Here is a 115,343-nt window from a genome sequence, read left to right on the forward strand (position 1 = left end):
GTGATTGTGGCGATCAACAAAGACGAAGAGGCGCCGATCTTCCAGGTGGCCGATTACGGCTTGGTGGCGGATCTGTTCCAGGCCCTGCCGGAGTTGGAGCAGGCGTTGTAGACCTACTTAATCTGCAAGTGAGCAATAAACGCCTTGTGCTGGTTGCACAGGGCGTTTTTTTTGGGTGCATGTTTTGTAATGTCATCTTGTGTCGCTATGCGACGTTATATGATCGGGGGACCCGTCCCCCTACCCGGGTTACTTTTACGGGTAAAAGTAACCAAAACCCACACTCCACCACGCCACCCCTGCGGGGTTCCCTGTGTTTCTCGCCAACTACGGGGCGCGTATAACTCGCTACGCTCAGACAGATACGCGCCTGAATCCGTAGCCGGCTGCGATACTCGGTGGCGCGGAAGTCGGACTGGGGTGCGGATACTTTAGTTTTACACGGCTTTGCTTTTGATGAACTCTCAGAATGGCACGAACACCATTAGGGCACTTTCCCGTTCGGCCTGTCGAGCATCGCAGGGCTGAGCGGGAATAAGCGTAAAATTGTCTGAGCCGCACAGCGGCGAGTTTTTTCACGCGCTGCTCAGACCGAGAAGCGCAGAGGACCCGAAGGGCAGGCTGACCGGGGAAAGGCTTTTGGGTACTTTTGGCCGCAAAAGTACCTCGCCACAAGGCCGTCAGGCCGGGCGAAATACAGTCGCCAATCTTGGCTATGAATTATGCATGCCAAAGAATGTCATCCTTTCACGTAAAAAAGTGAAGTGGACAAACTTAATTTGTGTTGTTACCGATCCATCATCAGATTGCTCGCCTTGTTGTGCTGGTAGCCGTTACTCAAAAAATCGAGTAAACAGCTCCACCTCATCACGCGGCGTCCGGTAGCTGTTGACGATGGCATCTTTGTCTTCGTACCCCATGGCGAGTCCGACCACCAGTTTCTTATCATCAGGATAGCCCAACTCCCGCTTAATGATCTGTGGATATTCGCCCAATGCCGCCTGGGGGCAAGTGGCCAATCCCTCTTCAACCGCCATGAGCATGATTGATTGAATGAACATGCCGTAATCGAGATAGGAGCCGGTCTCCAGGATCGCGTCGATAAAGAAGAACATCATCACCGGGGCATCGAAGGCGCGATAATTGGCGGCCCACTGATCCTGTTGACGCTGTTTCTCTTCGCGGCTGATCTTGAGTGCCGAATACATCTGCAGCCCACAGGCACGTCGCCGCTCCTTATAGATGCCTTCCCATATTTCTGGATAGTATTGGAACTCCATGGCACCGGCCTGTCCATTACGGAAGGCGCTCTCCATGAGATCACCCAGCCGCCGACGTTTTTCGCCTGTTACAACGGCGACTTGCCAGGGTTGGGTATTGGTTCCTGACGGGGCGTGTCGTGCTGCATCCAGGATACGGATGATCTTTTCCTGTTCTACCTCTCGCGGTAGAAAGGCCCGGGTGGCCTTGCGTTGTCCCAGCGCCTCTTTTACCTGCATGATCGACTCCAATTTGAGGAAGTAGTGATAAAGCCATCTCTAGCTTTATCAGATATTAACTTACCTTTACGTAAACGTCATTTGTCGATCTTACTGGTATGTCCAGGAAAAGGAAAGTATCTGCAGCATGGATAAAACAGGAGAGGATGATCGGACAAATACGCTAGAATGACCCGGTTATCCCGCGATCTAAATGGCGGTTCCTTCGCTGGCCGCGCGCCCCGTTTATGCCAAACCAAACAGGACTATGCATGCAAAAGATGGAGTGTTTTAAAGCCTACGATATCCGTGGCCAATTGGGAAAATCCATGGATGAAGATATCGCCTATCGAATCGGTCGCGCCTATGCGACCTATTTACAACCACAGAGAGTGGTCATCGGCGGTGATATGCGACTCTCAACGGAAGCGCTCAAACAGGCGCTCGCCAATGGTTTGCAAGATAGTGGCGTTGAGGTGCTGGATATCGGCTTATGTGGTACTGAAGAGATCTATTTCGCTACCTCTCATCTGGGTACCGATGGCGGAATTGTCGTGACCGCCAGTCACAATCCGAAAGATTACAACGGCATGAAACTGGTCCGTGAATCGTCCAAACCGATCAGCGGCGATACCGGCCTCAATGATATTGAGGCCTTGGTCAGGGATAACCGTTTTCCAGCGGTGTCGCCAGCGCGGCGAGGGGTTTATCAACAAGTCTCGGTACGCGAAGCTTATGTGGATCATTTGATGGGGTATATCGCTGCCGATGTCATTCGACCGCTGAAGTTGGTGGTCAATGCCGGAAACGGTGTTGCAGGTCTCTGCATCGATGTTATCGAACAGCGGTGTGTCGAATTGGGCATACCGATTACCTTCAAAAAAATTCATCATCAACCTGATGGGACTTTTCCCAACGGTATCCCCAATCCGCTACTGGAAGAGAATCGGCAGGATACGATCAACGCAGTACGGGAACATCAGGCCGATTTCGGCATTGCCTGGGACGGTGATTTCGATCGCTGTTTCCTGTTTGATGAACAGGGTCGTTTTATCGAAGGCTATTATATTGTTGGCCTGCTGGCCGAGGCGTTTTTGGTCAAATACCCGGGCAGTCGAATCATTCATGATCCGCGCCTGATTTGGAATACCCAGGCTATAGTCAAACAGAATGGCGGTGAGGCAATTCAAAGTAAAACCGGTCATGCCTTCATCAAAGAACGGATGCGACAGGAAGATGCCGTGTATGGCGGTGAGATGAGTGCACATCACTATTTCCGTGATTTTTTCTACTGCGATAGTGGCATGATTCCCTGGCTATTGATTGCCGAACTGGTGAGCCAGAAGGGGCTGCCGCTGTCTGCGCTGGTGGACGACCGGATCGCTCAATTCCCGTCACCGGGTGAGATCAATAGCAAGATTGAGCATCCTGCCGCCGCCATCGCCCATGTTCTGGATCACTATAAGGATCAAGCACTTTCGGTGGACTATACCGATGGTATCAGTGTTGAACTGGAGAATTGGCGATTTAATCTGCGTAGCTCAAATACGGAGCCGGTTGTCAGACTGAATCTGGAAACCCGAGGTGATATTCGCTTGATGAATGAAAAGAGTGAAGAAGTGCTGGGGCTGCTGAGATCGTTCGATCGTTAACCGTTGTTGGGGGCATGAACCCGGGGCCGTAAATAAAAGCCCGCTCCTGACAGATAACAGGGCGGGCTTTTATTCGGTTGCAGCTATACCGAATAGCAACCGGTTAGGTACAGGTTAGCTGAGTACGTTATGCGCTTGCTGTACTTTCAGCTGCAGCTGCATTTTTGGCAGCCGCTTTACGTGGACGACGCTTGGCAGTCGTTTTACGTTTCTTGGGTGCTGTCGCCTTTGCCCAATCGCTTTCAAACTTTTCCAGCGCTTTCTGCTGCGCAGTGGATTTCTTGAGTGCATCAGCGGCATTTTTGAGAGCCTGCTTGGCATCTTTCATCTGGGCACGTAGTTCAGAGACCTTTTGACCGGAAGTACGCAATGCATCGCGAGCACGCTCTACTTGCTTTTGAGCAGCCGGTGTACGGTTGGCATTGGCTTTCTCGGTAGCGGCGTTCTTTTTATCACGCAATGCGGATTGGCGTGCTACGGCTTTATCCAACTGGCCTTTGATGCGGTCTGCACTCTTTTGTGCTTGTGCGGCGCCTTTCTCATAAAGCTTAGCCAGTTGAATCTGGGATTTGGCAATGGTCTGCTCAAGTTGAGTGACAGGAGAGACGCTGGGAGCTGCCTTTTTAGCGGCAGTAGTTTTTGTTGCACGGGTAGCAGTTTTTTTCGTAACGCGTTTTTTCGTGGTTCTTGCTTTTTTAGTGACCATCAGAGGTTCCCCATAGGAGTGTAAAGAATGCGACAGGTAGTTGAGTATCCCACGGATCGAATATTGCCAAAGATGAATAGCGTTGCCAATACCTTATTTGCTAATTCTGGAAATTATTCAAAGGTTTTACCGATATTAACGATGATTCACTTAAACAAAGGGCAATAATTAATCGCGAACGGTGATGATCAATGGATAAGCGCCTGGAGTTTCATGACAAGTTAGCGATGTCAATATTGCGCAACTTAATCGATTTTGTTTTTACCCATAAAATTTATATCGCATTCATTCACGGCCAAAAAAATTTTGGAAACAGGTTCAAGATATGATTTGGTCGGTCGCTAAATATTCCCAGATAGACCGGGTTTAACCATACGTTTATTTCCCGTCTATCATTGCCGGCAACTCAATACGTAGATGATTTCGTGACGACTGAACCTTCTTCACAGCCAGAAAGTCAGAAAGGGGCACAGCAGCGCATGCTGCTGTTTAGTCTATTTGGGCGACAAGTGTTTGGTATAAATGTCCTGAAGATCAAGGAGATCATTCCCTTTCATGCGATGAACACCCTTCCCAAGGCAAACCCCGCCATTATTGGCATTGCCCGCCTGCGCGGGCAACCTTTCCCGGTTATTGATCTCTCAAGCGCGTTGGGTATGACCACTGCCAAGACAGCGTCCGAGTATGCGGATTGTTCAATTATCATTTCTGAATTCAATCGGTCTCTGCAGGGATTCCTGGTAAACAAGGTGGATAAAATCATTTCACTCAAGTGGGATGCCATCCAGCCGCCTCCGGCATCTTCGGGACGTGCCAACTACATTACCGGTGTGATCAATGTCGACAATCAAATCGTCGAGGTGATTGATGTTGAGCGCGTGCTGAACGAGGTGGCACCACCCAAAGACAGTACCGGTAAAGGGGTTAGTCTTTCGGATGAACAACTTGAGCTGTTACGTCGCAAGCTTATCCTGGTAGTGGATGATTCCGGTCTCGCCCGGAAACAGATATCACAGACGTTGGCCATGATCGGCATTGAACCGGTGATGGCGAATGACGGTAAGGAGGCTTTACAGCTATTGCACGCGCTACATGATGAGGGACGTACCGTAGACCTGATTATTTCAGACATCGAGATGCCTGAAATGGATGGCTATACCCTGACACGTGAACTGCGTAAAGATCAGGATTTCGCTTCAGTCTATATTTTGCTGCACACTTCATTGGCGGGCGCTGTCAGCCAGGAGTATGCCACCGCCAGCGGAGCGAACGCGGCCCTGACCAAGTTCGTAACCGAGGAGTTGGCTGAAGCCGTCCTGGAAGGCCTGCGTCAGGAACACTGAGATGAAGGCCACCCGCTAGCCACTTTCCTGTTCGCACCCACGTCGGGTCAGAGTTACACTTGTGCAACACTTAGCCATCGGCCTATCGCTCTCCCTGCTATGAATAATGAAACCTATGCAGAACGCATCCGAGTACGCGGCCTGGTACAAGGTGTCGGTTTCAGGCCGACGGTCTGGAATCTTGCCAATCGTTGCAAGCTGTCCGGCGCCGTCTGGAATGATGCGGAAGGGGTGTTAATCGATGCGGTAGGCAGTCAGTCGTCGATAGATCGTTTGGTACAGCTAATTGAACAGCAACCACCGCCCCTGGCAAAGATCGATGTTATTGAGCGGCAACCCCTGGCGTTGGCTGGCAGAGCGGATTACATCGGATTTGAGATAGTAAAAAGCCGGGGTGGGGAAGTCTTGACCGGGATTGTGCCGGATGCGGCGACCTGTGACGCCTGTCTGCAGGATATCAACGACCCGCAAAATCGACGTTACCGCTATCCCTTTACCAATTGCACCCACTGCGGTCCCCGGCTCTCCATTGTGCGGGCAATCCCCTATGACCGTGCAACCACCAGTATGGCGGTCTTTCAGCAGTGTGAATCCTGCCTGACAGAGTATCGTGATCCGGCAGATCGCCGTTTTCACGCGCAACCCAATGCCTGCCCGGTATGTGGTCCGCGGGTCTGGTTGGAGGATGCGGCGGGTATATCGCTAACGGATGCCGTTGGTAACGAACCGATTACCCATGCGATTCGATTGCTGCAGTCTGGGGCAATCCTGGCGATTAAGGGAATCGGCGGTATTCATCTGGCCTGCGATGCCGGTAACGAGCAAGCGGTTACCACCCTTCGCCGTAGGAAGCAGCGCTACCATAAGGCCTTCGCTCTGATGGCGGCCGATATTGTAATGGTGCGCCACTATGCGGAGGTAAGCGAACAGGAGGCGCGTCTGCTGGAGAGTATCGCTGCGCCCATTGTTATATTGCAGCAGAGAGGGGATGCCACACTTGCATCCGCCATTGCACCCGGGCAAAACTCACTGGGTTTTATGTTGCCTTATACACCGTTACACCATTTGTTGATGCAGGGACTGCAACGACCCATTGTACTGACATCGGGAAATATTTCCGATGAACCGCAGGTGATCGCCAATGATGTCGCACATGTCCAGCTTTCGGGAATCGCCGATTATTGGTTATTGCACGACAGGGAGATTGTTAACCGTCTGGATGATTCCGTAGTACGGGTAATGGACGGAGAAGCCCGCATGGTGCGTCGTGCTCGCGGTTATGCACCGGCTCCGATTACACTGCCAACAACGTTTGCATCCGTGCCACCGATACTGGCGCTGGGCGGTGAGCTAAAGAATACCTTCTGTCTGATGAAGGGGAACAAGGCTATCCTCTCGCAACACATGGGGGATCTTGAAAACGGTGCCACCATCAAGGAGTACCACCGTTCACTGGCCCTCTATCGTCAGCTGTTCCAGCAGGATCCGTCCACGGTAGTGGTGGATCATCATCCCAACTACCTCTCCACCCAATGGGGACAGCAGATGGCGGAGGAGTTTGAGATCCATCTCGAGCGTGTGCAACACCATCATGCCCACATTGCCAGTTGCATGGCCGAACATGGCTGTGAGCTGGAGCAAGCGGATGTGTTGGGAATAGCACTGGATGGACTGGGAATGGGAGAAGAGGGGGCGCTGTGGGGTGGCGAGTTCCTACGGGTTAATTATCGATCGTTCCAGCGTCTGGGCTATTTCAAGCCGACCGCCATGCTGGGTGGCGCCAAAGCGATGTATGAACCCTGGCGTAATACTCTGGCCTATCTATTCAGCGAATTCAGTTGGGAAAATCTCACGCGAGACTATGCCGACTTGAATATCATCCAGTTCCTCAACAGTAAGCCGATTACCAATTTGCAACAGATGTTTGAGCGGCAGTTGAATTCTCCGTTGGCCTCTTCGTGTGGCCGGTTGTTCGATGCGGTGGCTGCCGCTATCGGCATCTGTCGCGATCAGGCGAGTCACGAGGGGCAGGCCGCCATTGAGTTGGAGGCACTGGTTGGGCGGGATCAGTTTGAAGCACTGGGCCCCGGTTATGGCTATCAGTCGACGCTGAATGATGGTCAGTATTTGTTGAGTTGGCGGCCGTTATGGCAAGCATTGCTGGATGATCTGCAACAGTCCGTAGCCCCGGCAGTGATAGCGGCCAAATTTCATAAAGGTCTGATCACGGCGGTCTCCGAGACGGCGCTGAACCTCTGTCGGCAGCAGAATCTTGACACGGTAGTACTTTCAGGCGGCGTATTTCAGAACAGGCTATTACTTGAAGGTGTCAGCCAGCGGTTACGTGAACAGGCGTTGACGGTATTGAGTCCCCGGTTATTACCCGCCAATGACGGTGGCCTTTCGCTGGGGCAAGCGGTTGTGGCGGCAGCACGTCAACTGCATCGGGTAAATTAGCGCCCTGGACATAGTCTGCTCAGCTTTCGAAACAGTGTTGCTGTGCTTTCAACCGGCGCAACACTTCAATTCGCTCTTCGGCCGAGATGATCCTTCCATTCTCCTTGTACTGGAGGTATCCCGCGTATCCGGATAAGGCGTAAGCAGGCATAAACAGTGTGGTACCGACCCAGATGGAAGTCCCTTGATAGGGGTCATTGTAAAAGTCCGGTTTATAGCTGTAGGTTTTCGGGACCAGTGCAGCCATCTCCTGCTCCAGCGCGAGGCAGCTTTTAAGCTGGTCACCCTCACTGGCCGTTTGGGTTGAGGGTGTTCGGTAGAGTTCGAAGGGGAGACGCATTTCGCTCGTTGACTGAGTTTGGCTATTTGAATCTTCTGCCGCCATAGTCACTGACGCCAACGTTGTCAGCACGAGGAAGGTGTATATTTTTTTACCTGCAGTGACGCTTGTCATCATCTTGGAATCCCCGGGTTATTCACCCCAATGGTAGCAGTATCGGCCGGAATGGAGATATATTGATTCTGTGGTGAAGCATTAAAGTCCTATTTTCCCGATCAATGTCTCATTTGGCAAAAAACCGATGAAATAGGTGTGAAAATGCTATATCATAAGTAATAGCTAATATTGTGTTAATGGAGCATGTCATGCCCGAACTCGAGTTTGAATTTTCACTGAAGCCGGACTCTGATCCCCAGCTTGCCGCCTATGTGGTGAAATTCTCGGGGAAATCAATAGTCTGGGATGATGAGACCGGTTCCGATCGAGTCGTTGGGGAGATTCACGGCCATAAACTGGATCTTGCTGCAGCGATTGTCGATGGGATAGACCAGTCATTACTGCTCGACTCGGTTTGTCCGGAAATGTCTGAGTTTTCTCAAACCGCATTCGGCGAGGGTGGTTGTCACTACCTTCAAGAGATGGCCGATGGCAGCCTGAAAAAGCAGGAGTGCAGCGGGCTGGTCTATATCAATGAAATTACCGTTGATCCGGATTTCCGGGGTCAGAGTATCGGTAGTGCCCTGATGGGCAAGATTGGTCAAATGGTTGATGTTGAGGACAGTATTATCGCGTTGAAGGCTTTTCCTCTGTCACCTGAGTACGGAAAACGGGTGCCGGAAGCGGATGTGGAAAGAGTAAAGCGGTTTTATGAGCGCTTGGGTTTTGCCCACATCGGCGGCGAGTTTATGGTGAAGCAGGCGAATCTTTGTGACACTATCAAGAAACGCTTGGCCTGGAGAAAGGATCGGCCGGAAAAGGAGCAACAATCTCAGTCCGAGAAGATCTACGTTTGACCGACTCTGTCTTGGGCCGACCCGGTGCATCTGCATCGTGTTAACAGGCCCTAGTGTCTGGGTAGATCTGTGTTATAAACTGTCGTTGATCTGATCGATCGATGTACCCGGCTGATAGGCTGAGGTGTCTGAGACGATCCCACTTTGACAAGGACAGAATATGGCAGATCGCAGTTTTAACTTTGCAGGATTCATGATTCGATGGGTCCTGGCTTTGCTTCTGGTTTTCACTACCTACAATCCCTCCGGCTATTCCTGGTACCACTGGCTCGCGCAAGCGGCCAACAAGATCGAACCGTTGATCGCGCTTGCCGGTGTACTGCTGTTGATCGGCTGGGTCATTTACGTGCGGGCGACGGCACGCTCCCTGGGTGTGATCGGTACACTGCTTGCCCTGGCGCTGTTTGGCACGCTGGTCTGGGCTTTGATCTACTATCAGGTGATCTCTCTCAGCAACACGACACTCCTGACCTATATCGTACTGATCATCCTGTCTGCCGTGATGGCGACCGGACTCTCCTGGTCCCATATTCGTCGTCGCATGAGCGGTCAACTGGATGTGGATGATCGCGATGACGATTGATCGCTATTTTGCATAGGCTGAAGATATAGCCGGTTGATCATCCGGGTCGATCTCAGTTAGGGAAATACAAACAGTGGAAACCCTTACTCTGGCGTTCAAAAGAAGTTTACACATCCTTTTGGTCGGGTGCTGTCTGGCTTTGGCGACGCTGTCCGCGTCTGCGCAGGATAACGGTGAAAAGCCGACATCCGAGACAGCTATCGCACCGAGTACCCTTGAAACGCTGCTCTCTTTTGTCAATCTTCGAAAGGATCTGCAAGCCGATATCAAGGCACTGAACAGGCAAATTCAGACCACCCATTCGGACGCCGAAAAGATCAGTCTGAAACAGCGCTTGGAGAAGCTGGAAAGCGATCTTAAAACCACCAACCGCAACTTTGAAAATATTGCAGCAGGTGTGGATATGACCACCTTACGGGGTGAACCGAGGGAGGAGTTTAACCTGCAACAGGAGGTGTTTGCACTCGTCAGGCCGGCGATTGATGAGATGAAGGAGATGACCGCCCGGGTCCGCCAGAAATCCGAGCTGAAAAAAAAGATCGCTTACTACGAGGAGCAGTTACCGGTCATTACCCAGGCGTTGGAAAACATAACCAAGCTAAAACAGGCCGGGGATAACAAGGCGCTGATAGAGAGCCTGAAGCAGACGGAAGCCCAATGGACCAAACAGCAGACATTTATCCAGAGTGAACTGCAGGCTGCCCAGTTGCAGCTGGATAAACTGAGTTCGGCGGAGACATCGCTGGCTGAAGCGTCGCAAAGTTATCTGAAATCTTTTTTCCAGAAGCGCGGGCTTTACCTGGGACTGGCGCTGTCGGTGGTGGTCGTTATCGTTCTACTGTCGCGATTGATCGCCGCTTCGATGCAGCGTTATATCCCCGGTTTTAGGGCCAAACACCGTAGCTTCAGGGTACGCCTGGTGGAGCTGCTGCATCGGGTCTTTACGGTATTGTTTGCCATCCTCGGTCCGATGGCCGTGTTTTACCTGGTGGAAGATTGGGTACTGTTCAGTCTGGGTATTTTACTGCTGTTTGGCATCGCCTGGGCGCTGAGACAGACGCTGCCGCGCTACTGGAGCCAGATCCAATTGTTCCTCAATATCGGCTCGGTTCGAGAAGGCGAACGGTTGTTGATGGAAGGGTTGCCCTGGCAAGTTGATCAGATCAATGTTTACAGCACCTTGATTAACCCGGTAGCCGGTATCAGTCAACGGGTGCCGATTGATGATTTGGTAGACCTCAAATCGCGCCCCTCTCAGTCCGACGAACCCTGGTTTCCCTGCAGCAAGGGGGACTGGGTGATCTTAAATAGCGGCATCAGGGGGAAAGTTGCCGGCATATCTCATGAAATGGTTCAACTGGTGGAGCGGGGCGGAGCCAGAATGACTTATCAAATGGCGGATTTTCTCGCCGCCTCGCCGCGCAACCTGTCGGTCAATTTTCGTATTAAAGAGATTATCGGGATCAGCTACCGGCTACAGAAAGAGAGTACCCAGGCGATTCCCGAAACCCTGCAGGCGTATCTATTTAAACGGCTACATGAAGAAGGGTATGGCGATCAATTGCTCAATTTGCGGGTAGAGTTTGCCGCGGCCAATACGTCATCACTGGATATCATGATCATTGCCGACTTTAAAGGTGAACTGGGCGATCTGTACAACCGCTTGCGTCGCGCTATCCAGCGCTGGTCCGTCGATGCCTGCAGCGAATACGATTGGGAGATCCCGTTCCCGCAACTGACACTGCACGGAGCGGTATCCGCCGCCGATTAATCGGCTGGATGATGGGGCGGGTTATCGCGGCAGGGTGACCACGGCCTCAAGCCCTCTATCCTTGCCCCTTTGCAGGATCACATCACCACCGTGTGCCCGGGCTATGTTACGTGCGATACCCAACCCCAGTCCCGTTCCCCCCGTCTCCCTTGCACGCGATGTTTCACGACGATAGAACGGATCGAACAACCCCTCCAGCTCAGCCTCCGGCACTCCCTCGCCCCGATCGGCGATAATGATGATTAACCGCTGTTTGCTATCTTCCACCCGTATCTCGGCGGCTTGTCCATAGCGCACGGCATTTTCGATCAGGTTCATTAAACAGCGTTTGAGTGCCAGCGGTCGGCCGCTGATGGGGGCGGCTTTGCTGTCTGCCAGGGTCATCGGCCAACCCAACTCTTGTGCGTCATCCTGCAGTGACTCCAGCAGGGCGGTGATACTGATCTGCACCGGCTGCTCTTTGCTTTCGGTACCGCGCAGATAATCCAGGGTAGCCAGCACCATCTGCTCCATCTCATCCAGATCCTTATCGAAACGTGATTGGAGTTCATCGTCCTTCAGCAGGGCGAGACGCAGGCGCAGCCGGGTAATGGGCGTTTTCAAGTCATGAGAAACTGCCGCCAGTACCCGGCTGCGGTCTTCGATATAGCGTCGGAGTCGTGTCTGCATCGTGTTAAAGGCCCGCACGGCGTTTTGCACTTCCCGTGGACCGCTTTCGTCCAGCGGCGGATAAGTGATGTCCTTGCCGATATTCTGTGCCGCCTCGGCCAGGGTGCCGAGAGGCTTGGTAACCCAACGGACCGCCAACAGGGAGAGCAGGATGATCGAAGCCAGCAGGATGGAGAGATAAGCCAGTAATTTATATGGCCAGTTTTCGACGCCTTCGGGCAGCGGGCGCAGGATATTCAGCCAACTGCCGTCGGACAGGCGGATACTGGCTTGGAAACCATTTCTCGGCGGCCGTGGGCGATACGCCGGTAGGGGCTCGTCGAACCGCCGCTCCGGGGTGAAATCATGGCGTTGCCGCCAGGGTGGGCGTTCCGGTTGATCGCCGTTGTGCAGGGGGTTGATCGCCACCCGGATCTCGGTATTTTCCGACAGCGCCTGTCTTAACAGCATCGCCAGATGATTGGAGGGGATGGCATTCGGGCCCTGGGGCAACGGTGTGTCGGACAGGGTAGTACGGAACTGGGGGGTGCTGAAGGCCCGGACGATGCGTGCCCGTTCTGCCTGGGGGGTATCCTCCAGCAGGTAGACGAGTGAAGCCACGCGCTGAATCAGCTGTATCCCGGTATTTTCCCGGATGGAGTCGATCCGGTCTTTCAGTAGCAGTCCGGTACTGAACAGTTGCGTGATGAGTAACCCGGCAATAAGGATCAGTACCAGCCGGCCAAACAGTGAGCGGGGGAAGAGTCTCATGTTAGCGGATTTCCAGCCTTGACCTGAACGGCAAAGATATAACCTTCACCTCTCACTGTCTTGATGATTGCCGGGTCTTTCGGGTCGTCCTCAAGGCGTCTGCGCAGGCGACTGATCAGTACGTCGATGCTGCGATCGAACGGGTCTGCTTCACGGCCTTGGGTCAAGTCAAGAAGCTGATCCCTGTTTAATACACGATTGGGGTGGTCGAGAAATACCTTCAACAGCCGGTATTCCGCTCCACTGAGTGGCACCACCAGGCCGGCGCCGGATTCGAGATGACGGGCTATCGGATTCAGGCTCCAGTCGGCAAAGCGGAGTGTCCGGGTGGTCGATTCCTGTTGCTCAAAAGGCAGCGCGGTGGTCCGTCTCAACACCACTTTGATGCGAGCCAAGAGTTCGCGCGGATTGAACGGCTTGGGCAGGTAATCGTCCGCACCCATCTCCAGGCCCAGGATGCGGTCCATCTCATCGCCACGGGCGGTAAGCATGATAATCGGTATCTTTGACTTGACGCGTAGATTACGGCAGAGCTCCAAACCATCGGCCCCGGGCAGCATGAGATCCAGCACCACCAGGTCGATGCGCTGCTCCTCCAGTACTCGGTTCATCGTTTTGCCTTCGCCCACCGTGGTCACGCGGTAACCGTTCTGCTCAAGATAAGCTTGCAGCAGGTTACGGATCTCCAGGTCGTCATCGACCACCAATATGTGTCGGGATTTTTCCATGACCTATTTATACGCGAATTGCCGGTCAACAGGAGAACGGATTTGTAACAGAGTGTAACAGCATGTGCCCTGTTACTCAGGGTTACAAAAAAGCGCTTTTCTGCAATCGCCGGGTTACATCCAGCTGTTCTCATAGTACCCACTGAAGGAGCAGTCCGCTCCGCCAACTGAGAGGAAAGCTGATGAAACGTTCAAATAAAATTCTGGTTACGCTGGTGGCTGTTGCCGGTATCGGTCTGGTGACCTTGTCACAGGTTTCTGCCAATGATCGCTATGACCGCTGTGGATTTGGTGCTGGCGATTCGAGTATGCGCTACGGGGGGGACGAAGATCGCGGCAGACACGGTTTTGGTGGTGACAAGTCCGGTGATCGTACCGCCAGGATGGAACAGGGTTTGGATATGATGAAGTATAAACTGCGCATTACTGAGTCGCAGGAGCCTGCCTGGCAAGCGTTTGAACAGAGCATGAAGCAGAAAATGGCCAACCGTTTGGAACGGCGTCAGGCGATGCGCGAGGGTAAGGAGATGACGGTTTCCGAACGGGTCGAGGCGATGCGCAGTGGGGCGGCCCAGATGACCGAAGCCGCGGATGCGATCGAGCAGCTCTACGCGAGTCTAACCCCGGAACAGCAAAAGATAGCCGATGAGATGCGGCCGATGGGTGGCATGCCGCGCATGCGTTGAAAGCAAATGGCTACTTGTTGAGACAGGTAGGGTGGGCACACACGGCGTGCCCACCTTACGGATCTTGATGAGTGAAACCGATCGGCGCCCATCTCGGGGGTGGGCGCCGATATTTTTCAGGACTGCAGCTCTTGGCGGTTGGCGAATAGCTCCAGCGCTTCCGGATTGGCCAGCGCCTCTTTGTTTTTTACCGGGCGATTGTGTACCACTTCGCGCACCGCCAGTTCGACGATTTTACCGCTCTTGGTGCGCGGGATGTCAGCCACCTGGACGACTCGGGCCGGGACATGGCGCGGAGTGGTGTTGGCACGAATCTGTTTTTTGACTTTATCGATCAAAGCTTCATCCAGGCTCAGATCGTCGCGCAGACGCACAAACAGCACCACTCGCACATCGCCGTCCCACTCCTGGCCGATTACCAGACTCTCCACCACCTCATCCAGTTGCTCTACCTGGCGGTAGATCTCGGCGGTGCCGATACGCACCCCACCGGGATTCAGCACTGCGTCGGAGCGTCCATAGATGATAATGCCATCCTGTGCCGTCAGCTCCACATAGTCACCGTGGCACCAGACATTGGGGAAGCGGTCGAAATAGGCGCTGTGATACTTCTCACCCGTCGGGTCGTTCCAGAAGCCGATCGGCATGGAGGGGAAGGGAGCGGTGCAGACCAGCTCGCCTTTCTCTTCACGCACCGCTTGACCCTCATCGTTCCACACCTCGACCTGCATACCTAGACCACGACACTGCAATTCGCCGCGGTAGACCGGCAGTACCGGATTGCCTAATGCAAAGCAGGAGATGATATCGGTACCGCCGGAGATGGAGGAGAGACACATATCCGGCTTGATATGCTCGTAGACGAAATCGAATGCTTCCGGCACCAAGGGAGAACCGGTGGAGCAGAGGGTGCGTACGGATGAGAGATCATGCGTCTCTCGCGGTTTCAGTCCCGCCTTGTTGATAGCGTCGATGAACTTGGCGGAGGTACCAAACTGGCTCATCTTCTCCGCATCGGCATAGTCAAACAGGACGTTGCCATCTGGATAGAAGGGGGAGCCGTCGTACAACAACACGGTCGCTTCGGCGGCCAGTCCCGAGACCAGCCAGTTCCACATCATCCAGCCGCAGGTGGTGAAGAAGAAGGTGCGGTCGCCCGGCTTTACGTCGGTGTGCAGCCGGTGCTCCTTGAGGTGCTGCAACAGGGTGCCGCCGGCACCGTGTACGATGCACTTGGGTACCCCGGTGGTACCGGAAGAGAACATGATGTAGAGCGGGTGATCGAACGGCAGCTGGTTGAAGCTGATCTCCTGTGCTTCGTAGCCGTCGATGAATTCCCCCAGAGGCAGGGCGCCCTCGATCGATTCCAGCGGGAACTCTTCCCGGGTATAGGGGATCACCACCACCTGCTCAATGCTGGAGATGCGTTGGCGGATCTCGGCGATCTTTTCCAGGCTGTCGTGGGTCTTGCCGTTGTAATAATAGCCGTCGGCGGCAAACAGCAGTTTCGGTTCAATCTGGCCGAAACGATCCACCACGCCGTTGACCCCGAAATCGGGCGAGCAGGAGGACCAGATCGCCCCCAGGCTACTGACGGCCAGCATGACGATGATGGTCTCCGGCATATTGGGCAGGTAGGCGGCCACCCGGTCCCCCTCGCCAATGCCGGCGTCTCGCAGTGCCTGGGCTACCCGGGAGACGTGATGATAGAGTTCACGGTGGCTGACGCGTCGCTGTACCTTGTCCTCGCCGCGAAATATCAGGGCATCGCTGTCGTCCCGGCGGCGCAGCAGATTCTGCGCGAAATTGAGCCGTGCCTGGGGGAACCAGCGGGCCCCCGGCATCCGGTCACCCTGTTCCAGCACCGTCTCGCCCCGGGTCTCGGCGATGACGCCGCTCTCTTCCCAGACGGCGCTCCAGAAAGACTCCGGCTGTTCGATGGACCACTGGTAGAGCTGTAAATAATCCGCCAACTGCAGGGCATGCTTCTGGTTAACAAAGTGTCGAAAGCGGGTAACGTTTGCCTGTTCGATCTGTTCGGGATTGGGTTGCCAGAGGGGTTCTGCCATTGATATCTCCACCGGTAATTACTTAACGCTTACGTAAACGTCATAAAAGAATAGCACTGATCAGGCATAAAATGAAAACGGTCTGATCTGTTCTTTGAACACTTTTCCGATTGTCTGTTTTTAGCCGCGAATGAACGCAAATAAACGTGATTTAGGTTAGGGAACCTCTTCCTCGTTCCCACGCTCTGCGTGGGAATGCATAGGGCAGCATACCGTACGCACGCTGTAACACAGCGTTTGCCGATCGTGCATGCGTCGGGTTATGCGGCACCCGGGCCTTGTCGTGGTCTGGACACCTGGTGCCCCAACCTACGCGGCCTTATCGCAGCTTTGGGGAGGATCATAGCAGAGCCGCTAGCGGCTTGCCCTCTCATCGTGGATGACTCCCCGGCGCAGTTGGTCCAGCTCGATCGACTCGAACAGCGCCTTGAAGTTACCCTCGCCAAAACCCTCGTTGCCCTTGCGCTGAATGATCTCGAAAAAGATCGGTCCGATGACCGTACGGGTAAAGATCTGCAGCAGTAGACCCTGTCCCTGGGTGGGGGCGCCATCGATCAGGATGCGGTTCCTTCTCAACCGTTCCAGATCCTCGCCATGCCCCGGTACCCGGGCATCGACTTGCTCATAATAAGTATCCGGTGTCTCCTGCAGGGGGACGGCGCGCTGGTGCAACCGTTCGACCGTGCTGTAGATGTCAGGGGTGCCCAGGGCGATGTGTTGAATCCCTTCCCCGTGATAGGCGTGGAGATACTCCTGGATCTGGGATTTGTCATCGCTGCTTTCGTTGATCGGGATGCGGATTTTACCGCAGGGGCTGGTCATCGCACGGGATTTGAGGCCGGTCAGTTTGCCCTCGATATCGAAATAACCGACCTCCCTGAAATTGAACAGGCGGGAGTAAAACTCCGCCCACTCATCCATGCGACCGCGATAGACATTGTGGGTGAGATGATCGATATAGGTGAAGCCGACTCCCTTGGGGTGTTGGTCTACGCCTTTGATAGGGATGAAGTCCACATCGTAGATGCTGCCTCTGTCGCCGTAGCGGTCCACCAGGTAGATCAGGGAGTCACCGATCCCTTTGATCGTAGGGATGTTGAGCTCCATCGGTCCGGCCTTGGTTTCGACGCCCCAGGCGCCGTGCTCCAGGGCCATCTGATAGGCGTGTGCCGCATCCTTTACCCGGAAGGCGATGGCACAGGCGCTGGGGCCGTGTTGCTGGGCGAAGGCGCGCGGAAAGCCGGTCTTCTCCGCGTTGATAATGAAATTGACGCCACCCTGCCGGTAGAGGGTGACCGCCTTGGATCGGTGACGGGCGATGGCGACAAAGCCGAGTTGCTCAAACAGTTTGCCCAGTGTCTCCGGTTCCGGCGAGGTGTATTCGACGAATTCAAAACCGTCGGTACCCATCGGGTTATCCCAGAGTTGTCCCATGCTTCACCTCCTGGTCGCTGCCTGTTTATAAGAATATTCACATAGGGTGGGCACGTCGCCTGTGCCCAGGTTCAAGGATGGACTGATTCCGCATGGTCACAAAAAGCGTGTCCACCCTACCAAACTAAAAATTTAGATAACGGTTAGGGTGGCCGAGTTCAAACCGCGTCCGGTTGGTTTTCCGGTCTTGCCCGCTCGAAGGCATCGATCGCGAGGCACGTCTGTTCGATGCGTACGATAGTGGGGTAAGGCGTCAGGTCCAGTTCAAAACGCCGTGCATTGAAGACCTGGGGCACCAGGCAGACGTCAGCCAGGGTGGGCCGGTCGCCACAGCAGAATTCGCTGTCAGATGCGGATTGTTGCAGTATCTGCTCAATCGGACGAAACCCCTCATCCAGCCAGTGGTGATACCAGGCCAGTTTCTGCGCCTCGCTGACGCCGAGTTCTGAGACCAGATACTTCAGGATTCGCGAGTTGTTCACCGGATGGATGTCGCAGGCCACCATCTGAGCGAGGGCCCGGATATGCGCCCGCTGCAGCGGATCGTCCGACAATAGCGCCGGCTCCGGATGCCGCTCGTCCAGGTACTCGCAGATCGCCAGAGATTGCTGCAGTACGTGGCCATCCAGGTCCAGGGCCGGTACTAGTCCCTGGGGGTTAATAGCCCGGTACTCCGGGCTGCTCTCTTCATTCTGCAGTAGATTGACCCCGGCTTGCCGGTAATCGATCCCCTTCAGGTTGAGAACGATACGTACCCGGTAAGCGGCGGTGGAGCGGAAGTAGTCGTAGAGTGTGATCATGGTCCCTGGTACGGCTCCACTTGCTGGTCGATATCGCCGAAGACGTTGTGGCCCGCCTCATCTTCCATGCGAATACGGATGGTATCGCCAAAACCCATAAACGGGGTCTGCGGTTTACCGCTGTTGATGGTTTCGATCATGCGCACTTCGGCGATGCAGGAGTAACCGACACCGCCATCGGCTATGGCCGAACCCCACTCGGTGTTCTGTTTGTTGGAGACGGTGCCGGAGCCGATAATGGCGCCAGCGCCGAGCGGACGCGTCTTGGCGGCATGGGCGATCAGCTGTGGGAAGTTAAAGGTCATATCCACCCCCGCATTGGCCTTGCCGAAGGGTTGGCCATTGTAATCGACCAGTAGGGGCAGGCTGACCCGTCCCTCGTTCCAGTGGTCACCCAGTTCGTCCGGGGTGACTGCTACCGGTGAAAAGGCGCTGGAGGGTTTCGATTGGAAAAAGCCAAAACCCTTGGCCAGTTCGGCCGGTATCAGGCCGCGCAGGGAGACATCGTTGACCAGCATCAGGAGACGGATCTGCCCGGCTGCCTGTTCTGTCGTGCAGCCCATCGGCACGTCACCGGTGATCACCGCCACTTCACCTTCGAAGTCGATGCCCCAGGCGGTGTCCGCCATGCAGATCGGATCGCGGGGGCCAAGAAAACTGTCCGATCCGCCCTGGTACATCAGCGGGTCGTGCCAGAAACTCTCCGGGATCTCTGCGCCGCGCGCCTTGCGCACCAGCTCCACATGGTTGACATAGGCGCTGCCGTCGGCCCACTGATAGGCACGGGGCAGGGGGGAGGCGAGCTGTGTCATCTCCAGTTCGAAATCGTCAGATACCCCGCCCGCATTGAGCTGGTTATAGCGTGCCTGCAGGGCGGGTTCTGCCGCGGACCAGTTATCCAGTGCCGCTTGCAGGGTGGGGGCGATATCGTCGGCACGCACCGCGCGGCTGAGGTCCCGTGAGACTACCAGCAGGATACCGTCACGCCCCTGTTTCAGTGAAGCCAGTTTCATAGTTCATTCCCTTTGCCCTCGATTCGGGGCTGCCCTGTAAAAAACGATTAGCCGCGAATGAACGCGAATAAACGCAGATAATAATTTGGCTTGTCTGTAGGGTGGGCACGTCTTGTGCGCCCACGCTGTTATTCGTGTGACTAAGTTAGCGTGGGCACAAAAAGCGTGCCCACCCTACTATCTGAGCGCAATGGTTGATATGCCGCATTACGCTTTGAACTCCTTCTCATGCAGCCAGGAGGCGTGGGTGACCACTTTTTTGGTTTTGCTCCACTCCTCCAGCATGGCGGGTGCGATAGTGTGCAACTCCTCCAGCATCTCCGGGGTGGCAGTCACCGTGGTCAATTCCAGGCGGTGTCCGTTGGGGTCGAAGAAGTAGATCGACTTGATGATTTCGTGGTTGGTCGGTCCCACCACGTCGATGCCGTTGGCCTCCAGTTGTGCCTTGGCCGCCATCAATGCGGCCTCGTCTTCCACCTGGAACGCGATATGCTGTACCCAGTCCGGCGTGTTGGGATCCTTGCCCATCGGCGGTGAGTGGGGTACTTCGAAGAAGGCGAGGATATTACCCATGCCGGCATCCAGGAACAGATGCATATAGGGATCCGGTTCCTTGGTGGAGGGGACCTTGTCTTCGGAAATGGCGAGCAGGAAATCCATGTTGAGATTCTTGGTGTAGAACTCGACGGTCTCCTTGGCATCCTTACAGCGGTATGCGACGTGATGAATCTGTTTGATTTCCACAGGTAGCTCCTGTCACTTGGACGATAAAAGTAAAAGCGGTCGGTCAGCTCAACCCATCGGCGGCGATCTGCAGCGCCTCTTCCAGGGTCTCTTCGTCGCCAATATGGTTGGCCAGCAGCAGGATCAGTTTGGCGTTAGCCAGTTGACTCTGCTCCTCGGTCAAGTCCCGGTGCATATCCACAAGAGCGTTATAAAAGTCATCCGGTCGGTTGAGCGTCGGTTGAATATTCAGTTTGCGTGTCTCGATCATCTGTCTTGCTCCTTCAGCCTTGGCCGGTGGCCCGGTTCAGCGCGGATTTAATCTTTTGTGGGTTCAGCTCACGCCAGCGTGCGGTGACATGCTGATCCGGCCGGAACAGATAAAAGGTGCCCGGTTGGCCATCAAAGCGTTCGGTTAATCTTCCCTTCGAATCTGTGAGGGTGGTAATTCCGGCAGGTAGCCCACGGCCATCATTCAGGCCGACTACCAGGATATTGAGTGGAATCTCTGATTGTGCAGTCAGCGTGCTGAGGGTGGTCAGTTCGCTGTCGCTCAGGGTGCCGTTTTCTTGGGGGAAATAGAGCCCGTTGAACCGGTTGTTGCCGATCAGTTGCAGGAACCAGTCGCCGTCATTGACCGGAGCGTCGGTGCTGGGAGTACCTGGCGTCATCTTGCAGTTGAAGGAGGCCTCGTCCGGCGTGTTGAGCGACGACTGCCGATAGACGGCCGGCATGGAAAGACGGCCGCTATTGACCATGGTACGGGCAAAGGGGTACTCCTCTGCCAGCAGCAGCGTGGCGTTGCGGAAAGTGCGGCTCATCTCACTTTTGGGTGTGATGAAGTCGGTGCTGCGGGTGGAGTTGAGCAGATTTTCATCGGCGGCCGGGATCCGCTCGTCATCATAACTGTCGAGCAGTTTGTCCGGTGCTTTGCCGTCCAGTACCAGTTTTATCTTCCACATCAGATTGTCGGTATCCTGGAAACCGCTGTTGGCGCCGCGGGCGCCGAACGGGGAGACTTGATGGGCGGCGTCGCCGACAAAGAACAGACGGCCGTGACGGAACTTTTCCATGCGTCGGCACTGGAAGGTGTAGACCGAAGTCCACTCCAGTTCAAATTCGGTCTCCTCACCGAGCATCGCCTTGAGCCGGGGGATGACATTGTCCGGTTTTTTCTCCTCCTCCGGATCGGCGTCCCAACCCAGTTGGAAGTCGATGCGCCAGACATTGTCCGCCTGGCGGTGGAGTAGGGTGGAACCGCCCTGATGGAAGGGCGGATCGAACCAGAACCAGCGCTCCGGTGGAAAGTCGGTCTCCATCACTACGTCGGCGATCAGGAAGCGGTCCTGGAACACCTGGCCGCTGCTCTCCAGTCCCATCATCTTGCGAATGCCGCTGTTGGCACCGTCGGCCACGATCAGGTAGTCGCAGGTGAGGCGGTAGTCGCCATCCGGGGTTTCGATCTGGATCTCCACCTGGTCACCCTTCTCTTCAACGGCGGTGACCCGGCTCTTCCAGCGCAGTTGCAGATTCTCGGATTGCTGAATCTGATCCACCATATACTCTTCCAGGTAGTACTGCTGCAGATTGATAAAGGCGGGCCGATGATGATCCGATTCCGGCAGCAGGTTGAAGGAGTAAACTTGATCTTCCTGGAAAAAGACCTTGCCGAGATTCCAGGTGATGCCTTTGTCCACCATGCGCTGACCGCAGCCAAGCCGATCGAGAATCTCCAACGCCCGTTTGGCGTAACAGACGGCACGGGAACCGATGCTGACGGTATTGTTGTCGTCTAGGATGACGGTTGGAATACCCTGTTTCGCGGCGTCCAGACCGGCGGCCATACCGACAGGGCCGGCACCGACCACAATAACCGGATAGTGAACCGGGGTGGGGGCGTCCTGATCGGGCGAGTGGCTATACGCATAGACCGGGTTTTGATGGGTCTGCAACATGGATGATCGATCCTCCTACGGTGTCGGCTTTCCGCCTGTATCTATTAGGGATGCTCGGATTAAAGCCTTCCCTGGCTTTATCGGAGCAAGAAAACAAAAAATGTGATTTTGTGCTTTCTTAGGTTTGGTGCCGGTTTAGAGCGCGTCCTGCAGCGCGTGCCACATCTCGGTATCGCGTTCCGCCGTCCAGATACGGGGATCCGGATAGTCGCCGGCCTCGTCAAAGGCGCGGGTGATATCGAACGGCAGGCAGTGATCGAAGATCACCCAGTTGCCGAACTGTGGTTGCAGCACTTTATAGGTTTCGGTGTAGATCTCGTTAAGCACCTTGCCTTCGGCGCGGCCTTTTTTCACGCTCTCGAACATCTGGGTAAGGAAATCCTGGGTGCCGCTGATGGCGGCTTCAACGGTTTCCGGGGTGGTGAGGGCATCGCCACGGCCAGGAACCAACTTTTCGGCACCCAGTGCACGAACATTGGCCAGCGTCTGGGGCCAGTCGGTCAGGTAGGCATCGCCGGTGTAGGGAGTGGCGCCAAACTCCACCAGGTCACCACTGAACAACACCTTCTCATCCGGCAGCCAGACCACGATGTCGCCCTTGGTATGGCCTCGTCCGATATGCTTCAGCTCCACCCGGCGTTTACCCATCCATAGCGTCATGGAAGTTTCAAAGGTGAGGGTCGGCCAGGTGAGTCCGGGTACCGATTCAACCCCCTGGAACAGACGGGGAAAACGGCCCACTTCGGAGTCAAAGTCAAACTGGCCCCGCTCGACGATCAAGTCATAGGTCGCTTGGCTGGAGATGATGTGATCGGCATGGTAGGCGGAAGCCCCCATGACGCGGACCGCGTGGTAGTGTGACAGCACAACATATTTGATCGGCTTGTCGGTCACTTCTCGGATGCGCCGGATCACATCCTGAGCCATATCCGGAGTGGCCTGGGTATCGATCACCATGACACCGTCATCACCGATAATAATGCCGGTGTTGGGATCGCCCTCGGCGGTATAGGCGTAGACGCCCTCGGCCAGCTTGTCGAATGATACGGTTTTCTCTTCAACGTCTGCATGGGATGCAAATTTTTTGCTCATGGTGCGGTTTCCTTCTCTCTATCCGGGGCGTAAGTATTAGTTGCTGGTGAAACTGTAAAGTATGACAAATGTCATTTGCCGGTAAATATAGTTACAAAAGAAACTAATAACAACATCTAAAAATGTAGGTTAATTCGAGGGGGATCCTCTTGGGATAAAGTATAGTCGGTGGCACTGGGCTGGCTGCGTGGGGCAAGCGGGCGCCAGGCCGGGAGTTGAGGGGGGCGGTTTTGGCCGGGTTGTGTTTCTGTCCGAGTAGGGAAACTCAGACTTAATCAGAGATTCCTTGGGAATAAAGAGCGAAGTTAGGTGGGCCGTCCGGATAACGGGATAGCCGATCTTATCTGGACTGTTTGGGTGAAGGGATAGTCAGGATGGATGTGGGGGTAACGCCTGTCCCATTACGGCTACGGGACGGGCGTGAAGTGGAACCGGGCGTTTAGCTGGTAATGCAGAGCTCGCGGGCTCGTGCCTCAAGTTTGCTCAGTAACTGATCAAATTCTTTCATCTCTTTGGCATTGAACGGCATTAGCAGTTGGCGTTCACGCTCCAGGGCGAGGGGGACGATCTGCTGGTAAACCTTCATCCCTTTGGCCGCCAGACGCAGCTGGGATTTGCGCCGATCCTTTTTATCGGTTTTGCGTAGTACCCGGCCGGACTTGGTCAGGCTGGAGACGGCCCGGCTCACCTGTACTTTGTCCATATTGGTGCGCTCGCAGATCTCATTGGCAGAAAGGGGTTGGTAATTACCCAGTACCGCAATAACCCGCCACTCCATGATGCTGATGTTAAAACGCTCGGAATAGATCGTGGCAATACTGCCGGAGACAAAGTTGCTTAATACCGATAGGCGGTATGGGATGAAGTTCTCAAGCTCGACCCTCGGCTCGTCACTGTTGTTGGCTATATTGTTCTGAGACAACTTGCTACTCCATTGGGCAAATGAATCTAACGATAACCGGCGCATGTACATTTATTGGCACCAGCTGACGCGAGTATATGGCTCACGGGCCATTGACGCAAAGTACTCGTCAGGGCCTCTGTTTGAGGCGAACAGACCGATTCCGCATTGTAAGCCAACTCTACGTTATCTAGCCACTTTTCGCGTACAGAATCTGTCAACACGTGATGCTGTTGTGTTTCCACTGGTCGGGCCGGCGGCTACAATCATCGGCTAATGGTTGCTCCCCTCCGACGGATCGGCCGTCGATTGAGGGAGGGTTATCTGGTCCATAGTGAATCATGAGTAAAGCGTCGAACAAGTGGATTATGCATGTCGATATGGATGCTTTTTTTGCCTCCGTGGAACAGCGTGACCGCCCCGAGTGCCGGGGTCGGCCGGTCGTGGTCGGGGCCCAGCCCGGCAGTCGTGGTGTGGTCGCTACCTGCTCCTACGAAGCGCGCGCCTTTGGTATTCGCTCTGCCATGCCTATTTCAGAGGCTTTCCGCCGCTGCCCCGATGCGGTTTACCTAAAACCGGATATCGCGCGCTATGTGCAAGCGTCGCAGCAGGTGATGGCACTGTTGGAGACCATATCCCCGGTGGTTGAACCGGTCTCGGTGGATGAAGCCTATCTGGACATCACCGGTCTGGAACGGTTGTATGGCGCACCGGCGGCAATTGCCAAACGGGTCAAGGATAGAATCCGGCAGGATGTAGGGTTGGGCTGCTCGGTTGGGATCGGTCACAACCGTCTGATTGCAAAATTGGCGTCGGAATACCGTAAGCCTGACGGTTTAACAGTCGTGCTTCCGGAGCAGGTCGAGCCTTTTCTCGATCCCATGCCCCCCTCGAACCTTCGTGGCGTCGGTCCGCAAACCCTGAAAACGGTTCAACGTCTCGGTATTCAGACGGTTAAGCAGCTACGTGGCATGTCGCGGGAGCTGCTGAACGGCTATTTTGGCGAAAAGATGGCCGGTAGCCTTTATCGTCAGGCTCGTGGTCTCGCTTCCGATCAGGTGGGCGAGCGAGGTGCTCGGCAATCCATCTCCAAGGAGACTACCTTCAACCAGGACGTGACCGATAGAGACCATCTTCGGTCAACACTTCGTGCGCTGGCTTCAGAAGTGGGGTATAGCCTGCGGAAAGCTGGGTTGAAAGGCTGGGTGGTGACCCTGAAGATACGCCTGGCAGGTTTTGAGACCCATACCCGGCAGCGCCGTCTGGCAGTACCGGGAGATTCGGATAGTGGTTTGTTTAAGGTGGCATGGGATCTGTTGGAAGCAGCCGCTTTTTTTGAGAAACCGATACGGTTGATCGGGATAGGTGTCTCCGGTTGGGACGCGGATGAACCGGTCAATCTGGATCTGTTCACGTCCAGTGAAGCCGATACGCGGGAACGCCAACTCTATTCCGTACTGGACAGTGCGGCGGAACGCTTTGGAAAAGGGAAGTTGTCGTTCGGCGTACCGACCCCCAAAAAGAAGAAATAGTACCTCCTTAATGTACGACCGGATCGATCAGTGGCCGGTGATCGCTGATCTCGGGCAGTGACGTACCGGTTGTCGCTGGCGGGGACAGTAAAACCGACAAGGCGTTATCGGTCACACGCCATGTGCCGCGCTGACTGATGTCGGGCCGATCGCCGTAGAACAAGGCATAGCTGTAACGACCGTAGTGCGGAAGCTTCCTCGCCAGGCCGCTGAGAGCGGCCGGGTTGTCGGTTGAGATATACCCCAGGGTTTGACGGGGCGCTTGCCGTGTCAGGGTTAGTGCCAAGGTACCCGGTTTTTCCTGTAACCCCTGTGCGTCGAGTTGCCGGTCAAACAGGTGGGCGAAACGGTTCTCGCTGCCGAGAATCCATATCGGTTTATCGACCGGCAGTTTATTGATATGGCCATCTTCAATGAGCGTAAGGCCGGGGTTTTGCTGTTGCCACTGGCTGATCAACTGCCTATAGGCTTGTCTCGCGCGACTGTCACCGTGTTCCGGCACAATGGCGATGACCTGTTTAGCACCGAAGAGTTGCCCCAGGCTGCTGGGGGTTTCACTCGAGTCCAGCCGTCTGAACAGATCGAACAGCGGGTCGACGCTCACCTTGAGCGGGCGCTGATCCGTATGGATCTCCAATGTGGCGTCGCGCTTATCCATTTCGAGCCTGTAGGGCACGGCCGGTTTCCCATCCGAGAAATGGACATAGATAGGAACTGTGAGGTGGTAGGGTGCCTCCGGCTGTGTTTGGCGAAGCATGATCCGTAAACGGTAACCGGGAGATGCCTCGATTGCCTCGACGGAGACCAGCTTTAGCGTGGGGGCGCCCGTGCGCGTCAGCCACTGTTTGAAAAAGGCGTCTAATGTTTTACCGGAAACCGTTTCGAAGACCGCTTGAATTTGTCTGTAACCGGCCGTTTTGAATCGATAGTCGCGGTAAAATTGCTGTAATCCCTGCCGGAATAGGTGATCACCCAGCTCGATACGCAGCATGTGAAACAGCATCAATGTCTTTCCGTAACCGACCGACTGGCTGATCTGCCCGTGGTTGCCGCGAAATTGCGTTAGCGGGAAGTCATCCTGTTGTGCCACATAGTTGGCGTAGTTCTGCAGGGTGGTACGGCGGTATCCGGCGCTGTCGCCCTGCTGTTCTCTTAGTAGGTGGTCGGCCAGATAGGTGGTTAACCCCTCGCTCCAGTTGCCTGACGCGAGATCGACATAAACCCCGTTCCCCCACCAGTTATGCAGTACTTCATGCGGGTAGGAGGTGTGGATAATAAAGGGGAGTTGTATGACTTGCGGGCCGAGCAGGGTAAATGAGGGCATGCCGTAGCCGCTCTCCCAGAAGTTTTCCACCAAAGAAAATTTGCTATAGGGGTAGGGGCCCAGCAGTTGCTCATACATCGCCAGGTAGAGGCCGGTGGCATCGAGGTAGCGTTTGGCTAAAGCCGGATCCGGATCGTGCAGGTAGACTTCCGCAAGGTGGCCTGAATGCGTCTGTTTATAGCGGTGATAGGGAGAGGCGATCAGGTAGATCTCTTCTTGGGGGTGGTTTTCTTCCCAGCCGCTGCGGTTGGGAAGGTGATTGCCCTGACTGATGGATTGCCAGCCCGGCGGTAACCGGATCTGCATATGGAAGGTGAGGGTTGATGCGCCGATCTGAGGGTACCAATAACTGGTTCCGGCCAAAAATACTCCCTCCTTGGATATAAGGCCGGGTGTGGATTGACGGGAACTGCCGCGCTCGCCCTGTTGTGCGAGGTGGTGGGCGATCGTACCCCGGTAGGTGAGGGTGAAGGTTTGAGTCGGGGTGGATGTCAGAATACGGTATCGTCTTAGCGGTACGGTGCCATCCAGCCACTCCATGCTAGCGAGATGGGCTCGCTTGTCGTTCAGGGTCGGCGTCAGGTCGGCATGCAACAGAAATTCAACTTCACGCTCGGGGTTGGGCAGGCGGATTTGATCTGTCGCAATCAGCGTTCCTGATTCGGGCTGAATCTCTATCTGCAACTGATGGTGCACCGGCTGATTTGAGTCAATGGAAAAAGCGGTTGTCGTAACGAAAAGCAGCAGTAGGGGGATCAGGCGTCTGATAACATGACCGGCGTGGAGTTCGATGCGGAGCAGGGAGCGCAATGTATCTACCTCTGATGAATCAATCCGTATAGTTTGTGTCTGATTGTATGTCTTGCAGTTTAAGAGAGCCGATTATGGTTATAGCACGATATCCGCTGATTTTTCCTTTGCTTGTCTCATCGCTGTTTCTTGCCGCCTGCGGAAATACCGTTGCCAATAACCGCTTTGCCATGGGAGATGAACACCGCCCGGCTTCAATGTCGGATGGAGCCACTTCTGAGCAGTCGGCGGTTTCCGCGGTGTTGGATCTTCAGCAGGTAACCGATTTGCAGGCGTTGGTGCCTGAACTGACCTCAAAGCGTGTGGTGTATGTGGGGGAAACGCATGATGAATATGCGCATCACCGATCCCAATTGGCCGTTATCGAAGCGCTGCAGCAGTCAGGGGCCAATTTGGCAATTGGTATGGAGATGTTTCAGCAGCCTTACCAGTCATACTTGGATGATTATATTACCGGCAATATCTCGGAAGCGGAGATGCTGCGCAAGACCGAGTGGTATGAACGCTGGGTATATGATTATCGCCTTTACCGACCGATTCTTCATTTTGCCAGGCAGCACGGCATACCGGTCATCGCGTTGAATGTCCCGCGTGAAATTACCGAACATATTTCAAAGGGGGGTATGGAATCGCTCAGCGCCACCGAACGAAAGCAACTTCCCGACGATATCGATTATTCGGATCAGGCTTACACCAACCGCCTGAAAGCCATCTTTAGACAGCACGGTGATGAGGCAAATCGAAGCTTTGAGCGTTTTCAACAGATTCAACTGATCTGGGATGAGGGGATGGCAGCCCGGGCAGTAAGTTATCTGACATCCCATCCAGACAAGCAGATGGTGGTGTTGGCCGGGAGCGGACATTTAATGCACCGCTCCGGCATTCCCAATCGGGTCAAGCGGCGCCAGCCGGTCACGTCGGCTATTGTGCTGCCGGGCGGTGATCTGAAGATTGAGCCGGGTATTGCGGATTTTGTGATATTTCCGGAAGCCTCAAAACTACCGCCTGCAGCCGTAATGGGTGTCTATATGGAGAAGTCTGACAAAGGTGTTTTGGTCAGCGATGTGGTGAAAGAGAGTGCCGCCGAACGGGGCGGTGTTAAGCGTGACGATATTATCCTCTCCTTTGATGGTGAGGCGGTGACCACGCCAACCGATCTGCGTATTGCGCTGCTAAATAAAAAACCGGGCGATGGCGTGCGGCTGACCCTGCAACGTCGGGGGATACTGTTCGGGAGCAAACAACTGGACGTGCAGCTTATCTTGGGTCAATAAGCCTTTCTCCATCCCGGATGGGATGGCGGGGAGGTGCGTGTTTCTGCGCCTTGTCTAGACAATAGCCACCCTCTTGGTCACGCGTGCGGCCAGAAGTAGTGGTGGCTTAAACGATTCACCGGAAGCGGGTTGCGCTTCCGGTGAATGGATTTTGGTAGCTTAGACGATGGTTACGTTTTCAGCCTGGGGACCTTTTTGACCCTGGGTCACTTCAAAAGTGACTTTCTGTCCTTCGGCCAGTGTGCGACGACCAGTGCCATTGATTGCACGGAAGTGAACAAAAACATCGGAACCGCCTTCGCGCTCAATGAAACCAAATCCCTTGTCATCGTTAAACCATTTAACGACACCGGTAACTAAATCAGACATATAACCCTCGTACTATATATAACAGTGCCAAATAGATTGGCATTACAAAAAACACTGGCCCTTCTTTTAGAAAAATGTTGCCGGTGTGTAATCACGCATCCATCTATCCAGTCAGATAGATGGAGAAAATCCTAGGTAAAGACTAGATCCTTTTCCATCTACCCGATAACCAGTGCCATGTACGAGATTGACTCTACGCTGACAGGTTATTCGTTCTATTTCAGCAACCTGCGTTAATTTGACTCATTCTCCACGTGGTTTGTTAACTAGTCAAGAACTAAATATAGACAGCTTTCAGGTGAAAAATAACCGGGGAAATACATCTAAGTGTATTCGTAATAGTCATTAAATACAGAGGGTTATGTTATCTATCTTCGGTCAGGGTCAGGGTTGAATTTCGGGCTGCGCAGGATCCATTTCGTCCTCGTAACAGGCTTCCATCATGTCAATAAAACGCTTCGCTTGTGGCGAGAGGTACTTGCCGCGGCGCAGCACGATGCCATAGGTACGTTTGGGGAAATATTCATTGAGCGGGATCTTTACCAGCTTTTCCTCACCGGTCAGGCAGACATCCGTAACAATGGAGATGCCCATCCCCAACTCCACATATTTTTTAATCACTTCCCATCCACCGGCTTCCAGCCCGGTTTTGAATTTCAATTCATGCTGACGGAATACCAAGTCCACCATGCGCCATGTGGTAAGACTTGGCGGAGGCAGGATGAGACCGTAGGGTGCAATGTCTTTCAGGGTAACCGTTGTTTTCTCAGCCAGGGGATGGCCAATGGGCACAATCAGTTCCGGAGAGTAGGTGACCAGAGGTTTATAAATGATGTCATCCGGTACATCCAGCATGGAACCCACGGCAAAATCGGCTTCGTCTGCGCGCAATCGGGAGAGACCGTCGCGCCCACCGGTTACATTGTGCAGTTTGACCCGAATTTTAGGGTGCTGCTCCATAAACTGTTTTAACGGCTCAGGAAGCACGTAAAGGATAGTGGATTCACCTGCGGCGATATTCAGATCACCGGCTTCCAGCAGACCCTGCTGGGCAATAAACGTTTCATGCAGTTTATCCATCCCCTCAACCAGCGGCTGAGAGAGTTTGAATAGGATTTTCCCTTCGGGTGTCAGTCGAATCTTGGGTCCGCGGCGTTCGAACAATACGGTTTCGAGTTCCCGTTCCAGGGCCTGGATCTGCAGCGACACGGTCGGTTGACTGAGAAATACCTTATCGGCGGCTTCACTGATACTGCCTGTTCTGGCGGCATGGCAAAAAGCGCGTAATTGCTTGAGTCTGTTCTGTTTGTAATAGATTGGAGCGGGTGATGCCATGGTGCTCTCTGGTTACTTTATTGCTGATGTTAATAGTAAGCATTGAAATAATTGGCCTGTCAAATACCACAATTTCCACTACACTTTGCTGCACTCGCAATAAAGTGCGCGATGGTTTCAGTTGAAATGGATTTAACTAATTGAAAATAAAGGATAAAAAATAGTATATCTTGAAACTATCACATTTTCTTATGCGGCAATAAGTTGTGGATTTTGTATTGAGGGCCGAATAAATGACCGATATCACCAGCATTGCTCTATCCGTTGGTTTTATGGCCGTACTGGGTTCGGTGCTCGCCTCTATTCTGGTTGTCGCAAACAAGCGTCTGTTTGTCTTTGAAGATCCCCGTATCGATGATGTGGAAGATCTTCTACCCCGCGCCAATTGTGGCGCCTGCGGTAGCCCCGGCTGCCGTCCATTCGCCGAAGGTTTGATTGACGGTACTTACGAACCCGCTCAATGTACCGTCAACGCAAAAGAGACCAACGAGCTGATCGCCAATTATCTGGGTGTGGATCTGGGCGCACAAGAAAAACGCGTAGCCCGGCTTGCCTGCGCCGGTGGTACCCATGTCGCTTTTATACGTGCCAGCTATGCCGGAATGAACTCTTGTCGTGCCGCCGCGTTGGTCTCAGGTGGCGGCAAAGGTTGTGCCTGGGGCTGCCTGGGGATGGGTGATTGTGCGGTAGTTTGTGATTTCGACGCCATCAGCATGAATAAGTATGGCCTGCCGGTGGTGGATGAAGATCGCTGCACGGCTTGTAACGATTGTGTCGAAGTTTGTCCCAAAAATCTGTTTGAGCTGCACTCGGTCAATGAACAGCTGTTTGTTGCCTGCAAGAACCTGGAAAAGGGTGAAGAGGCCGAAAACGAGTGCGAAGTCATCTGTACCGCCTGTGAGCGTTGCGCGGTGGATTCACCGGAAGGGCTTATTGAGATCAAGCACAACCTGGCCGTGATTGATTACAGCAAGAATGCCATCGCCTCAAAGGTGGCGATTGAACGCTGCCCGACAGGTGCGATTGTCTGGTTCGATAAGCAGGGTGGTTATCAAGTGGGTAAAGACGCCAAAAAGATTATCCGCAAAGAGATACTGCCCATCGGGTAGTTAAAAGTTTCATCAGTTGGGCTGCCAACAGAGATGGCGATCCCGAAATGTAGAAGAGGAAGTGTTCATGTTCGGTAAGAAAGAGCAAAAGCAGTTTAAGTATCCTGGCATCCGCATGGCGATGGATGGCAACACCGCTGTCATCATGTGTGAGCGGGAAGCCTCTGATGCTGCCGGTGCTTACCCCATTACCCCCTCCACCCAAATGGGTGAATATTGGGCGGAAGAGGTAGCCCAGGGTCATATCAACGTATCCGGCAAGCCGCTGGTATTCGTTGAGCCCGAATCCGAACATGCCGCCGCCGCGGTAACCGCCGGTATGGCCATGACCGGTATGCGCGCCACCAACTTCTCTTCCGCACAGGGCGTCGCGTTCATGCATGAATCGCTCTATGCGGCGGTCGGCAAACGGCTGCCTTACGTGCTGAATATCGGTACTCGCGCCATCACCAAGGCTTCACTCAATGTGCATTGCGGTCATGACGATTACCACTGTATCGACGACACCGGTTTCTTCCAACTGTTCGGGGCAGATGCCCAGGAGGCGGCAGACCTGAACCTGATCGGACGTAAGATTGCCGAGCTGAGCCTGACCCCGGCAGCCGTTGCTCAGGACGGTTTCCTGACTACCCACCTGATCGAGCCGGTGATGGTGCCGGAACGTGAACTGATTGAAGAGTTCTGTGGTCGTCCGGACGATATCATCAGCTGCCCTACGCCGGCGCAGAAGATGATCTACGGCGAAAAACGTCGTCGCGTCCCGGAGATCTGGGATGTGGACAATCCCATGCTCTCCGGTTCGGTACAGAACCAGGACGCCTACATGCAGGCGGTCGCCGCCCAGCGTCCTTACTTTTTTGACCACATCTCCGGTATCGCCGACCAGGTGATGGATGAGTACTACGAACTGACCGGTCGCCGTTACAACCGGGTGGGTCAGTACCGTATGGATGACGCCGACTATGTGATCGCCGGCCAGGGTTCGATGATTGTGCAGGCACAGGTGGTAGCGGATTACCTGCGCGAGACACGCAAACTGAAGGTGGGCGTGCTGAACCTGACCATGTACCGACCGTTCCCGGGCGACCTGATCGGCAAGGTGCTGAAGGGACGCAAGGGCGTAGTGGTGTTGGAGCGTACCGATCAGCCGTTGGCCGAGGATCTGCCGCTGATCCGTGAAATCCGCGCCGCTCTCACCAAATGTATCGAGAATGGCGCTACCGCTGGCGATGCCCCCTATGCCAGGTACGCTTCTTATAAAGCCGGTGAGGCCCCGGCACTCTACTCCGGCTCCTACGGGCTGGGTTCGCGTGATTTGCAGCCGGAAGGCCTGATCGGCGCTATCGAGAACATGCTGCCGGACGGCAAGAAACGCCGCTTCTTCTATCTGGGCGTGGATTTTGTACGCGAGGCTACCGATCCGAAGGCGGAGATCCGTCAACAGGAGCTGCTGGAAGCTTATCCCCATATCGGTGAGATGGCGATTCGAGGTAGTGAGAATCCTGACCTGCTGCCAAAAGGCGCCATCACCGTGCGCATGCATTCGGTCGGTGGTTGGGGTGCCATCACCACCGGCAAGAACCTGGCCATGACCCTGTATGACCTGCTTGGTTACGACATCCGCGCCAATCCCAAGTACGGTTCGGAGAAGAAGGGCCAGCCCACTACTTACTACCTGTCGGCGGCGCCGGAGCCGATTCGCCTGAACTGCGAATACCACTATGTAGATGTGGTGCTGTCGCCCGATCCCAATGTGTTCCTGCACTCCAATCCCTTGTACGGATTGAAAGAGGGTGGTTTCTTCATCATCCAGAGCCATCTGGAGACCGAGGAAGAGGTGTGGGCGCAGATCCCGGTGATGTACCAGAAGTACATTGTCGATCACAACATCCATGTCTACTTTGTCGACGGCTTCAAGATCGCCAAGGAAGAGGCGTCCAACGCGGAACTGCAATTCCGTATGCAGGGCAACGCTTTCCAGGGAGCCTTCTTCGCCGCCTCACCGCTACTGGATCGTGCACACCTGACCGAACAGGGGCTGTTTGATGCCATCGAGGCGCAGTTGCGTGACAAGTTCGGCGGCAAGGGCGAGCGCGTGGTGGCTGACAACCTACGGGTGGTCCGGCGCGGTTTTGACGAGATCCGCGAAATCACCAACAAACAGGTGGGCCTGACGCAACAGGATATCCGTAAAGCGGTAAAGATTCCGGTCATGTTGCAAGCGATGCCCCAAGGCGACGGGAAACTCTCCGACGTACACCGTTTCTGGGAGCAGACCGGTTCGTTCTATTTGAGCGGCAAGGGTTCCGAGAACCTGGTCGATCCGTTCATGGCTACCAGCCTGATCCCGGCCGCCACCGGTGTGTTCCGTGATATGACCCAGATACGTTTCGACTATCCGAAGTTTATTACCGAGAACTGTACCGCCTGCGGTGACTGCTACACCGCCTGTCCCGACAGCGCCATCCCGGGTCTGGTCAATACCATCAGCGATATCTTCAATACGGCCATTGAGCGGATTGAGAAGAAGGGTACCCCGACCCTCTATCTGCGGCGCGAAACGCGTAACGTGGAGAAGAAGCTGCGTGCGCTGATTGATGCCCAGGGCGAAAGTGCCGTGGTCTCCAAACTGCTGGATCAAGCGGTGCTCGAAGTGCTGGCTGAATCGGACCTGGACGAGCAGAAAAAGGCCGGTATGGAACGTGAGTTTGGACTGTTCCTGGAGTCTATCGGCGGTTTCGAATTCTCCGTGACCAAGCCCTACTACAGCAATCGGGAAAAGAAGAACAAGGGCTCCGGCGGCCTGTTCTCCATCACGGTCAATCCCTACACCTGTAAGGGCTGTATGGAGTGTGTCGATGTCTGTGACGACGGCGCATTGGTGGTGGAGCTGCAGACCGAGCAGGCGGTCGAGAAGTTGCAGCGCGACTGGAAATTCTGGATGGACCTGCCCACCACCAACCCGGACTTCATCCGCATCGATGATTTGAACGAAAAGATCGGTGCCTTGGAGACCCTGTTGCTGGACAAGACCAACTACCAGTCGATGGTTTCCGGCGACGGCGCCTGTCTCGGTTGCGGCGAGAAGACGGCTATCCACCTGTTTACCGGTACCGCCACCGCCCTGATGCAGCCGCGGGTCAAGGCGCATATTGCCGAGCTGGACGATTTGATCAACCGCCTGGAGACCCACATCCGCCTGAAGCTGGCAGCCGGTATGGATCTCTCCAATACCGCGGCCATCAACGAAGCGGTTGAGGAGAACAAGGATACCGACCTGACCCTGACCAACCTCTCCGCCACCCTGGCCGAGGGGCAGGTGGTGGAGCCGGTCGATCCCAAGTGGCTGAAATGGGCTACCCAACTGCTGGAAAAACTGCGCCACCTGAAATGGCTCTATACTGATGGCAATACCAATCAGGGACGCGCCACCATGGGTATCATCAACGCCACCGGCTGTACCTCGGTGTGGGGATCGACGTTCCCCTATAACCCCTACCCATTCCCCTGGACCAGCCACCTGTTCCAGGACAGTCCTTCGGTGGCGATGGGTATCTTTGAAGGTCACATGGCGAAGATGGCCCAGGGCTTCAAGGTGATCCGCCAGGCCAAGCTGGAGCTGGAAGGCAAATACGATGCCGACGTGCACGACAACTTCTTCACCTACTTCGACTGGAAGTCGTTCAGCGACGAAGAGTGGCTGCTCTGCCCGCCGGTGGTTTCCATCGGTGGCGACGGCGCCATGTACGATATCGGTTTCCAGAACCTCTCCCGCGCCTTGGCTTCCGGTACCCCGATTAAGGTGCTGATCCTGGATACCCAGGTCTACTCCAACACCGGCGGCCAGTCCTGTACCTCCGGCTTTATCGGCCAGGTGGCGGATATGGCTCCGTACGGCAAGGCGTGGAAGGGCAAGACCGAGATCCGCAAGGAGATGGGTGTGATCGGCATGGCGCATCGCACCAGCTTCGTGCTGCAGAGCTCCCAGGCCAATGTTACGCACTTGCTGGAAGGCTTTATTGACGGTCTGAACAGCCGCCGTCCGGCCATGTTCAATATTTACACCACCTGCCAGCCGGAGCATGGGGTGGCGGATGACGCCTCCGAACACCAAGCCAAGTTGGCCTTGGAGTCCCGTGCCTATCCGCTGTTCCGCTATGACCCGGATGCCGGTGTCACCTTCAGCGAATGCTCCAGTGTGGAAGGCAACCCGGCTATGGATGCCGATTGGCCCACTTACCAGCTCACCTATCAGGATGAGAACGGTAAAGAGGCCAAGATGGAACTGCCGGTGACCTTTGCCGATTTCGCCTTCAGCGAGGGGCGCTTCCGCAAACATTTCCGTTCCGTACCGCAAGATGCCTGGAATGACGACATGGTGCCGCTGCATGAGTTCCTCGATATGGATGAGGATGGCCGGGACGGTCAATTCCCCTATATCTGGGCCGTGGACGGCAAGAGCCGCCTGATGCGGGTGCTGGTATCCCAGGAGATCGTCCTCTCTTGCGAAGAGCGGCGTAACTTCTGGTATCAGCTGCGCTCCCTGGCCGGTGTTGGCGAGGCGGTGGATGAAGTGGAGATCGCCAACCGTGCCAAAGCGGAGATGGCACAGAAGCTCACCTCCAGTCTGTTGGCCCTGGCCAATAATGGCGATATCTCGGCGCTGACTGACAGCCCGGTACCGGCCAATGGCGGTAACGGCGCGACGACATTGGCGTCGGCGGCGCCGGCCGACTATGAGCCGGTCTGGATCGAGACGCCAGAGTGTACCGCCTGTGACGAATGCACCGATATCGCACCCAATGTGTTCCAGTACAACGAGCAAAAACTGGCTGTTGTGGTGGACCCCAAAGGGGCGCCGTTCAAAGATATCGTCAAGGCGGCAGAGAAGTGTACCGCGGGTTGCCTGCATCCCGGCACGCCGTGGAATCCCAACGAGAAAGACCTTGATAAGCTGGTCAAGCGCGCTGCGAAGCACCAGTAAAACAACCAAAGGAGAGCATCGTTATGGCTACAGTAACCTTACACGGAAATCCGGTCTCCACCAGTGGCGAACTGCCGGCTATCGGCAGCCAGGCACCAGCGTTTTCCCTGGCCAACAAGGAGCTGGCCGACGTGGGGCTGGGGGATTTTGCCGGCAAGAAGCGGCTGCTTAATATCGTGCCGAGTCTGGATACCCCGACCTGCGCCATCTCGACCAAGAAGTTCAACGAGTCGTTCGCCACACGGGATGACGCGGTGGCGATGGTGATCTCCGCCGACCTGCCGTTCGCCCAGGGTCGTTTTTGCGAGACTGAAGGGTTGAAGAATGTGGTCACCTTGTCGCTGATGCACGATCAGCAGTTCGCCAAAGATTACGGTGTGCTGATCACCGATGGTCCGTTACGGGGAATCACCTGTCGCGCGGTCGTGGTAGTCGACGAGAACGGTACTGTCACCTATACCCAACTGGTGCCCGAGATCGGCGACGAGCCGGATTACGCGGCGGCACTTGAGGCGTTGAAATAGATACCGGGCAGGGGTGTGGCCGCCTGGCGGCCACATCCTGACCGGTCTGGTAGTTGCAATCAACGGAGAGAGAATGGGTCTGCTCAATCTATTCAGGCGCACCAAGACCTTCAAACACGGTGTGCACCCCATGGATCATAAGGAACAGACGGCGCATCTGGCGATCAAACGCCTGCCGTTTGCCCCGAAGATATACGTGCCACTGGCCCAACATATCGGGGCGCCCGCCGTGCCTTTGGTGAAGCCGGGCCAAGAGGTGGTGCGTGGTGAACCGATCGCCGAGGCGGGAGGCTTTGTCTCAGTGCCGATGCACGCCCCGGTGACCGGAATTGTGCGCGCCATCGATCATCTGGTACCGACTGCGGCGGGACCCAAGACGCCGGCTATCGTGATTGAAACCTATGAGGCGGCCACCCAGGAAGTGCTGTACGGACTGGATCAGGATCTGGAGACCCTCTCCCGGGAGGCGTTGATCCAGGCGGTGCAGGCCAGCGGCATGGTAGGGTTGGGCGGAGCGGCCTTCCCCAGTCATGTAAAACTGTTACCTCCGGAAGGGAAGGCGATCGAGACCCTGATCATCAACGGTTGCGAGTGCGAACCCTACCTCACCTGCGACCATCGTGTGATGCTGGAGCAGACCGATAAACTGATTGCCGGGATCCGTGCCATCATGCGCGCGACCGGCGCCAAGCGGGCGATTATCGGCGTCGAGGATAACAAGCTGGATGCGGTGAAGGCGATCCGCGACAAACTCCCGCAAGGTGAAGCGATCAGCTGTGAAGCGGTGGAGACCAAATATCCGCAGGGTGCGGAAAAGATGCTGATCAACAGCCTGCTGAATAAGGAAGTGCCCTCCGGTGGTTTACCGGTGGATATCGGCGTGGCGGTCTACAATGTCGGCACCCTGGCACAGCTGGGTGAATTGATTCCGCGCAGTCGCGGCTTGATCGAGCGTGTGGTCACTGTGTCCGGTCCCGGTGTGAGCAAACCGGGCAACTACCTGGTACCGATCGGTACGCCGCTACGCTTTCTGATGGAGCAGGTGGGCTCCAGCTCTGACGCCAACGAAGTGATCGTTGGCGGTCCCATGATGGGGATGACCGTCGCCTCCCTGGATGTGCCGGTGACCAAGGGGGTATCCGGTGTGGTGGTGTTTGAAAAAACGGCCGAAGAGCAGAAGGATCGGCCGGTGCACCCCTGCATCCGCTGCGGTGCCTGTCTCGATGCCTGTCCGATCAATCTCAACCCGTCGATGCTGGGTCAGCTGGCCAGTGCCCGTCAGTATGAAACGATGGCTGATGATTTCCATCTCAACGACTGTTTCGAGTGTGGCTGTTGCAGTTATGTCTGTCCATCCAATATCCCGTTGACCCAATACTTCCGAATCGCCAAGGCGATAAACCGGGAAACCAAGGCGATGGCCGCTTAACCGGATAATTTCAAACAGCATGGTAACGGTGTGGAATTGATTCCGTGGCGAATGGTCGCCACGCCTAAGTAGTAAACGGGACCGGAAGCCCACGCAGAGTAGAGCATGAGTAGAAAGCAGAAAAAAGTTGTTGAGATCCGTACTTCCCCTCATCTGAAGAAGGCTATCTCTGTTGAGCAGATCATGCGCAATGTGGTGTATGCCCTGTTGCCGGTGTGTGGCTGGTCGGTCTATCAGTTCGGACTCAGTGCGTTGGTACTGATCCTGTTTACCACCCTGACCTGCATCTTGACCGAGTCGCTGTTTTGCCGGCTTTCGGGGCGGCCCAACAGTGTCGGGGATTTCAGTGTCATCATCACCGGCTTGCTGTTGGCCCTGACCCTGCCGCCCGGCTTTCCGTTGTGGATGGCGGCGGTGGCCGGTTTTATCGCCATCGGACTGGGTAAATCCCTGTTTGGCGGTTTGGGCTATAACGTAATGAATCCGGCCCTGGTGGGGCGGGCCTTCGTGCAGGCCGCTTTTCCGGTGGCCATCACTACCTGGACGCCGGGTTTTGCGGCGGGGCGCTTTATGGAATTTATTCCCTCCAGTCTGGCGCTCCCTTTCATGTCACCGGTGGATACCGTCGACTGGGTCAAAGCCCATGCCGTGGATGGCTTTACCGGCGCCACACCACTGGCACTGCAGAAGTTTGAACATGTCACGACCGGTACGCTGGACCTGTTGGCCGGCAGCGCGGCCGGTTCAGTGGGGGAGACCTCGGCCCTGCTGATCTTCGTCTGCGGACTCTACCTGGCCTTTAGAAAGATGATGGATTGGCGTATCCCCGCGGCTATCTTTCTTGCGGCCACCCTGGTATCCGGTCCGCTCCATCTGATGAATCCGGAAATTTATCCCTCGCCGCTGTTCATGATCCTGTCGGGCGGGTTGATGCTCGGTGCCATGTTCATGGCGACCGATATGGTGGTCTCGCCCATGACGCCGCGCGGCGTGTGGATCTATGGTGGCGTTATCGGTCTTTTGACCGTTCTGATCAGACTGTTCGGTGGTCTTACCGAAGGGGTGATGTATGCGATTTTGGTAGCCAATGCGCTCTCTCCCCTGATCGCTGCCGTGACCCAGCCGCGTATCTATGGCGCCAACAAAAAGGGGGCTGAATCATGAGCAGTACGGAACAGGTTCAGGCCCAACCCCAGACCCCCAGTTTGGCCATGCTGCGCACCCTGGGCGGTGTCGCCATGCTCTCCGGTCTGCTGGTGGTGTTGGTTTATCAGTGGACCTTGCCTCTGATCGAGGAGAATAAACGCATCGCGATTGAAAAAGCGATCTCCCAAGTGATACCGGGTGTGGTCAGCAAGAAGGACTTCATACTTGGGCCTGACGGGTTGTTTGCATCGGACGCACCACAAGCTAAGGGTGAAAAGGTTTACGCCGCCTATAATGCCCGGGGTGAACTGCAGGGTATCGCCCTGGAGGCAGCGGCCACCGGCTATCAGGATGTGATCCGTATCCTCTACGGTTACAACCAGGACTGTCAGTGCGTCACTGGTATCAAGGTGCTGAAAATGGCTGAAACGCCGGGGTTGGGTGACAAGATCGCCAGCGACCCGGAATTCCTTAAGAACTTTAAAGCGTTGGATGGCCGCCTGGATGAACAAAAGGGTGCGCTGCAAAACGCCATTGTCACCGTCAAGCACGGCACTAAGCGGGAGCAGTGGGAGATTGATGCCATTTCGGGGGCGACCATCTCCTCCAAGGCGATCGGTCGCATGATCAATGCCAGTGGACAACGTATGTTCCCGTTGATTATCCAACATCTGGATGAACTGCGCGCCGGACAGGAAAACTGAGGTAGAGAATATGTCGGTACTACCCAATCAACAAGAACAGGTGACCCTGGACACCTTCATGCGGGGGCTCTGGGAAGAGAACCCGGTATTCGTCATGCTGCTCGGTCTTTGCCCGGTGCTGGCGGTGACCAATTCCACCCTGAACGCCATCGCTATGGGGCTGGCGACGCTGTTTGTGCTGGTCGCCTCCAGTACCCTGGTCTCCCTGCTGCGCAAGCTGATTCCCAAACAGGTGCGTATCGCCACCTACATCATCATTATCGCCACCTTTGTGACCATTGTGGACTACGTGATCCAGGCGATCAGTCTGGATCTCTATAACGCCCTCGGCGCCTTTATTCAGCTCATCGTGGTGAACTGCGTGATTCTGGGACGGGCCGAGGCGTATGCCTCGAAGCAGAAGGTGGGTGCTTCCATCGTCAATGCGATCGGCATGGGCACCGGTTTTACCATCGCGCTGCTTTGTCTCGGCACGGTGCGCGAACTGCTCGGTGCCGGTACCATTCTCGGGGTGCAGATCTTCAGCAGCCACTTTGAACCCTGGGTGGTGATGATCCTCCCGCCGGGCGGTTTCTTCGTACTGGGTGCCTGGTTGCTGCTATTTGACTATCTGAAACAGCGTAAGGAGCAGAAGCTGCTCGCCGCCGAGGGGGTCGTAGCCAATGGATCCTAATTCACTCACATTCATTTTTCTCAATGCCGCGCTGATCAATAACTTTGTATTGGCGCTGTTCCTGGGGCTTTGTCCCTTTCTGGGTGTCTCGGCGAAGAAAGAGACGGCCTGGAACATGGGGCTGGCGACCATGTTCGTAATGCTGGTGAGTTCTATCTCCGCCTACGGCATCAACTGGGTGCTAGTGAAATTCGATATCGAATTTCTGCGTCTGATCTGCTACATCGCGGTGATTGCCTCTGCCGTGCAGCTGGTGGAGATGACGGTGAAGAAGTTCAGTCCGGCGCTGTTCCGGGCGTTGGGTATCTTCCTGCCGCTGATCACCACCAACTGTGCGATTCTCGGGCTGGCGCTGTTTCAGACCTTTCGCGAGTACGATTTCTTCCAGTCGTTGGCGTTCAGCAGCGGGGCCGGTGTCGGTTTTACCATCGCCCTGATGCTGATGGCAGGTCTGCGTGAAAAGCTGGAACTGGCTAAACTGCCCAACGTCAGCCAAGGGGCGGCGATGGGGTTGATGCTGGCCGGTCTGCTCTCTTTGGCGTTTATGGGTTTTGCCGGATTGGGTGGTTCCCATGCTTAAGGTACTATTGGCCAGCGCGGTCATCATGGGGGTCCTGGTAGGCTGGATCATGGTGCAGCAGATGGCGCGTGAGTTCGCCCGTCGTCACCCGGAGTTCGGCCCCTATCAGGAGAAACGGGGATGTGGCGGCAACTGCTCCTGCAGTGGCGGTTCGCGTTGTAAAAAATAGTACCCGCCAAAAAATATAAGTATACGGAGAAGAGGATGAGTGAAACTGAATTGGGACCGGCGGTGGTGGCCGAGGTAATCGAGAGCCGACGCATCACACCCGAATCGACGGATGAGGTGCGGCATATCGTACTACGCGTCGACGAACCCTCGTTCCGCTATCACGAAGGCCAGTCGATCGGTGTGGTGGTGCCGGGTCCCCACGCATTCGGCAATAAGTACCATATGCGGCGTTACTCGATTGCCAACGATCGTATCACCTCGAACGATGACAGCATCGAGTTTTCCATTCTGGTGCGGCGTTGCTTCTATATCGACCCGGTAAACGGCGAACGCTACCCGGGCGTTGCCTCCAACTTCCTGTGTGATGCCAAGGTCGGCCAAAAGATCTCCGTTACAGGCCCCTACAAAAGTCCCTTTAATGTACCCGTCGACAACCAGGCCAATCTGGTGATGATAGGCGTCGGTACCGGTATAGCCCCGTTCCGCGCATTCATCCAGCATCTCTACCGGCAACAGGGGCGCTGGAAAGGGCAAGTGCGGTTATTCTATGGCGCCCGGACCGGTGTGGATATGCTCTATATGAATGACCACAACAGTGATCTGAAAGAGTATTTCGATGAAGAGACGTTCATGGCCTACAACGCCCTCGCCAATCGCCCGCTGATGAGTGATACAGAGGTACTGGAGCAAGCCCTGGACAGGCATGTGGAGGAGGCGTGGTCGCTGATGCAACAGCCGAACACCTATGTCTGTGTGGCGGGTCTATCGAAAGTTCAGCAGGTCATGGATCGGGTATTCAGCGAGATCGCCGGATCGAGCGAAAACTGGGAAGCGCTGAAGGCGCAGATGGTCCAGCAGGGGCGCTGGTCGCAACTGCTGTACAGTTAAGCCAGCCGCCGGTTGTTGGCGAGAAAACCGGCCGTTGTTGCCGGTTTTTTTATTCGTGCCGATGCCGCCCACCGGGGTGATCTACACCCCCTATAACGCCTCTTTCGCCACCAAGGTGTAACGGATGGTCAATTCATCCTGAACAAGTAGGGCACCGAACAGTGCTGAAAACGGCTCCAATCCCAGATCGCTCTGCCGCAGTGTCAGCTCGCCGGTGGCTGAGACCTGTCGTGCCTGTACCACAATGCGGCTTGGGTATGACAGGTTTTTTTGCTGTCCGCGTAGTGTGAGGGTGAGTGGCAGAAGCGTGCTATCCGCAGAGCGCGCGATGATCGCTCCCTGTACGACGATAAAGGGGTATCGGTCGGCATCCAGCAGCTGCGGGCTCAACATGTTGTGGCGGGTGCCGGCGATCGCTGACGCGTCGAGTGGGGTGGCAAATTGCTCGCCGGCCTGGGCGCGTAACTGGGGATTATCCACTTCCAGTGCGGCGACAGGCAGGCATAAGGTAAATTCTGATTTCTCTGGCGAGGGGGCGATTCGTACATAACCCTCCATCGACTTAGCATTGATGAGATGATTGTGCCCGAAGCGCGCCAGACGGCCGCCCCGATAGGCCAGGATATGCAAGTGGGAAGCGGTAGTGTCGAAGCGGAGTAGCTGTTCATTCTCTCTTATAAGCGGCATCTTACACGCTTCCGGCAGGGCGGAAACGGACGGTTTTTGTGCGGCGGGGGTGGGTCGCTCCGGTGGGCGGGCGCAACCGCTCATGAGCAGTGCCACGAACAGGCAACTGGCGGTCGGCCGAAATAACTGCGCGCAGGTCATGGGTTGGCTCGCGTTAAAATCAGTCGGGTGGATACCGTTACCGGCAGGCCGACAATGGAGCCGTCTGACCATTCACCTTCACCGATGGCGAAATCAGCGCGGTTGAATGTGGCCTTTCCGGTAATCGTGGCGCGGTTTCCACTCATGCTCCAGGTATAGGGGAGTGCCACCTCGCGCGTTACCCCCTTGAGGCTCAGCTTGCCGATAGCGAGATAGTGATCTTCCCCGCGCTGCTGGATCTCTGTGCTGACGAAAGTGGCTTGTGGATACTGTTTTGCATCAAACCACTCCGGCAGCAACATGCCGTCGTTGAGGTCGCCGCTGCCGGTGTCGGCACTGTCGACCTGGATGTGGACATCGAAGCGGCTGGCGGCAAGATTGTCTGGATCAAACTGCAGCAAAGCGGAGTATTCGGTAAATCGTCCTTCGAATGTGGCTCCCTCAAAGGTGCCGGCAAAGAGGATTTGGCTCTGCACCTTGTCCACCTCCCACTGTGTGGTGCCGGCAACAGCACTGGAGAGGGTGAACACGGCAGCGATAGCGATAATCCATGAATTGGTCATGTGTCGAGGTTCTTATTCTGAGTCATGGTGGTGAAACCTTCGGGTAGCATACGGCGGAGCACCGTATCGTGCAGGATAAAGTGATGTCGCAGTGCCGCCGCGATGTGTAACAACAGTGTCGAAAAAAACAGTATAAAACATCCCATATGCACCTGTTCCGCCAGATGCTGTATCGATTTGTCCGCCGCGACGATCGCCGGCAGGGTCCAGACCCCAAACACCTTGAATGGAAACTTGGCGGCGGAGTTGATCACCCAGCCACTGAGTGGGGTGACGAACATCAGTGTGTAGAGGAGGCCGTGTACCGCACGCGCTGCCCGTCGCTCCCAACGCGGCATGGCCACAGGCCAACCGGGATGTGGATGTCGCAGACGTCGTGCCAGGCGCAATAGTGTTAGCGCCAGCAGGGCGACACCAAAGGATTTGTGCCAGAAAAAGAGTTCGATCTTGAGCGGGGAGAGGGGGAGTGTTCGGGCTATCCAGCCGACCACCATCATGCCGACAATCAGCAATGCCATACCCCAGTGAAGAAGCAGTATATCCAACGCCCAGCGGGTTTGATGTTGTGTCGGCGCCATGAAAGCCAGTCACTCCCCAAATACGGTTACGACCTACAAGTGTGGCTTATTGTTCCGGTTGGTCAAATCAAACGGATGCGGATTTCCTTGGCGCCTATACATGCCGTGCTGATAATCATCGACGGAGACAATCTTCCGGATAGGATGGCTCCTGTATATCAAGAAGATAAATAACTACCGGTTTTTCTTGTATTTTTCAGGCAAACCTCTACAATGCGCCAGGTCGGTACACCCGGTCTGTGTCGCCAACATCGCGGTATCACCCCTTCAGGAACACCTCGATCCAATAGCTAATCACAAGTTTTGCCTAGGCTGGCCCCACAAAGGGTAGGCATTCAGGAGCATTTATTCGTATGTCGTTTGATTCACTCGGCCTTTCCGCCGAACTACTCCGTGCTGTCTCAGAACAGGGTTACACGGAACCGACGCCTGTACAGCGTCAAGCCATCCCCGTTGTATTAGAGGGAAAAGATATTCTTGCCGGTGCCCAGACGGGGACCGGAAAAACAGCCGGTTTTACCCTGCCGTTGTTGCAGTTGCTGAGCCAGCACTGCCAAGGGAAGGGGCGTCGCCCCATTCGCGCCCTGGTACTGACACCCACCCGCGAACTGGCTGCCCAGGTCGCTGAGAGTGTGGAGACCTACGGCAGGCATTTGCCGCTGAAATCCACGGTGGTATTCGGAGGGGTCAAGATCAATCCCCAGATTGAAAAGCTGCGCCACGGCGTAGACATCCTGGTGGCGACGCCGGGACGCCTGCTCGATCATGCCCAACAAAAGACCCTGGATCTCTCGCATGTGGAGATTCTGGTGTTGGATGAGGCGGATCGCATGCTGGATATGGGATTCATCCACGATATCCGCAAAGTGCTGGCGATGTTGCCGGCCAACCGGCAGAACCTGTTGTTCTCCGCTACCTATTCCAATGAGATCAAGACCCTTGCCGATAAACTGCTGAACGCGCCGGTGCTGATTGAAGTCGCACGGAGAAATACTGCCGCGGAAACGGTCGAGCAACGGGTCTACCCGGTGGACCGTGAGCGTAAGCGGGAGTTGTTGTCATTCCTGATCGGTTCGCGCAACTGGCGACAGGTGCTGGTCTTTACCCGTACCAAGCATGGTGCCAACCGGTTAGCACAACAGCTGGAAAAGGATGGCCTGAGCGCCGCGGCGATCCACGGCAACAAGAGTCAAGGAGCCCGTACCCGTGCCCTGGCCGGTTTTAAACAGGGCGATATACGTGTCTTGGTGGCGACCGATATCGCCGCCCGCGGTTTGGATATCGATCAACTACCCCATGTCGTCAACTTTGAGTTACCTAACGTGCCGGAAGATTACGTACACCGTATCGGTCGTACCGGCCGCGCCGGGAACGAGGGCGAAGCAATTTCGCTGGTCTGTGTCGATGAGCACCGTTTGCTGCGGGATATTGAGCGGGTGTTGAATCGCGATCTGCCGCGTGAAGTGCTGTCGGGCTATGAGCCGGATCCCAGCATCAAGGCGGAGCCGATCAAAAACGGTCGCAACGGTGCCGATCGGAACCGCGGCAGGCAGTCTGCTCCGCGTTCGCGCAATGGTGGTGGTCAGAAAACGCCGCCGAATCAAGAGAAGCGAGCCCGTCGTGAGCGCGTCGAACCGGCTGCCTCGAAGAGTGGTGATCAAGCCGCCAGGGTCAAAGCCAACCGGCCCCAACGACCGGCAGCAGCCAGAAATCAGTCGTCTCCCTCGACACCGAACGGCAATCGGCGCTCATCACAGAGCCGCCGTCAGCGCGCCTCCCTCCTGGGCGGCTAAGTTAGCATCAGCCTGTCTTGCTGGGCATCAGGCGTTGTTACCGACCCTGATGCTCAGCGGCCAGCTCACCGGCCGTTGCCGGGTGGGGTCTCCCCATTGTCGCAATAGGTTGGGGTAGATCCGCTCAACCGGGTTTTCACCCGTCTCCTGAATCATCCGCTGTACCGCCGACCAAGTGCCCAGATAACCAGCCAGGCGGGGTAGATCCCATTGGGCGGTCATCGAAAATGGGGGGATGGACGCGACGGCTTCGAAGGGGAAGGGGAGATCAGCATAACCCCGTTCAACCCGAGTCCGCTCAGCCGGCCAAAAGCCATGCAGAACATGTTGGTATAGATCGTCAATAATCGGATCGATCTGCGGATCGATGCGTAGCAGATTGTAGCTCCATACCGCGATGATCCCGTCGGGTTTGAGTACCCGTTTCACCTCGCTAAAAAACGCCGCCAGATTGAACCAGTGCAGCGCCTGGGCCACCGTAACCAGATCGATGGAGGCGTTAGCCAGACCACTTTGCTCCGCTGCCGCCACCCGATAATCGATGCGCTCGTGGCGTGCCGCTGCCGCAATTTGGCTATCGCTGGCATCGGTGGCGATGACCCGGTTAAACCTTTCAGCCAATTGCAGGGCTGCCTGGCCGCTGCCGGTGGCACAATCCCACGCGGTCTCTCGGGACCGGCATGAACGGGCGAGAAATTCGAACAATGCGGCCGGGTAGCCCGGTCGGTATTGCGAGTAGGCGGTAGAATCGTTGGAAAAGTGATCCTTGAAGTGATGATGCATGCTGAATACCACGCTGTCTGGTTGCCGGATTCGGCTGGGAAATGGTCTCCGAATATGGGAAAATCGGCGCTTCTTGAGCTATCGCCAGCGGTCTGCATCGATCGGCCAACCCTAAATTCGAGCATTCGGGTACATGAAACTAAAAGTCGCCATCAATGGTTATGGACGTATTGGCCGTTGCATCCTGCGTGCGTTATATGAATCGCCCCATTTCCGCAGCCATATAGATATTGTTGCCATCAATGAGTTGGCCGATCTCAATGTGGTGACCCACCTGACCAAATACGATACCACGCATGGACGATTCCCTGGAACCGTGGAACGGGATGAAAGCCATCTGCTGATTGACGGTGACCCGATCGCTCTGCTCTCGGAAGCCGACCCGGAGGCCTTGCCCTGGCGTGCCCTGGGAGTGGATTTGGTGCTGGAGTGTAGCGGCGTATTCAAGACCCGTCAGGATGCCGAGCGCCATATCCGTGCCGGTGCTGCGAAAGTACTGTTTTCCCATCCGGCGGAACAGGACGTGGACGCCACCATCGTTTACGGTGTGAATGATCATCTACTGAAACCGACGGATACCATCGTCTCCAATGCCTCGTGTACGACCAATGCGATTATTCCGGTGTTGCATGCCTTGCAAGAGAGTTTTGGTATCGAGTGCGCGTTGATCACCACGATTCACTCCGCCATGCATGATCAACCGGTGATCGATGCCTACGATACGGATCTGCGTAAGACTCGTTCCGCACTGCAGTCGATTATTCCTGTCGAGACGGGATTAGCGAAAGGCGTGGTGAGGATTTTGCCTGAATTGAAGAATCGTGTGCATGCCCAGGCGATACGTGTCCCCACGATTAACGTTTCGATGATGGACCTGTCGGTGGAGCTGGAAACGCCGGCCACGCGTGCAGATTTGAACAGTGTGCTCAAAGCACTTAGTGAAAAACAGGCGGGACGGCTGTTTGGCTATATCGAAGAGCTGTTGGTCTCCTGCGACTTTAACCATGATTCCCGCTCATCCATTGTGGACAGCAATCAGACCCAAGTCTGCAATCACCATTTTGCCAAGGTGGTGACCTGGTTCGACAATGAGTGGGGATTTGCCAATCGCATGCTGGACACGACCCTCGCCATGGCACCGTCCAGAGTGGATCACGTACGTTTGAACGTTTAATCCTACGGAATAGCAGATGACTCAACAGCGCACGATATATTACGTCTCGGAAAGCACCGGCATTACAGCGGAAACGCTGGGGCACAGTTTGATCTCCCAGTTTGAGCAGACGATTGAGTTCAAAACGGTCTATATGCCGTTCGTGAATACGGTGGAGAAGGCGAAAAAGCTGACCAAGCAGTTCGACATGGTGACGAAGAAGGACGGTGCGCGTCCCATTGTGTTTGCCACCATGGTGGAGTATGAAATTCGCGTCATTCTAAAACGTTCCAACTGCCTCTATATCGAGTTGTTCGATACCTTCATCGCACCGTTAAGCAGGGAACTCGGGGTCAATCCCTCCGGCAAAACCGGTCTGAGTCACGGCATGCTCAACGGTGACAGTTACGAAGACCGGATGGATATTATCAACTTCGCCATGGTGAACGACGATGGGGCACGACTGGACAAATACGATCAGGCGGATGTGATCCTGATCGGGGTTTCCCGCTCCGGCAAGACTCCCACCTGCCTCTACCTGGCGATGCATTTCGGTATCAAGGCGGCCAACTATCCCCTGACGCCGGATGATTTTGAGCAGAACAGAATCCCGGATAACCTGCTTAAACACAAAGATAAACTGGTGGCGTTGACCATTGACCCGCCACGCCTCAATCGTATCAGGGAAGAGCGGCGGCCGGGGAGCGAGTATGCTTCGTTAAAACGGTGTGCCTCGGAAGTCAAGCAGGCGTTGACCATGTTTAAGAAACACAATGTTTGGGTGCTCGATACTACCACCCACTCGATCGAGGAGGTTTCGTCGCGAATTGCCAAGGCGATACGCTCGCGCTGAACATGGGCAAATACCGCCATCTTTGTACGGCAGTTTCGTTGCTACAGTTTTTTTGCGAGTGAACCTGGGTTAGTCGCTGCGCTACTGTGCCAGATGGTCATTGATGAAAATCCCTGAAAGGCTTTAAAAAAACCACTACACTCAGCCTTAGTGCAGCTGGTTTGGCGGTTTCGTTACAGGTTGCGATGGGTTGGGGTAGTAAATAAAAAATTCTTTGGCATTCCATAAGATTTCCCGCTTGTATGCCGTACTTTTAAAAAACATAATGGTCTGTTTTTATTAATAAATTAGCCCTTTTTGTGGGTTTTTTCTGAAAGCTGAATAATATGAAGATTGGGGTTCCGAGAGAAACGCTGCGCGGGGAGAAGCGGGTCGCTTCCACGCCTGATGTAGTTAAAAAACTAGTTGCCAAGGGTTTTTCCGTGTTGCTTGAAAAAGGCGCCGGAGAAGGTGCCCACTTTACCGATGCGGAATACGAGCAGGTGGGTGCCACCCTGGTCGAACGGGCCGCTGCACTGGCGGCCGATATTGTGTTGAAAGTGCGAAAGCCGAGTCTGGATGAAATCGCCATGATGGCAGAAGGCGCGGTCTTGGTCGGCTTTATCGAGACCTGTGAAGATGACGGCACCTTAGCTGCCCTGTTTGAAAAAAATATCCGGCCTATCGCGCTGGAGCGGGTACCGCGTATCTCCCGAGCTCAGTCGATGGATGCGCTCTCTTCCCAGAGCAATATTTCCGGCTATCGTGCCGTGATTGAGGCGGCTAGCTGCTTTGGGCGCTTTTTCCCGCTAATGATGACCTCCGCCGGATCCGCCAAACCGGCGCGGGTGGTGGTATTGGGAGTGGGCGTGGCCGGTTTGCAGGCGATTGCGACGGCGCGTCGCCTGGGTGCCGATGTGTACGCCTACGATGTTCGTCCCGAAACACGGGAGCAGATCCTTTCATTGGGCGCCAAGCCGATCGACCTGGATATCGGTGAGAGTGGTTCCGGTGAAGGCGGCTACGCCAAAGAGCTTTCGGATGAGGCGAAGGCGAAACAGCAGCAACTGCTGGCCGATGAATTAAGCAAGGCGCATATTCTGATCACCACGGCACTGATCCCTTGTCGTCCTGCCCCCGTTCTGGTGACGGAAGAGGTGGTGAAACGGATGCGTGAGGGGTCGGTGATCGTCGACCTGGCTGCCGAAACCGGTGGTAATTGTCCGCTGACGGAGAAAGACCAGGTCGTTACCAAGGAAGGGGTGATCCTGGTGGGCCACACCAACTATCCATCCATGATGCCGTCTGACGCCAGCGCCTTCTACGCCAAAAATATCGCCAATCTGCTCGATATTATGGTCAAGGTGGAAGCGGGTACGCCGGTACTGAATGATTTCGAACAGGACGAAATTACCCAGGCGGCCTGGGTCAGGCCTGAATCCGCTTAGTGGATAATTTGTCATTGGGATATCAAACCCTGAGTGAGCCGTGCAGTCGATCCGTGTCACAGACGCAATGGGCGGAATACGGTTTGGCGGCGCTGCCCGCTCGGGTGACGAGATTGAATTTTACAGGAGGGCAGTTAGATGCCTGATACATTGGTAGCACTCTACGTCTTTGTGCTTGCGTGCTTTATTGGATATTACGTTATCTGGGGCGTAACCCCGTCTCTGCATACACCCCTGGTGGCACTGACCAATGCCATCTCCGGCATCATTATTGTGGGAGCGCTTCTGGTCACCGGTCTTGAAGAGGCGGGCACCCTGGCGGAGATTATGGGTTTCTTTGCCGTACTGCTGGCCTCGATCAATGTGTTCGGTGGTTTTTTGGTGACCAATCGCATGCTTGCGATGTTCAAAAAGAAGAAATAAGGGAGCCCATTGACAATGCAGATTTCAGCCAATTACCAGGCCGTCGCGTATCTGGTCTCCGCCATTCTTTTTATCTTTGCCCTCAAGGGCCTGACACACCCGGCTACGGCGCGTCGTGGGAACTACTACGGTATGGCCGGCATGGCGCTGGCTGTTGTGGCCACACTGCTGGGTGCCGAGGTGCAGTCGTATGGGTTTATCGTTGCCGGTGTCGCGGCCGGTGCAGTGATCGGCGCCATCTTGGCATCGAAGGTAAAAATGACCGCCATGCCGCAACTGGTAGCCGCATTGCACAGTTTCGTCGGTATGGCGGCTGTGCTGGTCGCGATCGGGACCTATATCAATCGAGCGGCTGCCGGTACGCTTAACACAGTTTTGATGACCGAGCTGGCCGTGGGCATCGTGATCGGTGCCATCACCTTCAGTGGGTCGGTGATCGCTTTCGGCAAATTACAGGGCATCATCAGTGGCAAGCCGGTGGTCTTTAAGGGGCAACACTTGCTGAATGCCGTCCTGGGTTTGGTTATTGTGGCCTTCGGTGTGCACTTCGGTTTGACCGAGAGTGTGGCTTCGCTGGCGTTGATGACACTACTCTCTTTTGTGCTGGGTTTCACCCTGATCATCCCCATCGGCGGTGCCGATATGCCGGTGATTATTTCTATGCTCAACAGCTACTCCGGCTGGGCGGCGGCGGCCACCGGTTTTACCTTGCAGAACAACTTGCTGATTATCGTCGGCGCACTGGTTGGTTTCTCCGGCGCCATCCTCTCTTACATCATGTGCCGGGCGATGAACCGTTCCATTATCAATGTGGTATTCGGTGGGTTTGGCAGTGACTCTTCCGGCGGCGCATCCAGTGCAGCGGCGGTTGCAATAGAGAAGGGTGTCAAATCCGCTGCGGTTGAAGATGCCATCTACTGGATGGAAGATGCCAACAAAGTGATCATTATCCCCGGATATGGCATGGCGGTGGCCCAGGCCCAGCACGCCCTCAAGGAGTTCATGGAATTGTTGATCGAGCGCGGCGTCGAAGTGAAGTTTGCCATCCATCCTGTCGCCGGGCGTATGCCGGGACACATGAATGTGCTGCTGGCCGAGGCGGATATTCCCTACGATCATGTGTTGGAGATGGATGAGATCAATCCGGAGTTCCCCACCGCCGACGTGGCGTTGGTCGTAGGTGCCAATGATGTCACCAACCCGGCGGCCAAGACCGATCCCAGCAGCCCGATTCACGGTATGCCGATCCTCGATGTGTCCAAGGCAAAACAGATCTACGTCATCAAGCGTTCCATGAACCCCGGCTATGCCGGTGTCGATAACCTGCTCTATTACCAGGATAATTGCTCACTTATATTTGGTGATGCCAAGGCGGTGTGTGAGGGGTTGGCCGGTGCGCTCAAGGACGGGGGACACTGAAAACCCGTTTCAACCGAGAAGGTCGCAAAGCACTCAAAGTAAATCACGGGGCGTATTATCCCAACCTGTACACCGTTGGAGAAGGGCAGCCACGGGGGGCTGCCCCTACGTGTTGTTCTGTTTCGGTCATCTTGTGCCACCACGTTCGCGTGGGCACAGAAGACATACTCGTCCTACGACTGCTTGAAAAGGAACCGAGGGTAGGGGTAGGCCCCCGAGCCTTCACTCTCCGAAATCGCCACTACACAATTATCGGCTCATCCTGCAGATAGGGAATGGAGGGCAGCGGGTCCTCTTCGTGCATGGCGTCCTCCAGCAACTCCATCTCATCCCGGCCCAGACGGGCAATATGAAACAATGCCTCCCCCTGATAGGCGAGGGGCAGGGTGGTACGGCCGATAACAATGCCGCGCCAGGGTGAGATGACCTGGGCTTCCCGTTCACCAAATGGATCGCTGATATAACCGAGCACTTCATTCTTGTCCACGGTGGCACCGAGCGGTGCGATGGTGCGCAGGATACCGCTCTGTGAGGCGCGCACCCAGGCGCTGGTATGGGTGATTACGGATGCTTGCCGGGTACTGTGGCGACTGGACGCGGGCAACATTTTCAGATGACGCATGACCCGCACAATGCCGCGTAAGCCAATACGGATTGAGTGCTCATCGAAGCGTAGCGCTTCACCGCACTCATAAACCACCATGGGTACCCCCAGGTTGGCGCCGGATTGGCGTACCGAACCGTCCCGCAGGTCGGCATTGAGCGTGACCGGGGTGCGAAACGCTTCCGCCATGGCGGCGGCCACCGGATCATCCAGATTGGCTCGCACCTGGGGCATATTGGCCCGATCGATGGCGGCGGTGTGCAGATCGATACCGTGGGTACACTGGGCGACAATTTCGTTGAGGAACAGGTGGGCGACCCGGCCGGCCAGAGAACCCTTATCCGAGCCGGGGAAAGAGCGGTTCAGATCGCGCCGGTCCGGAAGGTAGCGGGAGCGGTGCAGGAAGCCGGGGACATTGACAATGGGTACCGCGATCAGGTCGCCACGCAGTTTTTTCAGCAACGGCAGACTAAGCAGGCGCCGGATGATCTCCACGCCATTGATTTCATCGCCATGAATGGCGGCGCAGACGAACAGCCTGGGACCGGCCCGACGACCGCGGATGACGTGTACCGGCATGGTCATCGGGGTATGGGTGTAGAGTTGGGCAATGGGCAGGTCGATCGTCAGATTCTGCCCGGGTAACACCTCGTTGCGGCCGATACGCAGTGGTGTGCTCATGGTTCATCCCTTGCCTCGGGTTTTTGTGCGGTTCGGGCGACCATTCTTTTCAATAAATTCGATGATGATGTTGGCGATATCTTTATTGGTGGCATGTTCGATACCCTCCAGGCCCGGTGAAGAGTTTACCTCCATGACCACAGGGCCATGATTGGAACGCAACAGATCCACGCCGCAGACATTCAGCCCCATGACCCGGGCGGCGCGTACCGCGGTTGAACGCTCTTCGGGGGTGATACGAACGAGTGAAGCGGAGCCGCCGCGATGCAGGTTCGAGCGAAACTCGCCTTCCCGTGCCTGGCGTTTCATCGATGCCACCACCTTGTCACCGATTACCAGGCAGCGCAGGTCGGAACCCTTTGATTCACCGATGAACTCCTGCACCATGATGTTGGCCTTGAGACCCATGAAGGCCTGGATCACGCTCTCCGCCGCCTTGTGGGTTTCCGCCAGTACCACACCAATACCCTGGGTACCTTCCAGCAGTTTGATCACCACCGGCGCACCGCCGACCTGCGTCATCAGGTCATTGATATCATCGGGCGAATGGGCAAAGCCGGTTACCGGCAGGCCGATTCCCTTGCGCGCCAGCAACTGTGCCGAGCGCAGTTTATCCCGGGCCCGGGTAATGGCAACCGATTCATTCAGTGGATAGACACCCATCATTTCAAATTGGCGTAGCACCGCCGTGCCATAAAAGGTGATCGAGGCGCCGATTCTAGGGATGACGGCATCGAAATCATCCAGGGTATCGCCCTTGTAATGGATCGAGGGGCGGTGCGAAGTGATGTTCATGTAGCAACGCAATGGGTCAACTACCCGCACCTGGTGTCCGCGCGCTTTGGCCGCTTCCACCAGTCGCGTAGTGGAGTAGAGCTTGGCATTGCGTGACAGTATGGCAATCTTCATTCGGTGATTTCCTGATTATTCTAATTGGGGTTGGGTTGGCCGGCCTGATAGGAGCGGGCGGCATCAACCAAAAAGTCCCCGCGTAAGGCCGTACGGCCCAGTAGCATGCGAAACAACATGGTATCGCGGTCGGTCAGTGTCAGTTCAATCCGTTTGCACTGTTCACCGATCAGCACTTCGGTTTCGATCACGAAGCGACTCTCCCTGTGACCGCCTGAATCAGTCACCATGCGTTGATCGAGCAGATCCGCCGTGCAGATGATTGCCGTCTCGCGATCCTTCTGGTGCGGGTGCACGCCGAAACGCACCCGGTCCCGGCCCCGTTCCCGATAGGGGTCGATAAAAAAGGCGTGTAATGCGGAGGTACGGGCGCCCGTGTCCACCTTGGCCTTGATCAGCGGGATACCCAATTCCGGCAGGGCGAGCCACTCTCTCCAGCCCAGGGTCAGCAGAGTATGCACAGATGTTGCCGGTTTTTCTTTGGTTGTTTGCATCTTCACCTATCTTAGCATCTGGCGTGTCCGGGCCCGAGAGAAAAATGTTTGGCGTTCACCGCTTATCCGTATCGGATGCGCTCGGCCCGGCATATTCTGCGCAACTGCTAAACTGTAGGGCAGCACCGATCGATTCTCCGGTATAACCTCTTGCTGCCTGTACGGCAGCCATTCAACAGCACCAGCGGGAGACTTAGGGTTATGAGTACCTCGTACACACAGGCAGCGACGCTGACTGTCGGGCAAACAGACTACACCATCTATCCATTCGACTCCCTGCAGGAAAAGTATGCCATCGAGCGGCTCCCTTATTCGTTGCGCATACTGCTGGAGAATTTGCTGCGGCATGGCGAAGAAATTTATGTGACGGATGACGATATCGAGTTTCTTGCCAACTGGAATCCAAAGGCTGAGCCCACCCAGGAGATCGCCTTCGTCCCCTCCCGGGTGTTGCTGCAGGATTTTACCGGGGTTCCGGCCATTGTCGATTTGGCGGCCATGCGGGATGCCATCGTTGAATTGGGCGGCTCCGCCTCGCGCATCAATCCGCTGTCACCGGTCGAACTGGTGATCGACCATTCAGTGATGGTGGATCATTACGGTACGGCGCAAGCACTCAATCAGAATACCGCCGTTGAGATTGAACGTAACCTGGAACGCTACAAGTTCCTCCGTTGGGGCCAGACCGCGTTCGAGAATTTTCGTGTGGTACCGCCCGGCACCGGTATTGTGCATCAGGTTAACCTGGAGTATCTGGCCCGTGGTGTGTTTACCCGAGAAGAGGCAGGCCAGCATCTGGCCTATCCGGATACCTTGGTCGGTACCGATTCCCACACCACCATGATCAACGGACTGGGCGTACTGGGCTGGGGTGTAGGCGGGATAGAGGCGGAGGCTGCCATGCTGGGCCAGCCGATCACCATGTTGGTGCCCCAGGTGGTCGGATTCCGTCTGCTTGGCAGGCTGGCCGAAGGGGCCACCGCCACCGATCTGGTGCTGACGATTACCGAACGGTTGCGCCAGCATGGCGTGGTCGGCAAGTTCGTGGAATTTTTCGGACCGGGTATGGAGAGCCTGAGCCTGGCCGATCGCGCGACTATTGCCAACATGGCGCCGGAGTATGGCGCTACCTGCGGTATCTTCCCGGTGGATAGGGAGACCTTGCGTTATCTCCGGCTGACGGGTCGGGATGAACATACGCTGCAGTTGGTGGAGGCGTACATGCGTCGACTTGGCTTATGGCACGATGCCAAGACGCCGCAAGCGGAATACAGCGCCCTGTTGACGCTGGATCTGACGACGGTAGTGCCCTCCATCGCCGGACCAAAACGGCCACAGGATCGTATCCCGTTAACCGAATCAAAAGAGGCCTTTACCCGGTTGCTGTCCACATACCGCCAACAACAGGTCGAGAGCGCGAGTGCCAGCGATTTTGATGAGGAGGGGGGGCATCCGCCGGATGAACCAGGAGCCATCGAAGTCAGCTATAAGGGGGAAGCTTTCAGCCTGGAGCATGGAGCCGTCGTCATCGCCGCCATTACCAGTTGTACCAATACCTCCAATCCGGCGGTACTGGTTGCTGCCGGTCTGTTGGCGCGTCGGGCGCGGCAGCTCGGTCTTAAGAGCAAACCCTGGGTCAAGACCAGTTTGGCACCTGGCTCAAAGGTGGTGACGGATTACCTGCAGCGCACCGGCCTGCTGGAAGATCTGGAAGCCCTCGGTTTTTATCTGGTGGGTTACGGCTGTACCACCTGTATCGGAAACTCCGGTCCGTTGGCCGATGAGATTAGCCGGGCGATTGCACGCGGCCATTTGCTGGTCACCTCGGTGCTCTCCGGCAACCGCAACTTCGAAGGACGCATTCATCAGGATGTGCGCGCCAATTATCTCGCCTCGCCACCCCTGGTGGTGGCCTATGCCCTGGCAGGCAATATGGGGATCGATCTCTATCACGATCCCATTGGGTTGGACAAGGAGGGCAAGCCGGTGACCCTGTCAGACCTCTGGCCGGACAACGGTGAAGTACAGCGGCTCATCGAATTGACCCTGGATGCCGAGATGTTCAAAAGCAAATACCGGGATGTCTACAGCGGCAACGAAACCTGGAACCAATTGCCGATCGAGGCAAGCGAGCGTTACGCCTGGCCCGATTCGACCTATGTGCGGCAACCCACATTCTTCCAGGATATCGCCAGCCAGGAGATCGGAGTCAAAGCGATAGAAGAAGCACGTTGTCTGGTCAAGGTGGGTGATTCCACCACGACCGATCATATCTCTCCGGCGGGTACCATCGCCATTGAAAGTCCGGCAGGACAATATCTGAAAGCGCATCAGATAGCGCCACAGGATTTCAACTCGTATGGATCACGGCGTGGCAATCATGAGGTGATGGTGCGCGGCACCTTTGCCAATATTCGCCTGAAAAATCAGCTGGCGCCGGGAACGGAAGGGAGTTGGACAACCCATTTTCCGTCACACAGCGTCGTCTCTATCTTTGACGCCGCCGAACACTATCGGGAGAGCGCGACGCCGCTGATCGTACTGGCCGGTAAGGAGTACGGTACCGGATCGTCCCGCGACTGGGCGGCAAAAGGGCCGGCACTGTTGGGGGTGCGGGCGGTAATTGCCGAGAGCTACGAGCGTATTCATCGTTCCAATCTGATCGGTATGGGGATTTTGCCGCTGCAGTTTTTGCCGGGTGAGTCGGCGCAGTCGTTGGGTTTGGATGGGAGCGAGTTCTACACCGTGCCCGCGATTACCCTCGGCCTGGAAACGGTAGATGTATCGGTTAAGAACGCGAAGGGTGAAACCACTTCGTTCCGGGCAACTATTCGTATCGATACACCTAACGAGTTTGCCTATTACAAAAACGGTGGAATCCTGCATTTTGTCTTGAGGCGGCTGGCGAAGAGACCGGAATAGCCGTCGATTTGGGACAGGACGCCAAGCCGTTGCCCGGCGTGGCGTTCTGTCGCCGTGCAGGGCGATCGCCGCAGAATATCTCTTTTCTCGGTAATAATTCAGTTGTTCAGCCGCCGGCAGATTCCATTTCAGGCCGGTATTCACCACGCCGTGCCGCACCGTTCAACTCGGCCCGTCGATAGAGTGCGGCCTGGGCCGCCATCACATTGCCCGGCTCGCCACGCCAGGCTTGTAACGCCGGTTGTTGCAAGGCCCGGCCGTAAGAGAAACTCAGCTCCCAAGGTTGTGGGGCGAGGCAGTTCATGGCATTGAGGTTGGCGGTCGCCTCTTCCGGCGTCTGACCACCGGAGAGGAAATTGATACTGGGCAGGGCGGCCGGTACGGTGCGCCGCAGGATCCTGACTGTTTGCTCGGCGACTACCGTTGGTACAGCCTTTTGCGGGTAGCTCTTTCCCGGCGTGATCATGCTCGGTTTCAACAGGGTGTGTTCCAGTATCACGTGATGCCGGTGTAGCGCATGGAATAGGGCGTGCAAAACCTGTTCGCTGACTGCCGCACAGTGTTCGATTGTGTGGTCACCGTCCATCAACACCTCCGGTTCAACGATGGGAACGATACCCTGCGCCTGGCAGATAGCGGCATACCGGGCCAGCATTTCGGCATTGGCATCGATGGCCAGTCGACTCGGTGTGGTGTCGGAGATGTGGTAAACGTTGCGCCACTTGGCGAAACGTGCGCCCTGGATTTGGTAAGCCTCCAGGCGCTGGGCCAGACCGTCCAGTCCCTGGGTGATTTCATCACCCGGTGACAGGGCTAAAGGTCCTTTGCTCTTGTCGACCTTGATACCGGGGACGATGCCTTGTCGTGTAGCCAGTTCCGGCAGTGCCGTGCCGTCACCGGTCCGCTGGCCGAGGGTCTCCTCAAACAGGATGATGCCGCTGATGAAATCACCGAGACGGGGGGTCTCCAGGATCAGGCTTCGATATATCCGACGGTGCTCTTCGGTGGAGGTTACGCCGATCGCGTCAAAGCGTTTGGCGATGGTCGGGTCACTCTCATCGGCGGCGAGAATGCCTTTGCCCTTCTGCACCAACAGTTCGATGGTTTCCTGAAGCTGATCCTGAGTATTCATCGTTCCCCACCCCTATCGTTGAGATTGGATCCATGCCTAACAAGTATAGACAGTGGTTGAGCCAGCTTCGGAGTGGTGTAGTGCCGCGTTGGGTCAGGCGTAGTCCACGGGCAGGGCGGTGGTGTATTTGATCTGTTCCATGGCGAAACTGGAGCTGACGTCCTGGATATCCACCTTCTCAATCAGGCGCTTGTAGAATCGGTCATAAGCGGGAATATCCGGCACCACTACCCGCATCAGGTAGTCGATGTCGCCGCTCATGCGGTAAAACTCCACCACTTCGGAAAAGGATGAGACGGTGCGGGCGAACTCATCCAGCCAGGCTGCGTTGTGGTGACGGGTTTTAATGGCGACAAATACATCGACTCCGAGGTTGATCCGGCTGCGATCCAGCAGGGCCACGCGTCGGCGGATGATGCCGCGCTTCTCCAGATTCTGGATACGCCGCCAACAAGGGGTGGTGCTGAGCCCGACCTGCTCGGCAATCTCGGCGGTGGAGAGGTTGCTGTCCTGTTGTAGAAGGTTCAGTATTCTCTTATCTGTTTTATCCATGATAAAAAATTGCTAAATAAGTGGTAATAATTAGGAAAGTATAATAATAGATGAGGCATTTTATAGTAAATAGGCAAATAACTACCCGGTCCGGCGGTGTAGCATACAGAGAAGAACAGAGCGGAAAGCAGGTCAACCATGAAACAGCTTAATCCAGAGTATTTACGCGGTCAGATCATCGGGGTGGATGAGCCGTTACAGACCCCCTTTGGAACCCGGCATATGGTTTATGCGGACTATACCGCGTCGGGCAGGGGGCTCTGGTTTGTCGAGGCGTATCTGCAACAGGTGCTACGGCTGTATGCCAACAGCCATACCGAGGATGACACCAGTGGCCGTACCACTACCCAGCTTTTGCACCAGGCCGAGCAGGTTATTAAGCAAGCGGTCAATGCCGGTCCCGATGGGCGCTTGATCGCCTGCGGCAGCGGCGCGACAGGCGCCATTGACCGTATGCAGCAACTGGTTGGCGTAAAATTGCCGGCGGCCAGCCGTCAGGCGTTGATGCAACTCTTGCAGGGTTTTGTCGGAGATGAGCGGCAAGCGGCTTTTAGCGATTACTGCCGGGATCATCAACCGGTGGTATTTGTCGGTCCCTATGAGCATCACTCCAACGAGGTCTCCTGGCGAGAGAGTCTGGCGACCGTGGTGGAGGTGAGGTTAAGTGAAGACGGGGGGATCGATCTGGCAGATCTGGAAAGATTGCTGAAACGGCAGAAATACCAGGGACGTCTGCGTATCGGATCCTTTTCTGCCGCCTCCAATGTGACCGGTATGAAGTCGCCGGTACATGACATTGCCGAGCTGCTGCATCGTCATGATGCCCTGGCCTTTTTCGATTATGCCGCCAGTGCGCCCTATGTAGAGATCGATATGAATCCGACCCCGGTTGCGGGGGCGGGTGATCGTTCTCTCGATGCCGTGTTTATCTCACCGCACAAATTTGTCGGGGGGCCCGGCGCCAGCGGCATTCTGGTGTTCAATCAGCGCTGTTACCACCCCGAACTGGCACCCAGCGTGGCGGGAGGGGGCACGGTCGACTACGTCGGGCCGGAGAGCCATGATTTCATCAAGGATATAGAGACCCGGGAGAATGCCGGAACGCCGGGGATTCTGCAGACGCTCAAAGCGGCTTTGGTGTTTCAGATCAAGGATGCAGTAGGACAGGCGGTGATCGATCATCGCGAGACGGACTATGTCCGCCGGGCGCTAGACCGTTGGTCCGGTCATCCGCAAATCGAAATCATGGGTAATCCCGATCCGTCACGGCGCATCGGTATCGTCTCATTCAATCTCAAGGGCCCCGGCGATCGCTACTACCATCCGCGCTTTATTACCACGCTGTTGGACGATCTGTTCGGTATCCAGAGTCGGGCGGGTTGCTCCTGTGCCGGTCCCTACGGGCACAAGCTGCTGGGTATCGACGATGCCAAGGCGCAGGAGTTCAGGGCGGTTATCGCCGAAGGGCACTGCGGTATCAAACCGGGCTGGTGCCGGATCGGTTTTCACTATCTGTTTGACGAGGCCGAGGTCAGTTATATCCTGGATGCGGTGGAGTTTGTGGCGGAGCAGGGATATCGCTTTCTGCCGTTATATCGATTCGATCCAGCCAGCGGCCTTTGGCGTCACCGACATCAGCCGCCAATGACGCTCGACTTTTCCCTGGAACAGGCGTTGGCAGCGCAGCCGGTTGCCACAGAACAGCCGGATGTACCGCAGCGACAGGCGCACTATGCGGCCAATCTGGTGGCGGCACAGCGTTATGCGGAGGAGTTGGGTGACACCTATCTTCATGATGTCACACTGGACGGCGAAGAGGGGGTGTTGCAATTTTTCCTACTCACCCGTGAGAGCTTGGAGGGGGAGGCTTAATGCCGCCATCCCGGGTGGGTTCATCGACTGAATATGAAGGCGGTGATGGGAAAGACCGCAGGTTGGGGTGACCCGTTCACCCCAACCTGCGTGCTTCCAACTTCAAACGCTAAACCTTGAACTGTCCCATGACATGTTTTAGTTCAGAGGCCAGATCCGACAGTTGTTTGCTGGTATGGGCGATTCGCTCTGAGTGGTCGGCCGTTTGCCCGGTCACATCGCTGATAGCGGTAATATTCCGGCTGATCTCTCCCGCCACCATGCTTTGCTGTTGGGCGGCGGTGGCGATATGCTCATTCATCTGACTGATGGTATTGATGGATTGGGTGATTTTACTCAGTGAATCACCGGCATGGGCGGCCTCGGCGACGCTGGTTTCCACTCGCTTCTGACTCTGGGACATCATATTGGCCGCGTTCTGGGACTGGCGCTGCAGCCCCTCGATCATGCCCTGGATCTCCTGCGTGGCTTGATGGGTGCGGGTCGCCAAGGTTCTCACTTCATCGGCTACCACGGCAAAGCCGCGTCCCTGTTCGCCGGCGCGAGCCGCTTCAATGGCCGCATTCAAGGCCAGCAGGTTGGTCTGTTCGGCAATATTGGTAATCACCTCCACCACCTTACCGATGCCGTCGCTGTCCGATTCTAACTGCCGGATGACTTCGAAAGCCTGATTGACATCCTTGGCCAGTGTGTTGATGCAGGCAATTGCGTTATTGACCACATTTCCACCATCTGCCGCCTCGGCATCCGCCTGATTGGCCGCTTCAGAAGCATTTCCCGCGCTATTTGCCACCTCATTGGAGTTGGCTTCCATCTCGGTCATGGCCGTGGCCACTTGCTGACTCTCCAGTTGCTGGCGCCGCACACCTTCGATACTTTGCTCGGTGATGTCAGTGAGGTGTACCGACTCTTCCGCCAGTTTCTGCGTGGAGGTGTTGACCCGCGTAATGATCGAGCCAAACTTCTCCATCATCAGGTTAATGGCCTGGGCCAGGCGGCCGAGTTCATCGTTGGATTTGATCTCGGCCCGCAGGCTCAGGTCGGACTGTTGCTCGATCTCCCGGACCACGTGGGTGACCTTCCGGAGTGGTGAAACCACCAGTTTTTTCAGGATGAAGCTGATAATCAGTAATCCACCGATCAGCAGTACCGAATTCAGGCCGATATTAACCCAGAGCTCTTTCAGTACGGTGTTGTCCAGCTTTTTCAGTGAATAGTCCACCCGGACCGCCCCCAATACGTCACCCTCCTGAACCGGATGGCAGAGCAGGCAGTTGGTGCCGCGATAATCTTTGGAGGCTCGCATGGGGATTACCACGGTCAATACCCGACCGGATTCACCCCGGTAGAGGGAATCAATCTTTTCTCCGGCCAGGGCACGTTTGTCCAAGTCGTCCTTGGCTTTATTTTGTTCGGTCCCAGGACCGAACAGTTTGATAATCTCTTCTCCGCGAATGATACGGGCATCCAGTACCTCTTCACGTGAGGTGACTTTTTTACGGGGGATCTCCTTGTTGGCCATGCCCCCTGTCAGCATCAGGGTGTTGACGTTGTCGAAGTAACTGTCGGCGAGGGTTTCTGTCTGATCCGTCACCAGGTGCTCGACCAGATTGCGCTGACTGTTGAACTGATAGAGAGCCGAGATTATCAGGATTAGGAGAAACAGCACGACCAGGGCGAGGTCAATTTTGGTGCTGATGGAGAGACCTCTGGCAGAGGCGTTACTGGCTGCTTTCATTTACAGATCCCCGGGTATGTCGAATGGTGTGCCGTATCCACTGAGCGAAATCGTTTGAGACATGATTTTTACCACACCTACGTCGACCTGCCGGCCCGATTCTTTAGCTCTTTTACATGAAATAGTTAAGGAAAATGATCTGGGTCAGTATCCTAGATGCGGAGATCCCTGAATGATCAAGCTGTGTTCAGTTTCGGCAAATCTGTAAAATGGCCCCTCTTTCGCCGAATGGGCCCTTGTGGTGAATATCGAATCAATACCTCCGCTTAAGGAATTGGATAGATGCCTGATACAGGATCGCCACCCTTTGCGCAAGCAGGTCCGTGCCTTGCAACGGGCGCTGCAAGCTGGAAAACCACTGGGAGATGGCTTAAATCTTCTCTTGGCGAGGATGGAGCGGTCGCGGCAAACGGTATGGCAGCGGGAGCAGCGTCTACCCACCCCCCGGTTTCCCGATGAACTGCCTATCAGTGAACGGCACGATGAGATTGCCGAACTGATTGGGCGGCATCAAGTTGTCATCCTCTGTGGTGAGACCGGGTCGGGAAAATCCACCCAGTTGCCGAAGATCTGTCTGGGACTGGGGCGGGGCGTGTATGGGCGGATCGGCCATACCCAGCCACGCCGAATTGCCGCCCGGGCGCTGGCTTCACGGGTTTCAGAGGAACTGGGCAGGGAGTTGGGTGACTCGGTTGGTTACAAGGTGCGGTTTCACGACAGGGTGGGGCCCCACAGTCATATCAAACTGATGACAGACGGGATTTTGCTGGCGGAGATTCAGCGGGACCGCTACCTGAACGAATATGACACTCTGATTATCGATGAGGCCCATGAGCGCAGCCTCAATATCGACTTTTTACTTGGTTATCTGAAGGAGTTGCTGCCGAAACGCCCTGATCTGAAGCTGATCATCACTTCGGCAACGATCGATCCTGAACGCTTTTCCAAGCATTTCTGGGATGCACCGATCATCAATGTCAGCGGCCGTACCTTTCCCGTTGAGTTGCGTTATCGTCCACCCCAGGAGGAGAGTGGCGGGGAGCGGGACGATGCTATCCAGCAGGCGATACTGTCGGCCGTGGATGAGCTGTCACGGATCGATCGGGGGGATATCCTGGTTTTTCTCAGTGGCGAGCGGGAAATTCGCGAGACCGCCGAGAACCTGCGCAAACACAAGTTGCCGATGACCGAAATCCTACCGCTCTATGCCCGGCTTGGGCCGGCTGAGCAGGCGCAGGTGTTCCGTCTCGGCGGTCGACGGCGCATCATCCTTGCCACCAATGTGGCGGAAACCTCATTAACCGTTCCCGGTATCCGTTATGTAATCGATGCGGGTTACGCCCGTATCAGCCGTTATAGCCACCGTAGCAAGGTGCAGCGCCTGCCGGTGGAGCGTATCTCCCAGGCCAGCGCGGATCAGCGCAAGGGGCGATGCGGACGGGTCGCTGCCGGTGTCTGTATCCGTCTCTATGAAGAGGAAGATTTTGCTGCTCGTCCCGAGTTTACCGAGCCGGAGATACAGCGTACCAATCTGGCTTCCGTCATCTTGCAGATGCAATTGCTCGGTTTTGGCGATATCGAGCAGTTCCCCTTTGTCGATAAACCTGACAGCCGGTTGATCAAGGATGGCTACCGGGTGCTGGAGGAGATTGGGGCGATGGATCCCGGGCGGCGCGTGACACCGGTCGGACGGTTGCTATCCCGGTTGCCGGTCGATCCGCGGGTGGGACGGATGCTGTTAGCCGCCACCGAAAACGACTGCCTGAATGAGCTACTGGTTATCGCCGCGGCTCTCAGCGTGCAAGACCCCCGGGAACGCCCCTTGGATAAGCAGCAGGTGGCGGACGAGGCGCATCGGGAGTTCCGCCATGAGGAGTCCGATTTTCTCAGTACACTGAATCTGTGGCGTCATCTGGAAGAGACGCAGCGCCATCTCTCTCGACGAAAGTTTCAGTCCCACTGCCGCAGTCGTTTCCTCTCTTGGACGCGGGTACAGGAGTGGCGTGATATCCACCATCAGCTGCGTGGCCAACTGCATGAGATGGGGTATCGGGAAAATGAAAAGACGGCGGACTACGAGGCGATTCACCGATCGCTGCTGACCGGCCTGTTGAGCCATATCGGTCTGCGCCAGGCGGGTAATAGCCGTGAATATCTGGGGGCTCGAAATGGCCGGTTTTTTATCTTTCCCGGCTCAGGTTTGTTTAAAAAACAACCCAAGTGGGTGGTGGCGGCAGAGCTGGTGGAGACCAGTAAACTCTATGCGCGCACGGTCGCCCAGATTCAACCTGAATGGGTGGAAGCGATAGCCGCGCATCTGATCAGGCAGAATTACTCTGAACCCCACTGGGAAAAAAAACGCGGACAGGTGGCGGCCTATACCCGAATTACCCTGTTTGGTCTGCCCATTGTCCCGCGACGCAAGATTAATTATGGGCCGATCAATCCGGTGGAGGCACGGGAGATCTTTATCCGTTCAGCGTTGGTGGACCAGGATTTCCATACTCGGGCACCGTTCTGGCGCCACAATCGGCAAGTGATCGATTCGATACACCTGCTGGAAGAGAAGACGCGGAGACGGGATCTGCTGGTGGATGAGCAGACCCTGTATGACTACTACGATAGCCGGGTGCCGGCGGATATCTACAGTGCCGCACAATTCGAAAAATGGCTGCGCCAGGTAAGCCGGGAACAACCCAAACTGTTACATATGCGGGTGGATGACCTGATGGCCAATAGTGCCGGCGATGTGGCGGATCAATATCCCGACACGTTGGAGATGAACGGACTGCGGTTGCCGTTGGCTTACCATTTCAATCCGGGCAGTCGGGCTGACGGCGTCAGCCTGAAAATACCTCAGGCCGTATTGAACCAGGTCCCTGAAGTGCGCACCGACTGGCTGGTGCCCGGCTTATTGCGGGAACGGATTATTGCGCTGTTAAAATCACTCCCTAAATCGCTACGTAAATCCTTCGTGCCGGTGCCTGATTATGCCGATGCCTGCCTCAAAGCGATGACCCCGTCGGATATTTCGCTTACCCGTCAACTTTCGGAGCACCTGCATAAACTGACCGGTGTGTATATTCCGGAAGATGCGTGGCAAGAGAGCGAGGTTGAGAATCATCTGAGGATGCATTTTCAGGTATTGGATGGTGCCGGTAAAACGGTTGCCGAAGGGCGTGATTTACCGGCATTGAAGAGAGCGCACGGCAGTCAGGGCGATTCACGTTTTCACGCCTCCAGCGAAACCGGTTTGGAGCGGGAAGCGGTAACGGAGTGGGATTTTGGCCCCTTGCCCAAAACGGTGGAACTGGAGCGGGGTGGGATTCGGCTACCCGGTTTTCCCGCACTGGTGGAGACGGACGGGGGCGTGTCGGTCAGGATTGTCGATTCCGAACAGCATGCCAGGGAAGCCCATCATCGCGGGTTGGTGCGCCTGTTGATGTTGAAGCTGGCGAAGGATATCCGCTATATCCGACGTAACATCCCGAAGTTACAGTCGATGCGTCTGCAATATGCCAAGGCGCCGCCCGCCCCCGGTGAAAAATCAGATAAACCGATCGACCTGGAACAGGAGTTGGTAGAGCTGATTGTGGCGTTGACTTTTATTACCGATCAACCGGAGGTTCGTGATGCCGAAACCTTTCATGGACGTATCGATGCCTGTAAAGCGCAGTTGATACCAACAGCCAATGAGGTGGCCCAGCTCATCGCAGAGATACTGGAACGGTACCAGCAAGTGTCGCAAAAGCTGGCGCGCTGCAGCCAAATCAACTGGATGGTTTCGCTGACCGATATACGGCAACAACTGGATCGCCTGATATTCAAAGGCTTTTTAAGCCAGACGCCGATGCAACAACTGCGACAGATCCCCCGCTATCTGGAGGCGATACGGCGTCGTTTGGAGAAGTTGAATCATGCTGCGGCACGGGATCAGCAATGGGTGCGAGAGATAGCGCCGCTGTATCAACGCTGGAGGGAACGGGATCAGCAAGATCGCCGCAATGGTCGTGTCGATGAGCGGTTGGAGGAGATTCGCTGGACACTGGAAGAGTTACGCGTATCGCTGTTTGCCCAGGAACTGAAGACCGCCTATCCGGTATCGGTGAAGCGGATTGAAAAACGTTGGAAAGCGCTGGGTTTATAATCCGTCCGGCACAGAAGACGGTTGGGCATGCGAAATTAGATGGGTAGCGAGGCCTGCTGACCAGTCATCTCCTCTTCGGGAAGCGATGCAATCATCCAGTGTGTATCCGGATCATGTTTGGCGTGATACATGGCGAGGTCGGCGTGATGGAACAGGGCGGTGAGGTCCGTACCGTGAACCGGATAGAGCGCGATGCCGATACTGACCCCGACATTTAACTCCTGTCCTTGCCAATTAAACGGCTCCAGCAAGCGTTCGATCACTTTGCCGGCGATAATGACGATATTGTCCAGTGAGTGGATGTCGACCAGCAGTAGCGTGAATTCGTCACCGCCGGTTCGGGCAACAATATCCTCTTTACGTAATGTGCTACGTATCCGGTCGGCCACCTGCTCCAGCACATAGTCCCCCGCCAGATGGCCGTAGGTATCGTTGACCGGTTTGAATTTATTCAGATCCAGGACGGCGATCGCGACCTGGCCCTGGACGCGTTGGGCATGGGCAAGGGCTTGCGAAACCCGTTCATTGAACTGCAGGCGATTGGGCAATCGAGTCAGTTGATCGTGTAGAGCAATGTGCTTGATACGCAGGTTATTTCGGTGGATCAGTGTCGTCAATGTGGCGAACATCAAGGAGATAACAACCCCGCTTACCATGATCCACAGACTATCTTCATTGACGATGCGCCAACCACCTTTGGGTGCGGCGGCCAGTTGCCAGGAACCGTTGGGAAAGGTTACATCCAGTAGCTCAGGTGATTGATCGAACAGCGCAGCTTCTCCCCAAAACACTTCGCCGTTGGCACCTAACCCATCCTTACCCCGTATGGCGACTTGATACTTTGATTCGGTGTCCGGGAGTCCTGCGGTGGTGAATACCGAATCCATATCGATAACGATGCTGGCGATTCCCCAGAAATCCCCCGAGTCGGGTTTGTCGGAAAAAGATGACTTGAATATCGGGGTTCGATTGATGAAAGCAACGCCACCCTGTACCAGCTTCACCGGCCCGGCGACTACCGTTTGGCCGGTGTCGATGGCCCTTTTTACCGCTTGCCACTGTTTAGGTGTTTTGCGGTAATCCAAGCCGACCGCTTTCTGATTGCCGGCTAAGGGGTACATGAAGTTAATGACGTAGCCTTCGGCCAGTGCAACATTGCGAATATGGTGACTGCTGGCCATCAGTTCACGTGCTATCTGGTTGAATTTACTGTGAGTTATTCCATCTTGGGCGGTGACCAGTACGGAGAGTGCGCGACTAAGATAAATGGTGGAGTTGAAAGTGCCTTCCAGGCGGGCGCGCACGGCACTCAGGTAAGTAAGAGTTTGATTCCGACTCTCCTGTTCGTGTTTGCGGGTTTGGTTGATCTCTATGAGTAGTGTGATGCCGAGCGAGATGATCAGGACGATCAGACCGACAACATAGGGTGGATAGTTTTTTTTCATTCTTGAATTATCCGGCGAACAGGCCATTCGGCCATAGGGAGCATCCCTAGATAGATACCGGTTACTATCACCAAATCGGCATAGTGTCCATATTCTTCCAATATAACCGATTGGAGCCGATAGGAAAACAAACCGGCCGATTTTTGTAACTGGTGCCGGAACAGTGATCACGGCATACTTGAGCCATTGACTTAATCGAGTACAGGAGAAGTTTTCAGATGTCCGTTTGTCTTTGTGGTTCCAGCAAACCCGCAGCTGACTGCTGCAATCCCGTTATCAATGGTGAGCGCCATGCGGTCACGGCGGAAGAACTGATGCGGGCGCGTTACACCGCCTTCGCCACGGGTGCAATCGATTTTCTCAGCAGTAGTTTGCACCCCGATCATCGTGACGATCATGATGTAGCGGCCACCCGCCGCTGGGCTGAGAATTCAGAGTGGCTTGGATTGCAGATCGTGAAATGTGAGCGGGGCGATGCACAGGACGTAGAAGGGGTTGTGGAGTTTATTGCCACCTTCAAAGAGAAAGGTGTGGTGCGCCGTCATCATGAACGCAGCCGTTTCAGCAAAGTGGATGATGAGTGGTTCTTTGTCGATGGAGAATTGGTTTTGCCTGAAACTAAAATCAATCAATCACCTAAAGTGGGTAGAAACGATCCATGTCCTTGTGGGAGCGGAAAAAAATATAAAAAATGCTGCGGATAGACTGCTGGAATCGGTATCGATGATTCAGGAAATAGCGGCAGGATCGACTATACTTGGATTCCAACGCGGGCGCTCAAGGGAGGTTTTCCAGTCACTGTTTAATTCGGTAAAGAATAAAAACGCAACGATTTTTACTACGGGTATGCAATTGTAATAATTTGTTTCATACCCTGGATATTCCACCATAGCTGTGACAAGCTTTTAACTACGGAACTTGTTAAGGATAAGGCTAAAGCTACTTTATGCTTTGTCTGTTTGATTCATTACTTCAAGGCAGAAGATGTCTGTGCATCAGGCGCCATGGTTAATAATAGAGAGGAAAAAATGGCACAATTCAAACATAAAAAACTTATTGCAATGCTCGCTCCCCTGGGTTTGATCGGCGGCATGGTCCTTTCAGCTGACGGGTTGGCCGATAATCATAACCGCTATGCGATCGATGCATCCAAAGGCGTGGTTAAAAACGGTGCCGGAGAGTGTTGGCTGACTGTAGGTGGCATGCAGGAGAAGATGATTGCCTGTGGCGATAGGGTAGCGATGGATTCAGATGGTGATGGCGTAACCGATGACAAAGACAAGTGTCCGGGTACTCCGCGTGGGGCGCCGGTTGACGCCTCCGGTTGTCCGCTTGATTCCGACGGTGATGGCGTACCGGACTATCTGGATAAATGCCCTGGTACCAAGGCCGGTGCAAAAGTCGATAAAGACGGTTGCGAGATCATGATGAAACCGATGGCCAAGATGGAAAAAGTGGTGATCGATAACATCTTGCTGTTTGATTTTGACAGTGCAGAACTGAAGTCGGGATCGGCCGATGTACTAAACAACAGTTATGCTAAGTTCAAGAACAATGACGCTGTGAAATCCGTCATCGTTACCGGACATACCGATAGCATGGGTTCGGAAGCTTACAACCAGGGCTTGTCTGAGCGTCGCGCCAACGCTGTGCGTGATTACCTGATCAGCCAGGGTGCGGATGCCAGTAAGCTACAGGCGCGTGGTGCCGGTGAGTCGCAACCGGCCTTCACCAACGACACCAAGGCCGGTCGTGCCATGAATCGTCGTGTTGAGTTTGATGTGATGATGAAGTAAACGGAAAAGGCTTTGAAAGGCTGTTTTCGAAATAAGACCGGGGCTGGATCAGCCCCGGTTTTTTTATGTCCAGGGAAGGACGTATGCCGCGAAGGCCATGGATGGCCGGGAGCGACGATGCCAGGGAAGGACGTATGCCGCGGAGGCCATGGATGGCCGGGAGCGGCGATACCGGGCTTGGTCGGTAACGGCTTTGCATGGATTAGTGTAGGGCAACCCTCCGTGGTTGCCCTTGGAGAGGGCAGGCGCAGCGGCCGGCCCCTGTGGGTGGGTTGATGGTTGTTTCAGATTGCGCGTAATGTCCCCCCGGATCCGCAACCGGTACAGCACCCACCAACGGGACTCCGTCAAATTTTCTCTGCCTGATCGACAGCATTGCCGATATAGCTGCCTGGGGTCAGTTCACGCAGGGCGGCTTTGGCCTCGTCCGGTATCTCCAGATCATCGACAAAGGCACGCAGTTCGTCGGCACCGATACGCTGTCCGCGGGTTAGTGCTTTCAGTTTCTCATACGGTTTTTCAATCCCATAGCGACGCATCACGGTCTGGATCGGTTCCGCCAGCACTTCCCAGTTTCCATCCAGATCCTCGGCCAACAGTGCGGCATTGGCTTCCAGCTTGCTGATGCCTTTGAGGATCGACTGCAGAGCTATCGATGTGTAGGCGAAGCCGACGCCCACATTGCGCAGTACCGTCGAGTCGGTCAAATCTCGCTGCCAGCGTGAGATAGGCAGTTTCATAGCCAGATGGCTGAATAACGCATTGGCGATGCCGAGGTTGCCTTCACCATTTTCGAAATCAATAGGATTGACCTTGTGCGGCATGGTGGACGAACCCACTTCACCGGCAATGGTCCGTTGCTTGAAGTAACCGAGGGAAATATAGCCCCAGATATCGCGCGAAAAATCGATAGCAATGGTGTTGAACCGGGCTGTAGCGTCAAACAGCTCGGCCATATAGTCATGGGGTTCGATCTGGGTGGTATAAGGGTTCCAGACCAGGCCCAGGGACTCGACAAACTGTTGCGCAAACTGCTCCCAGTTGATATCCGGGTAGGCCGAGAGGTGGGCATTGTAGTTGCCGACGGCACCATTGATCTTTCCCAGCAACGCAACATTGGCCACCTGATCACGCTGACGCTGGAGCCGGTAAACCACATTGGCCATCTCCTTGCCGAGGGTGGTGGGAGAGGCGGGTTGACCGTGGGTGCGTGAGAGCATAGGAATGGTGGCATGGTCGTGGGCCAATTGACGTATCGCGGCGATCAGTTGGTCCATTTCCGACAGCAGTTGTTGTTCGCGTCCCTGCTTTAGCATCAGGCCATGGGAGAGATTGTTGATATCTTCGGAGGTGCAAGCGAAATGGATAAACTCGCTGATCGCCTCCAGCTCACTGTTTCCGGCAATTTTGCGCTTGAGGAAGTATTCCACCGCCTTGACGTCATGATTGGTCTCACGTTCGATCTCCTTGACCAGTGCGGCATCCTCGGTGCTGAAGTTGCTCAATATACCGTTGAGGGTCTCCTCGGCCGCTGAACTGAGCGCCGGCACTTCAGTAATTTGTGTATGACCTGCCAGGGCTTGCAGCCACTTGATTTCCACCTGAACGCGGGCGCGAATCAGCCCGTACTCGCTGAAAATAGAACGAAGATCAACAGTTTTGCTGCCATAGCGACCGTCAACCGGGGATATTGCCGTTAAAGTAGAAAGTTCCATGGGATTCCTGGGTGCCTGCGTCTGATTATTAAACCAAGTGCGATAAAACGGCGGATTATACCATTCGATAATGGTCGGTGACCAAAAGTTAAGCCATGGTAGCGGCGTGAGTGAAGGCAGGATTGATGTTAGCGATAGGAGATATACCTGCTGGGGCGCTGTTGATCGCGGCGTCAATTCTACCGGGTGGTGTAGGTGTCCATCTCCAAGGCGGGAAGGCCGGGTGCGCCGCTAGTCGGTACCGATAAAGGCTTATTAGTTATTGAATTAATTGGTGTTTTTGGCTGTATTGTACAATAGCTCCCGGTGGCGGATGGGATTGCTGGATAGCAGGATAAGGTCGAGTTTGCTCGCTAAAGCCGGCACGATGGGGTAATATCGCCGCATTGGCTTATTTATAAAAAGGATGATCATCCTAATATTTTAGATATTTTTAAAACTATTTTCTGCTGCAGTGCAGAATTTTTTCCGGTTTTAGGTTATAAATAGGCCTCGTCTGTAAAGTGACGAATGCTAATTCCTTGAAAATTTTGATGAAACAGAGCCTGATCCAGGCATGAACCCAGGAGGATCACTCGGTGTTAGAAAGCTATCGCAAACACGTAGAAGAGCGTGCCGCGGAGGGCATCCCCGCGCTCCCGCTCAATCCGGAACAGACTGCTCAGTTGGTCGAGCTGCTGAAGAATCCTCCCGCGGGTGAAGAAGCCTATCTGCTGGATCTGATTACTCACCGGGTGCCGGCTGGCGTTGACCAATCCGCCTATGTCAAAGCGGCCTTCCTGGCAGACGTGGCCAAGGGCAACTGCAGCTGCCCCCTGATTGATCGTGTTAAGGCGACCGAACTGCTCGGTACCATGTTAGGTGGCTATAACATCGCCCCGCTGGTGGATGCGCTGGATGATGATCTGCTGGCGCCGACAGCCGTCGCGGCTCTTTCCCACACCCTGCTGGTGTTCGATGCCTTTAATGATGTGAAAGAAAAGGCGGATGCCGGTAATCCCCATGCCAAGGCGATTCTACAGTCCTGGGCCGACGGCGAGTGGTTTACCCAGAAACCCGAGTTGGCGCAGAAGATCACCCTGACCGTGTTCAAGGTCACCGGCGAGACCAATACCGATGACCTCTCTCCGGCTCCGGATGCCTGGTCCCGTCCCGATATCCCACTGCATGCCAACGCCATGCTGAAGATGGAGCGTGAAGGTATTACACCGGATCAGCCTGGCGTAATCGGGCCGATCAAATTCATTCAATCTCTGAAGGAGAAGGGCCATCCCGTGGCCTATGTGGGTGATGTGGTGGGCACCGGCTCGTCACGTAAATCCGCCACCAACTCGGTGCTTTGGCACATGGGTGACGATATCCCCTTTATTCCCAACAAACGTGCTGGCGGTTTCTGCCTGGGTGGCAAGATTGCCCCCATCTTCTTCAACACGATGGAAGATGCCGGCGCACTGCCGTTCGAGTGCGATGTCAGCAACCTGAATATGGGCGACGTGATTGACGTATACCCTTACGAAGGGGTGGTCAAAAGCCACGATTCCGGCGAAGAACTGTGCCGTTTTGAATTGAAGACCGACGTCTTGCTGGATGAGGTACGGGCTGGCGGTCGTATTCCGCTGATTATCGGCCGCGGACTGACCGCCCGGGCGCGTGAGGCCCTCGGTCTCGAGCCTTCCTCGTTGTTCAAATCACCGGCCCCCGCCGCGGACAGCGGCAAAGGCTACTCGCTGGCGCAGAAGATGGTTGGCCGTGCCTGCGGTGTTGAGGGGGTTCGCCCCGGCGCCTATTGCGAGCCGAAGATGACCACAGTCGGTTCCCAGGATACCACCGGCCCCATGACCCGTGATGAGTTGAAGGATCTGGCCTGTCTCGGCTTCTCCGCCGACCTGGTGATGCAGTCCTTCTGCCATACGGCGGCTTATCCGAAACCGGTGGATATCACCACCCACCATACGCTGCCTGACTTCATCTCTTCTCGTGGCGGTGTGGCGTTGCGTCCGGGTGACGGTATCATCCACTCCTGGTTGAACCGCATGCTGCTGCCGGATACCCTGGGTACCGGTGGTGACTCCCACACCCGTTTCCCGATCGGATTGTCGTTCCCGGCCGGTTCCGGCCTGGTCGCCTTTGCGGCCGCCACCGGCGTCATGCCGCTGGATATGCCGGAGTCGGTACTGGTCCGCTTCAAGGGCAAGATGCAGCCGGGTATCACCCTGCGGGATCTGGTCAACGCCATTCCTTACTACGCTATCAAGCAGGGTCTGTTGACCGTGGCCAAGGCGGGTAAAAAGAATATCTTCTCCGGTCGTGTGCTGGAAATCGAAGGCCTGCCCGACTTGAAGGTGGAGCAGGCATTCGAACTCTCCGATGCCTCGGCCGAGCGTTCCGCCGCCGGTTGCACTATCAAGCTGGGCAAGGATCCGATCATTGAGTACTTGAACTCCAACATCACCCTGTTGAAGTGGATGATCGCCAATGACTACCAGGATCCGCGCACCCTGCAGCGGCGTATCGAGGGCATGGAGAAATGGTTGGCCGATCCGCAACTGCTGGAAGGCGATGCCGATGCCGAGTACGCCGCGGTGATCGAGATCGATCTGGCCGATGTGAAAGAGCCGATCCTGGCTTGCCCGAACGATCCGGATGACGTGAAGCTACTCTCCGACGTGGCCGGTGAGAAGATCGATGAAGTATTCATCGGTTCTTGTATGACCAATATCGGACACTTCCGCGCCGCCGGCAAGCTGTTGGACGGCAAGCATGACATCCCGACTCGTTTGTGGATGGCGCCGCCGACCAAGATGGATGCCTATGTGCTGAATGAAGAGGGCTATTACGCCATCTTCGGAAAAGCGGGTGCCCGTATGGAGATGCCGGGCTGCTCCCTATGCATGGGTAACCAGGCGCGGGTGAAAGATAATGCGACTGTGGTGTCTACCTCGACGCGGAATTTCCCAAACCGTCTGGGTACCGGGGCCAATGTCTACCTTTCTTCGGCTGAGTTGGCTGCCGTCGCTGCCATCGTAGGCAAGTTGCCCACCGTTGAGGAGTATATGGTCTATGCCGACCAGATCGATGCCATGTCGGCGGATATCTTCCGCTACATGAACTTCGATCAGATCGAGGCTTATCAGTCTGTCGCTAACCGGGTGGAATTCGTCGCCTGATAAGCATTACAGGTCGTTAAGTTGTTAACGGAAGGCCCCTGGGTAACCAGGGGCCTTTTTTTATTTCGGGACACTGCTGTCCCACAAACTCCCTTTCCCTCAGGGAGAGGGTTGGGGTGAGGGGATAATCTGAGCTAACTCACCGATTGTTAATATCCCCTCATCCTACCCTTCTCCCGAAGGGAGAAAGGACGCACTGACTGGCTTTCTATGTCACACTGCCTGACTGTGGACTAAATTTTTAAATTTAATCAGTCTGTTACAAATAGTTAAAGCGATTCTTTATGGGACAGCAGTGATTCCGGGGCTTCTGTTGTCGAGATCATGCCTACGTGGGTAACGGGATAAAGTCCGGCATGGCGGCTTTCGGTTGTTTTGAAGGATGGCTTTATTAGGGTGAGCGTATAGTCTGCGCGAGCGCTGTTAGATCACCAGCGCGGGTTGTAGGTAGCGCTGCTCGAACTCGTCCGCCGGCACCGGTCGTCCCAAAAGATAGCCTTGGCCAAAGTCGCAGCCGAGTTGCTTGATAAATTCGAGCTGTTGCGCAGTCTCCACCCCTTCGGCGGTCACCTGCAGGTCCATGCTTTTGGCCAGTGCGACAATGGATGAGACAATGGCGGCGTCATTACTGTCGTGGGTCACGTCCATCACAAAGGAGCGGTCGATTTTCAGGCTGGCGATGGGGAAGCGCTTGAGGTAGCTGAGTGACGAGTAGCCGGTGCCGAAATCATCGATAGAGAGCGAGATACCCATCTCGCGCAGTTGTGTGAGTATCTCCACGGCGGAGTCGGCATTATCCATCAGCACGCTCTCTGTGATTTCCAGTTCAAGAAAGTGGGGCGCCAGTTTATTGTCCCGGAGCGCCTGGGCGATGGTATCCAGTATAAGCGGATTGAAATGACGTGCCGAAATGTTTACCGCCACATGTAACTGATCGATACCGAAAGCTTGCCACTGCTTGATCTGCCGACACGCCTGGTTGATCACCCACTCCCCGATGGCGATGATCATGCCGGTCTCTTCGGCTAGCGGAATAAAGTCTGCCGGTGAAATCATCCCTTTCTCCGGATGCTGCCAGCGAATCAACGCTTCCATGCCGATCAGACGGTTATGGATCAGGTCAAATTTCGGCTGGTAAAATAGCCGTAACTGATTGTCGGAGAGGGCGTGTCTCAGGCTGCCTTCCAGAAACAGCATTTTGATGGTCTGGTCGTTCATATCCCGGGTATAGAACTGAAAGCTGTTCCGCCCGGCATCCTTGGCCCGGTACATGGCCGTGTCGGCACACTTCATCAAGCCATCCACGGTGATTTCATCGCCGGGAAACAGGCTGATGCCGATACTGACGGTTGGGAAGATTTCAATCCCCTTGATAACCATCTTTTGCGACAGGGTGTTGAGGCATTTTGAAGCCACAGAAGCGGCGCTGCCCGGGTCTGTCAGCTCTTCGAGAATAATGACGAACTCATCGCCACCGAGACGGGCTACGGTATCGTCTTCCCGTATCGCACTCTGCAGACGGTCAGCCACCTCCTTGAGCATGCCGTCCCCCACATCATGACCCAACCCGTCATTGATGTTTTTAAAGCGGTCGAGATCCAGGAACAGAACGGCCACCTGTTGATGTGTTCGGTGAGCCTTGTGCATGGCATGTTCAAGTCGATCGTGAAACAACAATCGATTGGGGAGTCCGGTCAAGGCGTCATGCTGTGCCTGATGGTGCAGGCGCTCCTCATTATCCTTTAGCTGTTGCTCTGTTTTCAGACGGTCGGTGATGTCCTTGGATATCTGGATGACCCCGGTCAGCGTCCCTTCCGGTTCCCAGAAAGGGGAAGTGTTCAGCTCAAACAGACGTGCGCCGTGTGTCTTGCAGTGGTGTTCATGCATCAGGGTGACCGGTTGTTTACTCGCCATGACCAGTGAGAGGGGGCAGGGGTATGCATCCCCTGAACAGGGCGTACCCCGGTTATGGGAAACCTCATAACAGTGATAAATCCTTTCTGGCGGGGCGTCGCTCGGGAGACGATTCCGGGCGGCCCTGTTCATCATGATGATCTGATAATCATGGCGGATTACCATGATGGGATCCACCACGCCGTCGATGACAGACTGGAGGAATTGCTGTTTATCCTGGACCGCTTGCTCGGCCTGCTTGCGCATGGAGATGTTCTGTACCATGCAAAGATAGAGATGCTGGTCCCGTATCAACACGGGGCTGATGGTCAACTCTAACTGGATTGACATCCCATCGCCGCGTCGGCCGTTCGCTTCTATCGGTTGTTGGCTGTTCGGTCCGGCGGTTTGTGTTTTTGCCAACTGTTTTAACGTTTTCAGGTCACCAGACAGCGCTCGGTCGGGAATGAGCTGGGTCAGCGGTTTACCGATAAGTGATAGCTTTGACTCACCGAAGATGACACTTGCCGCTGGATTGCTTTCCAGAACGATGCCTGAATCATCGATCAGTAGAATCCCCTCGGCTGCCGCATCGACAATGGAACGGGTGCGCTGCTCACTCTCCTCAAGATGTCGCGTGCGCGACGCAATCGCTTCAGCCATGCTGTTGAAGGCGGAGGAGACGCGCGTGATTTCATCCGCTCCGTGAGTCACCAAACGTGTATCGTAGTCACCCGAAGCCAAGCGGCTGGTCGCGGCGGTGAGCGCGGAGATTCGGTTTAGTACGGTGCGCTTGAGCAGCAGAAAAACGGCCAGTAAAGTACATAAAAAACCCAGCAAATAGTTCAACCCGGAGTTCCACACTTGCTTGAGGGCGCGTCGTTCCAGTTCCTCGGCTGGAAGTTTGATGCTCAGTATTCCCCGGAGGTCCCCCAGTTTGTAGTCATAGGCAGTGTCGTACATCTTTTGAATACTGGGTGGCGCATCCTCCCGTTTTCCGTGGCATTTGAGGCAGTCCTTGGTTATCCAGAGAGGGGTGGAAAAGTGATAAAAGGATTTCCCCTCGTCGGTGGTGAAGGGGGTCATTCGTTCCCGCTGATCGGGATGAGTGCGGAAAAACTGTATGGCCTGCAGCTCAACTTTATCGGCCATGAGGGCTGGGTTGCGCGGTTTGTCAGATACATTGTTGAAGGAGAGGCCGGAGGTGACGCGGTTGGAGAACTCGGTGGAAATGCGGCTTAAAGCGTGTGCGGGGAGAAAACCGATGGTGTCTTCATTCAACGGTAATCCGCTGATCATGAACTGATGCCGATATACCCGTCTGGTCGCCGTCATCATGCCACGGATTGAACGGGCTTCATTGAGCAGGGCCTCAGCAATCTCTGCACGTGTCTCCTGATAGTCGATATAGGTGAGAATACCGAACGCTATCAGAAATACCGTGCCGATGGTGATGAGTAGCTTAGACTTCAAGTCCAACATCTATGTCGGTGAATCAGGCATAAGAAAAAGAAGCTGGTCCGGTTAGGGTTATTCCGGTCCACGAGTGTGATCAATAGGTGTAGGAACTGCTGAACCAGTGAATTGGCCTAACGGCCCCGTATCGGCTCATCCTTCAACGGACATAATGGGCCGTATTCTAAGGTTATTGGGGCGTCAGATATTTGACCTATGGCAATTAATCGTCATGAATAGTGGGGTTTTAGACGCGTAAAACAGATGTTGGGGGAAGGGGACGCCCCCTTCCCTGGGTGGACGATTAACCGCCAGATGTTTTCCGTTGCGGTGTGGAAGTTTGGAAGAGGGGCTTAAATATCCCGTTCGGTGCGCTGTTCCGTAGACTGGGTGGCTTGTTGATAGAGGGTTTGGGCTTTTTCAGCTACCTGAGCGCCGACCTGTTTGGTTTTTTCCCAGGCTGAACGTGAAGTGTTGGCAATGGCTTCGCCGGCCTCGCTGCCTTTCTCTTTGACGGCTTGGTAGATATGCCGCGATTTTTCTGCCGCCGCCGCACCCAATTCCTGGCCGGATTCGACGACACTCGAACCCGCAGCACGGGTTTTATCCCATACCCCGGTTTGATCTGACGTTGCGGATGCCGCAGGCGGGGCGGATTCCGATTCGCCGCTACCGCCTGCGATGGCAGAGAGGCTGAAGAGTGATAGCCAAAGCATCAATAGCAGCAGTTGAAACGGACGTTTGTTCATGGTGTATCTTCTCCTTAGTGCAATCGGGAGCGATTGTCGCACGCTTCAGAACCGCTGATTTCCGAATGGTTCCCACTATTTCGGCTAGTAGGGGGCGGCGCGGCTAAATTTGTGACTCTCCACACAATCGGGTGGCCGGCGATTGTCAGGATATTTTGTTATGTGGAATGCACAGTCAGCTAGATAATGTGTAGTAAACGCCGGGATTGCTCGGCGATTTTTTTTCTTCCCAGAAGAACTTGCCAGCGTCCGCCACCGCACTGGCGCCACAGCATGGCGGAGCGAATGCCGGCCAGCAGCAGACTTCTGATACGGTTGACGTTATCCGGGTTCTGCAGATGCAACGGATCCCCTTTAACCATGATGCGTGGTTTGAGCGTGCTGATACTTTGGGTGTAGATATCGGCGAGCTGCGCAATGATGTTAGGGTGCAGCAGGTGGAAGTGCTCGACCCGGCTCTCCGCCAATCTAATACCCTGTTGGATTTGCTGTTGCATGGTGCTGTTCTTGCTGAGTTTGCGTTCCAGATGGAGGAGGGCGATGGCGTATTGGGTTACCAGTACATTGTCCGTCCGTTTTTCCCCCAACTGCTGTTGAATCAGGCGAAGCCCGGACTCCACGCCCTGCAAGCCACCATAGACCTGTTCCACGCTCTCTGCGTCGATTTTAAACAGGCTGTGGATGCTGGCCTCCATAGAACGGGTATTCACAATACCCTGCTCGGCAATCTTTGCCGCCATGTCGGCCGCCTGGAAAACGCCTGCCAGGGCGATACATCTTTCTCTGTCACTTTTCATTAAAATGCCCGTTCGATGATGCCGCCGCCGAGGCACACTTGATCCTGATAAAAAACGATAGATTGTCCCGGGGTTACGGCGCGTTGGGAGGTCGTAAACCGAACGTGAAGATGGCCGTTTTCCAGCGCTGATACCTGGCAAGGCTGTAACGGTTGTCGATGGCGGATACGGGCCATGCAGGTGAGGGGCAGTATTGGTGCAGTATCGGCAACCCAGTGCAACTGGCCCGCTTCCAATCCCTGTTTCAGTAGAAACGGGTGGTCATGCCCCTGGGCAACAATAAGTCGATTGTTGGCGAGATCTTTATCGATGACAAACCAGGGATTGGTTTCACTGTCGGCGCGTCCACCGATTCCGAGCCCTTTGCGTTGGCCCAGCGTGTAGTACATCAAGCCCTGATGTCGGCCGATAACGGTACCTTCCGGGGTAACCATTTGTCCCGGGTTGGCGGGTAGGAAACGGCTGAGAAATTCGCTGAATTTACGTTCACCGATAAAGCAGATGCCGGTGCTGTCTTTCTTTTTGTGATTGGGCAGTCCAGCCTGCTCGGCAATTTTTCGCACTTCCGGTTTCTCCAGATCGCCTAGTGGGAATCGGCTATGGCGTAGTTGTTCCTGACCCAGCATGTAGAGGAAGTAGGTCTGGTCTTTGTTTTCGTCCCGTGCCCGCTGCATGACCAGCTTGTCATCCTGTTGTTGGATTTGGGCGTAGTGCCCGGTGGCAATGGCGTCAGCGCCAAGATGCAGGGCGTAGTCGAGAAATGCCTTGAACTTGATTTCGCGATTGCAGAGCACGTCCGGATTGGGGGTACGTCCCGCCCGGTATTCGGCCAGAAAATATTCGAATACATGGTCCCAATATTCGCCGGAGAAATTGATGGTGTGGAGTCGGATGCCCAGTTGATCGGCTACGGACTGTGCATCAGCGAGGTCCACGGTCGCCGAGCAATACTCCTGGGTATCGTCTTCCTCCCAGTTTTTCATAAACAGGCCTTCGACCTGGTAACCTTGTTCAATCAGCAGCATGGCGGCGACCGATGAGTCTACGCCGCCGGACATGCCGACGATGATCTTTTCATTTTTACGCATGGTTTAATTCAGTGTGAAATCCTGCCCCGAGAGCCACGCCTCGATGGGCTGGACTACGGGGGGCTCGCCGTTGGCAAAAAACCAAGAATCAATAGCATAGCGCTGTTGGGTCTGGGTATCCCAAATGGTAGCGGTCCAATGAATATCGAACAGCCAGGGATTGCGCCGTTGTCGTTCTTGTACTTGATGCCATTTTAACAGGTTGTCTTGTGCCATGAGTCGGAGATAGGTGGTGGTATTGATCGATTCGGCAATGCAATCCAGTTGGCCGGGTTCCGATCCTTCGCCGTCGTTCTCTTTCAGGTCAACCCAGGTGCCGGCCTGTTCGCCCACCTGCTGTTCCATCCAGGCGATGGCGGTACGGATCTGTTGTCGCTCCTGCGCGGCGGATTGGGTGGAAGAGAAGAGCGCGCGGAGCGCCTGCCACTGCGCCGCATCAAGTGTAACAGGTTTCAAAATGTCGCAGTGATAATCCGTGCATACCTGAAAGGTGGGCGGGGCTTTCCAGGCTAGCGACTCTCCTGACGAGAACAGGCAGACGAATAGAATCAGCGTAATGCCTTTCATCGATCAGTGGGGCTCCAGCCCTGTTTCCACTGCTCCAGCGGAACGATCTCCGGGGCGGTGCCGTTGTCGTGAAACCAGGAGTCGACCGCCCAGAGCTGCCGATTGTTCTCCTGTTCGATGACGGCTGTGGTGTGTGGCCAGCCAAAGAGTAAAAAGCCACGGGTTACCGGTTCTTTTACGCGGTGCCAATGCAGCAGACCGTCTTGCTGCAGCATATACAGGTAAGTGGTGGTATTGGTGGATTCATCGATGCAATCCATACGGTGGTCCAATGGATTGCCGGTAGTTTCATTGGTGCCCCGGTCGTGTGCGGTGCCGGTCAGGGGGCCGATGATCTGCTCAAGCTGCGCCACGGCACGCTTGATCATTGTTCTTTCCATGTCGGGTGTACGGGTACCGGGCAGAAACATTGCGCGAATACCCTGCCATTGGTCGTCCGTCAGGCTTAATTGACGAATCGTTTGGCAACTGTTGTCGAAACAGATGGAAAAGTCGCTCGGACGTGGGGTGGTGTTGATCTCATCACTGACAAATACCACCGCCTGCGCGCTGCTGCACCAGGAGATGACCAAGCCGCCGATCAGCCTATTTGATATCACTAATCAACTCCAGTGGATAGCGGTGTCCGGCCAGATAATCGTCGATACAGCGTAAAACCATCGGGCTGCGTAACTGTTCCGGATTGGCAGCCAGTTCATCGCGACTCATCCAAACGGCACGCAGGATGCCTTCATCCAGGGATAGTTCAGGCTGATGATCATGGCAAATCCCCTGAAAGCAGAAGCGCAGGTAGGTGGTCTCGGCCGGTGGCACCTGCCACCGGTAGATGCCGATCAGGGCGTGTGGACGAAAACCCCAACGGGTCTCTTCCCGGGTTTCGCGTATCACCGCCTCAAGCAAGCTTTCCGCCTCTTCCAGATGGCCGGCCGGTTGGTTGAAGACCGTTTTGCCGTCCCGGGTCATCTCTTCAACCATAAGGAATCGGCCATCGTCTTCGATAATCGAGGCGACGGTGGTGTGTGGTGTCCAGATCATAGTGTTATTTTAACTCGAATTTTACGCGGTGATGGGAAGTGTCGTTAACGGTGGCTTTTTTTGTTGCTGTGAGATTTCGTTCTCGTGATTGGAATGTCTATTTCAATGGCGCGCCACTGTCCGGGTAACAGTGGGCCCAGCTCCCACTGACCGATGCGGCTGCGCACCAGACGTAATGTGGGAAAGCCGATGGCGGCGGTCATACGGCGCACCTGGCGGTTTCGCCCTTCCCGGATCTCGATTTCCAGCCATTGGGTCGGGATGTGGGCGCGAAATCGCACCGGCGGATTTCTCTCCCAGATGGCGGGCGGCTGGATCAAGCGTGCCCGGGCGGGGCGAGTGGGACCGTCCTTCAACTCCAGTCCCTCGCGTAATTGCTGAAGTGCCCCTGCATCGGGTATGCCTTCCACCTCCACCCAGTAGCGTTTCCAGGTCTTTGCCTTAGGGTTTGCCAATTGGTGCTGCAGTTTGCCGTCATCGGTAAGCAGTAGCAGTCCTTCACTGTCCCGGTCCAGCCGGCCTGCTGGATAGACCCCCTTGATGGGGATGAAATCGGCCAGCGTTTGACGTCCTGATTGATCGGTGAATTGGGTGAGCACACCATACGGTTTGTTGAACAGGATCAGTCTGGACATGGTCGGCTTGCATAAAGAAAAGGGCCGTCCGATTATCGGCGGCCCAGGGTATTCGTCAAGATTTTTAGCGGTTATTTTACCGCTGGATCGATGACGATCCGGTTTCTTCCGGCATCTTTTGCGCGATAGAGGGCATTGTCCATACGCTGGAATAGGGTGTTGATATCATCGCTCGGTCCCAGCGCGGTGACGCCGAGACTGACGGTCATGCGGATAGCTTTGTCGGTTTGTGGCGCCAGGTTTTCCACATTCTGCCGAATACGCTCTGCCAACAATTCGGCCCCCTTCAGGTCGGTACCGGTTAGCAGAATAAGAAACTCTTCACCACCATAACGGAATATCATGTCGCTTTCGCGGATGCTCTGTTCGGCACACTGGGCGGCAGCCTTCAAAGCCTGGTCACCATACAGATGTCCATGTTGGTCGTTGATCAGTTTGAAGTGATCGATATCCATCAAGATAACGGAGAGAGGGGTATTGTGACGCAACGCCAATCCGATCTCCCGTTTCATGGAGCTGTCCATGGCCGCACGGTTTCGTACCCCGGTTAGCGGGTCCATAGTGGCCGATTCCACGGCACGTTGATAGAGCAGGGTGTTGCGCAACGGGTAGAGCAGTCCGGCCAGGAGATTTTCAATGGTCTCCAGTTCCGAATTTTCAAACGGGTAGTGGCGGAAAAAGTTAAGGTCGCCCAGGTGGTCACCGGCCACCACCAGTTCGTAAGCGCAGTTATTAACCGGCTGATCGCCCAGTTTGATATCTATTTTTAGTGACGGGAAACGATAAGTGAGGCCGTCATACTTGATGAACTGGCGTATCTCTTTGGCAAACAGAGCCAGCAGCTCGTTGATCTCCAGGGTGCTTTGCAGGATACCGCTGAGCGCCAGTATTTTTGAGGCAAACCGTTGCTGGGTAGCTTGATCCCGATCCGGATGTGACGGATGCGGTGTGACCCTTTTGGTATTGCCTGAAACAGGCTGCATCTGGTTTGTCATAGTCAGTGTTTCCAACTTATTTTTTATGTCACAGAATAACTGCGGTTATTCATGCTAAATCTATGCCATTATTAAATAAATAAGTAAAAACAATAAGATGTAATAAGTAAATCCATGGTAGACAAAAAATTGACGTATTGTGGCGGCTATTTATTGCCGCTTGCTGCCGCTCAAGCGGCAGTAATGGCCGCACCCACACCCAGCCCAGTTAGGGTATCCCTAACAGGGCTGGTGGGAAAGGGGGGTATTTATATAGGGGGACGTACGATCAGCGGTAGGTCAGTGTCTGGCCACTGGTGCCGATACTATCCGGCCCCATAAGCCAAAGATAATCCGCGACCAGGCTGTCCGGGGTCTTCAAACTTTCCGTCTCTTCGCCCGGGTAGGCGAGCAGGCGCAATTTGGTTCGTGTGGGGCCCGGATCAAAGCTATTGACCCTTATGTCGCTGCTACCCCGGGTCTCCTCTGCCAGTAATTGCATCAACCCTTCCAGACCAAACTTGGAGACCCCGTAGGCCCCCCAGTACGCCTTTGCCTGGCGGCCCACCTGATCCCCGGTGAAGACTACCGAGGCGTCCTTGGCTTGGCGCAGCAGGGGCAGGCAAGCCTGGGTGAGCAGGAAGGGGGCGTGCAAATTAACCTGCATTACCTGGTACCAGGTTTCCGGATCATAGTCATCCAGGCGGCTCAGCAGGCGTAGTTGGGCGGCGTTATGCAGTAAACCCTCCAGGGAACCGAACTCTTTGCCAAGGGTATCGGCCAGCTCGATATAGTCGTGTGGGGTAGCACCTTCCAGATTCATCGGGTAGATGGCGGGTTGAACGCCACCGGCCGCCTCGATAGCGTCATAGACCGCTTCCAGTTTGGCGATGGTCCTACCCAACAGGATAACGGTTGCCCCGTGCGAGGCGAAGGCGATGGCGGCGGCCCGGCCGATTCCATCGCCGGCTCCGGTAACGAGGATGGTGCGTCCGCTCAACAGATCTTTGGGAGGCTGATAGTCGCGCATATCGGGGTCCTGATATCAAATGTTCGGTTATTCTAACGGTCTGCTGCCTGTGATTCGAGCCTCTATGGCTTGATCACCGGGTCGGCATCAGCCCGATTTTCTCAAGGATCTCAACGGGCGAAGCGATACTGTCGTCGGCCCCCCAGCTATCCGGGTTGTCCTGTTCGTCAAGATAGCCGAACAGGGCGGCCAGGGTGGAGGTGCCCGCTGCCCGACCGGCGGCAATATCGCGTTCGGCATCGCCAATGTAGAGGCACTCCTGTGGTGCTGAACCGGCCAATTCGCAGGCATGCAGCAGCGGTCCGGGGTGCGGCTTGCTGTTAGGAGTGGTATCGCCACTCACGATGCAGGCGGCGCGCGGGGTCAGGCCCATGCCATCCATCAGGGGGTCGGTTAGCCAGGCCGGTTTATTGGTGACGACGCCCCAACCGATACCTTGTCGCTCAAGTTGCTGCAGAACCTGCTCCATACCCGGGAATAGGGTGGTTTGGCGGACAATATTGTCTTGGTAAATGGCCAGCAGGTCTTGTCGGTAACGCTGGAATTCGGGGTGTTCCGGTTCGATACCAAAACCGGCGCGGATCAGCGCAAGCCCACCATGGGAGACATGCGGGCGGATACGCTCAAAGGGTAGCGCCTGGCGACCATGCCGAAGCAGCGTCTGGTTCAGGGCGTAGGCGAGGTCCGGCGCGGTGTCGGCCAGGGTGCCGTCCAGGTCGAACAGGACCAACCTGACCGGCCTCCCATGGAAATGGATGTCATCAACCATCGGTAGGCGTGTCGCTCTCTTTGCGACAACTGACCATGTAATTGACATCGACATCCCCGGGCACCAGTCGATAGTGGTCGGTCAGGGGGTTGTAGGTTAGTCCAATCATCTCTTGCGTCAGCAACTCGGTGCGGCGAATCCAGCTCTCCAGCTCGGAGGGCTTGATGAACTTTGAAAAATCATGGGTGCCTTTGGGTAGTAACCGGAGCAGATATTCCGCACCGACAATGGCAAACAGGTAGGACTTGGGATTGCGGTTCAGAGTGGAAAAGAAGACGTGTCCCCCCGGTTTTGCCAGTTTGGCGCAAGCTTCGACTACCGACGAGGGGTCCGGCACGTGCTCCAGCATCTCCATGCAGGTGACCACGTCAAAACTGCCGGGTTGCTGGGCGGCCAGCTGCTCCACCGGGATGCGCTGGTAATCCACCTCCAGACCCGACTCCAATAGATGCAGCCGCGCTACCTGTAACGGCGCCTCGCCCATGTCAATGCCAGTTACCGTCGCTCCCTCCCGGGCCATGCTCTCGGACAGAATGCCGCCGCCGCAACCTACGTCCAGGACTCTTTTTCCGCGTAGGCCGGCTTTTTGGTTGATGTAACCCAAGCGCAAAGGGTTGATTTCATGGAGCGGTTTGAATTCGCTGTGGGGGTCCCACCAACGGGAGGCCAGTTCCTCAAATTTGCTGATCTCGGCGTGATCGACATTGATGCTGCTGTCAGTCATGGTGTTTCAGGCTCTTTCGTTAAATAAAGGTGTAAACGGTTCCGGCAATAGACTGGCGGCGGAGAGTATAACCCAGTTTACTCCAACGCCTCGCGGATAATCCCTTCATACAGGTCGGTCAGCGCTTTTTCCGCCGCAGTCGATTCTCCCAGCATATGGGGGCGCCGGTAACTCAGGAAAACCTTGCCCGGCCGGTTCTGTAGCGAGTAGATGCCGATCGTGAGTGGGCAGATGGAGAGGTTGGCCGGGTGGGCGCTGGACATCTGCCAGGAGAGTTTGATATTGCAAAATTCGAACGCTTCGGCCTGTTCGTAGAGTGTGTCAGCCAGCCCGGTATCGGCGGCGGTACGTTTAAACATGTCGCTGATATGCAGGGTGTTGCTAATCAGCATGCCGCGACCGGTGATAGCCAACTGCAGATTTGACCGGATAGCGTCATAGTCATCGCTGGTCTGGAAGACGGCGATCGGTGCATCCGGCGATGTGGTGGCGGACTCGGCCAGAGCGAGTCCGGTATGGAGAAGCAGCAGCAGTGTGAGGATTCGGTTCATACGTTACTCCCTAGATGCCGTCCGTTAACCCTGGGTAGTTTGTCGGGCGGAGGCGCGGTGGCTGTTTTTTATTCCCGTGATTATTCGAATTCAGCGATGCGTTCTTGCCACTCCGCCGCGCGGGCGACGATCTCGCGCTGATCCAGGGTGGTGAGGCGCCCGCCATGCAAAACCGGCTTGCCGGCGATCCAGACGTCCGTCACTTTATCCCGGCCGGTGGCATACACCAGTTGAGATATCGGGTGGTAGATCGGTTGGGTCTCCAGACCGCCCAGATTCACGGCGGTGATATCGGCGGCTTTGCCCGGCTCCAGGGAGCCGGTCCGATCACCCATGCCCAGCGCCTGGGCGCCGTTGAGGGTGGCCATGCGCAGTGCGACGTGGGCCGGAATGGCGCTGGCATTATCCGCCACTCCTTTAGCCAATAGGGCGGCACTGCGCATTTCACTGAACATGTCCAGATCGTTGTTACTGGCCGCGCCGTCGGTACCAATGGCGATGTTGATCCCCGCCTGATGCAGTTTGGCTACCGGACAGAAGCCGGAAGCCAGCTTCAAATTGGATTCCGGACAGTGAATTACACTGGCACCGCTCTCTGCGAACAGCCCAATCTCTTCCTCTTCCAATTGGGTCATATGAACCGCCGCAAGGGCCGGGGAGATCAACCCCAGCTGTTGCAGCCGTTCGATGGGCCGGTTGCCGTAGTGGTCGATACCCTGGTTGATCTCGTCGCGGGTTTCATGCACATGCATATGAATCGGGATCTCCAGCTCGTCGGCGAGCACGCGGATGCGTTCGAACAGTTGGTCGGAGACGGTATAGGGCGCATGGGGCGCAAAGGCGGTACGGATCAGACCATGGTTTCGAAATTGATCATGGACCTCCAGTCCGCGGCTGATGTACTCGTCCGGGCCACTAGCCCAAGCCGAGGGGAAGTCGATGGTGATGAGCCCGATGACAGCGCGCATGCCGGCGGCTGCGCTCACCATGCCGGTCACTTCCGGGAAAAAGTACATGTCGTTAAAGCAGGTGGTCCCGCCCCGAATCATCTCGGCCACCGCAAGGCGCGTACCGTCTGCGATAAACTCTTCACTGACCAAACGACCCTCGGCCGGCCAGATGTGTTCATTCAGCCAGGTCATCAGCGGCAGATCGTCTGCCAGCCCGCGCATCAGACTCATGCTGGCATGAGTGTGGGCGTTGACCAGGCCGGGGATCAAGGCGTGTTGCGGCAACTCATGCACGCTTTTTGGCTGGTATTTGGCCCGGGCCTGTTCGGCCGGTAGTATCTCCAGAATGTCTCCGCCGTGGATAGCCAGGGCGTGCTCCTGGAGCACCTGTTGATCGGGGATGACCGGTATAATCCACCGGGCGAAAATAAGTGTATCGATAATCAAAATGTCATCCGCTCTGTGTGCGTCAAGATGCCCATATCGGGTTAGAATAGAACGAATTTGCCACGGGTTTAAACAAGATGGAAGCACAACCGCTCACTATTCGTGCCAGCGCCGACCAGGCTATCGTCTGGAAACATGACCGACTCTACCTGCTGGATCAACGCATTCTTCCGAACGAAGAAGCCTATATCGAACTGCAGAACGCGACGGAAACCGCTAAGGCGATTCGCGTTATGGTGGTGCGCGGTGCGCCGGCCATCGGTATCACCGCTGCTTTTGGCGTGGTGCTGGCGGCTCGCGCCTGTTTCCGGGCTTCCCCGGCCGATTGGCGCGAGCGGATTCAGGTGGATCTGCAGACGCTGGCCGAATCACGCCCCACTGCCGTCAACCTGTTTTGGGCGCTGGAGCGGATGCGGCGTCTGTTTCCGACTGTCGGTGATGAGGACCCGGAGCCGAGGTTGCTGCAGGAGGCGCTGCAGATCCACAAAGAGGATATCGCCGCCAACCACGCGATGGGCGATTTTGGCGCCAGCCTGATTGCACAACGCACATCGGTCATTACCCACTGTAACGCCGGCGCCCTGGCCACCGGTGGCTACGGGACGGCGTTGGGTGTGATTCGCAGTGCCTATAGTGCGGGTCGGATTGAGCGGGTTTATGCGGATGAGACTCGTCCCTGGCTTCAAGGCTCACGGCTCACCGCTTGGGAGTTGGCGCGGGATGCTATTCCGGTCACGCTGCTGACGGATGGCGCCGCCGCCAGCCGCATGGCGCAAGGCGGTATCGATTGGGTCATTGTCGGTTCTGACCGTATCGCGGCTAACGGGGATGTCGCCAACAAGATCGGTACCTACAACCTCGCTGTGGCCGCCAAATACCACGGCGTGAAGGTGATGGTGGCGGCGCCCACCTCCACCATAGACATGGCGGTGGCGTCCGGGCGGGATATCCCGATCGAATCGAGGGATCCGGCGGAAGTCTTGCAGTGTGGTGGTCGGCAGGTCGGCGCAGCGGGTGTGGAGGCCTGGAATCCGGTATTCGACGTGACCCCGGTGACGTTGGTGGATGCGATCGTCACCGAAAAGGGGATTGTGCTGTCGCCAGATCGCCAAAAGATGGCTGAATTGATGGCGGTATAAGCTGAGAGTCGCAAAAAGCCGATTTCAGGCGCTTTTTTTTCAGGCGGTACCATCCCGGAATGTGTTACTATAAGCGGCTTAAAAAAGCGTAGTCCGGCTCTGTGGAAAAGGAGCCTGGATGGCGCGAATGCTGATTGAATGCCGTCATAAAACAAAAAGGTTAATGAACCACCTATGACCGAATTTGCCAAAGAAGTCCTCCCGGTCAATCTCGAAGACGAGATGCAGGCGTCCTACCTCGATTACGCCATGAGCGTGATTGTAGGGCGCGCCCTCCCCGATGTGCGTGATGGACTGAAGCCGGTTCATCGTCGCGTACTCTACGCCATGAGTGTGTTGGGGAACGACTGGAACAAACCCTATAAGAAATCCGCCCGTGTGGTGGGCGATGTGATCGGTAAATATCATCCCCATGGCGATACGGCGGTGTACGACACCATTGTGCGTATGGCACAGCCTTTCTCCATGCGCTATATGCTGGTGGATGGGCAGGGTAACTTCGGTTCGGTCGACGGCGATGCGCCGGCGGCCATGCGTTATACCGAAGTGCGGATGGCCCGGATCGCCCATACCATGCTGGACGACCTGGATAAAGAGACAGTCGACTTCATCCCCAACTATGATGAATCCGAACATGAGCCGGCGGTCTTGCCGGCCCGGGTGCCCAACCTGCTGGTCAACGGCTCTACCGGTATTGCGGTCGGCATGGCCACCAATATTCCGCCGCATAATCTGACGGAGATCGTCAACGGCTGTGTGGCCATGATCGATGATCCGGCCATCACTATTGACGGTCTGATGGAGTACATTCCCGGACCTGATTTCCCCACGGCGGCGCTGATCAACGGTGCCCGCGGTATCCACGAAGCTTATAAGACCGGCCGTGGCCGTATCTACGTCCGCGCCCGTACCGAGATCGAAACCAACGACAAGACCGGGCGGCAGACCATTGTGGTGCACGAGCTGCCGTATCAGGTGAATAAGGCGCGCCTGCTGGAGAAGATTGCCGAGCTGGTCAAAGAGAAGCGTATTGAAGGGATCAGCGAGCTGCGTGACGAATCCGATAAGGACGGCATGCGCATGGTGATCGAGTTGCGCCGGGGCGAGGTGGCCGAGGTGGTGCTGAATAACCTCTACCAGCACACCCAGATGCAGAATGTGTTCGGCATCAACATGGTCTCCCTGGTAGATGGCCAGCCGCGTCTGTTGAACCTCAAACAGATGCTGGAGTATTTCATCCGCCACCGCCGCGAGGTGGTGACCCGCCGGACATTGTTTGAGCTGCGTAAGGCGCGGGATCGTGCCCATGTGCTGGAGGGACTGGCGGTCGCTCTGGCCAATATCGACGAAGTGATCAAACTGATCCGTGAAGCGGCCAGCCCGGCGGATGCCAAGCGCGGCCTGCTGGAACGGCAGTGGCAATCGGGTGCGGTCGAGGCGATGCTGGAACGGGCCGGATCCGACGCCTCCCGTCCCCAGGGGCTGCCGCTGGAGTTTGGCCTGAGCGATCAGGGTTACCGGCTTACCGAGACTCAGGCTCAGGCTATCCTGGATTTGCGTCTGCACCGGTTGACCGGGCTTGAGCAAGATAAAATACTCACTGAATACAGTGAGATAATAGATAAAATTAAAGATTTACTTGATATTTTGTCCAGTCCTGACCGATTGATGCAGGTGATTCGGGATGAGCTGATCGCCATCCGCGATCAGTACGGCGACGCGCGCCGTACCGAGATCATCAGCAACCGATTGGACCTGACCCTGGAAGACCTGATCACCGAAGAGGATGTGGTGGTCACGCTCTCCCATGCCGGTTACGCCAAGGCCCAGACCCTGGATATCTACCAGGCACAGCGGCGCGGTGGCAAGGGTAAGACCGCCACCAGTACCAAAGATGAGGATTTTGTCGATCAACTGTTTGTGGCCAGTACCCACGACACCATTCTCTGCTTCTCCAGTCGCGGTCGGGTCTACTGGATGAAGGTGTATGAACTGCCCCAGGCGGGCCGTAATGCCCGCGGCAAACCGATCGTCAATCTGTTGCCGTTGGAGAAGGAAGAGCGGATCAACGCGGTGTTGCCGATCCGGGAATATTCCGAGGACAAATACATCTTCATGGCGACCAGCTCCGGTACGGTGAAAAAGACGCCGTTGGTCAATTTCTCCCGTAAGCGGGCCAGTGGCATCATTGCCGTGGACCTGCGGGACGATGACCAGTTGGTGGGTGTGGCGGTGACCGATGGCCAGCAGGATGTCATGCTGTTCACGTCTGCCAGCAAGGCGATCCGATTTAATGAATCACAGGTCCGTCCCATGGGCCGGACCGCCTGCGGTGTGCGAGGCGTCAAACTGGGGTCGGGACAGCGCGTCATCTCACTGATGATCGCCGAGCCGGGCCGGACAGTGTTGACCGTTACTGAAAACGGGTATGGCAAGCGTACGCCGGTAGAACAGTTCCCGCTGCGTGGTCGTGGCGGTATGGGCGTCATCTCCATCAAGGCTTCCGAGCGCAACGGCGAGCAGGTTGGCGCAGTGCTGGTGGAAGAGGGGGATGAGGTAATGTTAATCACCAACGGCGGTACTCTGGTGCGTACGCCAATCTCCGACGTGTCGGTGATGGGGCGAGATACCCAGGGCGTTACCATGATTCGCCTCTCCAAGAAGGAGAAGCTGGTGGGCATCGAACGTATCGAGTCGCTGGGCGGTGATGACGGCGATGACGAAGTCGACACCGAATCTGCAGAATCTACTGAGGAGTGAGTCACTTCTCGTTCTATAAAAAATTGAGAGCTGGAGAGGAAAACATGTCAAGAGTCTACAATTTCAGCGCCGGGCCAGCCGCCCTGCCTGAAGAGGTGTTGAAGCAGGCCCAGGAAGAGATGCTCGATTGGCAGGGCAGTGGCATGTCCGTCATGGAGATGAGCCATCGCGGCAAGGAGTTTATGTCCATTGCGGCTCAGGCCGAAGCCGATCTGCGCGAGCTGATGGCGATTCCTGACAACTACAAGGTGCTGTTCCTACAGGGCGGGGCCTCCAGTCAATTCTCCATGGTGCCGATGAATCTGCTGCGCGGTAAGGGCAGTGCCGATTACATTAACACCGGCTCCTGGTCCAAGAAGGCGATCGCCGAGGCGAAGAAATATTGTCAGGTAAACGTGGTGGGCGAGACCCCCTCCGGTCAGTTCACTGTGCCGGCTGCCGAGTCGCTGACGCTCAGCGCGGACGCCGCTTATCTGCACTACACCCCGAATGAAACCATTCAGGGTATTGAGTTCCCTTACCTGCCGGAGAGCGGTGACGTGCCTTTGGTGGGCGATTTCTCATCCACGATCCTCTCGCGTCCGGTTGACGTGAGCCGATACGGCATCATCTATGCCGGTGCCCAGAAAAACATTGGCCCTGCCGGTCTGACTGTGGTGATTGTCCGTGATGATCTGATTGGAAAGGTTGTGCCGGGTACCCCGGCGATGTTCGACTACAAGGTCCAGGCGGACGGCGAATCCATGTACAATACGCCGCCTACCTACGGCTGGTATCTAGCGGGTCTGGTGTTCCAGTGGCTGAAACGCAACGGTGGTTTGCCCGCCATGGCAGAGACCAACCAGCGCAAGGCTGCCGCCTTGTATGCGGCAATTGATACCTCGGATTTCTACAATAACCCGGTCGAGGTCGCTTGTCGCTCCTGGATGAACGTACCCTTTACCCTGGCTGACGCTGAACTCGATGCCAAATTCCTGGCTGATGCCAAAGAGGCCGGACTGGTTACACTGAAAGGCCACCGCTCTGTCGGCGGCATGCGTGCCAGCATCTACAACGCCATGCCGGAAGCGGGGGTGCAAGCCCTGATTGACTTTATGGCGGATTTCGAAAAACGCAACGGCTGAACTAGCAGGAGCGTGGGATAGCCAGAGTTTGGAGTGGCGGCAACGTTTGGAAAATGGAATAGATTTTTGGATAATTAATACTTATTAATCAGTTAATTATATTATATTTATAATCTATTTTATTGGGTAATATTGCGCGTCATCTGCCACCTCTACCGCAACCAGCCGGGGAGTTCGAGACTCCCCGGCGCGCTGTGTGCGACCTCCGGGTGTTCTGCGTTCCCTCAAAATTACATAAAAATTAGAGAGGGAGAACATCTATGCACAAAATTTTGACCCTGAATAATATCGCTGTGGCCGGACTGGACCGGCTGCCTCGGGATGGCTACGAGATCGCCTCGGAGATCACCCATCCGGATGCCATACTGCTGCGCTCCTACAAGATGCACGACATGGAGATCCCAAAAACCGTCAAGGCGATCGGCCGCGCTGGAGCGGGGGTCAACAACATCCCGGTTGAGCGTATGACGCAACAGGGCGTGGTGGTGTTCAATGCGCCGGGCGCCAACTCCAATGCGGTTAAGGAGCTGGTGTTGGCCGGTATGTTGATGGCATCCAGGAATATTGCCCAGGCCTGGGAATTTGCCAAAGGTCTGAGCGGTGAAGATGCCGAGATCAACAAGGCGGTGGAAGCGGGTAAGAAGAACTTCGTCGGCTTCGAATTGCCGGGCCGCACGCTGGGGGTGATTGGCCTCGGGGCGATTGGCGTCAAGGTGGCGAATGCGGCTCACGCGCTGGGCATGCATGTGATCGGCTACGATCCCACCATCACCGTTCGTAGCGCCTGGCAGCTCTCATCGGATATCAAACAGGCCCTGAGTGTGGATGACCTGGTCTCCAAGTGCGATTACATCACTTTCCATGTTCCACTTATCGACTCGACACGCCACATGATCAATGCAGAGCGCTTGAAGTGTATGAAAAAGCATAGCGTTCTGCTCAATTTTGCTCGCTCCGGGATTATCGATGATGCGGCGGCGGTAGCGGCGCTGGACAGCGGCCAGCTTTACGCCTACATCTGCGACTTTCCCAGTAATCTGCTGAAGGATCACCCCCGATGCGTTAGCCTGCCGCATCTTGGGGCCTCCACGGCGGAAGCGGAGGAGAACTGTGCCGTGATGGTGGCGGAGCAGGTTCGCAGCTATCTGGAGGATGGCAATATCACCAATTCTGTCAATTTCCCCGATATCAATCTGCCGCGAAACGGTGGTCACCGTATCGCCGTGGTCAATTCCAATGTCCCCAACATGCTGGGTCAGATCTCTACCGACCTGGCCGAGAGTAATCTGAACATTATCGATATGCTGAATCGTTCGCGGAACGATGTGGCGGTGACCCTGATCGATGTGGATCAGGCGCCGGATGACGCTACCCTACAGCGTATTGCTGATATTCCGGGTGTGCTTTCGGTGCGCTGTCTAGGTTGTACCGACTGATCCAATGCGTTTTTGGGTCTACTCCGTTATCGGAGTAGACCCAACGCCGTCATTCCGCCACGTCGCGGTGGCTGTGCGGCTCTGCATGCATAAGGTAGAATGCCCCTCTTTAATGGCGGACGGAGTGCGATGACTTCCCGCTACGTTACCCACACTTTCTATTTTGAGTTGGCCGACAACTATGAGTGACCAGGAGAGTCTGCAACAGATCAGAACCCGTATCGACGCGCTGGATACCCAAATCCAGGAGTTGATCAATCAACGTGCGGCGGCTGCCCAGGAGGTGGCCAAGATCAAGCAGCGGGAGGACGCGGACGCCTTCTTCTATCGTCCGGAACGGGAAGCGGCGATTCTCAGGACCATCAAGCAGCGCAATACCGGCCCCATGGGCAGTGAAGAGATGGCGCGGCTGTTTCGCGAAATCATGTCCGCCTGCCTGGCCCTGGAGCTACCGATGCGGGTCGCTTTTCTCGGCCCCGCCGGCACCTTTACCCAAGCCGCGGCTCTGAAGCACTTTGGCCATTCGGTAGGGACGATACCGATGCACTCCATCCCGGATATCTTCCGTGAGGTGGAGTCGGGTAACGCCCATTACGGCGTGGTGCCGGTGGAGAATTCCACCGAAGGTGTTATCAACCACACCCTGGACATGTTCATCTCTTCTTCACTCTCCATCTGTGGCGAGGTGATGATGCGTATACACCACCATCTGCTTAGCCTGGAGTCCGATCTGGACAAAATCAAGCGGGTGTACTCCCACCAGCAGTCTCTGGCGCAGTGTCGGCTCTGGCTGGATCGAAATCTTCCCAATGCGGAGCAGATTACCGTGGGCAGCAACGCCGAGGCGGCGCGTCTGGCCGGAAAGGAGAGCGGCAGTGCGGCGATCGCCGGTGAGATGGCTGCCGAGTTGTACAAACTGAAAGGCTTGGCACGCAATATTGAGGATGAGCCGGATAACACTACCCGGTTTCTGGTGGTTGGGCGCCAGTTGGCCTCTCCCAGCGGGGCGGACAAGACCACTCTGATGTGTGCGACGCGCAACGTGGCGGGTGGGCTCAATGCTTTGCTGACGCCGCTGGCGAAGCACGGTATCAGCATGTCGCGCATTGAATCCCGGCCCTCCCGTCAGGGAAACTGGGATTATCTCTTCTTTATCGATATCAACGGGCATCGGGAAGATGAGAATGTTCAGCAGGCGCTGGCCGCTCTGGAACACGAATCCCGACTGCTCAAGGTGTTGGGCTCCTATCCCAACGCCGTGCTCTAAATACGCCGTACTTTAAAAACAGGGAAATCCACCATGACCGAGACAGCCAACCGATTTCTAGACATTGCAGTACCTGGCGTGACCAACCTGAAACCCTATGTGCCGGGCAAACCCATCTCCGAATTGGAGCGGGAGCTGGGCATTACCGATTCGGTCAAGTTGGCCTCCAATGAAAATCCGTTGGGTTGCAGTGAACGGGCCAAAGCGGCGATTCGGACAGAGTTGGATCAAGTGGCGCTCTATCCGGATGGCGGAGGCGTCGAATTGCGCGCCGCCTTGGCGGCGAAGCATGGTATTGAACCGAATCGAATTACCCTGGGCAACGGTTCCAATGATGTGCTGGATATGATTGCCCGGGTATTTCTGGCGCCGGGTTACGAGTCGCTGTTTTCCCAATACGCCTTTGCGGTTTATCCCATCAGTAGCCAGGCGGTGGGCGCAACGCTGAATATCGTGCCGGCCAAGGCGTATGGGCACGATCTGGAAGAGATGCTTAACCGGGTCGGGGAGAAGACCCGGGTTGTCTGGATCGCCAATCCCAACAACCCGACCGGCACCTGGTTGAACGGCGAAGAGCTTGAGGGATTTATCGCCGCGTTGCCAGAAAACGTCATCGTCGTGGTGGACGAGGCCTATATCGAATATGTGGATGAGCCGGACTATCCCGACGCCAGCCAGTGGCTGGATAAATATCCCAACCTGATCGTGACCCGCACCTTCTCCAAAAGTTACGGCTTGGCCTCCCTTCGGGTTGGTTACGGCCTGGCCCATACCGACATTACCGATCTGCTGAACCGGGTGCGGCAACCGTTCAATGTCAACAGCATGGCACTGGCTGCGGCCCGTGCCGCGCTGGATGATCAAGATTTCATCAAGCGTTCCGTGGCCATGAACCGGGCCGGTATGGTACAGATGACAGCCGCCTTCGCCGAGATGGGATTGACGTACATCCCGTCGGTGGGCAATTTCATTACCGTAGATGTCGGCCGTGCAGCTGCCGAGGTGGATCAGGCACTGCTGCGTGCCGGCTGCATTACCCGGCCGGTAGCCAACTACGGTCTGCCCAATCATCTGCGTATCACTATCGGTACCGCCGACGAAAACAACCGGGTGCTGGCGGCCCTGAAGCAGGTATTGGCAGGATGACTATTCGTCGGCTGGCCATCATCGGTGTCGGGCTTATCGGTGGTTCGCTGGCGCGGGCGTTACGCGCCGCTGGGGCAGTCGGTGAGATTGTCGGTTGCGGCCGCGGTGAAGCTAATCTGCAGCGGGCGGTGGAACTGGGTGTTATCGACAGCTATACCCACGATGTGGGTAACGCGGTAAGCGGTGCCGATATGGTGTTTCTGGCCGTCCCCCTGGGTGCCATGCGGGACACCTTTGCCGCCATGCAGGGGCATCTGGCGGCCGACACGGTGATCACCGATGGCGGCAGCGCCAAAGCCAGCGTGATCGATGATTGCCGGGCGGTTTTTGGCAAGGTATTACCCAATCTGGTGGCCGGTCATCCTATCGCCGGCACCGAGAACAGCGGTGTGGAGGCTTCGTTTGCGGAGCTATACCAGAACCGGCGAATCATTCTCACTCCTACCGATGACACCGCGCCGGAAGCGCTGGCCCGGGTACAGGCGATGTGGCAGGCCTGTGGCGGGGAGATTACGCTAATGAGCGTGGAACACCACGATGAAGTGCTGGCGGCTACCTCCCATCTGCCTCACATGCTCGCCTTTGGTTTGGTGGATACCCTGGCGCGGATGAAGGAGAACGATGAGATCTTTCGCTATGCCGCCGGTGGCTTCAGGGATTTCACCCGCATCGCTTCCAGCAACCCGGTGATGTGGCGGGATGTCTGTGTCGCCAATCGCCGCGCCCTGGGACAGATGATGTCCCACTATCTCAGTGAAATGCAGGAGTTGGCTGAAACCATAGAACGGGGCGATGGCGATCGGTTACTGGCGATATTCAGTCGGGCCAAGAGCGCACGGGATCGCTATATTGATGGGGTGCTGGATTCCTCCGAGTAATCGGTCCACGTCTCATAGGCCGTGAAAACGACTGCGCTGCTCAAGCCGCTTTCTACAAAGCAACAGCAATTCGGCGCGGGCCGCCTCACTATAGGCTGTCCAGCCTTTAATCTCTTCGAGTGACCGGCCGCAGCCGACGCAGATATCCTCCTCATCCAGGGTACAGAGCCGTACACAGGGCGAATGCAGTGCTTCGGCCTGGGTCAACAACGGTTGATGCTTGGTGGTGTAAAGGTACATACCTTAGAGGGTAGATCATGCGTGGCCGGGACTAAACCCTCCGCATGACAGGGAAAATCGTTGCGAGAGAGCGGGTTAGGTCAATCTTTCTGTAGATAGGGATCGCACGCCAGCTTGTGCAGGAGCTGCCAACGTCTGCGATGGCCGGAGAGTGGGGTGCGTAGCAGTCGCTTGTTCAGGCCTTCGAGCAGAAGCGGGCGCGCTTTCTTTCCAAACTTCCACACTTGGATGCTTTTTTTCATCGTGTGTCTGTCAGGCGGCGACGGCACGGCGGGTGGGAAGGTCCGCAGAGCGGATGGCATCATGCAGCACTTCACCGGCGCATTCCGCGCAACGGCCACAGCAGGTGGCCACATTCAACTGCTCACTTAACGCCTCTAGCGAATGGGCGCCGTTACTGGCCGCGGTGCGGATATCCTTGTCGGTTACGCCATGACAGATACAGACATACATCTCAGGGTCTCCGTTACTAGTGCAAATGAGAATGATTCATAATATAATTAACCCCGTTCGATTTGTCCAGGCCTAAATTGAAGCGCAGCGCTTCAGCAGGGGGAGGTGGGTTGGTCTGTCGATCCGACTGAACTATACCTAAAGGGTATCCAGGCAATTATAAGGAGAAGAAGATGCGAGGAGAGAAACCGGTCATCGCTCAACTGAATACTGTGTTGCGGGGGCAGTTGACGGCTATAAACCAGTTTTTCCTACATGCACGGATGTTCGGGAATTGGGGACTCGAAAAGCTAAATGACCAGGATTATCACTGGTCAATCAAGGCGATGAAGCAGGCGGATAAATTGATTGAGCGGGTCCTGTTTCTAGAGGGTCTGCCCAATCTGCAGGATCTGGGCAAGTTGTTGCTGGGTGAGGATGTGCAGGAGATGCTGCAGGGAGACCTGTCGCTGGTATCGGGTCTGCGCACGGATCTGCAAGGGGCAATCGCCCTGTGTGAAGCGGAGCAGGATTTTGTCTCGCGTGATCTCTTGGAGGATATTCTGGAGGCGGAAGAGGCGCATATCGATTGGCTGGAGAGTCAGCTTTGGCTGATTACCCATACCGGCCTGGAGAATTATCAACAATCTATGACCGCGTAAGGCAGATCTTGGATAGGAGAGAATAATGAAGGGTAATCAACGGGTTCTGGAACAGTTGCAGCAGCTTTTGGCCGGCGAACTGGCGGCCAGGGATCAATATTTCATCCATTCTCGCATGTACGATGATTGGGGATTGCACAAGCTCTACGAGCGCATCGACCATGAGATGGCGGATGAAACCGGGCATGCGGATAGCCTGATCAAGCGTATCCTGTTCCTGGAAGGGGTGCCGGATCTCTCGGTGCAGGATGGGTTACAGGTTGGCCATACGGTACCGGAGATGCTGCAAAATGACCTGGACGTAGAGTATCGCGTGGTTGCCGCCTTGAGAAAGGCTATTGCCATCTGCGAAGAGGAGCGGGATTACCAGACCCGCGAGATCCTGGAGGTTATGCTGGATGACACGGAAGAAGATCACGCCTACTGGCTGGAAAAACAGCTTGGTCTTATCAAGCATATCGGGCTGGAGAACTACCTCCAATCACAAATGGGGGAGCTTGAGGGATAATGCTGCACGTGTACCGCGATACGCCATGGCGTGTTGGGGTTTGAGTCGGTGCTCTAACCGTTATGAAACCTTAGGGTAATTGTACTTATTTCTATATATTGCTTAAAGCATTGATATTTTTGAGTCATTGACTCAAATGACTCTTTGATTATTTCCCATCTGCCGGTTATATAATGGGGCTCTAATGAAGTTTTGAAGGAGTAAACCGGTGCAGCAGAAATTTGAACAAGCCATGGCGCTGTTTGATCAGGCGAACAGTGAGGATCCCAATCGGATAACAGTAGATGGGAAAGAGTGGCCAAAAGAGTTGCTCTATTCCCATCGTATGTCTGAAATGTTGTCGCGTTATGCGCCGGATACAGATGATGCCATGAGACTGGCGATTCATGCCCAGCACATCCAGCGCTGGAAAACACCCCGGGATTCCTATCCGGAGGGGCGCCAGGGTTATTTTCAGTGGCGTACCGGCCTGTATAAGTTCCACGCCGAGACGGCGGGGCGCCTGATGGCCGAAGCGGGCTATGACGAAGCGAGTATCGAGCGGGCCAAAAAAGCAGTAGGCAAAAAAGCCTTAAAGGTGAACCCGGATAGTCAATTGCTGGAAGATGTGGCGGATCTGGTATTCATCGAGCACTACATGTTGGAGTTCGCCGAAAAGCACCCCGAATACAGCGAAGAGAAGTGGCTCGACATCATCCGCAAAACCTGGGCAAAGATGTCCACGGCGGCCCAGGAGTTCGCCCTCTCCGGGGCGCTGAAGCTGCCGGAACCGCTCGTCCCCCTGATCCAGAAGGCGATCAGCGGAAAATAGATTTTGTTACCCGGCTTGCCAGGCTACCTGGCGGGGATGGGGTTGGATCCTGTACCCCTATGCTATAGTTCGCTTTTGTCATTTACTGTTAGAGAGTCAAACGATGGAGATAATAAAAAAGGTCATTTTGCTGGGTGTCGTAGGGATGATGCTAATAGGGTTAGCTGGCTGTGCGCCCGAAGTGGGCAGTGAAAAATGGTGCGCCAATATGAAGGAGAAACCGAAGGGCGACTGGAGCGCCAATGAGGCGGCCGATTTTGCCAAACATTGCGTCTTTAAATAACTAACGTACAAATGAAGGCGGGCGAGGATGCTTCCTTGCCCGCCTCATACTTACTGGTGTGGTGAATTTAAAAGCGGAGTCGCCGGCTGGCTTCACATCAATCCACCGGGTAGGCGGTACTCTTGCAAACCGTGCGAATTCCAAATGCAGTCTTGATTCGAGCCACACCGGGTAGGCTGGAGAGGTGGTGCTTATGCAACCGTTCATAGTCGGCTGTACCGGCCGCAGCGACCCGTAGCAGGTAATCCGCTTCACCGGTCATCAGATAACACTCCATAATCTCGGGATTTCGCCGTACAGCCGTTTCAAAGGCCTCCTGGCACTCCACGCTCTGGCTATTCAATGTGATCTCCACAAAGATGGTCGTCGACCTGCCAATGGCGGCGGGATCCACCAGCATTACATAACCGGCAATGACCCCGCGTTCCTCCAACTGTTTGACCCGTCTTAGGCAGGCGGAAGGGGAGAGATTGATCCGTTCCGCCAATTCGGCATTGGTCAATCGCCCATCGTTCTGGAGGGTTTTAAGAATCTTCCTGTCTATCGCATCTAGTTTCATTTTCCGTATATTATGCTAATAAAATTAAAATAATAAGAATATAATTGTGTAAATATTAACCTTATAGCTTGAATTTGCAAGCACTTGTTAATGGCTTTCACGTAAGCTTTCCCCAGTTTATCCACTTCATCACTGGAGCTGAAATACATGAAAGTCATCATTCTTGGCGGCGGCGTTATCGGGGTAACCAACGCTTACTATCTGGCTCGGGAAGGTCATGATGTGACAGTCATCGATCGCCAGCCGGAAGCGGCGATGGAGACCAGTTTTGCCAATGCGGGCGAAGTGTCCCCCGGTTACTCCGCGCCTTGGGCGGCTCCGGGTATTCCGTTGAAAGCCATTAAGTGGTTGATGATGAAGCACAGTCCGTTGGTGATTCGTCCGCAGCTGGATCCGGCTATGTGGTCCTGGAGTCTGCAGATGTTGCGCAATTGTACCAGCGCACGCTACGAGCAGAACAAGGGACGCATGGTGCGATTGGCCGAATACAGTCGCGACGCTATCAAACTATTGCGCGCGGAGACCGGTATTCAGTATGACGAACGCAGCCGCGGTACCCTGCAGATGTTCCGTACCCAAAAGCAGTTGGATGCCGCCCAGACCGATATGGCCATTCTTGACCGCTATGGCGTTCCCTATGAACTGTTGGATCGTGAAGGGTGCCTCTCTGTAGAGCCGGGCCTGGTTCATGTAAAGGAGAAGGTTGCCGGCGGCCTACGCCTGGTTAATGACGAAACGGGTGACTGCTTTATGTTCACTCAGGCGCTTGCCAAGGAAGCGGAGCGGCTAGGCGTAGAGTTCCGGATGGGCGTCAATATACGTCGTTTGCTTACGGAAGGACGGCAGATCAGCGGCGTAGAGACCGATACCGGCATCATTAGCGGTGACAGCTATGTGATGGCGCTGGGAAGCTATTCGCCACTGTTGCTGAAGGCGGTTGGCATCAAGGTACCGATCTATCCGGTCAAGGGTTATTCGATTACCTTGCCGATTGTGGATGCGGAATTGGCGCCGGTCTCTACCATTATGGATGAGACCCACAAGGTAGCCATTACACGCTTGGGCAGCCGTATCCGGGTGGCTGGCACAGCCGAGCTGGCCGGTTACAACCTAAACCTGGATGAACGCCGGGGTGAGACGGTGAAGCATGTTGTATCCGATCTGTTCCCCAAAGGGGGGGATCTTTCCAAAACTGAATTCTGGTGCGGATTGCGACCCATGACGCCGGACGGTACCCCCTGTGTTGGGGCGACACCACTCTCCAATCTTTATCTCAATACCGGGCACGGTACGCTCGGCTGGACCATGGCATGTGGTTCCGGAAGGTTGTTGACCGATCTGATCACTCATAAACGTCCCGATATCGATACCGAAGGACTCTCCATTGACCGCTATGCGGCTTAACGTTTACAGGTAACATCATGATGAATGCGATTCAAACCAGAGAGGCACCGGCGGCCATCGGACCATACTGCCAGGCGATGCAGATTGAGGGGTTGGTTTATACCTCAGGGCAAATACCGCTGACAGCAGCCGGTGAGTTGGTGCAGGGGGATATCCAGGTGCAGGCACGACAAGTATTCAAAAATCTTCGCGCTGTACTGGCGGAAGCGGGAACTTCTCTGGACCGGGTAATCAAAACCACGGTTTTTCTTCAGGACCTGAATGACTTTGGCCAGCTTAATGCGGTTTACGCAGAAGAGTTTGGCGATCATAAACCGGCCCGTTCAACCATTCAGGTGGCCCGTCTACCGGTTGATGCCAAAGTTGAAATAGAGGTGATCGCAAAGATCTAGTGTGGCCTTTACCACCTTTTTCCCTTACATGCCGGGACCTGAATGGATGTCGTTCCGGATTCCGGCATGTGATGGGTGGTCAAGTTTGTCAGACAGTACGAAGAGACAGCGTTATCTATTCGCTTTTTAACGCTATGGTCAACCGCGACACGGTTTGTTGCACCGTTTTGTAGGCGGACTCAATCTGTAGGACAACAGATCTGTTTTCTTTATCCAACAGCAGTGAAAGGCAGGTATGGTGGTAACTGTTCAGGGCCTGTATCAATTCGTCCAGTAGACGATCTGGCTCTGCTCTTTCGGTAAGGTTTGAGTGGATTTCATCCAGCAATTCGACAGCCGCCGCACGCATGATGGGCCTGACCTTGGCGGTGGCTTTTTCTATTGCCTGAAGCGGTCCGCTTTTCTCCATCTCCACTCCCCGAAGTAGAAATTTCTGGCCGATTTTCAGATCGCGGAATTTCATATTTTGTACCCGATTCTCCGTTGCTGATTATTACAAATACCCAGTATTTTACCTTGTAAAATGCAAAACATGGTGTTTACTTTAATCAATTAATATCGGCGAAAAATATTGATGAAAGTCAAGAAAAATAGAGGTTGCGACTCATAAAGAAAAGCGTTCCCGGCTTTTTGTTGTTTTCCATGGTTTTTTTGATGTTTTCAGTTGCAGTGGTGAATAACCCTAACTAGAGTATGCCGACTTTTATGCATAACTCAGTCGCAATACCTCACTATGGATCATTTTGACCAGGCGCACATACTGCTCGCAGGACCAGCAGAGACCGCAAACGAGTTTTTCAATCGAGCCGCTCAGGCAATCGCCGTTGCTACCAAATGTCGTTGGGGTGGCGTCGGCTTCAGCAAGCCGGACAGTTCCGATCTTGAAGTGGTGGCGATTTGGGATGACGGCAAACCAGGGAAGCCTTTCGCTTTTAATATAGCTGGCTCCCCTTGTGAATTGGTTTATCGGGCTGCACCCGACAATGTCCATATCTATTACGCCGAAGATCTTCAAGATACTTTTTCTTCCTGTGAATTATTAAAAGCGCTGGGTGCTGAGAGTTACCGGGGGCAGGCGTTTTACGGTGAGGACCAGCGGGCGGTTGGGCATATCTTTGCCTTGGATGACAAACCACAGAATGATCGTCCCGAAATCCGTTTCTTTTTTGAATTATTGAGTCAGCGAATTAGTGCGGAATACCGCCGCTTCAATCAGCAGGATGTGTTACGTCGTTACTCTAATATGGTGGCGATTACGCGGAACTTTATGTCGTTTGTCGATAAGAAATACACTTATCTGGCAGTGAGTCAGGGTTACGTCGACACCTTTGGCGGGTCGCACGAAAATCTAATCGGAAAAAAGGTCCATGATGTTCATGGAGAAGCGCTGTTTCAATCGGTGCTGAAACCGTTGCTGGATAGTAGCTTTCAGGGAGAGAGTATCAATACCCGGCACTGGATTTACCCTCCCGACAAATCACCCAAGTATGTCGACGTGTGGCAGACCCCCTATATTGAGGAAGATGGCACCATCAGCGGAGCGGTGGTCAGTGGCCACGACATCACACCTCAAAAGAAAATCGAAGAGACGCTGCAGAAACTCTCCTTGGCCATTACCCATAGTCCGGTACTGACAGTCATTACTGATCCCAACGGCGTAATCGAATATGTCAGCCCTATTGTAGAAAAAATTACTGGCTATCGACCGGAAGAGGTGATCGGCAAGACTCCTAGGCTGTTTAAGTCCGGCAGGACGGACCGGGCCATCTATCGGGAACTGTGGCATGCCATCAAAAGCAAACAACCCTGGCACGGTGAACTGGAGAACCGGCGCAAGAATGGCGAATATTATTGGGAGAGTATATCTATCTCTCCGGTGCTGAATGATCACGGTGAGCTGTCTGCCTTTGTTGGCATCAGTATGGATATCTCAGAGCGTAAGCAGATGGAGCAGCAGCTCAAGGAAATGGCTTCAACCGATCCGCTGACAGGTATATTCAACCGGCGCCACTTTATGCAAGAAGTGGAGTCCCAGCTCGCTTACTCAAAGCGCTATGGGACACCTCTGGCTTTTATGGTGATCGATATCGACCATTTTAAGCAGCTCAACGATAGTGGTGGCCATGCTTTGGGTGACGAGGCAATACTGCAATTTACCGCCGTGACCAGGGAGACGATACGGGTGGTAGATATTTTCGGCCGTATGGGTGGGGACGAATTTGCTATCGCCATGCCGGATACCGATACTAAAGCAGCGCGGGTATTGGCCGAACGTTTGAGAGAAAAGATCAGCCATCTGACCATTGCCAACGACCTCCATTCCACTCGGATGACCATTAGTATCGGGTTGTCCGCTTTTACCGGCAATGGCCAGAGCGATGAGTCGGTCAATACCCTGATGCACCAGACAGATAGAGCTCTGTACAAGGCGAAGCGGGCGGGTAGAAACCAGATCGGTACGGTATAATCGAGCGAATTGCTCAATTATACTAAGCGCAGAGTCCCCGTATAATCGTTAAGCAGATAAATTGATTTACCCGATGTCAGACCGACAAATTCCCTCCATTGCAAACCGATACCGACAGGATCAGGCGATACTGTTGTGCGACAGTTTTTACCGCTTGACCGGTAGAAAATTGACTGATGCTCCGGAGGAGTCAGTGGGCGAAGCCCTTTTTTTCGCGCCCTTTGCCGTGGTATCCCATGATACCGCTACCGATCCTATCTTCAATTACGCCAATCAGACCGCCCTGGCACTGTTTGAAATGAACTGGGAACAGTTCACGGCGTTGCCCTCCCGCCATTCGGCGGAACAGCTGCAGCAGGAGGCGCGCGAACGGCTGCTGCATCAGGTGACGACGCAGGGTTATATCGATGACTACACGGGGATCCGCATCTCCCGTACCGGTAAGCGGTTTTTTATTCAGCGCGCCACTGTGTGGAATCTTGATCGACAGGGCATAGCTTGCGGTCAGGCCGCCATGTTCAAAGAGTGGTCACCGGTTCAGTAATCGATGCCGATTCTTCACTGTTAAAAGCTTTAACAATTTCGTAACAGGGCACATAGTCGCCCTTGACTTTCATACGCCCTTGACGGGCAAATGAAGTTAGTAACTCATCCATGGCGTTCATCAATTCCGGTTCTCCCTTTATCTGGAACGGCCCGTGTTCGCGAATGGCATTGACACCCTGTTCCTTGACGTTACCGGATACGATCCCCGAGAGGGCTCGCCGCAGATTGGCCGCCAGTACTTGTGTGGGTAAGTCGCGGGACAGCTGTAATTTAGCCATGGCGTCGTGATCCGGTATAAAGGGCTCCTGGAATTCCCCCTCGATGTGCAGCGACCAGTTGTAGTGAAACGAGTCATCGTGTTGACGTCGTTCCCGGGTGACATGCATCAGGGAGTCGTTGACCTGTTTGGCTACCAGGCCAGGATTGCCGATGACTTTTCTGACCAGGTTCAATGCAGTACTGCCCAGTGTCATCTCGATGAACCGGGTCACCGAATCAAAGTAACTGCCGGATGACTCGGGGCCGGTGAGGAAGATTGGCAGTTCAATATCCTGGTTTTCCGGATGCGACAGCACGCCAAGCACAAAGAGTAGCTCCTCCATGGTGCCGACCCCGCCGGGGAAAATGACCAGTACGTGCCCCAAGCGGATAAAGGCTTCGAGACGTTTCTCGATATCCGGCATCACGATCAGTTCATTGACAATGGCGTTGGGTGCTTCGGCCGCGATGATGCCCGGTTCGGTCAAGCCGATATGCCTCCCCTTGGTGTGCCGCTGTTTGGCATGGGCGATGGCGGCCCCTTTCATGGGGCCTTTCATAGCGCCGGCTCCGCAGCCGGTGCAGATATCGATACCACGCAACCCAAGGTAATAACCGATCTCCTTGGTATAGTCGTACTCTTCCACCGGAATGGCATGGCCGCCCCAACAGACCACGGTATTGGGTTTCTTCCCGGGGTGGAAGGCACCGGCGTGGCGAAGCCGGTAGAAGATCTCATGGCTGATCTGCATGTTGGGCGAGAGATGCTTATGATTGCTGGTGGTGTCGCGCAGGTAGAGGATATCGCGTAGTACCGAGAACAGGTGGTAGCGGATACCTTCAATCAGTTGGTCGTCAACGAACGCCTCCGCCGGGGCATTGGCCACTTCCAATACAATGCCCTGGTGGCGTTCCCTGACCTGGATGTCAAAATCCGGATACATGGACATCAACTCTTCACAGTTATCCACCTGGGAGCCTGAGCTGAGCACGGCTAATGCGCATTTGCGGAACAGTTTGTGTAAGCCGGTACCGGTGACATCCCGCAGTTGTTCGATTTCCCGGCGGGAGAGTACAGCCATGTGTGATGCGGGGCGGATAGTGCTGTTGACTACTTTGTGAAATAGAGTTTCTTTTAACATGGTACATCCTGGTATGGGCCGGCATTATCCAGCCACGAAATATTGGCGCTGTGTGGACGCATGAATCCGTCAAAGGGTTGTGTTATTCAGGTGAATACACGCTGCCTGGAGCGGATTTTGTATCCCGTTTTTTATTGTGAGTAACTTAAGCATAGTCGATACGGTAATCGTCGTCCGGGTTTGATGGGGGGATGACGATTAACCCAGCTTAGCTGCTCTGGCTTACAGAAATATGAATGGGTTTCTTGGGGAGGTGCGATCGTGACCTATTGGCTGAGCCGCTTCATCCCTCGTTCAAGCCCCTCCAGGGTGAGTGGAAACATGCGGTCCATCATGATTTCACGAATCAGCTGGATCGAATGGATATAGGGCCATTGATGTTCGGGTTGTGGATTGATCCAGATAGCGTTGGGATAGGCTTCCAGCAAACGCCCCATCCAGACCATACCGGTCTCTTGATTCCAGTGCTCCACCGATCCGCCGGCATAGGTCACTTCATAGGGGCTCATGGTCGCATCACCGACGAAGATGAGTTGATAATCCGAGCTGTAGGTGTGAATGACATCCCAGGTGGAGAGGGGCTCGGAGCGACGGCTGCGATTGTCTTTCCAGACGGCCTCATAGACGCAATTGTGAAAATAGAAATGCTCCAGATGTTTGAATTCCGAGTGGGCGGCTGAGAACAGCTCTTCGCATATCTGGACATGGTCGTCCATGGAGCCGCCGACATCGATAAACAGCAGCACCTTGGCCTTATTGTGTCGCTCGGGAACCATTTTCAGATCCAGCATGCCGCCATGATGGGCGGTTGAGCGTATGGTGGCGTCGAGGTCCAGCTCTTCAGGTGCGCCGCTGCGGGCAAATCGGCGCAGTCGCTTCAACGCCACTTTGATATTGCGCGTACCCAGCTCAACCGAATCATCCAGGTTGCGGAATTCACGTTTATCCCAGACCTTGACCGCCTTGCGGTGGCGCGAATGCTGCTGGCCGATTCGGATGCCTTCCGGATTATAGCCATAGGCGCCGAAGGGAGAGGTGCCGCCGGTGCCGATCCACTTACTGCCGCCTTGATGCCTTGCCTGCTGCTCTGCCAGACGCTTTTTCAGTGTCTCCATCAGTTTTTGCCAACCCATGGCATCCAGCTTTTTCTTCTCTTCCTCGCTGAGGTATTTTTCCAGTTGTTTGCGCAGCCACTCTTCCGGGATCTCCGCGGTGATCGTGCCGTCAGTATTGTTAACGCCCTTGAAATAGCTGCCGAATGCCTGGTCAAAGCGATCGAACAGTCGCTCGTCCTTGATCAGGCAGGTGCGGGAGAGATAGTAGAAATCATCCACACTGGAGAAAATGACTTGCGCTTCCATGGCGGCGAGCAGATCCAGGAATTCCCGGATGGTGATCGGTAAACCGGACTCTTTCAGGTGATAAAAGAACTCGACCAGCATGGTGGTTCAGGAGCGGCTACGGCGATGCATAAAGGCGAGCCGTTCAAACAGGTGGATGTCCTGTTCGTTTTTCAGCAGCGCACCGTGCAGTGGCGGGATGGCCTGTCGTTGGTCGCCGCTGTACAACGCCTCCGGCGGGATTTCCTCCGCCATCAACAGCTTCAGCCAGTCCAACAGTTCCAAGGTCGAGGGTTTCTTCTTAAGGCCGGGCACTTCACGCAGTTCAAAAAATACCTCCAGGGCCTGCTGTAGCAACTGCTTTTTCAGGTCCGGATAGTGCACCGCAGACGATCTGCTCCATGGTCTCTTTATCGGGAAAGCGGATATAGTGGAAGAAGCAGCGACGCAGAAACGCATCCGGCAACTCCTTCTCATTATTGCTGGTAATGATAATGAGCGGCCGCTGTTTTGCCTTGACCAGTTGCTGGGTTTCATAGACATAAAACTCCATGCGGTCGAGCTCACGGAGCAGGTCGTTGGGAAATTCGATATCCGCTTTGTCCACCTCGTCGATTAGCACCACGGAATGGCCATCATGGGCAAAGGCATCCCACAATTTACCCTTGACGATATAGTTGCCGATATCGTGTACCCGGTCGTCACCCAGTTGTGAATCCCGCAGCCTGGAGACCGCGTCATACTCGTACAGCCCGTGCTGCGCCTTGGTGGTGGATTTGATGTGCCATTGAAACAGCGGTTGATTTAGCGCCTTGGCGACTTCCTCTGCCAGCATGGTCTTACCGGTGCCCGGTTCTCCCTTGATCAGCAGCGGACGCTCAAGCTGAATGGCGGCGTTCACGGCCAGCATCAGGTCATCGGTGGCCACGTAGGTATCTGTTCCAGTAAATCGCATATCGGTTTCCGAGTGGTTTGCTACGTTATTGCGCGTATTCTCCAATAAACTCGTTTCAATTGAAATAAATGTTCCAATTTCCGGGGTGCTTATCCTGGACTTGACGTTCTATATACGTTCTCTGTATGATCTTCCTGAACTTGGCGAAACCGATAGCCATACGATACGGATTCGTTGGGATCGCCAGTTTTCTCACTCACCCGGTTGTCAGGGAACATCAGTGGGTGAAGCTTCGTTCAGATACAGCGCAAGGTGAAGAGACTATGGCCGTTATTGCAATGTGGAAATGTGATCGGGACAACAGCATGTTCGAAAATAGAAAAGAGGCGGATGCCCATGACCGAATGCTGGAACTGGGCGAACAGTTCTCGCGTCTGCTGGAGCAGGTTATCCCGCAAGTGGATGAGAAGGCAGCCGAAGAGTTCGGTTTGGTGCTGGCTCGGAACAAGGAGTTGATCATTCAGGCGTGCAAAGGTAAACCGGAAGTGATGTCCGAAATTGCCCTGCAGGATGACAAGGTTACCCGGCTAGCGGCTTCACGCTGACAGTTACGGAAGTCGGTAGCAACGCGACATTCCCCCATACCCACTCGCTACCGGCTTCCACCTATCTGCGGTATAGTCACGGCAGGTAAAACACGACAGTAGATGGCGTTACGGATCCGCGGATGGTTTGTCGCTCGCCCTGTCTTCAGCAGCCATAGCTTTATCAGGCAATATGAGCGAGTTCGCAGAGATCATCTTACGCTCCGGCAAGGCAGGCGTTGAGCTTGCTTTTTTTGTTTTTCTACCCGTCATGGTGGTGATGCTCACCTTTATGCGCTTGCTGGAGGCGAAAGGGGGGTTGGAGTGGATGACGACACGCCTGTCTCCGCTATTGCGTCCGTTCGGCCTCCCCGATCTGGGGATCTTTGCCCTGATTCAGATCCTTTTTGTCAGTTTTGCCGCACCGGTGGCCACCCTGGCGATTATGGACCGGTCCGGTACTTCCAGCCGGCATATCGCCGCTTCTCTGGCCATGGTGCTGGCTTGTGCACAGGCCAATGTGGTCTTCCCCATGTCAGCGGTGGGTCTCAATGGTTTAGCCACCATTCTGATTTCAGCGATTTGTGCGGTGCTGGGAGCCACGGCTACTTACTACCTGTTTGCCCGCCGTTTGAGCGACCAAGAGCAGCTCCCCGAACCGAAACCAGAGCATCCACTGGCGGACGACACCTTGAGTGTGTTGACGGTGATAAACAGGGCTGGACGCGAGGCGATCGAAATATCTGTCGGTGCCGTACCGATGTTGATATTGGCGTTACTGTTGGTGAACCTGTTGCGAAGTGCCGGTGCGGTTGATCTGTTGGAACCTCTGCTGGCGCCGGTTTTTTCACTGTTTGACCTACCGCCGGCTGCGCTACTTCCGATCGTGACCAAATTTATTGCCGGGGGCACCGCCATGATGGGGGTGACCATGGAGTTTGTACAGAGTGACCTCATCACGCTATCGGGACTGAATCGGTTGGCCGGCTTTATGATTCATCCTTTTGATATCGTGGGTATTGCGATTCTTATCTCGGCCGGTCCACGTGTCGTGGCGGTGCTACGTCCGGCACTCTACGGCGCCGTACTCGCCATCACACTCAGAGCCGTCTTGCACGGCTTGATTTTCTGATATCGGTAGAAGTCCGTTATCGTTGATCAATCGACCACCTGTGTGGTAGTGGTCATATTGTCCGGTTGCCCTGTAATTCCACATCGCGTATAAGCGGTAGCAGTCTAATCAGGGCCCATTGTTATTATGAATGTTGTATTTTTTTTCTTGGTGTTTGTCGCCTTTGTGACGGCGGCCTGGCGGCAGCTCAGCCTGCCCACCGGCGATATCAGTCCGATGGATGCACTTTCCAAGGCGATGATTGATTCGGCAACCGGTGCCGTTGAGCTGGCATTGGGCCTGGTTGGCGTGATGGCGCTTTTTCTCGGTTTGATGAAGATTGCCGAGCAGGGTGGGATGTTGACCATCCTGGCCCGTTTGATTCGTCCTCTGATGGTCAGGTTGTTTCCTGATGTACCGGCCGATCACCCCGCCATGGGGGCGATGATTTTGAATATGTCGGCCAATATCCTGGGTTTGGGCAATGCCGCCACACCGTTCGGTATCAAGGCGATGCAGGAGCTCAACCGCCTGAATCCCTGTAAGGGCACTGCAACCGACTCGATGGTGCTGTTTCTGGCTATAAACACCTCAAGTATTACGCTGTTGCCTACCGGGGTGATTGCCCTGCGGGCATCGGCGGGATCGGCTGATCCCGCCGGTATCCTGCCAACGACGCTTTTTGCCACGCTCTGCTCAACCTTGGCTGCGATCCTGGCCGTTAAGGCTTACCGGCGCTTTTTTCCGCTCTCCCGGAGTCAGGATGATCAGGATACGAAGGCAGTAGGTGAGGATGAGACTGCATCCGGGGTTTCGCTGTTGGATGACGGGGGGGAGGGATATCCGGCATGGGTATCTCTGTCGGCATTGATCGGTTTTCTATTACTGATACCGCTGACCGTACTCTATGGGCAGATCCTCTCTCCCTGGATCCTGCCAGGCTTGATGTTGGGTTTTCTGCTGTTTGGTGTGGTGCGTAAGGTGCCGATCTATGAAAGCTTTGTCGACGGGGCCAAGGATGGTTTCCAGGTGGCGCTGAAAATTATCCCTTACCTGGTGGCGATTTTGGTAGCGGTCGGGATGTTTCGGGCGAGCGGTGCGATGGAGTGGATGGTAAGCCAGATCGGCCAGCTGACCGGCTTATTTGGATTGCCTGCCGAAGCGCTTCCCATGGCATTGTTGCGACCCCTATCCGGTTCGGGGGCCTATGGTGTCATGGCGTCGATCATCAATGATCCGGCTATCGGTCCGGACAGCTATGTGGGGTATCTGGTTTCGACCCTGCAGGGATCCACTGAAACCACTTTCTATGTGCTCGCCGTCTATTTCGGTGCGGTTCAGGTGAGACGCATCCGCCATGCCCTGGCGGCCGGATTGACCGCCGATCTGGTCGGTGTGATCGCCACGGTGGCGGCCGTTTCGTTTCTCTATGGTTAGAATGGGCTGATGCTGCACATCTCCAACAGCGTGACGATTGCCGATAATGAGATCGAATTTTCAGCTATTCGTGCCCAGGGTGCGGGCGGGCAGAACGTCAACAAGGTTTCGACTGCCATTCACCTCCGATTTGATATTCGGGCTTCATTGTTGCCGGCTTTCTATAAAGAGCGGTTACTCATTTTTAAGGATCAGCGTATCTCCAAAGAGGGGGTTGTGATTATCAAGGCGCAACGTTTTCGCAGTCAGGAGAAGAACCGAGAAGAGGCGCTGCTACGTCTGAAAGAACTGATCCTCTCAGCGACACGTATACAGAAAACACGCAAACCCACCCGGCCAAGTAAAAATTCGCAAAAGCGACGCCTGGAGAGTAAAGAGAAACGTGGCCGCATCAAGGCCCTGCGAGGCCGGGTAGAGGATTGACCCCGATTCAATAGTATGTGTCCGCAATAGTTGATTTAGCGCAAGCCCAGTGTGTCGACTACTATTTTCAACAGAGGATATGGCGCAGTATATCCGTTTGATAAGTGAATAAAGCAGGGGGTGGTACGTGAGCCGCAAAAAGAGAGTCCATCACAATAGTGAAAAAAATAAAGATGCGATCCCCTATGTTGAAGAGTCGCTGGATGAAGTGACAGACGCCCCTATCAAGAAGATCAAGAATTCAGTTTATGAGAAAGAGCTGTTTCGGCTGCAGTTGGAACTTGTCAAGCTGCAGGCGTGGATCGCGCAAGAGAAGCTTAAGGTCGTCGTGATCTTTGAAGGCCGCGATGCGGCCGGGAAAGGCGGAGTGATCAAGCGTATTACCCAACACTTGAATCCACGCATCTGCCGAGTGGTCGCACTACCGGCACCGACGGAACGGGAGACCAGTCAATGGTATTTTCAACGCTATGTCTCCCACTTGCC

General features: G+C 55.3%; 103 protein-coding genes and 1 pseudogene (1 of these 104 running past the window's edge). 52 read left to right on the forward strand and 52 right to left on the reverse strand.

Going from position 1 to position 115,343, the window contains the following annotated elements; all coding sequences use genetic code 11:
- Positions 1 to 111: pseudogene (locus ACQY5R_RS08530) on the forward strand (electron transfer flavoprotein subunit alpha/FixB family protein); the annotation flags it as partial.
- Between the two features lie 722 nt (positions 112 to 833).
- On the opposite strand, the gene ACQY5R_RS08535 reads toward ACQY5R_RS08530, so the two are convergent.
- The gene (locus ACQY5R_RS08535) at positions 834 to 1,499 is read right to left on the reverse strand and encodes a nitroreductase (protein WP_428606981.1); all 666 of its coding nucleotides are present in this window, start codon (positions 1,497 to 1,499) and stop codon (positions 834 to 836) included.
- A 251-nt stretch (positions 1,500 to 1,750) separates the two neighbouring features.
- On the opposite strand from ACQY5R_RS08535, the gene ACQY5R_RS08540 reads away from it, so the two are divergent.
- Positions 1,751 to 3,130 carry a phosphomannomutase CpsG gene (locus tag ACQY5R_RS08540; RefSeq protein WP_428606983.1) on the forward strand — a complete coding sequence of 460 codons (1,380 nt, stop codon included), beginning with the start codon at positions 1,751 to 1,753 and terminating at the stop codon, positions 3,128 to 3,130.
- Between the two features lie 127 nt (positions 3,131 to 3,257).
- Here ACQY5R_RS08540 and ACQY5R_RS08545 read toward each other — a convergent pair whose 3' ends face one another.
- The gene (locus ACQY5R_RS08545) at positions 3,258 to 3,836 is read right to left on the reverse strand and encodes a hypothetical protein (protein WP_428606986.1); all 579 of its coding nucleotides are present in this window, start codon (positions 3,834 to 3,836) and stop codon (positions 3,258 to 3,260) included.
- A gap of 425 nt (positions 3,837 to 4,261) precedes the next feature.
- Here ACQY5R_RS08545 and ACQY5R_RS08550 point away from each other — a divergent pair, with 425 nt between their 5' ends.
- On the forward strand, positions 4,262 to 5,179 hold the full coding sequence (locus ACQY5R_RS08550) for a chemotaxis protein (protein WP_428606988.1): 918 nt from the start codon (positions 4,262 to 4,264) through the stop codon (positions 5,177 to 5,179).
- Between the two features lie 99 nt (positions 5,180 to 5,278).
- Complete coding sequence (gene hypF, locus ACQY5R_RS08555; RefSeq protein WP_428606991.1) at positions 5,279 to 7,636, forward strand: carbamoyltransferase HypF; 2,358 nt, start codon at positions 5,279 to 5,281, stop codon at positions 7,634 to 7,636.
- A 19-nt stretch (positions 7,637 to 7,655) separates the two neighbouring features.
- Here hypF and ACQY5R_RS08560 read toward each other — a convergent pair whose 3' ends face one another.
- Positions 7,656 to 8,093: a hypothetical protein gene (locus tag ACQY5R_RS08560; protein WP_428606994.1), complete on the reverse strand. Its 438-nt coding sequence runs from the start codon at positions 8,091 to 8,093 to the stop codon at positions 7,656 to 7,658.
- A 188-nt stretch (positions 8,094 to 8,281) separates the two neighbouring features.
- Here ACQY5R_RS08560 and ACQY5R_RS08565 point away from each other — a divergent pair, with 188 nt between their 5' ends.
- The 3 genes from ACQY5R_RS08565 to ACQY5R_RS08575 all read left to right on the forward strand — a co-directional run bounded on the left by ACQY5R_RS08565 (position 8,282) and on the right by ACQY5R_RS08575 (position 11,283).
- A complete protein-coding gene (locus ACQY5R_RS08565) occupies positions 8,282 to 8,929 on the forward strand; it encodes a GNAT family N-acetyltransferase (RefSeq protein WP_428606996.1) in 648 nt (215 codons plus the stop codon).
- A gap of 160 nt (positions 8,930 to 9,089) precedes the next feature.
- Positions 9,090 to 9,512, forward strand: a complete 423-nt coding sequence (locus ACQY5R_RS08570; RefSeq protein ID WP_428606999.1) for a DUF6524 family protein — start codon at positions 9,090 to 9,092, stop codon at positions 9,510 to 9,512.
- A gap of 139 nt (positions 9,513 to 9,651) precedes the next feature.
- On the forward strand, positions 9,652 to 11,283 hold the full coding sequence (locus ACQY5R_RS08575) for a hypothetical protein (RefSeq protein ID WP_428607001.1): 1,632 nt from the start codon (positions 9,652 to 9,654) through the stop codon (positions 11,281 to 11,283).
- A gap of 21 nt (positions 11,284 to 11,304) precedes the next feature.
- On the opposite strand, the gene ACQY5R_RS08580 is transcribed toward ACQY5R_RS08575, so the two are convergent.
- Positions 11,305 to 12,702 (reverse strand): ATP-binding protein, encoded by a 1,398-nt coding sequence (locus tag ACQY5R_RS08580; RefSeq protein WP_428607003.1) that lies wholly within the window; start codon positions 12,700 to 12,702, stop codon positions 11,305 to 11,307.
- The gene (locus ACQY5R_RS08585; RefSeq protein ID WP_428607005.1) at positions 12,699 to 13,430 is read right to left on the reverse strand and encodes a response regulator; all 732 of its coding nucleotides are present in this window, start codon (positions 13,428 to 13,430) and stop codon (positions 12,699 to 12,701) included. Before ACQY5R_RS08585 ends, ACQY5R_RS08580 begins: the two co-directional genes overlap by 4 nt.
- 182 nt (positions 13,431 to 13,612) lie before the next feature.
- On the opposite strand from ACQY5R_RS08585, the gene ACQY5R_RS08590 reads away from it, so the two are divergent.
- The gene (locus ACQY5R_RS08590) at positions 13,613 to 14,116 is read left to right on the forward strand and encodes a Spy/CpxP family protein refolding chaperone (RefSeq protein ID WP_428607008.1); all 504 of its coding nucleotides are present in this window, start codon (positions 13,613 to 13,615) and stop codon (positions 14,114 to 14,116) included.
- A 116-nt stretch (positions 14,117 to 14,232) separates the two neighbouring features.
- Here ACQY5R_RS08590 and ACQY5R_RS08595 read toward each other — a convergent pair whose 3' ends face one another.
- The 9 genes from ACQY5R_RS08595 to ACQY5R_RS08635 all read right to left on the reverse strand — a co-directional run bounded on the left by ACQY5R_RS08595 (position 14,233) and on the right by ACQY5R_RS08635 (position 24,124).
- Complete coding sequence (locus ACQY5R_RS08595) at positions 14,233 to 16,185, reverse strand: acetoacetate--CoA ligase (protein ID WP_428607010.1); 1,953 nt, start codon at positions 16,183 to 16,185, stop codon at positions 14,233 to 14,235.
- Between the two features lie 354 nt (positions 16,186 to 16,539).
- Entirely contained in the window at positions 16,540 to 17,619 is a 1,080-nt protein-coding gene (hppD, locus tag ACQY5R_RS08600; protein ID WP_428607013.1) for a 4-hydroxyphenylpyruvate dioxygenase, read from the reverse strand.
- 158 nt (positions 17,620 to 17,777) lie between these two features.
- Positions 17,778 to 18,419, reverse strand: a complete 642-nt coding sequence (gene maiA / locus ACQY5R_RS08605; RefSeq protein ID WP_428607016.1) for a maleylacetoacetate isomerase — start codon at positions 18,417 to 18,419, stop codon at positions 17,778 to 17,780.
- The gene (locus ACQY5R_RS08610) at positions 18,416 to 19,432 is read right to left on the reverse strand and encodes a fumarylacetoacetate hydrolase family protein (RefSeq protein ID WP_428607018.1); all 1,017 of its coding nucleotides are present in this window, start codon (positions 19,430 to 19,432) and stop codon (positions 18,416 to 18,418) included. The genes maiA and ACQY5R_RS08610 overlap by 4 nt, the downstream gene beginning before the upstream one ends.
- A gap of 207 nt (positions 19,433 to 19,639) precedes the next feature.
- A complete protein-coding gene (locus ACQY5R_RS08615) occupies positions 19,640 to 20,176 on the reverse strand; it encodes a VOC family protein (protein WP_428607020.1) in 537 nt (178 codons plus the stop codon).
- Positions 20,177 to 20,219: 43 nt separating this feature from the next.
- The gene (locus ACQY5R_RS08620; RefSeq protein ID WP_428607023.1) at positions 20,220 to 20,426 is read right to left on the reverse strand and encodes a DUF2783 domain-containing protein; all 207 of its coding nucleotides are present in this window, start codon (positions 20,424 to 20,426) and stop codon (positions 20,220 to 20,222) included.
- A gap of 13 nt (positions 20,427 to 20,439) precedes the next feature.
- Positions 20,440 to 22,110: an FAD-dependent oxidoreductase gene (locus ACQY5R_RS08625; protein ID WP_428607025.1), complete on the reverse strand. Its 1,671-nt coding sequence runs from the start codon at positions 22,108 to 22,110 to the stop codon at positions 20,440 to 20,442.
- A gap of 135 nt (positions 22,111 to 22,245) precedes the next feature.
- On the reverse strand, positions 22,246 to 23,202 hold the full coding sequence (locus ACQY5R_RS08630) for an MBL fold metallo-hydrolase (RefSeq protein WP_428607027.1): 957 nt from the start codon (positions 23,200 to 23,202) through the stop codon (positions 22,246 to 22,248).
- Between the two features lie 439 nt (positions 23,203 to 23,641).
- Positions 23,642 to 24,124 carry a MarR family winged helix-turn-helix transcriptional regulator gene (locus ACQY5R_RS08635; protein WP_428607029.1) on the reverse strand — a complete coding sequence of 161 codons (483 nt, stop codon included), beginning with the start codon at positions 24,122 to 24,124 and terminating at the stop codon, positions 23,642 to 23,644.
- 320 nt (positions 24,125 to 24,444) lie between these two features.
- On the opposite strand from ACQY5R_RS08635, the gene dinB reads away from it, so the two are divergent.
- Positions 24,445 to 25,635 (forward strand): DNA polymerase IV, encoded by a 1,191-nt coding sequence (dinB, locus tag ACQY5R_RS08640; RefSeq protein ID WP_428607031.1) that lies wholly within the window; start codon positions 24,445 to 24,447, stop codon positions 25,633 to 25,635.
- A gap of 7 nt (positions 25,636 to 25,642) precedes the next feature.
- On the opposite strand, the gene ACQY5R_RS08645 is transcribed toward dinB, so the two are convergent.
- The gene (locus ACQY5R_RS08645) at positions 25,643 to 27,769 is read right to left on the reverse strand and encodes a M1 family metallopeptidase (protein ID WP_428607034.1); all 2,127 of its coding nucleotides are present in this window, start codon (positions 27,767 to 27,769) and stop codon (positions 25,643 to 25,645) included.
- A gap of 74 nt (positions 27,770 to 27,843) precedes the next feature.
- Between ACQY5R_RS08645 and ACQY5R_RS08650 the strand changes: the two genes are divergently transcribed.
- On the forward strand, positions 27,844 to 29,043 hold the full coding sequence (locus ACQY5R_RS08650; RefSeq protein WP_428607036.1) for a ChaN family lipoprotein: 1,200 nt from the start codon (positions 27,844 to 27,846) through the stop codon (positions 29,041 to 29,043).
- Between the two features lie 159 nt (positions 29,044 to 29,202).
- On the opposite strand, the gene ACQY5R_RS08655 is transcribed toward ACQY5R_RS08650, so the two are convergent.
- Positions 29,203 to 29,412: a cold-shock protein gene (locus tag ACQY5R_RS08655; protein WP_029132379.1), complete on the reverse strand. Its 210-nt coding sequence runs from the start codon at positions 29,410 to 29,412 to the stop codon at positions 29,203 to 29,205.
- A 384-nt stretch (positions 29,413 to 29,796) separates the two neighbouring features.
- Positions 29,797 to 30,747 carry a LysR family transcriptional regulator gene (locus ACQY5R_RS08660; RefSeq protein WP_428607038.1) on the reverse strand — a complete coding sequence of 317 codons (951 nt, stop codon included), beginning with the start codon at positions 30,745 to 30,747 and terminating at the stop codon, positions 29,797 to 29,799.
- A 233-nt stretch (positions 30,748 to 30,980) separates the two neighbouring features.
- Between ACQY5R_RS08660 and ACQY5R_RS08665 the strand changes: the two genes are divergently transcribed.
- From ACQY5R_RS08665 to ACQY5R_RS08710, 10 genes are all read left to right on the forward strand, one after another.
- Positions 30,981 to 31,856 (forward strand): (Fe-S)-binding protein, encoded by an 876-nt coding sequence (locus ACQY5R_RS08665; protein ID WP_428607040.1) that lies wholly within the window; start codon positions 30,981 to 30,983, stop codon positions 31,854 to 31,856.
- A 67-nt stretch (positions 31,857 to 31,923) separates the two neighbouring features.
- On the forward strand, positions 31,924 to 36,840 hold the full coding sequence (locus ACQY5R_RS08670; protein WP_428607043.1) for a 2-oxoacid:acceptor oxidoreductase family protein: 4,917 nt from the start codon (positions 31,924 to 31,926) through the stop codon (positions 36,838 to 36,840).
- Positions 36,841 to 36,863: 23 nt separating this feature from the next.
- A complete protein-coding gene (tpx, locus tag ACQY5R_RS08675; protein WP_428607046.1) occupies positions 36,864 to 37,364 on the forward strand; it encodes a thiol peroxidase in 501 nt (166 codons plus the stop codon).
- 73 nt (positions 37,365 to 37,437) lie between these two features.
- The gene (gene rsxC, locus ACQY5R_RS08680; RefSeq protein ID WP_428607048.1) at positions 37,438 to 38,793 is read left to right on the forward strand and encodes an electron transport complex subunit RsxC; all 1,356 of its coding nucleotides are present in this window, start codon (positions 37,438 to 37,440) and stop codon (positions 38,791 to 38,793) included.
- 105 nt (positions 38,794 to 38,898) lie between these two features.
- Positions 38,899 to 39,957, forward strand: a complete 1,059-nt coding sequence (locus tag ACQY5R_RS08685) for an RnfABCDGE type electron transport complex subunit D (protein WP_428607049.1) — start codon at positions 38,899 to 38,901, stop codon at positions 39,955 to 39,957.
- Positions 39,954 to 40,643, forward strand: coding sequence for an FMN-binding protein (locus ACQY5R_RS08690; protein ID WP_428607051.1), 690 nt, complete (start codon positions 39,954 to 39,956; stop codon positions 40,641 to 40,643). The genes ACQY5R_RS08685 and ACQY5R_RS08690 overlap by 4 nt, the downstream gene beginning before the upstream one ends.
- Positions 40,644 to 40,653: 10 nt before the next feature.
- Positions 40,654 to 41,316 (forward strand): electron transport complex subunit RsxE, encoded by a 663-nt coding sequence (rsxE, locus tag ACQY5R_RS08695; protein WP_428607053.1) that lies wholly within the window; start codon positions 40,654 to 40,656, stop codon positions 41,314 to 41,316.
- Positions 41,306 to 41,896, forward strand: coding sequence for an electron transport complex protein RnfA (locus tag ACQY5R_RS08700; RefSeq protein ID WP_428607056.1), 591 nt, complete (start codon positions 41,306 to 41,308; stop codon positions 41,894 to 41,896). Before rsxE ends, ACQY5R_RS08700 begins: the two co-directional genes overlap by 11 nt.
- Entirely contained in the window at positions 41,889 to 42,065 is a 177-nt protein-coding gene (locus ACQY5R_RS08705) for a hypothetical protein (RefSeq protein WP_428607059.1), read from the forward strand. Before ACQY5R_RS08700 ends, ACQY5R_RS08705 begins: the two co-directional genes overlap by 8 nt.
- Before the next feature lie 35 nt (positions 42,066 to 42,100).
- Positions 42,101 to 42,955 (forward strand): oxidoreductase, encoded by an 855-nt coding sequence (locus tag ACQY5R_RS08710; RefSeq protein WP_428607062.1) that lies wholly within the window; start codon positions 42,101 to 42,103, stop codon positions 42,953 to 42,955.
- A gap of 90 nt (positions 42,956 to 43,045) precedes the next feature.
- Here ACQY5R_RS08710 and ACQY5R_RS08715 read toward each other — a convergent pair whose 3' ends face one another.
- Genes ACQY5R_RS08715 through ACQY5R_RS08725 form a run of 3 tightly spaced genes read right to left on the reverse strand, consistent with a single transcriptional unit; the run spans position 43,046 to position 44,924 of the window.
- Complete coding sequence (locus ACQY5R_RS08715; protein ID WP_428607065.1) at positions 43,046 to 43,783, reverse strand: YceI family protein; 738 nt, start codon at positions 43,781 to 43,783, stop codon at positions 43,046 to 43,048.
- Positions 43,780 to 44,346: a YceI family protein gene (locus ACQY5R_RS08720; protein ID WP_428607067.1), complete on the reverse strand. Its 567-nt coding sequence runs from the start codon at positions 44,344 to 44,346 to the stop codon at positions 43,780 to 43,782. The genes ACQY5R_RS08715 and ACQY5R_RS08720 overlap by 4 nt, the downstream gene beginning before the upstream one ends.
- Positions 44,343 to 44,924: a cytochrome b gene (locus ACQY5R_RS08725; protein WP_428607070.1), complete on the reverse strand. Its 582-nt coding sequence runs from the start codon at positions 44,922 to 44,924 to the stop codon at positions 44,343 to 44,345. The genes ACQY5R_RS08720 and ACQY5R_RS08725 overlap by 4 nt, the downstream gene beginning before the upstream one ends.
- A gap of 353 nt (positions 44,925 to 45,277) precedes the next feature.
- On the opposite strand from ACQY5R_RS08725, the gene rhlE reads away from it, so the two are divergent.
- On the forward strand, positions 45,278 to 46,717 hold the full coding sequence (rhlE, locus tag ACQY5R_RS08730) for an ATP-dependent RNA helicase RhlE (RefSeq protein WP_428607073.1): 1,440 nt from the start codon (positions 45,278 to 45,280) through the stop codon (positions 46,715 to 46,717).
- Between the two features lie 27 nt (positions 46,718 to 46,744).
- Here the strand turns inward: rhlE and ACQY5R_RS08735 are convergent, their stop codons facing one another.
- The gene (locus ACQY5R_RS08735; protein WP_428607076.1) at positions 46,745 to 47,500 is read right to left on the reverse strand and encodes a class I SAM-dependent methyltransferase; all 756 of its coding nucleotides are present in this window, start codon (positions 47,498 to 47,500) and stop codon (positions 46,745 to 46,747) included.
- Between the two features lie 133 nt (positions 47,501 to 47,633).
- Between ACQY5R_RS08735 and gap the strand changes: the two genes are divergently transcribed.
- The 5 genes from gap to ACQY5R_RS08760 all read left to right on the forward strand — a co-directional run bounded on the left by gap (position 47,634) and on the right by ACQY5R_RS08760 (position 52,775).
- On the forward strand, positions 47,634 to 48,674 hold the full coding sequence (gap, locus tag ACQY5R_RS08740) for a type I glyceraldehyde-3-phosphate dehydrogenase (RefSeq protein ID WP_428607078.1): 1,041 nt from the start codon (positions 47,634 to 47,636) through the stop codon (positions 48,672 to 48,674).
- 16 nt (positions 48,675 to 48,690) lie between these two features.
- Positions 48,691 to 49,506, forward strand: a complete 816-nt coding sequence (gene ppsR, locus ACQY5R_RS08745) for a posphoenolpyruvate synthetase regulatory kinase/phosphorylase PpsR (RefSeq protein WP_428607080.1) — start codon at positions 48,691 to 48,693, stop codon at positions 49,504 to 49,506.
- Positions 49,507 to 49,832: 326 nt separating this feature from the next.
- On the forward strand, positions 49,833 to 50,933 hold the full coding sequence (locus ACQY5R_RS08750) for a Re/Si-specific NAD(P)(+) transhydrogenase subunit alpha (protein ID WP_428607082.1): 1,101 nt from the start codon (positions 49,833 to 49,835) through the stop codon (positions 50,931 to 50,933).
- Between the two features lie 138 nt (positions 50,934 to 51,071).
- A complete protein-coding gene (locus ACQY5R_RS08755; RefSeq protein WP_428607084.1) occupies positions 51,072 to 51,356 on the forward strand; it encodes a proton-translocating transhydrogenase family protein in 285 nt (94 codons plus the stop codon).
- 15 nt (positions 51,357 to 51,371) lie between these two features.
- A complete protein-coding gene (locus ACQY5R_RS08760) occupies positions 51,372 to 52,775 on the forward strand; it encodes an NAD(P)(+) transhydrogenase (Re/Si-specific) subunit beta (protein WP_428607086.1) in 1,404 nt (467 codons plus the stop codon).
- A 241-nt stretch (positions 52,776 to 53,016) separates the two neighbouring features.
- Here ACQY5R_RS08760 and ACQY5R_RS08765 read toward each other — a convergent pair whose 3' ends face one another.
- The 3 genes from ACQY5R_RS08765 to ACQY5R_RS08775 are packed head-to-tail and all read right to left on the reverse strand — an operon-like array spanning position 53,017 to position 55,463.
- Positions 53,017 to 54,060, reverse strand: a complete 1,044-nt coding sequence (locus ACQY5R_RS08765; RefSeq protein WP_428607089.1) for a succinylglutamate desuccinylase/aspartoacylase family protein — start codon at positions 54,058 to 54,060, stop codon at positions 53,017 to 53,019.
- 3 nt (positions 54,061 to 54,063) lie between these two features.
- Positions 54,064 to 54,969 carry a 30S ribosomal protein S6--L-glutamate ligase gene (gene rimK, locus ACQY5R_RS08770; protein ID WP_428607092.1) on the reverse strand — a complete coding sequence of 302 codons (906 nt, stop codon included), beginning with the start codon at positions 54,967 to 54,969 and terminating at the stop codon, positions 54,064 to 54,066.
- Positions 54,970 to 54,989: 20 nt separating this feature from the next.
- Complete coding sequence (locus tag ACQY5R_RS08775; protein ID WP_428607094.1) at positions 54,990 to 55,463, reverse strand: ATP-dependent zinc protease family protein; 474 nt, start codon at positions 55,461 to 55,463, stop codon at positions 54,990 to 54,992.
- A 201-nt stretch (positions 55,464 to 55,664) separates the two neighbouring features.
- Here ACQY5R_RS08775 and acnA point away from each other — a divergent pair, with 201 nt between their 5' ends.
- Entirely contained in the window at positions 55,665 to 58,385 is a 2,721-nt protein-coding gene (gene acnA, locus ACQY5R_RS08780) for an aconitate hydratase AcnA (protein WP_428607096.1), read from the forward strand.
- 106 nt (positions 58,386 to 58,491) lie between these two features.
- Here the strand turns inward: acnA and ACQY5R_RS08785 are convergent, their stop codons facing one another.
- On the reverse strand, positions 58,492 to 59,517 hold the full coding sequence (locus tag ACQY5R_RS08785) for a class I fructose-bisphosphate aldolase (RefSeq protein ID WP_428607098.1): 1,026 nt from the start codon (positions 59,515 to 59,517) through the stop codon (positions 58,492 to 58,494).
- Between the two features lie 93 nt (positions 59,518 to 59,610).
- The gene (locus ACQY5R_RS08790) at positions 59,611 to 60,069 is read right to left on the reverse strand and encodes an Lrp/AsnC family transcriptional regulator (protein WP_428607100.1); all 459 of its coding nucleotides are present in this window, start codon (positions 60,067 to 60,069) and stop codon (positions 59,611 to 59,613) included.
- A 138-nt stretch (positions 60,070 to 60,207) separates the two neighbouring features.
- On the opposite strand from ACQY5R_RS08790, the gene ACQY5R_RS08795 reads away from it, so the two are divergent.
- Positions 60,208 to 61,941 carry an aminotransferase class V-fold PLP-dependent enzyme gene (locus ACQY5R_RS08795; RefSeq protein WP_428607102.1) on the forward strand — a complete coding sequence of 578 codons (1,734 nt, stop codon included), beginning with the start codon at positions 60,208 to 60,210 and terminating at the stop codon, positions 61,939 to 61,941.
- A gap of 109 nt (positions 61,942 to 62,050) precedes the next feature.
- Here ACQY5R_RS08795 and ACQY5R_RS08800 read toward each other — a convergent pair whose 3' ends face one another.
- Positions 62,051 to 63,679, reverse strand: coding sequence for a methyl-accepting chemotaxis protein (locus tag ACQY5R_RS08800; RefSeq protein WP_428607104.1), 1,629 nt, complete (start codon positions 63,677 to 63,679; stop codon positions 62,051 to 62,053).
- A gap of 241 nt (positions 63,680 to 63,920) precedes the next feature.
- Between ACQY5R_RS08800 and hrpA the strand changes: the two genes are divergently transcribed.
- Positions 63,921 to 67,826 (forward strand): ATP-dependent RNA helicase HrpA, encoded by a 3,906-nt coding sequence (gene hrpA, locus ACQY5R_RS08805; RefSeq protein ID WP_428607106.1) that lies wholly within the window; start codon positions 63,921 to 63,923, stop codon positions 67,824 to 67,826.
- Positions 67,827 to 67,861: 35 nt separating this feature from the next.
- On the opposite strand, the gene ACQY5R_RS08810 is transcribed toward hrpA, so the two are convergent.
- On the reverse strand, positions 67,862 to 69,271 hold the full coding sequence (locus ACQY5R_RS08810) for a diguanylate cyclase domain-containing protein (RefSeq protein ID WP_428607108.1): 1,410 nt from the start codon (positions 69,269 to 69,271) through the stop codon (positions 67,862 to 67,864).
- Positions 69,272 to 69,489: 218 nt separating this feature from the next.
- On the opposite strand from ACQY5R_RS08810, the gene ACQY5R_RS08815 reads away from it, so the two are divergent.
- Entirely contained in the window at positions 69,490 to 69,975 is a 486-nt protein-coding gene (locus tag ACQY5R_RS08815; RefSeq protein ID WP_428607111.1) for a YchJ family protein, read from the forward strand.
- A 324-nt stretch (positions 69,976 to 70,299) separates the two neighbouring features.
- A complete protein-coding gene (locus ACQY5R_RS08820; protein ID WP_428607113.1) occupies positions 70,300 to 71,067 on the forward strand; it encodes an OmpA family protein in 768 nt (255 codons plus the stop codon).
- Between the two features lie 347 nt (positions 71,068 to 71,414).
- Here ACQY5R_RS08820 and purB read toward each other — a convergent pair whose 3' ends face one another.
- Entirely contained in the window at positions 71,415 to 72,782 is a 1,368-nt protein-coding gene (gene purB / locus ACQY5R_RS08825; RefSeq protein ID WP_428607116.1) for an adenylosuccinate lyase, read from the reverse strand.
- Positions 72,783 to 73,360: 578 nt separating this feature from the next.
- Here purB and acnB point away from each other — a divergent pair.
- A complete protein-coding gene (gene acnB / locus ACQY5R_RS08830; protein WP_428607118.1) occupies positions 73,361 to 75,949 on the forward strand; it encodes a bifunctional aconitate hydratase 2/2-methylisocitrate dehydratase in 2,589 nt (862 codons plus the stop codon).
- Between the two features lie 423 nt (positions 75,950 to 76,372).
- Here acnB and ACQY5R_RS08835 read toward each other — a convergent pair whose 3' ends face one another.
- The 14 genes from ACQY5R_RS08835 to ACQY5R_RS08900 all read right to left on the reverse strand — a co-directional run bounded on the left by ACQY5R_RS08835 (position 76,373) and on the right by ACQY5R_RS08900 (position 89,616).
- Positions 76,373 to 79,315 (reverse strand): EAL domain-containing protein, encoded by a 2,943-nt coding sequence (locus ACQY5R_RS08835; RefSeq protein ID WP_428607120.1) that lies wholly within the window; start codon positions 79,313 to 79,315, stop codon positions 76,373 to 76,375.
- Positions 79,316 to 79,650: 335 nt separating this feature from the next.
- The gene (locus ACQY5R_RS08840; RefSeq protein WP_428607122.1) at positions 79,651 to 80,046 is read right to left on the reverse strand and encodes a hypothetical protein; all 396 of its coding nucleotides are present in this window, start codon (positions 80,044 to 80,046) and stop codon (positions 79,651 to 79,653) included.
- Between the two features lie 179 nt (positions 80,047 to 80,225).
- Positions 80,226 to 80,843 carry a high frequency lysogenization protein HflD gene (hflD, locus tag ACQY5R_RS08845; protein ID WP_428607124.1) on the reverse strand — a complete coding sequence of 206 codons (618 nt, stop codon included), beginning with the start codon at positions 80,841 to 80,843 and terminating at the stop codon, positions 80,226 to 80,228.
- Entirely contained in the window at positions 80,843 to 81,931 is a 1,089-nt protein-coding gene (mnmA, locus tag ACQY5R_RS08850) for a tRNA 2-thiouridine(34) synthase MnmA (protein ID WP_428607125.1), read from the reverse strand. The genes hflD and mnmA overlap by 1 nt, the downstream gene beginning before the upstream one ends.
- 3 nt (positions 81,932 to 81,934) lie before the next feature.
- A complete protein-coding gene (locus ACQY5R_RS08855) occupies positions 81,935 to 82,498 on the reverse strand; it encodes a hypothetical protein (protein WP_428607129.1) in 564 nt (187 codons plus the stop codon).
- A complete protein-coding gene (locus tag ACQY5R_RS08860) occupies positions 82,495 to 83,097 on the reverse strand; it encodes a hypothetical protein (RefSeq protein WP_428607131.1) in 603 nt (200 codons plus the stop codon). The genes ACQY5R_RS08855 and ACQY5R_RS08860 overlap by 4 nt, the downstream gene beginning before the upstream one ends.
- On the reverse strand, positions 83,084 to 83,533 hold the full coding sequence (locus ACQY5R_RS08865) for an NUDIX hydrolase (RefSeq protein WP_428607132.1): 450 nt from the start codon (positions 83,531 to 83,533) through the stop codon (positions 83,084 to 83,086). The genes ACQY5R_RS08860 and ACQY5R_RS08865 overlap by 14 nt, the downstream gene beginning before the upstream one ends.
- A 44-nt stretch (positions 83,534 to 83,577) precedes the next feature.
- Positions 83,578 to 84,168 (reverse strand): pseudouridine synthase, encoded by a 591-nt coding sequence (locus ACQY5R_RS08870; RefSeq protein WP_428607135.1) that lies wholly within the window; start codon positions 84,166 to 84,168, stop codon positions 83,578 to 83,580.
- A 71-nt stretch (positions 84,169 to 84,239) separates the two neighbouring features.
- Positions 84,240 to 85,163: a GGDEF domain-containing protein gene (locus tag ACQY5R_RS08875; protein ID WP_428607137.1), complete on the reverse strand. Its 924-nt coding sequence runs from the start codon at positions 85,161 to 85,163 to the stop codon at positions 84,240 to 84,242.
- Positions 85,164 to 85,431: 268 nt separating this feature from the next.
- Entirely contained in the window at positions 85,432 to 86,172 is a 741-nt protein-coding gene (locus tag ACQY5R_RS08880; RefSeq protein ID WP_428607140.1) for a YciK family oxidoreductase, read from the reverse strand.
- A 73-nt stretch (positions 86,173 to 86,245) separates the two neighbouring features.
- Positions 86,246 to 86,941, reverse strand: coding sequence for an HAD family hydrolase (locus tag ACQY5R_RS08885; RefSeq protein WP_428607143.1), 696 nt, complete (start codon positions 86,939 to 86,941; stop codon positions 86,246 to 86,248).
- Positions 86,934 to 87,665, reverse strand: a complete 732-nt coding sequence (ubiG, locus tag ACQY5R_RS08890; protein WP_428607145.1) for a bifunctional 2-polyprenyl-6-hydroxyphenol methylase/3-demethylubiquinol 3-O-methyltransferase UbiG — start codon at positions 87,663 to 87,665, stop codon at positions 86,934 to 86,936. Before ubiG ends, ACQY5R_RS08885 begins: the two co-directional genes overlap by 8 nt.
- A gap of 77 nt (positions 87,666 to 87,742) precedes the next feature.
- A complete protein-coding gene (locus ACQY5R_RS08895) occupies positions 87,743 to 88,216 on the reverse strand; it encodes a hypothetical protein (protein WP_428607147.1) in 474 nt (157 codons plus the stop codon).
- Between the two features lie 80 nt (positions 88,217 to 88,296).
- Positions 88,297 to 89,616 (reverse strand): TRZ/ATZ family hydrolase, encoded by a 1,320-nt coding sequence (locus ACQY5R_RS08900; protein WP_428607281.1) that lies wholly within the window; start codon positions 89,614 to 89,616, stop codon positions 88,297 to 88,299.
- Positions 89,617 to 89,690: 74 nt separating this feature from the next.
- Here ACQY5R_RS08900 and mtnA point away from each other — a divergent pair, with 74 nt between their 5' ends.
- The 7 genes from mtnA to ACQY5R_RS08935 all read left to right on the forward strand — a co-directional run bounded on the left by mtnA (position 89,691) and on the right by ACQY5R_RS08935 (position 99,363).
- Positions 89,691 to 90,752, forward strand: coding sequence for an S-methyl-5-thioribose-1-phosphate isomerase (gene mtnA / locus ACQY5R_RS08905; RefSeq protein WP_428607150.1), 1,062 nt, complete (start codon positions 89,691 to 89,693; stop codon positions 90,750 to 90,752).
- Between the two features lie 174 nt (positions 90,753 to 90,926).
- Positions 90,927 to 93,512: a DNA gyrase subunit A gene (gene gyrA / locus ACQY5R_RS08910; protein WP_428607152.1), complete on the forward strand. Its 2,586-nt coding sequence runs from the start codon at positions 90,927 to 90,929 to the stop codon at positions 93,510 to 93,512.
- 44 nt (positions 93,513 to 93,556) lie between these two features.
- On the forward strand, positions 93,557 to 94,636 hold the full coding sequence (gene serC / locus ACQY5R_RS08915; RefSeq protein WP_428607155.1) for a 3-phosphoserine/phosphohydroxythreonine transaminase: 1,080 nt from the start codon (positions 93,557 to 93,559) through the stop codon (positions 94,634 to 94,636).
- Between the two features lie 260 nt (positions 94,637 to 94,896).
- Positions 94,897 to 96,072 carry a phosphoglycerate dehydrogenase gene (locus tag ACQY5R_RS08920; protein ID WP_428607158.1) on the forward strand — a complete coding sequence of 392 codons (1,176 nt, stop codon included), beginning with the start codon at positions 94,897 to 94,899 and terminating at the stop codon, positions 96,070 to 96,072.
- A 181-nt stretch (positions 96,073 to 96,253) separates the two neighbouring features.
- The gene (pheA, locus tag ACQY5R_RS08925) at positions 96,254 to 97,339 is read left to right on the forward strand and encodes a prephenate dehydratase (protein WP_428607160.1); all 1,086 of its coding nucleotides are present in this window, start codon (positions 96,254 to 96,256) and stop codon (positions 97,337 to 97,339) included.
- 33 nt (positions 97,340 to 97,372) lie between these two features.
- Positions 97,373 to 98,485, forward strand: coding sequence for a histidinol-phosphate transaminase (gene hisC / locus ACQY5R_RS08930; protein ID WP_428607163.1), 1,113 nt, complete (start codon positions 97,373 to 97,375; stop codon positions 98,483 to 98,485).
- Entirely contained in the window at positions 98,482 to 99,363 is an 882-nt protein-coding gene (locus tag ACQY5R_RS08935) for a prephenate dehydrogenase (protein WP_428607165.1), read from the forward strand. Before hisC ends, ACQY5R_RS08935 begins: the two co-directional genes overlap by 4 nt.
- 12 nt (positions 99,364 to 99,375) lie before the next feature.
- Here ACQY5R_RS08935 and ACQY5R_RS08940 read toward each other — a convergent pair whose 3' ends face one another.
- The 3 genes from ACQY5R_RS08940 to ACQY5R_RS08950 all read right to left on the reverse strand — a co-directional run bounded on the left by ACQY5R_RS08940 (position 99,376) and on the right by ACQY5R_RS08950 (position 100,056).
- On the reverse strand, positions 99,376 to 99,603 hold the full coding sequence (locus tag ACQY5R_RS08940; protein ID WP_428607167.1) for a DUF1289 domain-containing protein: 228 nt from the start codon (positions 99,601 to 99,603) through the stop codon (positions 99,376 to 99,378).
- An 80-nt stretch (positions 99,604 to 99,683) separates the two neighbouring features.
- On the reverse strand, positions 99,684 to 99,845 hold the full coding sequence (locus tag ACQY5R_RS08945; RefSeq protein WP_428607169.1) for a hypothetical protein: 162 nt from the start codon (positions 99,843 to 99,845) through the stop codon (positions 99,684 to 99,686).
- 10 nt (positions 99,846 to 99,855) lie between these two features.
- On the reverse strand, positions 99,856 to 100,056 hold the full coding sequence (locus ACQY5R_RS08950; protein WP_428607171.1) for a bacterioferritin-associated ferredoxin: 201 nt from the start codon (positions 100,054 to 100,056) through the stop codon (positions 99,856 to 99,858).
- A 173-nt stretch (positions 100,057 to 100,229) separates the two neighbouring features.
- On the opposite strand from ACQY5R_RS08950, the gene bfr (ACQY5R_RS08955) reads away from it, so the two are divergent.
- The 4 genes from bfr (ACQY5R_RS08955) to ACQY5R_RS08970 all read left to right on the forward strand — a co-directional run bounded on the left by bfr (ACQY5R_RS08955) (position 100,230) and on the right by ACQY5R_RS08970 (position 102,299).
- Positions 100,230 to 100,697, forward strand: coding sequence for a bacterioferritin (gene bfr / locus ACQY5R_RS08955; protein WP_428607174.1), 468 nt, complete (start codon positions 100,230 to 100,232; stop codon positions 100,695 to 100,697).
- Between the two features lie 25 nt (positions 100,698 to 100,722).
- Positions 100,723 to 101,205, forward strand: a complete 483-nt coding sequence (gene bfr, locus ACQY5R_RS08960) for a bacterioferritin (RefSeq protein ID WP_428607176.1) — start codon at positions 100,723 to 100,725, stop codon at positions 101,203 to 101,205.
- A gap of 208 nt (positions 101,206 to 101,413) precedes the next feature.
- Positions 101,414 to 102,016, forward strand: coding sequence for a DUF4202 domain-containing protein (locus tag ACQY5R_RS08965; protein ID WP_428607178.1), 603 nt, complete (start codon positions 101,414 to 101,416; stop codon positions 102,014 to 102,016).
- Positions 102,017 to 102,119: 103 nt separating this feature from the next.
- Entirely contained in the window at positions 102,120 to 102,299 is a 180-nt protein-coding gene (locus tag ACQY5R_RS08970; protein ID WP_428607181.1) for a DUF3012 domain-containing protein, read from the forward strand.
- Positions 102,300 to 102,396: 97 nt separating this feature from the next.
- On the opposite strand, the gene ACQY5R_RS08975 is transcribed toward ACQY5R_RS08970, so the two are convergent.
- The gene (locus ACQY5R_RS08975; protein WP_428607184.1) at positions 102,397 to 102,858 is read right to left on the reverse strand and encodes an Lrp/AsnC family transcriptional regulator; all 462 of its coding nucleotides are present in this window, start codon (positions 102,856 to 102,858) and stop codon (positions 102,397 to 102,399) included.
- Positions 102,859 to 103,005: 147 nt separating this feature from the next.
- Here ACQY5R_RS08975 and ACQY5R_RS08980 point away from each other — a divergent pair, with 147 nt between their 5' ends.
- Both ACQY5R_RS08980 and ACQY5R_RS08985 read left to right on the forward strand, forming a co-directional pair.
- Entirely contained in the window at positions 103,006 to 104,262 is a 1,257-nt protein-coding gene (locus ACQY5R_RS08980; protein WP_428607186.1) for a D-amino acid dehydrogenase, read from the forward strand.
- 17 nt (positions 104,263 to 104,279) lie between these two features.
- A complete protein-coding gene (locus ACQY5R_RS08985) occupies positions 104,280 to 104,654 on the forward strand; it encodes a RidA family protein (RefSeq protein ID WP_428607188.1) in 375 nt (124 codons plus the stop codon).
- A gap of 115 nt (positions 104,655 to 104,769) precedes the next feature.
- Here ACQY5R_RS08985 and ACQY5R_RS08990 read toward each other — a convergent pair whose 3' ends face one another.
- Positions 104,770 to 105,117, reverse strand: coding sequence for a hypothetical protein (locus ACQY5R_RS08990; protein WP_428607190.1), 348 nt, complete (start codon positions 105,115 to 105,117; stop codon positions 104,770 to 104,772).
- A gap of 270 nt (positions 105,118 to 105,387) precedes the next feature.
- On the opposite strand from ACQY5R_RS08990, the gene ACQY5R_RS08995 reads away from it, so the two are divergent.
- Together ACQY5R_RS08995 and ACQY5R_RS09000 are read left to right on the forward strand one after the other, a co-directional pair.
- Positions 105,388 to 107,121 carry a sensor domain-containing diguanylate cyclase gene (locus ACQY5R_RS08995; RefSeq protein ID WP_428607192.1) on the forward strand — a complete coding sequence of 578 codons (1,734 nt, stop codon included), beginning with the start codon at positions 105,388 to 105,390 and terminating at the stop codon, positions 107,119 to 107,121.
- Between the two features lie 73 nt (positions 107,122 to 107,194).
- A complete protein-coding gene (locus ACQY5R_RS09000; RefSeq protein WP_428607194.1) occupies positions 107,195 to 107,665 on the forward strand; it encodes an MEKHLA domain-containing protein in 471 nt (156 codons plus the stop codon).
- Here ACQY5R_RS09000 and ppnN read toward each other — a convergent pair.
- The 4 genes from ppnN to ACQY5R_RS09020 all read right to left on the reverse strand — a co-directional run bounded on the left by ppnN (position 107,640) and on the right by ACQY5R_RS09020 (position 111,362).
- Positions 107,640 to 109,067: a nucleotide 5'-monophosphate nucleosidase PpnN gene (gene ppnN / locus ACQY5R_RS09005; RefSeq protein ID WP_428607196.1), complete on the reverse strand. Its 1,428-nt coding sequence runs from the start codon at positions 109,065 to 109,067 to the stop codon at positions 107,640 to 107,642. The genes ACQY5R_RS09000 and ppnN overlap by 26 nt on opposite strands.
- 266 nt (positions 109,068 to 109,333) lie before the next feature.
- Positions 109,334 to 110,509 (reverse strand): vWA domain-containing protein, encoded by a 1,176-nt coding sequence (locus tag ACQY5R_RS09010; RefSeq protein ID WP_428607199.1) that lies wholly within the window; start codon positions 110,507 to 110,509, stop codon positions 109,334 to 109,336.
- 6 nt (positions 110,510 to 110,515) lie between these two features.
- Positions 110,516 to 110,791: a hypothetical protein gene (locus tag ACQY5R_RS09015; RefSeq protein WP_428607202.1), complete on the reverse strand. Its 276-nt coding sequence runs from the start codon at positions 110,789 to 110,791 to the stop codon at positions 110,516 to 110,518.
- Positions 110,733 to 111,362 (reverse strand): AAA family ATPase, encoded by a 630-nt coding sequence (locus tag ACQY5R_RS09020; protein WP_428607205.1) that lies wholly within the window; start codon positions 111,360 to 111,362, stop codon positions 110,733 to 110,735. Before ACQY5R_RS09020 ends, ACQY5R_RS09015 begins: the two co-directional genes overlap by 59 nt.
- Positions 111,363 to 111,625: 263 nt before the next feature.
- Between ACQY5R_RS09020 and ACQY5R_RS09025 the strand changes: the two genes are divergently transcribed.
- From ACQY5R_RS09025 to ppk2, 5 genes are all read left to right on the forward strand, one after another.
- Positions 111,626 to 111,907: a YebG family protein gene (locus ACQY5R_RS09025; RefSeq protein WP_428607207.1), complete on the forward strand. Its 282-nt coding sequence runs from the start codon at positions 111,626 to 111,628 to the stop codon at positions 111,905 to 111,907.
- A 172-nt stretch (positions 111,908 to 112,079) separates the two neighbouring features.
- Entirely contained in the window at positions 112,080 to 113,018 is a 939-nt protein-coding gene (locus ACQY5R_RS09030) for a nucleoside recognition domain-containing protein (RefSeq protein WP_428607210.1), read from the forward strand.
- Positions 113,019 to 113,144: 126 nt separating this feature from the next.
- On the forward strand, positions 113,145 to 114,434 hold the full coding sequence (locus ACQY5R_RS09035; RefSeq protein WP_428607212.1) for a nucleoside recognition domain-containing protein: 1,290 nt from the start codon (positions 113,145 to 113,147) through the stop codon (positions 114,432 to 114,434).
- A gap of 6 nt (positions 114,435 to 114,440) precedes the next feature.
- A complete protein-coding gene (arfB, locus tag ACQY5R_RS09040) occupies positions 114,441 to 114,857 on the forward strand; it encodes an alternative ribosome rescue aminoacyl-tRNA hydrolase ArfB (RefSeq protein ID WP_428607284.1) in 417 nt (138 codons plus the stop codon).
- Between the two features lie 199 nt (positions 114,858 to 115,056).
- On the forward strand, positions 115,057 to 115,343 hold the start of the coding sequence (gene ppk2 / locus ACQY5R_RS09045; protein ID WP_428607287.1) for a polyphosphate kinase 2. It continues 520 nt past the right edge of the window; 287 of the gene's 807 nt are visible here — the first part of the coding sequence; the start codon lies at positions 115,057 to 115,059; the stop codon falls past the right edge of the window.

The sequence above is a fragment of the Sedimenticola sp. genome, assembly GCF_050289425.1.
Taxonomy (GTDB): Bacteria; Pseudomonadota; Gammaproteobacteria; order Chromatiales; family Chromatiaceae; genus Sedimenticola.

Coding starts and splice junctions, on each gene's coding strand:
- hppD (WP_428607013.1), bottom strand. CDS start 17,619: ATGGGACAACTCTGGGATAACCCGATGGGTACCGACGGTTTTGAATTC.
- ACQY5R_RS08560 (WP_428606994.1), bottom strand. CDS start 8,093: ATGATGACAAGCGTCACTGCAGGTAAAAAAATATACACCTTCCTCGTG.
- rimK (WP_428607092.1), bottom strand. CDS start 54,969: ATGAAGATTGCCATACTGTCACGCAATGCCAAGCTCTACTCCACTACG.
- dinB (WP_428607031.1), top strand. CDS start 24,445: ATGAGTAAAGCGTCGAACAAGTGGATTATGCATGTCGATATGGATGCT.
- ACQY5R_RS08545 (WP_428606986.1), bottom strand. CDS start 3,836: ATGGTCACTAAAAAAGCAAGAACCACGAAAAAACGCGTTACGAAAAAA.
- ACQY5R_RS08870 (WP_428607135.1), bottom strand. CDS start 84,168: ATGTCCAGACTGATCCTGTTCAACAAACCGTATGGTGTGCTCACCCAA.
- ACQY5R_RS08990 (WP_428607190.1), bottom strand. CDS start 105,117: ATGAAATTCCGCGATCTGAAAATCGGCCAGAAATTTCTACTTCGGGGA.
- pheA (WP_428607160.1), top strand. CDS start 96,254: ATGAGTGACCAGGAGAGTCTGCAACAGATCAGAACCCGTATCGACGCG.
- ACQY5R_RS08760 (WP_428607086.1), top strand. CDS start 51,372: ATGCAGATTTCAGCCAATTACCAGGCCGTCGCGTATCTGGTCTCCGCC.
- gap (WP_428607078.1), top strand. CDS start 47,634: ATGAAACTAAAAGTCGCCATCAATGGTTATGGACGTATTGGCCGTTGC.
- ACQY5R_RS08855 (WP_428607129.1), bottom strand. CDS start 82,498: ATGAAAGGCATTACGCTGATTCTATTCGTCTGCCTGTTCTCGTCAGGA.
- ACQY5R_RS08970 (WP_428607181.1), top strand. CDS start 102,120: ATGGAGATAATAAAAAAGGTCATTTTGCTGGGTGTCGTAGGGATGATG.
- rsxE (WP_428607053.1), top strand. CDS start 40,654: ATGTCGGTACTACCCAATCAACAAGAACAGGTGACCCTGGACACCTTC.
- ACQY5R_RS08610 (WP_428607018.1), bottom strand. CDS start 19,432: ATGAAACTGGCTTCACTGAAACAGGGGCGTGACGGTATCCTGCTGGTA.
- ACQY5R_RS08650 (WP_428607036.1), top strand. CDS start 27,844: ATGGTTATAGCACGATATCCGCTGATTTTTCCTTTGCTTGTCTCATCG.
- ACQY5R_RS08755 (WP_428607084.1), top strand. CDS start 51,072: ATGCCTGATACATTGGTAGCACTCTACGTCTTTGTGCTTGCGTGCTTT.
- ACQY5R_RS08625 (WP_428607025.1), bottom strand. CDS start 22,110: ATGTTGCAGACCCATCAAAACCCGGTCTATGCGTATAGCCACTCGCCC.
- mnmA (WP_428607125.1), bottom strand. CDS start 81,931: ATGCGTAAAAATGAAAAGATCATCGTCGGCATGTCCGGCGGCGTAGAC.
- tpx (WP_428607046.1), top strand. CDS start 36,864: ATGGCTACAGTAACCTTACACGGAAATCCGGTCTCCACCAGTGGCGAA.
- ACQY5R_RS08570 (WP_428606999.1), top strand. CDS start 9,090: ATGGCAGATCGCAGTTTTAACTTTGCAGGATTCATGATTCGATGGGTC.
- ACQY5R_RS08950 (WP_428607171.1), bottom strand. CDS start 100,056: ATGTATGTCTGTATCTGTCATGGCGTAACCGACAAGGATATCCGCACC.
- ACQY5R_RS08665 (WP_428607040.1), top strand. CDS start 30,981: ATGACCGATATCACCAGCATTGCTCTATCCGTTGGTTTTATGGCCGTA.
- ACQY5R_RS08580 (WP_428607003.1), bottom strand. CDS start 12,702: ATGAGACTCTTCCCCCGCTCACTGTTTGGCCGGCTGGTACTGATCCTT.
- ACQY5R_RS08590 (WP_428607008.1), top strand. CDS start 13,613: ATGAAACGTTCAAATAAAATTCTGGTTACGCTGGTGGCTGTTGCCGGT.
- ACQY5R_RS08630 (WP_428607027.1), bottom strand. CDS start 23,202: ATGAGCAAAAAATTTGCATCCCATGCAGACGTTGAAGAGAAAACCGTA.
- ACQY5R_RS08585 (WP_428607005.1), bottom strand. CDS start 13,430: ATGGAAAAATCCCGACACATATTGGTGGTCGATGACGACCTGGAGATC.
- ACQY5R_RS09010 (WP_428607199.1), bottom strand. CDS start 110,509: ATGCTGGTCGAGTTCTTTTATCACCTGAAAGAGTCCGGTTTACCGATC.
- ACQY5R_RS08685 (WP_428607049.1), top strand. CDS start 38,899: ATGAGTAGAAAGCAGAAAAAAGTTGTTGAGATCCGTACTTCCCCTCAT.
- ACQY5R_RS08810 (WP_428607108.1), bottom strand. CDS start 69,271: ATGAAAAAAAACTATCCACCCTATGTTGTCGGTCTGATCGTCCTGATC.
- ACQY5R_RS08750 (WP_428607082.1), top strand. CDS start 49,833: ATGAAGATTGGGGTTCCGAGAGAAACGCTGCGCGGGGAGAAGCGGGTC.
- ACQY5R_RS08895 (WP_428607147.1), bottom strand. CDS start 88,216: ATGAACCGAATCCTCACACTGCTGCTGCTTCTCCATACCGGACTCGCT.
- ACQY5R_RS08535 (WP_428606981.1), bottom strand. CDS start 1,499: ATGCAGGTAAAAGAGGCGCTGGGACAACGCAAGGCCACCCGGGCCTTT.
- ubiG (WP_428607145.1), bottom strand. CDS start 87,665: ATGACTGACAGCAGCATCAATGTCGATCACGCCGAGATCAGCAAATTT.
- ppnN (WP_428607196.1), bottom strand. CDS start 109,067: ATGTTAAAAGAAACTCTATTTCACAAAGTAGTCAACAGCACTATCCGC.
- ACQY5R_RS08660 (WP_428607038.1), bottom strand. CDS start 30,747: ATGGCATCACCCGCTCCAATCTATTACAAACAGAACAGACTCAAGCAA.
- ACQY5R_RS08935 (WP_428607165.1), top strand. CDS start 98,482: ATGACTATTCGTCGGCTGGCCATCATCGGTGTCGGGCTTATCGGTGGT.
- rsxC (WP_428607048.1), top strand. CDS start 37,438: ATGGGTCTGCTCAATCTATTCAGGCGCACCAAGACCTTCAAACACGGT.
- ACQY5R_RS08920 (WP_428607158.1), top strand. CDS start 94,897: ATGCACAAAATTTTGACCCTGAATAATATCGCTGTGGCCGGACTGGAC.
- ACQY5R_RS08790 (WP_428607100.1), bottom strand. CDS start 60,069: ATGGATAAAACAGATAAGAGAATACTGAACCTTCTACAACAGGACAGC.
- ACQY5R_RS08865 (WP_428607132.1), bottom strand. CDS start 83,533: ATGATCTGGACACCACACACCACCGTCGCCTCGATTATCGAAGACGAT.
- ACQY5R_RS08620 (WP_428607023.1), bottom strand. CDS start 20,426: ATGATCGAGACACGCAAACTGAATATTCAACCGACGCTCAACCGACCG.
- bfr (WP_428607174.1), top strand. CDS start 100,230: ATGCGAGGAGAGAAACCGGTCATCGCTCAACTGAATACTGTGTTGCGG.
- ACQY5R_RS08795 (WP_428607102.1), top strand. CDS start 60,208: ATGAAACAGCTTAATCCAGAGTATTTACGCGGTCAGATCATCGGGGTG.
- ACQY5R_RS08980 (WP_428607186.1), top strand. CDS start 103,006: ATGAAAGTCATCATTCTTGGCGGCGGCGTTATCGGGGTAACCAACGCT.
- ACQY5R_RS08820 (WP_428607113.1), top strand. CDS start 70,300: ATGGCACAATTCAAACATAAAAAACTTATTGCAATGCTCGCTCCCCTG.
- ACQY5R_RS08705 (WP_428607059.1), top strand. CDS start 41,889: ATGCTTAAGGTACTATTGGCCAGCGCGGTCATCATGGGGGTCCTGGTA.
- ACQY5R_RS08945 (WP_428607169.1), bottom strand. CDS start 99,845: ATGAAAAAAAGCATCCAAGTGTGGAAGTTTGGAAAGAAAGCGCGCCCG.
- hisC (WP_428607163.1), top strand. CDS start 97,373: ATGACCGAGACAGCCAACCGATTTCTAGACATTGCAGTACCTGGCGTG.
- ACQY5R_RS08785 (WP_428607098.1), bottom strand. CDS start 59,517: ATGAATACTCAGGATCAGCTTCAGGAAACCATCGAACTGTTGGTGCAG.
- ACQY5R_RS08995 (WP_428607192.1), top strand. CDS start 105,388: ATGGATCATTTTGACCAGGCGCACATACTGCTCGCAGGACCAGCAGAG.
- ACQY5R_RS08715 (WP_428607065.1), bottom strand. CDS start 43,783: ATGACCTGCGCGCAGTTATTTCGGCCGACCGCCAGTTGCCTGTTCGTG.
- ACQY5R_RS08540 (WP_428606983.1), top strand. CDS start 1,751: ATGCAAAAGATGGAGTGTTTTAAAGCCTACGATATCCGTGGCCAATTG.
- ACQY5R_RS08885 (WP_428607143.1), bottom strand. CDS start 86,941: ATGGTTGATGACATCCATTTCCATGGGAGGCCGGTCAGGTTGGTCCTG.
- ACQY5R_RS08840 (WP_428607122.1), bottom strand. CDS start 80,046: ATGAACAAACGTCCGTTTCAACTGCTGCTATTGATGCTTTGGCTATCA.
- ACQY5R_RS09035 (WP_428607212.1), top strand. CDS start 113,145: ATGAATGTTGTATTTTTTTTCTTGGTGTTTGTCGCCTTTGTGACGGCG.
- gyrA (WP_428607152.1), top strand. CDS start 90,927: ATGACCGAATTTGCCAAAGAAGTCCTCCCGGTCAATCTCGAAGACGAG.
- serC (WP_428607155.1), top strand. CDS start 93,557: ATGTCAAGAGTCTACAATTTCAGCGCCGGGCCAGCCGCCCTGCCTGAA.
- ppsR (WP_428607080.1), top strand. CDS start 48,691: ATGACTCAACAGCGCACGATATATTACGTCTCGGAAAGCACCGGCATT.
- ACQY5R_RS09000 (WP_428607194.1), top strand. CDS start 107,195: ATGTCAGACCGACAAATTCCCTCCATTGCAAACCGATACCGACAGGAT.
- ACQY5R_RS08880 (WP_428607140.1), bottom strand. CDS start 86,172: ATGCGCGACTATCAGCCTCCCAAAGATCTGTTGAGCGGACGCACCATC.
- ACQY5R_RS08775 (WP_428607094.1), bottom strand. CDS start 55,463: ATGCAAACAACCAAAGAAAAACCGGCAACATCTGTGCATACTCTGCTG.
- maiA (WP_428607016.1), bottom strand. CDS start 18,419: ATGATCACACTCTACGACTACTTCCGCTCCACCGCCGCTTACCGGGTA.
- ACQY5R_RS08720 (WP_428607067.1), bottom strand. CDS start 44,346: ATGACCAATTCATGGATTATCGCTATCGCTGCCGTGTTCACCCTCTCC.
- ACQY5R_RS08710 (WP_428607062.1), top strand. CDS start 42,101: ATGAGTGAAACTGAATTGGGACCGGCGGTGGTGGCCGAGGTAATCGAG.
- bfr (WP_428607176.1), top strand. CDS start 100,723: ATGAAGGGTAATCAACGGGTTCTGGAACAGTTGCAGCAGCTTTTGGCC.
- hypF (WP_428606991.1), top strand. CDS start 5,279: ATGAATAATGAAACCTATGCAGAACGCATCCGAGTACGCGGCCTGGTA.
- ACQY5R_RS08985 (WP_428607188.1), top strand. CDS start 104,280: ATGATGAATGCGATTCAAACCAGAGAGGCACCGGCGGCCATCGGACCA.
- acnA (WP_428607096.1), top strand. CDS start 55,665: ATGAGTACCTCGTACACACAGGCAGCGACGCTGACTGTCGGGCAAACA.
- ACQY5R_RS08595 (WP_428607010.1), bottom strand. CDS start 16,185: ATGGCAGAACCCCTCTGGCAACCCAATCCCGAACAGATCGAACAGGCA.
- ACQY5R_RS09025 (WP_428607207.1), top strand. CDS start 111,626: ATGGCCGTTATTGCAATGTGGAAATGTGATCGGGACAACAGCATGTTC.
- ACQY5R_RS08700 (WP_428607056.1), top strand. CDS start 41,306: ATGGATCCTAATTCACTCACATTCATTTTTCTCAATGCCGCGCTGATC.
- ACQY5R_RS08940 (WP_428607167.1), bottom strand. CDS start 99,603: ATGTACCTTTACACCACCAAGCATCAACCGTTGTTGACCCAGGCCGAA.
- ACQY5R_RS08875 (WP_428607137.1), bottom strand. CDS start 85,163: ATGACAAACCAGATGCAGCCTGTTTCAGGCAATACCAAAAGGGTCACA.
- hflD (WP_428607124.1), bottom strand. CDS start 80,843: ATGAAAAGTGACAGAGAAAGATGTATCGCCCTGGCAGGCGTTTTCCAG.
- ACQY5R_RS08725 (WP_428607070.1), bottom strand. CDS start 44,924: ATGGCGCCGACACAACATCAAACCCGCTGGGCGTTGGATATACTGCTT.
- ACQY5R_RS09030 (WP_428607210.1), top strand. CDS start 112,080: ATGAGCGAGTTCGCAGAGATCATCTTACGCTCCGGCAAGGCAGGCGTT.
- ACQY5R_RS08975 (WP_428607184.1), bottom strand. CDS start 102,858: ATGAAACTAGATGCGATAGACAGGAAGATTCTTAAAACCCTCCAGAAC.
- ACQY5R_RS08800 (WP_428607104.1), bottom strand. CDS start 63,679: ATGAAAGCAGCCAGTAACGCCTCTGCCAGAGGTCTCTCCATCAGCACC.
- ACQY5R_RS09020 (WP_428607205.1), bottom strand. CDS start 111,362: ATGCGATTTACTGGAACAGATACCTACGTGGCCACCGATGACCTGATG.
- ACQY5R_RS08735 (WP_428607076.1), bottom strand. CDS start 47,500: ATGCATCATCACTTCAAGGATCACTTTTCCAACGATTCTACCGCCTAC.
- rhlE (WP_428607073.1), top strand. CDS start 45,278: ATGTCGTTTGATTCACTCGGCCTTTCCGCCGAACTACTCCGTGCTGTC.
- ACQY5R_RS08815 (WP_428607111.1), top strand. CDS start 69,490: ATGTCCGTTTGTCTTTGTGGTTCCAGCAAACCCGCAGCTGACTGCTGC.
- mtnA (WP_428607150.1), top strand. CDS start 89,691: ATGGAAGCACAACCGCTCACTATTCGTGCCAGCGCCGACCAGGCTATC.
- ACQY5R_RS08690 (WP_428607051.1), top strand. CDS start 39,954: ATGAGCAGTACGGAACAGGTTCAGGCCCAACCCCAGACCCCCAGTTTG.
- ACQY5R_RS08565 (WP_428606996.1), top strand. CDS start 8,282: ATGCCCGAACTCGAGTTTGAATTTTCACTGAAGCCGGACTCTGATCCC.
- purB (WP_428607116.1), bottom strand. CDS start 72,782: ATGGAACTTTCTACTTTAACGGCAATATCCCCGGTTGACGGTCGCTAT.
- ACQY5R_RS08655 (WP_029132379.1), bottom strand. CDS start 29,412: ATGTCTGATTTAGTTACCGGTGTCGTTAAATGGTTTAACGATGACAAG.
- ACQY5R_RS08765 (WP_428607089.1), bottom strand. CDS start 54,060: ATGAGCACACCACTGCGTATCGGCCGCAACGAGGTGTTACCCGGGCAG.
- ACQY5R_RS08670 (WP_428607043.1), top strand. CDS start 31,924: ATGTTCGGTAAGAAAGAGCAAAAGCAGTTTAAGTATCCTGGCATCCGC.